We start from the raw sequence: 115,343 nt of genomic DNA on the forward strand, positions 1-115,343 counted from the left end.
TTTAAAACATCGTTCAGGGCAAATCTGGCTGACTGGAGATAACCGTACTGGTGCTGGTGACGGGGATGATGAGCAAATTATTGTCAAATTAAATAGCTTGGCAGTTGAATATCACAAGATTGTTTTTATTGTTCAAATTTACAATGGTGCAAAAAACAATCAGCATTTTGGTCAGGTGAAAAATGCCTTTATTCGTGCTGTCGATGGTACTGGTAAAGAAATGGTGCGTTTTGATTTATCAGGCATTGGTCAATATGATCAACAACGTTCATTATTATTTGCTGAACTGGTCAGAGAAAATACTGGTTGGAAATTTAATGCGGTCGGTAATGCATCACCCACGGATAATTTCGTGGAATGGTTAAAAAAATATAGTTAAAGAATGAGAATATAATGCGCCGTTTACCTGTATATATTTTATTAGATACATCTGGCTCTATGCGTGGTGAGCCAATTCACTCGGTGAATGTTGGCTTGCAGTCGATGCTCAGTGCATTAAGACAAGATCCTTATGCGCTTGAAAGCGTGTATTTAAGTGTGATTACCTTTGATATTGATGCAAAAGTTTATTTACCGCTTACCCCTTTGGATCAAGTTCAAATTCCAGATCTAGATGTGCCCAATGTGGGAGCAACATTTATGGGTGCTGCATTGGAATTACTGGCACAGCAAGTACAACAGAATGTGCAAAAAAGTAGTAATGAGGTTAAAGGGGATTGGCGCCCGTTATTATTTTTGATGACAGATGGTTCACCCTCAGATGTCTATGCTTATCAGCAAATCGTTCCCACAATTAAACAGCTTAATTTTGCCACGATTGTCGCTTGTGCTGCGGGGCCAAAAGCGAAAACCGAATCCCTGCTGCAACTAACGGACCAAGTGGTTGTGTTAGACACCATGGATTCAAATAGTTTTGCTAGCTTCTTTAAGTGGGTTTCTGCAAGCGTGGTCGCTGGTAGCAGTAGCGCAGGGGTATCCGATTCAATTTCTTTACCACCACCACCTGCCGAAATTCAGTTGGTTTTATAACTGGATATTACTTGACGTTAAAAATGTTAAATCAAACAGGTCAGCACTTATCTGTTTGATTTAGATTTTTGAATAATATGATAAAAATAATGTAGGTGAAGTTATGCGTCGTTTACCGGTATTTTTTGTTCTTGATTGTTCTGAATCAATGGTCGGGCAACCGCTTGAATCAGTTCAAGAGGGTGTGGAGTTTATTTTAAGCAGTTTAAGAAAAGATCCTTATGCGCTTGAAACTGTATTTGTTTCCTTGATTGCATATGCAGGGATTGTCAGAACATTGGTCCCTTTAACTGAGTTATTTGCCTTTAATCATTTTAATTTGCCCTTGGGTGGTGGGACACATTTGGGTAAAGCTTTAGATCATTTGGGTCAGGAAATTGATCGTTATGTGATGAAAACCACCAGTGAAGTCAAAGGCGACTGGAAGCCAATGGTCTATATATTTACCGATGGTCGTCCAACCGATGAATATGATCAGGCAATTCAACGCTGGAATGCTAAATATGCGCATAAAGCAACAGTCGTCGCCATTGGTTTAGGTGCAGATGTTGATTTTTCTGTGCTGAGTAAGATCACTGAAAATACCATTTCAATTGATCAAATCAATCAAGAATATGTCAAAGGTTTGTGTAAGTGGATCACGGCCTCTGTGGTCTCACAAAGTATTAGTATTGGTAGTCATCAACAAAAAGATGAACTGTTGCCGATTGATGAGCGTTATATGCGCTTGGCAAAAGATGCATTGTCCCTGCAAAAAAATAAAGCCGATGATCATTGTGCGATATTTGTGGGTCGCTGCCAAAAGATGAATAAACCTTATATCATCAAATATATACGAAATTTACAGTACAAAGGTCCAGCTGATTTAAATATCAATATCTATAATTTTAAGTTAGATACCTGTAGCGCGATATCTGAGGAGTATTTTACTTGGTCAGATCATAATGCATCAAATAAGCAGATCAATACAGCCGAGCTCGATGGTTTCCCTGAATGCCCACATTGTTTTTCTGAGACTGCTTTTGCCGTGTGTGGTTGTGGTAATTTGATGTGCTATGACGGCTATCGGGAATCTGTGGTTTGCCCGTGGTGTCGTCGACAAATCAGTTTCTCGTCTGGTGAGGGAGATTTCGATTTAACCCGTGGTCAAGGTTAGGCTTTATCTGTTGATGAATACATTATTAAAGCATTGCTGTATTGACGAATATTAAAAATCTATATGGCTAAACGCTTAAATGCATTGTGATTGGTGAGTGACCAAATGGCCAAGCGAATAGAATAGAAAAATGGGTAGAGGGTAAAATGGATAGTGATGTATGCAAATTAAAGCAGATTTTGGAACATAATTCCGCTGATTTCAGTGAAACATTTTCTCAATTTCTATTAAGTGATCCGCAAAATCTCAAACAACTTTCAAAACTCATCAACGAATTGGAAAAAGTTAAGATAGCTTCGCCGTGTTTGAACAAAATCAATGAAGCTGATTCATTGGATAATGCATCAGCTACAGAGTCCCAGCATAAAACTATAAGCTCGGATAAACCCCAAGTCACTGTACAAAATAATGTTCAAGAGCAAGCCTGTTTTAATCAGCAAACTGGAACCAATCAACATGCTAGAGTGGATGAACAAGTCAACCTTGATGAAAGTATTCAACAAAGTTATGTTGTTCCTTTAGTCAATGTAGATCAACTCGATACATCATCAGAAAACATCAACTCAGTTGGAGCAATTTCTGATACGCAAAATATCACTTTAGATCTTCACACAACATTGGAACTCGCGCCGATCTTACATGTTGAACAGCAAATTGTTGTAGATCAAGCCGAGAAAATGTCAGCCTTTACAACTGAACCTAATTTAGAAAACAAGTTGACGATTGATGCTAAAAATATAAGCTCAACCCCTGAAATAATTTCTTCTGAAACTGAGAAGAATAGATTAGAGATCGAATCTGTGTTTAGACGAAGTAAATATGAAGACATTAAATTTCAGGTTGAAAATGCCCGAGTTGGACAACACTATCAATCTCGAATTTCAGTGATTTCTCAACATGATGTCAATCAATTAATATTCAAACCTGAAAGCTTTAAATTTCCAGATACCAGCTTTTATTTCGATGAAGCCACACAACGTATTCATGGTGAGCCACAACTAGCAGATTCAATCGAATTTTCTTTTCAGTTTATTGCTGATGGAGAAACACGCTCCGCCCAGTGTCGGTTGAATGTCATTGCAGACCCACGCAGTTTATGGAAAGTCATTGAACCTGAGTCTGGGCAAAAATTTAGCAAGCCACATTTGGATCAAGCTTTGATTGATGCGGTGGACTATAAAATTATCGCTGCAAGTCGTCGAGGCCGTTCACATGAACACGCAGGCTTATTTAGAGATGATGATTTCTCAATTACCTTAATCGAGAATACACCTTGGTCGGTTTTGACTGTGGCAGATGGTGCAGGCAGTGCGCAATACTCAAGAGAAGGTTCTCGAATTGCGGTTGAGATTGTTGAAAATAACTTGAAAAACTATTTAAACCCACAAACGGTTGAAAGCCTGATTTCTGATTTAGAAAAGTGGCAAGTGGGCAGTCAAGATGCTGAAACTGTTGAAGTTGCCAAGAAGTTAAATGAGCAGTTTCATCATGTATATTATGAAATATACAAATCAATTATTAACCAAATCCGATTACAAGCAGAACAGATTGAGGCAAATACTAAAGATTTTTCAACCACATTGCTGGTTGCGGTCGTATGTAAATTAGCTGATAAAACCTTTATCAGTGCATTCTCAGTGGGAGACGGTGCAATCGCAGTATATAGCGATAACAACGTGCGCCTGATGAATGTTCCAGATGGTGGTGAATATGCAGGACAGACTAAGTTTCTAGATCTGAGTATTGCTACAGAATTTCCAAACCGTTTAAAAATAGGCTGTTTTAAAGATACCAATGCCATTATGTTGATGACTGACGGTATTTCAGATCCAAAATTTGAAACAGATTCTGGTTTATCCAATTTTGATAAATGGCAAAGTTTATACCGTGAACTAGATCCGTTGCTACAGAATGAAGCAGCCGACACTGCATTGTTGGAGTGGATGCATTTCTTTACAGCTGGCCATCATGATGATCGTACTATGGCCGTATTATGGAATAAGCATTCAACAACATCTGTATAAATAATATCTAAGTATTTGAAGAATATAATGTAAGGTGGCAAATATGTCAGCAAAAATTATTAAATGTACCACCGTTGATGGACGTGAAATAGAATTTGTAGATGAAATTATCGGTTCAGGTGCAATGAAAGATGTATATTTTTCACCTGATCGTAGTTATGTGGTGTGCTTTTTCAGTAAAGAAAAGAATAAGTTTTATGAATCTAAAGCCACCTTTGAGCAGCAAAAAGATCGTTTAAAAGAAATTGTAGGCAATAAGTGGCAAAGTATCTTTAATGGGATTGGTGGGGATTATTGGAAGAATATTTTCTGCTGGCCAGATGGTTTAGTTGAATATAATAATTTGCTTGGGATTACCGCCCCAACCTATAGAAAACAATTTTTCTTTGAATATGGTTCAAAAAATAATGATTTTCTGCAAATCAAAGGCAAAGAAAAAGAAGGGAAATGGTTTGCAAGTGCAAACAACCAAAACAGATTTCTCGACGACAAAGAAAAAGGTACTTGGCTTAATTACCTTAAAATAGGAATTCTAATTTCCCGCGCAGTACGCCGTATGCATGCTGCCGGTTTGGCCCATTCAGATTTATCTTATAAAAATATTTTGGTCGATCCTGTTTCTGGGAGTGCCAGCGTTATCGACGTTGATGGTTTGGTAGTACCTGGAAAATACCCACCGGACGTTGTCGGTACTCCTGATTTTATTGCGCCAGAAGTGGTACGCACTAGTCATTTATCCAAAGACAATCCTGATCGTTATTTACCCAGTATTGCGACTGATAAACATGCTTTGGCAGTATTGATTTATATGTATTTATTGTATCGACATCCGTTACGTGGTGGAAAAATTCATGATATGAATGATCCGCAAAAGGATGAAACACTGGGGATGGGTGAAAAAGCGCTGTTTATTGAACACCCAACAGATCATAGTAATCAGGTGAAACCAACTCAACTTAAAGTGAGCCAGCAACCATGGGGTGATCCTGCAAAAGTACCTTTTACAGTGACTGGACCGTATTTGTCTGAGCTCTTTATCAAAAGCTTTGTCGAAGGTTTACATGATCCGGCCAAGCGTCCTTCAGCCAATGATTGGGAAACAGCTTTGGTCAAAACAGTGGATTTGATTCAGCCTTGTCATAATCACCGTTGTGGTCAAAAGTGGTATGTCTTTGATAATTCAACTAAACCTGAGTGTCCATTTTGCCATACGCCGTTTAAAGGTAAATTACCTATTCTCAATCTGTACTCAGCACGGCAGCAAGGTAATTTTAGACCCGATAATCATCGTTTAATGGTATGGACAGGTCAATCTATTTACGCATGGCATACCAATAATATGATTGCACCGAATGAACGATTGACCGCAGAACAGACCAAGCGGAAAGGGTATTTTGTTTTACATCATGATGTGTGGTGGTTGGTCAATGAAGATATGCCTGATCTTACCGATGTTGCCAATAAAATACAGATCCCGATTGGTGGTAAAATTGAGTTAAAAGATGGTGTTCAAATTTTATTTTCTAAACAAGATGGCGGTCGTTTAGCTGTGGTACAAATGGTTGAAGCATAATGTGATGCTTCAACCTCTAAATAAGGCCTATACCACCAATATTTTGTCGTGTGTTGAACATGAGGATTTGACCAAACCAAAAGTTTTATATCTGAGTAAAATCATTTCAGCCCAATTTTTATGGGTGGCAGGTTCGATCATTGAACCGTGACTTTTAAATACACTTTTAGCGTCGTGGGCCAAGATTAATTGAGCCTCATGGAAATCTTCAGGTTGAACTTGTAAGGCATGATGAATATGAGTAATTTGCGCAGGATGAATTGCAGTTTTGGTATAAATTCCATTATTCATGTCTTGTGCAAGTTCTTGCATCAATAACTGTGTATTTTCAAAATGTTCGCAGACAGGTGAACTCAACTGAAAACCATTTGGAATAAATAATCCTGCCAATTGTGAAATTAGAATGCCTACTGGAGTTTGATAAATCGTGGTATTTTTGGGTCTACGCAGATTTAGACAAGACAACAGATCATTACCACCAATTCTTAAACATAAAGTTTTATGAAAGTCATATTTAAGCGCTTGGTAAAGCTCAATATTGTGTGCCACATCAAAGATTTCTTTAGTTTCGAGCGTTGGCATATATTGTAAATTAGCTGGTAATACATTCATCCAATTCTTTAGATTAAACACATTAAACTTAGGCAAAATCATACCATTAAATGTTTGATTTAGATCCCAGTCGACAATGTGTTTTGCCATTTCCATATTTCTTGGGCGGATAAAAATGGCAGGGGCTTTTAAACTCGGTTCATCCAGCCGTCTTTGCAACAAAAGTTTTAAATTCACCATTGCTGTTTGAACATCTGATTCAAGTACAGCGTCTTCAAGACATACCGCAATTGATTTAATCTGAGGAAATTTAAGTCCTTGGGTAACTTCCCACAATTGTTCATGTGTTGCAGGAATATACATGGTTGCGCCAAGTTCAATAGCGTGTAAAAGTGGTTTCATTTTTTCTTCTCTACTTTTTTTATCAATGTTGCTGCGTGATAAGGGCCTAATTTTGTTCCCAAAATATCTACCGGAATATTTCGTTCACGTGCAAAGTGCAATAATAATTGTACATGAGGGTTAGATTCATCTTTCAATAAGATTCGTTCAGGTACTCGTCTTAAAACTGCACGGGTTGCTTCAGCAATACTAGGTTTTATATGGTTAATATTTTGAATCGCATACTCTGTTGCAATCCAGTCAATCGTTGTTGCACATTGTTGCTGTTGCGCTAAACGAATCTGATCGTTCCAGCTTACCTGCATATCTGTGGGATTTTGTTCAATCAACTCGCGTATTTTTTCGACAAAAATTACTGAAAGGTCGTAAGGTTTTAGCTGATCATAGATCAAACAACTGTGCCATTTTTGTGTCTGATAGCAATTATTTCGAGCATCTTGCTGTTCTATGCTTTCTTTTAAAATCGTCCGAGAAGTCAATCCAGAGATTACAGAACCCAATATCCCAAACGGAATCAACCAATCATCTGTACTTGCACTTAACCAAGAATACCCCCCCAAATCAGAAAGGGTAACTAAACGTGGGATCTGCCAATTTTGATCAAAGAGCTCAGGAATCTCTTGTAAATTTTTTGTGAGTTCTTTGCATATCGCACCTTTACCTGTCCAGCCATCTACAAAAACGATATTTTGAGCACCATGTTGTTCAATAATTGCTTGCAATGCAGCAAAGTCGACGCCTCGATCACGAATTATACTAATACCATAGTGATAGCAAGACTGGTATTTTTCAAGATAATGCTTCAGTAAAACACCTAAAGGTACACCAGCTCGAACCAAACTTACCAAAACAATCTCTTGATTGGGAAAGCGTTGCACCAAACTGTTACCAATTTTTTGAACTTCTTCGGCAAGACGTTGTGCACCTTGCTCAAAGGCATGTTGATAATGTTGCATTTGTTCATCTGTTGGCGGATGTTCAGCACTGATCATTTGTGAATAGTGCATTTTTCCTGACTGGATCAGATATTCTTTTTCTTCAACGGCAGTGGGTTGAATATTATCAATCTGCATCAAAAAAGTGACATCTTCGGGACGGTATGAACCGTGAAAGCCAAGCTCGCTCAATGTTGGATTGAGTAGTGTGATCAATGAATTAGACATGACCTAAATATCCTTTAGTGTCAAAATCATGGCTTAAATGTATATTGAGAAACTTATCCAACTGACTACTTTTCGGCATTCCAAACCAGTCGCAACAGCTGAGGAATCCAGCATCTGATAGACTATCGCCCCAACCTAAAATAATACGTTCTCGTTGCGGATCATGTTTTTGAATATAAAACTCAACGGCGCTTTGTTTGCTGACATGATGTGGAATAATCGCCAGATTATTGCCATTGATATGGATATAGCACTGTTCCAGTAGCGTTTTAGGTAATTTTTCAACAAGCTGATCTAAAAATAAGGCACCAGTTTGTTTTTGCTTTGCAACAGAATAAATACTCAGTTCATTTTCAATCAAAGTCCAAGTTCTGACTTCACCCAAATCTTTGGCGTAGTCATGCAAAGCATCTGGCAAGTCAGTCAGTATGCCATTGAGTTGAATTTCATGTTGTTTTTGAAGATCAAACCAGTCTGTATCTACAGCTAAATTCTGATCTAGAATTGTGCCCCCGTGGGAACAAATCGCACCATATTTAAAGGGGATTTGTACACGTTTAAATCCTTCAACTGAGCGAGCAGTTACAGGCACAACCTCAGCAGATTCAAGCAACCAATTCAAAAAAGACTGCTGTTTTGGACTCATATATGAAAGCGGTTGTCCTGAAATATCTGTAGTCACTATTTGATGTTGTGGTGTCGGTTGCTGTTTTCGATAAGTTTGAAATAAAGTGTCATCCAAGTCGACAAAGACCAAAGGTTTAGGGTTCATAACTGATCACTTCCAAATTTTTGATTTGTTCAAACAAGCTTGGGTCTACACTATCTTGATGTGTTTCAATCACCAAAAGCACCCGGTCAAACTCTTGATGTTTAACGTTATAAGCAAAGTTTTGGATATTGAGCCCATAATTATCATGAAACTGGCAAATACTTTTTATCGCATGTCCTTGCATGATCGGTGAACGTGTTGTTGAACTGAAATAAGTTTCCGCCCCTTGTTGTTCTAACTGTTCAGCAATAAGAAAAGGAATCCAACTAAATTCACCTGAACCAAGTACGAGTATTTTTTCGCCGGGATGATTTATGTGAATATCTTCCCATGCTGTACATTCTAAATAACCTGGCTCACGTCCCCAATCATTTGGTGCAATAATTTTCTGTGCCTGTTGCTCAGTGGAGCTGACATTGGGCATATTAATCTGAATATTGTGTTGATTCGCTTGCCACTGCCAATTTCCTTGCAATAATGAAACCACTTCCACAGGGATATCAAGCTCATCCGTTGCAAGACTCTGCTCAGCCCAGTTAACCAATGTGACCAAGATCACGCGTTCAACTTGCTGCAAACCAGAATTTGTTAAACTATTGATCAGGTTTTTGAAGGTTTTTCCAGTCGAAATTTCATCATCAACTAAAATCAAAGTCTTTGAATCAATCACTTGCTGATGTTTGGCTAAATCATGACTGCTTAAAATAAACTGATCCTGAGCATGGCTATGTTCTTCTAGAAAAAGCCCCAATGTGGGTAAAGTCGATACAGGGTGTCGTGTTGTAGTTAAGAAAATCGCATTTTTGCCATGTTGTTTTTTTAATTCACGATAAATTCCAGCGCCCAAACCGACTGCTGTTTCGGCCATACCAATGACACAGATTGGACCAGCCAAATCTGTAGGCACTAAACTGGCCAAATCGCTATAGCTACGCTGCATAACAGAAGGTGGGACAGGGATATGTTTCCCCAATACTTTGGAAACAAATAAAAATGCTCTTTTAGGATTAATTCTTTCTGCAAAATCTAATAAATCATCTAAAGCCCAGTGGCTATGTTGTTGGTTAACTTGAACAGTGATTCGCCCACGACTTAAATCTATATGCTTCATCTAATTACAAATCCAATTTTATACTATGGGCAATCGGTAAAGCTTTTACAGGCGATTGGTGTGCTGCTCGAACTAAATTCAAATTTAATTTTTCAGCAATCAATTCAGCAATCAAATTGACTCCCGTATGTTGTGTATAGGCAAAACCACCAGCAGGGCGTGGATTGATCTCAAGAATATGCCATTGCAAGCTTTCATCTTGTTTAAATTGGATATTAATTAGTCCATCACATTGAAAATAATCGACTAAATCTATACAAATTTGATGACAAGGATGTTGCAAAAAACACTCTTGAAAATAAACATGTTTTATTCTGGTTACTTGAGTAATGATCTTTCCTTGACTACAAGCAATATCAACTGAACATTCTTGCCCGGCTAAATAAGGCATAATCAGATATTCAACTGGCTCTTCCTGTTGACTATATGCCTCTATAAATTGCTGAGTATTACATTTGGTCGGTGAACTAAAGTTTTTAAAGTACGATACATGATTCTGTAACCGCACAAAACCCGCACCATAAACCCCATAAACAGGCTTAGCACAGATTTCACTATGTTGCTGCTGTAATGTTTCAATGGATGCTTTCAGTGTTTCTGTGGAATTGGCTAATAATGCAGGAATGACAGATAAATTTTGCGCTTCACAATGTAAGGTAAATTGGTATTTATTGTTCATCAACTCATGTTGTTCTGAGCTGAGTGTACCAGTAATCAACTGAATACCATATTGTTCAAATTGGGTTCTATACGGTTCAATATGTTGACTGTGTTTACCACAAAAGAGCAGTTGGATATTATGTTCAATACATTGTTCTAATAACCATTCAGCACTCTTTGAAATAGCAGGTTGCTGTAGATAAACATCAGCACTCAATGCAAGTTCGGGACGGTTACGGCTGTGAGAACAAAATATAGTCAGTTGTTTTGATATACTAGAACTTTTCAGTAATTGAATCATATCATTTTGACAGGAATAACACTCGGCGATCCAAATTTTATATTGCTGTAGCACGGGTAATTTAATCTCAAATTTTTATAAAGAATAACGAAGATTTTAAAGCGACTATCTGATGCGCTGGAAAATATAACAATTCCCCACAGTGATACAATATTTAATTTTAATATTTTGTAAAAGTAATGAAACACAAAGAAAAAAACACTGAAACACTTGAGATTCGGAATTTTTATGGTAAAACATAACATATCTATTTTTTATTTGTTTTTTATAAAGAAAGTTAATTTAAAAACTTTATTTCAATAACGCATGATTTTAAATTCATTTTATCAAAAAGCGATAATATACCTATAAAGTGGAGGGTTTATGCAGCTGGTTGCTGGTGGAAATATTCAAATACCTGCTCAGGATATTGAAATTTGTATAAAAACAGGGTTTTCATCTGACATTGAATTAGATGTTACAGCATATTTACTGGCCCAAGGCACGCTTAAAGTGCGTGGTGATCAGGACATGATTTTTTATGGGCAACGTCAAACCTCCAATCAAAGTGTGGTTTTGCTAGAATCATCATCTAAGAACCCAAATCTCACCAAATTAAAAATCAATACTGCACGTCTAGATGCACAAATTCAAAAAATCGCTATTTGTGTCACGATTAATGAACCAAATACCATTGGCAATATTATTCCGATTGATATTGAGCTTTATGCAGGGCAACAGCATATTGCGACCGCACATTTAGATACCCAAAATAGAACTGAAAAAGCTTTAATCCTTGCAGAGATTTATTTTCATAACAGCCAATGGAAGTTTCGCTTTGTCGGTCAAGGATTTAATGGTGGATTAAAACCATTGGCTGAAAACTTTGGTGTTGTGATTGCTGATGAAGTGAAAAATACTACACCTACACCTACACCTACACCTACACCTACACCTACACCTACACCTACACCTACACCTACAAACTCAAATATTAATTTATCTAAAATCCGACTGGATAAAAACAATTCAACCATCAACTTAACCAAGAAAGGTAATGGTTTTGGAAAAATATCAGTCAATTTAAACTGGAATAAAAGCCAGCCTAAATCCCAATCATTTTTTCAGAAACTATCGGGATCAAGTGCAATAGATCTAGACCTTGGTGCGATGGTGCAACTTAAAAATGGTGAAATTGATTTAGTACAACCGCTGGGTAATCGTTTTGGGCGTTTTGAAATCAAACCGTTTATTCAGCTTGATGGTGATGATCGTACAGGTTCATCTGTACAAGGTGAAAATCTTCATATTAATGGGAATCAATGGGATCAAATTGAACGCATTGTGATCTATGCTTATATTTATCAGGGTGCTGCACAATGGGCAGCAACGGATGGTGTTGTCACCATTAAGATCCCAGACCAACCTGAAATTGAAGTTCATTTGACGGATGGTAATCAATTGACAACATGTTCTATTGTAGAATTAAAGAATAACAATGGCACTATACAAGCCAACCGAGAAGTTCGTTATTTTAAAGATCAAAAATATTTAGATGAACATTATGGTTTTGGGTTCCGATGGACACATGGTTCTAAAAATTAATTGACTGCATGTATTTAAACAATGAATGCACACTGCAATAAAGTAGAGGAAATATAAATGGCAATTTCATTAAACAAAGGTGGCAACTTATCTTTAAGCAAAACTGACCCAAGTTTAAACCAAGTTTTGGTCGGCTTAGGTTGGGATGCGCGTGCAACTGACGGAACAGATTTTGACTTAGATGCTTCAGCATTTTTATTAAGTGAAAACGGTAAAGTTCGTGGTGAACACGATTTCATTTTCTATAACCAAACACGTTCACCTGAAGGTTCTGTTGAACATACAGGTGATAACCGTACCGGTGCGGGTGATGGTGATGATGAAGCAGTTCGCATTAATCTCGCACAAGTACCTGCAGATGTTCAAAAAATTGCAATTACAGTCACCATTCATGAAGGTGAAAGTCGCGGTCAAAATTTTGGTCAAGTTCAAAATGCGTTTATTCGTGTGGTCAATGATCAAAGCAATACTGAAATTGTTCGTTTCGATTTGAATGAAGATTATTCAACAGAAACTGCCATGATTTTTGGTGAATTATATCGCCACAATGGTGAATGGAAGTTTAGAGCTGTAGGACAAGGTTATGCTGGCGGTTTAAGCGCAATGTGCCAACAGTTCGGTATAAGCATCTAATATAAGAGTTCAATGGATGAAACATTTTCGCTTTTCGATTCTTTTTACCATCATTTGTCTAGCAATTTCTGCGTATTGGGGTTTTACACATGGTCCCCAAGCCGGCCTAATGACCATGTTCAAGGCATTGGCAATTACTGCCATTCTTGCAGTGATGGAAGTTTCTTTATCGTTTGATAATGCTGTAGTAAATGCTTCGGTACTCAAACACTGGAATCATTTCTGGCGAACCTTATTTTTAACAGTCGGTATTGTTATCGCTGTATTTGGTATGCGTTTAATCTTTCCATTACTCATTGTTGGCGTCACTGCAGACATGGGCATGATAGAGGTTGCAAAACTTGCGCTGAACGATCCAAAAACCTACTCTGAAAAGCTCATGGCACACCATGCTGAAATTGCAGCGTTCGGTGGTATGTTCTTGCTCTTAGTTTTTCTTAACTTTTTATTTGATGATGAAAAAGATGAGCATTGGTTCCATTGGTTGGAGTCAAAACTCGCTGATCTAGGCAATATTCAAGCGATTTCAGTGTTTATTTCATTATGTGCATTATTGGTTATGGCTAATTTTGTACCTGAAACTTCTCGTCTGGTTGTAACGATGGCAGGGATTTGGGGAATTGTGGTTTATGTTGGTGTTCAGGTGATTGGACACTTACTTGAAGGCGGTTCACATGATGATGAGGAAGAAGCATCAGAACAAACGACTTCAAATAATGGTGCACCTGTAACGGGCACAATCATTAAAGGCGGTATCGGTGGCTTCTTGTATCTTGAAGTACTTGATGCGTCTTTTAGTTTCGATGGTGTAATCGGCGCTTTTGCAATTACCAGTGATGTGGTAATTATTATGCTTGGCCTTGCTATAGGTGCGATCTTCGTGCGTTCTATGACCGTTTATCTTGTAGAAAAAGGTACGCTCGATGCTTATGTTTATTTAGAACATGGCGCGCATTATGCGATTGGTGCACTTGCATTCATCATGCTTGCAAGTGGGACTGGCTTACATGTACCTGAAGTCGTGACTGGTTTGATTGGTGTCGCATTTATTGTTTGGGCAGTAATTTCATCAATTTCATATAGTAAAAAACAATCTCTTGAAACAACTGAAAAAGGAAATTAAAAATGGCTATTAATTTATCAAAAGGCGGTAACATCAACCTGTCTAAAACAGCGCCTACAATGAATAAAGTAGACTTAGGTTTAGGCTGGAATCCTCGTGTTACAGATGGTAAAGCTTTTGATTTGGATGCTGTTGCTTTTCTAACTGGTGAAAATGGCAAAGTCCGTTTAGATGGCGACTTCATCTTCTTTAACCAAAAAACTTCTCCTTGTGGTTCTGTGAACCATAACGGTGATAACCGTACAGGTGACGGTGATGGTGATGACGAAACAATTTCAGTTGATTTATCTAAAGTTCCAGCAGATGTGGCTAAAATTGTATTTGCTGTAACCATTCATGAAGGCCAACAGAATGGTCAAAACTTCGGTATGGTAGATAAAGCATATATCCGTGTAATTAATCAGGATAACAATGCTGAAGAACTTGCACGTTTTGACTTGTCTGAAGACGGCAGTACAGAAGTTGCCATGATTTTTGGTGAGTTATACCGTCATAGTGGCGAGTGGAAATTCAAAGCAGTTGGCCAAGGCTTTAACGGTGGCTTAGGCGCTTTGGCTGCAAGTTATGGTGTTGCAGTTTAATTTTTAAAATGAGTACTAAAAGATTTATCTTTTAGTACTTGAAAGTGATTCGGTTTAAATTGGTTTATTTATGAACACAGTAAAAATTATTTTCAAGTACTAAATAGAGAACAACAATGCAATTCATCACTGGACAAAAACTGGCTCTGCACCAATTGTTGCAGACTAATACACAGTTTAAAGTACGTGTACAGGTTCAAGCACCTTTTGAAATCGATATTTCTAGCTTTGGTATTGCGCCAAACGATAAACTTTTCCATGATGATTATATGACCTTCTATAATCAACCACAAACACCGAAAGGCGAAGTTCAATATCTGCTTCGTGGCAACATCCATAGTTTTACCTTTGATTTAAAAAAGATAGATACAACACGAACGCCACGTTTTGTGATCTGTGCAACCTTAGCCAATGAGCAGTCTCAAATCCACAATATACAATCGATTCAGGTCGAGTTATGTAATCAAGACGAACAGATTCTTGCGACTTATCGTTTAAATGGTTCTAATTTTAGCCAAGAAAAAGCTGTGATGCTGACTGAGATTTACTTTAAAAGTGATACTTGGCGTATCGCTGCAATTGGTCAAGGTTTTAATGGTGGCTTACAGGCTTTGGTTGAACACTTTGGGGGAGAGGTTGAAGAAAGTGTTACAGTTGCACCCCCAACAGCAAACCCATCGATCAGTAATGCAGCGGTTACAATTGATCTAAAAAAGAAAGTGGTACTAGATAAAATTCAAGACGCCGCTCCACATTTAGTGGATATTACGAAAAAGTCTTTAATCAGCTTAGAAAAAAATAATTTGCTTGATGTAAAAGCCCGAGTAGCTTTAGTCCTTGATTATTCAGGTTCAATGCACCAACAATATATTAAAGGTGATGTTCAAAAAGTCCTCGATCGAATTATGCCTTTGGCAGTCAATTTTGATGATGATGGTAGTTTTGAATGTTGGGCTTTTGCAGAAAAATCATTGCGTTTAAGTGATGTAACCTTGAACAACTTACAAAATTTTGTCAATACAGATCAAGGCGGTCATCCAAAGTGGAAAGCTGGTGCACGTTATAATAATGAACCTGTTGTACTTGAAGCTGTGATTAAATATTTTACCCAAGAAAATCCATCTCATTTACCTGTTTACGTGGTATTTGTTTCAGATGGTGGGGTCAATGAAAGTAAAAAGATTAAAAATATCCTTAAAAGCGTATCTAGTTTCCCTATTTTTTGGCAATTCGTGGGTATTGGCGGTCGTAACTACGGTGTGTTGGAACAACTCGATACGATGGAAGGGCGAGTGGTGGATAATTGCAATTTTTTTGAAATGAGTAATATTCAAAGTATGCCTGAAGCACAACTGTATGATGCACTGCTTCAAGAATTTCCACTGTGGTTAAAAGAAGCGAAAAATAAAAACATTATTCGATAAAGAGAGGGCAATCGATGGCTAAATTTGAACTTGTAGGCAGTCCAGAACCATTTCTGTTGGTTGATTTGGTACAGGGAGAAAAAATATTTTGTGAATCTGATGCAATGGTCATGATTGAGCAGAATCTAGAATTAGCTGGGAACTTACGCGGCGGTTTATTTCAGTCATTTATGCGTAGATTTACTACAGGTGAATCGCTGTTTCAGCAAGAAATCAAAGCATCATTGGGTCATGGACAGTGTTTACTTTCTCCAAACATAGATGGTGATATGCAAATTCTTAACATAGGTCCTCAGCAATACACTTTATCTGATGGTGCTTTTGTTGCAGCAACAGAACATGTCAATGTCAAAGCCAAGATTCAAGCAAATTTAGGTGGGGGATTCTTTGGTGATACAGGGGGCTTTGTGGTGATGGAATCATCAGGACAAGGTCAATTGTGTATTTCTGGTTGTGGTACTTTGATGGAAGTCGATGTAAGCACTCAGAACGGCGAAACCACCATTGATAATGGTCATGTTGTGGCATGGGATTCATCTTTAAGTTACAACATTGGTATGCCGAGTTCACAAAACCGCGGAATTGTTGGAAATCTTTTAAACAGTTTTACCAGTGGTGAAGGTATGGTGCTTAAGTTTAGGGGCAATGGCAAAGTCATTATTTGTTCCCGAAATCGCAAGAGCTACCTCACCTGGTTATCTTCAGCTTTAAATTTAAATAGAAACAATTAAATCTATGAGGGAAACACATGAGTATTAGTTTAGTAAAAGGTCAAAAAATCTCTTTAGAAAAAGGTGATGGCTCATCTTTGACCAAAATTTATCTTGGTGCAGGTTGGGATGTGGCTAAGAGTGGCGGATTTTTAGGTGGTCTTTTTGGGGGCGGCGGTGGTGATTCAATCGACCTTGATGCATCTGTCATTATTTTTGATGAAAACAACCAACCGCTCGATGCAGTATGGTTTGGACAATTAAAAAGTAAGGATGGCAGTATTTGGCATTCAGGTGATAACCGTACGGGTGCTGGTGATGGCGATGATGAAGTGATCCATGTTGATCTAACTAAAATCCCTCCTCAAGTTAAAGCACTGGTTTTTACAATCAGTAGTTTCCGTGGTCAAACTTTTGAAAAAGTTGAAAATGCTTTTTGTCGTTTAGTTGACTCGAATACCAATACTGAAATCGCAAAATACAACCTTTCAGCAAAAGGCAATTATACTGCCTTGATTATCGCTAAAGTCTATCGCCACAATGGCGCATGGAAAATGTCTGCGATTGGCGATACCTGTAATGGTAAGACCATTCATGACATGCTTCCTTCGATCATTCCAGTGCTATAAGGGTAGCCATAAAAAAATTTTAATCAACAAAGCCATTCTTAGGAATGGCTTTTACTTAAAGTATTTTCAATCTTTCCATTCTAAAGTTATCAATTCTGTAAAATAATTCTATAATAGCAACCATTATTACTGACCTCAGTTGGGGTTGGTTCGTTTTTAAGTCAATTTCTTCTCCGTGATTCGGCTTATTTTTCAATATTTAAATTTTATGTGTTTATGTTTACACGTAAGAATATTTAGGTGCCCACATGGAAATCAAAGTCAATTATCTCGATAATCTTCGACAAGAAGCCAAGTTCGATGACTTTACAGTAATTGCTGATCAACCCATTCGCTATAAAGGTGATGGTTCTGCGCCGGGTCCTTTCGATTATTTCCTTGCCTCATCTGCTTTGTGTGCCGCTTACTTTGTGAAAGTGTATTGTGCAGCTCGTGATATCCCGACCGATAATATTCGGCTATCTCAAAACAATATTGTAGATCCTGAAAACCGTTATAAACAAATTTTTAAAATTCAGGTTGAACTTCCTGCAGATATTTCAGATAAAGATCGTCAAGGTATTTTACGTTCGATTGACCGTTGTACCGTTAAAAAAGTCATCCAAACTGGTCCTGAGTTTGTTATCGAAGAAGTTGAGAGTATTGATGCAGATGCACAAGCGTTGCTCATGCCTAACTTGGCACAAGAAAGCTTAACTTTTATTGAAGGTAAAGATCTGCCTTTAGAGGAAACCATTGCCAATATGTCTGAGATTTTGGCAGGATTGGGAATGAAAATTGAAATTGCATCATGGCGAAATATTGTCCCAAATGTGTGGTCATTACATATTCGTGATGCTCAATCTCCAATGTGTTTTACCAATGGTAAAGGCTCGACCAAAGAAAGCGCTTTGGCTTCTGCATTGGGAGAATTTATTGAGCGTTTAAACTGTAATTTCTTCTATAACGACCAGTTTTGGGGTGAAGAAATTGCCAATGCTGAATTTGTACATTATCCAAATGAAAGATGGTTTAAACCTGGACCAAATGGAGAACTACCTAAACAAATATTGGATGAATATACATTAGAGGTATATAACCCAGACAATGAATTGTTAGGTACACATTTATATGATACCAACTCAGGCAATACTGAGCGTGGTATTTGTTCATTACCTTTTGTACGCCAATCTGATCAAGAAATTGTATATTTTCCATCAAATTTGATTGAAAATTTATACCTAAGTAATGGTATGAGTGCAGGAAATACTTTAGCTGAAGCTCAAGTACAGTGTTTATCTGAAATTTTTGAACGTGCGGTTAAACGTGAGATTTTAGAGGGAGAAATTGCACTTCCAGATGTGCCTGAGGAAGTTTTAGCAAAATACCCCCGTATCGTTGAAGGCATTAAAGGCTTAGAAGAACAGGGCTTCCCAGTATTGGTTAAAGATGCATCATTGGGTGGTGAGTTTCCTGTGATGTGCGTTACGCTGATGAACCCACGTACAGGTGGTGTATTTGCATCATTTGGCGCACACCCTAAGCTTGAAGTTGCTTTAGAACGCAGTTTGACCGAGTTGTTACAAGGCCGTAGTTTTGAAGGTTTAAATGATTTACCAAAACCGACCTTTAGCAGTAATGCTGTGACAGAACCAAACAATTTTGTTGAGCATTTTATCGATTCCAGTGGTGTCGTGTCTTGGCGTTTCTTTAGTGCAAAATCAGATCATGACTTTGTCGAATGGGATTTTAGCCATGCAGGTGAAAATGCCAATGCTGAAGAAGCTAAAACGATGCTCAACATTCTTGAAGAAATGGGTAAAGAAGTTTATATGGCTGTCTATGAGCATTTAGACGCGACAGCTTGTCGAATCATCGTTCCTGATTATTCTGAGATTTATTTGGTTGAAGACTTAATTTGGGACAACACCAACAAAGCATTGTTATTCCGTGAAGATATCTTAAATATTCATCGTTTGGAAGATGATCAGCTTGAAGCTTTAGTTGAGCGTCTTGAAGAAGTTGAAGTGGATGATTACACCGATATCGTAACATTAATTGGTATTGAGTTTGATGATAATACTGTATGGGGACAATTGACGATCCTTGAATTAAAATTGTTGATTTATCTTGCGTTACAACAGTTTGAAGAGGCAAAAGATTTAGTTGAACAGTTCCTTCAATACAACACCAATACCGTAGAACGTGGTCTGTTCTATCAGTGTATGAATGTGATGCTTGAAGTTGAACTAGACGACGACATGGATTTAGATGATTATGAAGTCAATTTCCGTCGTATGTTTGGTGATGAAAGAATGGATGCAGTCATTGGCTCTTTAGATGGTAGTATGCGTTTTTATGGCTTGACTGAAACAAGTATGAAGCTTGAAGGGCTTGATCGTCATTTAAGACTTATTGACAGTTATAAGAAGTTACATAAAGCACGAGCAAAAGCTGTTGGCTTAGCAAGTTAAAAATTTTTTACAACAAAAGCTAAAACCCAAGATTCGTCTTGGGTTTTTATTTTAAAAATAAATTAATAATTCAAATTAAATTGCCATATAAATACTTCGTTCTAAAACGACAACAATCCAGTAAGTTTGAGACATACTAAAATTTATGTTAAGTTTTTCTTATTAGTAAAGGGGCATAATAATAAATGTTGAACAATATTTTTACACGCTTAGATAAGTTTGGCTTGGGAACTGAAAACCGTTCAATTCATGTCCAGCTTTTAAATTTTCAACTCAATTCCCACATCATGTTGCAGCGTATTGATGGCTATCATGGTGTCAACGATGGCTTATCAGCAGAACTCATTTGCCTGTCATCAAACCCATTCATAGAATTAAAACAATTCATTGGTTGTCAAGTGGCAGTGGATCAAGTTATAGATTCAGGCAATTTATTCAGAACCACTGGCATCATTACGGGCGCTAGCCAAGGACAGTCAGATGGCGCTTTGAGTCTTTATCGTCTAACCATGCAAGATGCTACCAGTCTATGGCATAAAAGACTGAATAGCCGTGTGTTTATGGATAAAAGCGTTGTAGAAATTTGTGAAATAATTTTCAAGGAATGGCAGCTTAAGAGTAGTTTATTTGCTTCAAGCTTAAAACTGGATACAAGTGGTTTAACCAAAGATTATGATGTACGTCCATTTTCAATGCAATCAAATGAAAGTGATTACTCCTATTTAACTCGATTAATGCGTGAGGAATCAATTAATTGGCTGGTTGATGAATCAAATTATTTGGTTTCTAACAGTAGCCAAAACGTTGAACCACAAAAGTTACGCTTGGTCGATAGTAATTTTCAATTTAAAGCCAGTGAACGTAGGACTATTCGTTATCATCGTTCAAATGCAACGGAACAGTCCGACAGTATCACCAGCTTTATCGCAAATAGACAATTACAATCGACAGCGATCCATGTACAACGTTGGCAAGCGGACAGTTTAACTCAGCAAGATGGTAGCGGTTCAGTCCTCAGTTCACATAAGCATAGTGCTCAACGTGATAATGAAAGCTTAAGCCTAGAACAAGCTTGGAGTATATCTCCTGCATGGATTCGTGATCTTAAGGGCGAAGACCAAGCGACAATGTCTGGAAATAGCCAACTTGATAAACTGAATAATCAACTTAATCTGCATCAAGCTTTGCAAGCAAAATACTTTACAGCACATAGTAGTGTCCGAGATACCCAGGTTGGCTATTGGTTTCAGTTGGTGGATCATCCAGAACTAGAGAAAAATCATAGTGGCAGTGATAAGGAGTTCTTAATAATTAGTAAACATTTTTATAATCAAAATAATTTTCCCAAAGATATTCAAAACCAAATTGAAAAACTCTTAATTTTGAGTCATTGGCAAAGTAGTAAAGATAGTGAACAAGAGCGTCAAGCCAATTTACTCACTTTAGTTCGTCGTAATATTGAGCTTGTTCCAAAATACGATCCGTTGCAGCATCGCCCGATTGCCCATGTACAACGCGCTAAAGTGGTCAGTGATGGCGAAGAAATTTATGTTGATGAATGGGGAAGGATTAAAGTTCGCTTCCTATTTACGCGAACTGAAGATCATACCCATGATGGTGGTGCAGGATCGAATGATACAGATACTGATTCAGCATGGGTGGATGTGCTTACATCTTGGGCTGGTGCAGGCTACGGTGTAAGATTCTTGCCTCGTAAAGATGAGATTGTCGCGGTTGATTTTTTTGATGGTAATCTTGATCGTCCATTTGTTACAGGACGAATTCATGAAGGACATCGAAGTCCAACCATGTTTGATAATAAAGGTAAACTGCCTGAGACCAAAAAGCTGAGTGGTAACCGATCAAAAGAAGTGGCAGGTGAAGGCTTTGGCCAGCTTAGATTTGATGATACTACCGCGCAAATCAGTACGCAGTTACAGTCGAGTCATGGTGCGAGCCAATTGAATTTGGGAAATTTAAGTCATCCTAAAGAAACCTCAGTAAGTGAAGGTCGTGGTGAAGGGTTTGAGTTAAGGACGGATGATTGGGGGGCAATACGTGCGCCTAAAGGGATATTGATTACAACTGAAATCGCAGGTCATGCCTCAGGAAACCAACTTGAGCGTAGTAAGCTTCAACAGAATATCGAAAAATTCTTAGGAACTAATAAGGCTATTCAAGATGCAGCTAAAGGCCACCAAACCATTGAGCCTGAACTTGAATTACAAGAAGCCGTAAAAACAGATCTTCCAAATTGGAATGAATCAGATTCAACCCCTTTCATTGCAATCGATGCCAAGGATTCACTTATTTTTGATGCAGATAAAGGAATTATTGCTCAAGCCAAGCAAAATATTGATATAAGCTCAGAACGAAATATTCAAGTTTTTTCAGGGCGTGGTTTTCTAGCCAATGTTTTAGACAAAATTTCACTCTTCGCCAAAGCAGCCGGTATCAAGATCAAAGCTGGACAAGGTCCAGTCGAAATTGAGTCGCAAGCAAGCACCATGAAAATCGCCTCACAAGAACTGATGCATGTTTATGCAGTTAACGATTTTGTTAAAGTCGAAAGTGGTAAAGGCATAATGATCTCATCTGGTGGTGGTTTTATCAAAATTGAAGATGGCAATATCGATATCGTTTGCCCTGGGTTGCTTTCTTTAAAAGCAGGGCAAATTAAAACCATGTCAGGCGCTACGATAAGCTCTGATTTAGCCGCGATGCCAAAACTTCAAATGGATTATGGTGAACACTTTGTATTGCGTAATAAAGCGGATAAAGCCATATCGAATATGAAATATAAAATAAAAACAGAAGATGGAAAAACCATTGAGGGTGTTACAGATACTGAAGGTAGAACCGAGAAAATAACCTCACTGGCTATGACAAAAGCCGTTATTTCATTATTAGGATATGTTGATGAATAAACTATTTTCTTCTTTATTACTCACCGCTTGCATGATCACGACAAGTTGCGCATTTGCACAATCAGCAATAAAAAATACTGGAAATAATATGATCAATTTAGAAAAAACTAAAACTTATTGTATTGGGCGTTATGTGGTGGATATTCCTGCTGAGGCTAATCCATTAGAACGTTATGATAAATATGATTCTTTTACTATTAAGGTTCAAACTAAAGCAACACGTCAAGATTTTGATGAAGCAGTTCAAAAATGGAGAAACGATTATTCCAAAGGTAATCGAAAAATTTTTGAAGACCCACAAGAACAAGTATTCGATGGTCGATTGACTAAGATTTTTAAAGGGAAATTAGCAGATAAAAAAATACTACCTTATGATGTTTTTGGATTTGTACTCGATAAAAATACTTTATTTTTAATAGAGGGAATGCATAGTGATACACCACAGTTGACAGCCGAAAGTAATGAAGCGATTCATAATTTAGTGAAAAATTTACGCTATCGTAATGAACATGAGATTCCTAAGGAAGCAGGACAATGTATTTACCAAGGCTTTATCAAAGATCAAACCAAACAGTACCGCTATAGTATCCAAAAGCTTGGTTTTAGATTTAAGGACTATCCAACAGTGGTGTTACGTTTTGAGGCAGAAACAAATGATGAATATGTCTTGCCAATGATTCCACGGATAGAAAAAAAGTTTAAAGAGGTCGGGCAAAGCCAGCGTCAAATTGATAAAGGCAATATTCGTAAAGGTGAAAAAAATACTGGGCATTTAACGGGACAAGAATGGATTTCAGTAGAAAAAATGAAAGGGAAAAATGGCATTAGTGCCTTATGGGAACATACAGGCAGTGCCAATAATAACCAAGATCCATTGATAAGTTTTGAAACGGATACTGGATATTCATCTCCGCTTAGTGAAAGCAGTAGCCTAGAACAATATGATGCCTTAAAACTATATGAATCGATTCTAAAAACCATCCGTAAATTCGGAGAATAATAATTTTAAACAATGCTTATAGATCTGATAACGCTTATCTAAAAAGGAAATATTAATGAATAAACTATTTTCTTCTTTATTACTCACCGCTTGCATGATCACGACAAGTTGCGCATTTGCACAATCAGCAATAAAAAATACTGGAAATAATATGATCAATTTAGAAAAAACTAAAACTTATTGTATTGGGCGTTATGTGGTGGATATTCCTGCTGAGGCTAATCCATTAGAACGTTATGATAAATATGATTCTTTTACTATTAAGGTTCAAACTAAAGCAACACGTCAAGATTTTGATGAAGCAGTTCAAAAATGGAGAAACGATTATTCCAAAGGTAATCGAAAAATTTTTGAAGACCCACAAGAACAAGTATTCGATGGTCGACTGACTAAGATTTTTAAAGGGAAATTAGAGGATGACAAAAGACTTCCTTTTATAGTAGCTGCCTTTGTATGGGATAAAAATACTTTATTTTTAATAGAGGGAATGCATAGTGATACACCACAGTTGACAGCCGAAAGTAATGAAGCGATTCATAATTTAGTGAAAAACTTACGCTATCGTAATGAACATGAGATTCCTAAGGAAGCAGGACAATGTATTTACCAAGGCTTTATCAAAGATCAAACCAAACAGTACCGCTATAGCATCCAAACTCTTGCTTTTGACTTTAAAAACTATCCAACAGTAGTGTTACGTTTTGAGGCAGAAACAAATGATGAATATGTCTTGCCAATGATTCCACGGATAGAAAAAAAGTTTAAAGAGGTCGGGCAAAGCCAGCGTCAAATTGATAAAGGCAATATTCGTAAAGGTGAAAAAAATACCGCGCATTTAACGGGACAAGAATGGATTTCAGTAGAAAAAATGAAAGGGAAAAATGGCATTAGTGCCTTATGGGAACATACAGGCAGTGCCAATAATAACCAAGATCCATTGATAAGTTTTGAAACGGATACAGGATATTCATCTCCGCTTAGTGAAAGCAGTAGCCTAGAACAATATGATGCCTTAAAACTATATGAATCGATTCTAAAAACCATCCGTAAATTCGGAGAATAATAATGTCAAATAATGTCCATCGTCATGAAGCCTATGAAATACTTTACGAATCTGGAAGTGTGTCTTATGTTTCATATACCACACCAGATAGTGTTAATTCCGAGTGTGTAATTCCTGCACCTGTCAAATATGTCGTGCCGATTATTTTTATTCCAGGGATTATGGGGTCAAATCTCAAAGATGCAAAGAAAAATAAAGTTTGGTATCCCCGAATATCACTGTCTACGATTATTGAATACAGTAAACGAGATGCACGAGAACGACAGATTGCCCTGAACCCAGCAACAACTCAGGTTGGGTACGATGGCGATGTAAAAATAAGTAAAAAAGTAATTCCGCATATGACCAAAGACTTGGCTTTGGCACGCGGTTGGGGTTCAGTGATTACCATAGGTTATGCAAATTTACTGATTTATTTGGAGAGTAATTTAAATCAACCCTTCAAGAAATTAAAAGATCAAGAGAAGGATAAGTTTAATGGTACCGCTGAATGGGAAAAAATTGTCCAACCCGGCAATGCAGATACGGAAAAAATACTTAAAAATTGGTCGTCGCAAAAAACCGTTGAATTATTAGGTCTAGAACAGCATGAGGAGTTGGCAGATTATGCTTTTCCAGTGTTTGCCTGTGGCTATAACTGGTTACAAAGTAATATGAAGTCAGCAGATCATGTTGCAGACCGACTGAATAATCAAGTTATGGCGCAAGTTAAAAAAGAATTTCCTACAGCAAAATTTAAAAAATTTATTATCGTTAGCCACTCTATGGGTGGCTTAGTGACTCGCGCCCTGATCCAAAATGCTAAAGTTAAAGATAAGATTGCTGGTGTGATACATGGTGCGATGCCTGCCAGTGGTGCGCCAGCAGTATATCAACGCCTCACTGTAGGCTGGGATGGTTGGAAAGCCTCAACAGGACTTTTCAAAAGTGCTGTGGCTTGGGCAACCAAATTTATGTTTGGGAATACTTCCGAACGTCTCACTGCAACATTGGCAAATGCGCCCGGTGGCTTAGAGTTATTACCTTTTTCAAATTATTACAATGTTGGGGATTTTCCCAAAAATCCTCAAGCATGGTTGGTCATTAAAGCTAAAACGCCTACAGGTGAAATGACTGCCACATTGCCAAAAAGTAATGATCCTTATAATGATCTCTATAAAAGAAAAGACTGTTGGTGGGCGATGATCAATCCTGATTTTATTGACCCAGCTGGTTTAGTTGCCGAAGCTGTGAAGAAGGATAAATTAGCCAGCATTTTTGATGCTTATATAAATAATATTGTAATAGTTAAAGAATTACATGATCATATAAAAGATACTTATCATGCCAATACTTATGCAAGCTATGGTGCTGACGAAGGGTATAAAGCATTTGGTCAAGTGGTGTGGCGTTGTAAAGAAGAGCTAAATATTAGCAGTGAAAATGAACTAATTGAATTAATGAACTTATACGGCAAAAAAAATTTAATTGAACTCCCAGATATAAAAGATCGAAGTGATATAAAAGAAGACGATGTAACACCTGTTCCGGAAGATGATGCTGAATTAAGTATAAAAGGTTCGAAAATCCATAATTTATTAGACAATGCCTATAAAAAAGATGGCATAAGGGAAGTCTTGCTAGATGAAAAGTCAAAAATTTCTAAAACCAATAAAGCCACGTTTTATTTAGATATTAAGCCAACCTCAAAGGGAGATGGAACGGTTTGTTATCAGTCTGGACAGGATGTGCGTGCTGATGGTCGTAGTCCAATTGAAACATTTATAATTAATGGCTATGAACATGCGAGTAGTTATGATAATGCGCATGTTCAATTAAATACCATCTACTGTATTGCAAATATAGTGGATATGATCAAGAAATCTTCAGCATTAGAGGGATGTGAGAGTAAAATAAAAAATCTATAAATTTATATGATTTTAAGGACTTTTCGGGTGAATAATAGAAGTTCTAATTCTATAGGAGTTTTATTATTCTCAATGAAGATGAAGATGAAGATGAAGATGAAGATGAAGATGAAGATGAAGATGAAGATGAAATTATCAGATAATATTTTTGGAAAATAATAAATTTAAGATCTAGTATGTATTTTATGAAATGAATAACTTGAACAAAGTTAAATTCGTCCAAAATGCTTAATCCATCAATAAATTTTGATATTTATCAGCTTGTGTTCTTAAAAAATCCCAGACCAATTTAATCCGTGGTTCATGCTGTAAATCAACTAAAGTCAACATCCAAAAAGTATGAATAAAACGAACTTCATCTTGTAACACCTGTTTAAGTTCTGATTTATTTTCTGCCAAAAACTTCGGCAAAATTGCCAATCCAGCACCTGCACTCACAGCAACTTGTTGGGCCAATATACTGCTACTTCTAAAATTTGCATTGAGCTGTAAGGGTAGACGTTCTAAACAATACAGTTCAGGACTATAAATTAGATCATCAATGTAGTTTACAAACTGATGGTTTTTTAAATCTTCAAGTTTTTTAATCGCTTGAGTGCTTTCTAAATAGCTTTTGCTACCATAAATTTTAAGACAATAATCGGTTAAACGAGTAATGATATAAGGTCCTGACTTAGGACGGTCAATAGAAATCACAATATCAGCTTCACGATGCGACAGCTTAATCATTTTTGGAACTGGGATAAGATCAATTGTAAGTAAAGGGTATTGTTTAGACAGTTGTGCCAATAGCTGTGCTAAAAACGCTGTTCCAAAACCCTCAGGTGTGCCAATTCGCACATGCCCCTGTAATGGTAAGTTGGGCTTTTCAATTTGCAAAAACGCTTGTTCCATTTGCTCAACACGAGGAACTAACGCTAAGCCCTCCATAGTTAGTTCATAACCTGTGGCTTCTCGTCTAAACAACGGCGTTCCTAAAGACAGCTCTAGCGCTTGTATTCGTCTAGATACAGTACTGTGTTCAACTCCAATAATACGGGCTGCATTGGTTAAAGTCTTGGCACGCGCTAAAACTAAAAAAAACTGTAGGTGATCCCAATCGACTTTCATTGTGTATAACATCCTTGTGCATATTTGCACATTCATTGTGCGTTAATTTCTATTGGTCATCTATATTTTCTTTGTTAGTTTGATTTGAAACAGCACTGATGAAAATACTGCTTTTGGCTATTTTCTAAGAATGTAACAACAAAAAATATTGCCTATGGAGAGGTTATGAACACAATGTCAAATATTCATTCGACGACGGCTAAATTATTAATTCATGGAAAATTTACCGAATCAAATACTACTGAATGGCAAGACATTCTAAATCCCGCGACCCAAGAGGTACTTGGTCGTGTCCCGATGGCAACTCTAGACGAAGTTGATGCTGCTATTGCTGCTGCACAAGAAGCATTTAAAACTTGGCGTTTCACACCAATTCAAGCTCGTATGCGGATCATGCTGAAACTGCAAGATTTGATTCGTGACAATATGAAAGATATCGTACGTGTCTTGACCGCAGAACAAGGTAAAACTTTAGCTGATGCAGAAGGTGATATTCAACGTGGTTTAGAGGTAGTTGAACATGCTTGCTCGATTGGTACCTTGCAAATGGGTGAATATACTGAAGGTGTAGCTCGTGGTGTAGATACTTATACCTTGCAACAGCCATTGGGGGTATGTGCTGGAATTACCCCATTTAATTTTCCTGCCATGATTCCACTATGGATGTTTCCAATGGCGATCGTTTGCGGTAATACCTTTGTTCTTAAACCGTCTGAACAAGATCCATTATCAACCATGATGCTAGTTGAGTTGGCATTACAAGCTGGTGTACCTGCTGGTGTACTCAATGTAGTACATGGTGGCAAACAAGTGGTTGATCGTCTATGTACGCATCCAGACATTAAAGCCATTTCATTTGTAGGTTCAACAGCAGTAGGAACGCATGTCTATAACTTAGCAGGTCAGCATGGTAAACGTGTGCAATCGATGATGGGAGCAAAAAACCATGTTGTGGTAATGCCAGATGCCAATAAAGAACAAACGTTAAATGCTTTAGTCGGCGCTGCTTTTGGTGCAGCTGGACAACGTTGCATGGCATTGTCAGTTGCTGTCATGGTCGGTGAAACTAAACACTGGGTGGATGAGTTGGTTGAAAAAGCCAAAACACTCAAAGTGAATGCAGGGCATGAACCGCAAACAGATATTGGTCCTGTGATCTCTCCACGTGCAAAAGCTCGTGTTATAGATTTGATTAATAGTGGTATTGAACAAGGTGCACAACTCTTACTTGATGGTCGAGACGTGCAAGTACATGGCTATGAAAAGGGCAATTTTGTTGGTGCAACCATATTCAACCAAGTCACTACCGATATGCGTATCTATACTGAAGAAATTTTTGGCCCTGTTTTAGCCATTATTCATGTTGATACGCTTGAACAAGCCATTGAATTGGTTAATGCCAACCCATTTGGGAATGGTGTAGGATTGTTTACTCAAAGTGGTGCAACAGCACGTACTTTCCAAAGCACCATTGATATTGGTCAAGTGGGCATTAATATTCCAATTCCCGTGCCGGTTCCATTCTTTAGCTTTACAGGGTCAAGAGGTTCAAAATTAGGGGACTTAGGACCTTATGGTAAACAAGCAGTACAGTTCTATACTCAAACCAAAACCATTACCAGTCGTTGGTTCGAAGACACACAAGAAAAAGGTGAAGTGAATACCACCATCAGCTTGCGTTAATACAGGAGTTCAAGGATGAATATTGCATTTATTGGTTTAGGTAATATGGGCGGTAAAATGGCCCATAATTTACTCAAATCAGGCTTGACAGTTTATGGCTTTGATTTAAGTGATATTGCAATCACACATTTCACCGAAGCAGGTGGAATCGCCTGTGATAGTCCGCAGGCAGCAGCAGAAAATGCAGATGTCGTAATCACCATGCTGCCAGCAGCAAAGCATGTTAAAGAAGTGTATTTGGGGGAAAATGGGGTACTTACTGTCCTTAAACAAGGTAGCTTATGTATTGACAGTAGTACCATTGATCCGCAAACCATTAAAGACATTGCTGCAATTGGTATAGATCAAGGGATTCAAATTTGCGATGCACCTGTTTCAGGTGGCACGATCGGCGCTCAAGCAGGTACACTGACCTTTATGGTGGGAACTGATGATAAAGCCTTTGAACAAGTAAAATCTGTGCTTGCACCCATGGGCAAGAACATCGTGCACTGTGGTGAAGTGGGTGCAGGGCAAATTGCTAAAATTTGCAATAATCTCATTTTAGGCATTTCAATGGCCGCAGTGGCTGAAGGCATGGCGCTAGGGGCTAAACTCGGTATCGATGCACAGGCGTTGGCAGGTGTAATCAATAGTTCCAGCGGTCGTTGCTGGAGCTCGGAAGTGTGCAACCCGTGGCCGGGTATTTCAGCCAATGCACCCGCTGGACGCGGTTATAGTGATGGATTTGCCTCTCAACTGATGCTTAAAGATTTGGGTTTGGCTGTAGAAGCCGCAGGTCAAGTCAAACAACCTTTGCTTTTAGGCGGTTTGGTACAGCAGCTTTATCAGCAATTGTGTATGCAAGGTAATGCTCAACTCGACTTCTCAAGCATCATTCAGCAATATTTGCCTAAAGAAGCTTGATCATCAGTCGAAGCATAGTTAATTTCACCACCAATGGGTGGTGAAAAATCCATAGATTCACTCGTGTCATGAATAACAATAAATCCAGGCCGGAGTATATAATATGTTGAATTATCAGGATGTTGCTAAAAAATTTGATTTAGATAGTGTTGTTAAAGAAATGCTCTCAGGATCAGTTGATCAATTGAATGCCTGTTATGAATGCTGTGACCGACATGCGGAAGCAGATCATGAAAAAGTTGCGCTATATTGGCAAGGTAAAGATGGTCGTAAAGAACAATATACCTTTACTCAACTGAAAAAATGGTCGAGTCAGTTTGCCAATTTTTTAAAGTCACAGGGTATTCAAGCTGGTGATCGTATTTCGGGTTTATTACCAAGAACTCCCGAATTATTGGTGGTGATTCTAGCTGCTTGGAGAATTGGTGCAGTCTATCAACCGCTGTTTACTGCATTTGGGCCAAAGGCGATTGAACATCGAGTTCAGCTGGCAAAAAGTAAATTAGTCGTGACTGATATCGGCAATCGTAGCAAACTGGATGAAGTTGCACAGTGTCCACAAATTATGACCGTCGCTGATCAACAGGGTCATGGTGTACAACAAGGCGATTTAGATTTTTGGAAAGAACTCAATCAACACGCTGAGCACTGTGATCTAGTCATGCAAAGCATTCAGGATCCATTTTTACTGATGTTTACCTCAGGCACCACTGGACCTGCAAAACCTTTAGAAGTTCCACTCAAAGCATTAATTGCTTTTGGTAACTATATGAAAGATGCGATCGGCTTACGCGCAGATGATGCATTTTGGAATATTGCTGATCCAGGTTGGGCGTATGGACTTTATTACGGTATCACAGGACCTTTGTTGTTAGGTCATGCCACTTTGTTTTATGAAGGTGGTTTTAGCATAGACAGTTTATGTCAAATTATTGATGATTATAAAATTACCAATTTGGCAGGGGCACCTACAGCATATCGGATGATGATGGCCGCAGATTCCACTCAAATGGCACAACTAAAGGGTAAATTTCGTGTTGTGAGCAGTGCAGGAGAACCTTTAAATCCAGAAGTTTTTCGTTGGTTTAAACAATTGCTTGATGCACCTATTTTTGATCATTATGGACAGACTGAGGTGGGCATGGTGGTGTGCAACCATCATGGTTTAAACCATGACGTCCGTGCTGGCGCTGCTGGTTTTGCCAGTCCAGGTTATCGTGTCGCTGTGGTGGATGATCAAGGGAATGAGTTGCCTGCCGATACCGCTGGAATTTTAGCGGTAGATATCAGTCAATCACCGATGATGTGGTTTGGTGGCTATAAAGAAAGTCGTAAATCACCGTTTATCAAAAATTATTATTTGACCGGTGATACTGCTGAATTACATACAGATGGGAGTATGAGCTTTGTTGGACGTAGTGATGATGTGATTACCACCTCTGGATATCGTATTGGACCTTTTGATGTAGAAAGTGCATTACTTGAACATGAAGCAGTGATTGAAGCCGCTGTTGTTGGAGTACCAGATCCAGAGCGAACGGAAATCGTTAAAGCTTTTGTGATTTTGGCAGAAAATAAAATACCATCTGAGGAATTGGCTGAACAACTTGGACAATTTGTCAAAAAACGTCTGTCTGCCCATGCTTATCCAAGACAAGTAGAATTTGTCAATGAACTGCCAAAAACACCAAGTGGCAAAATTCAACGCTTTTTACTGCGTAATCAAGAGATTGCTAAACAACAATTAAACGCATAAAGCTGGTGAGTAGAGTCCTATATAGAGCAATCTTGCCGAATGTAGGACGTTTAATGATGCTAAGGAATCTGAAATGCAATTTACTGAAGAACAATTATTGATTCAGGACATGGCGAAAAGCTTTGCCAAAAAACAAATTAAACCGAATGCAGCAGAATGGGATAAACATAGTATTTTCCCAAAAGAGACCTTGTCACAAATGGGGCAATTAGGTTTTATGGGGATGCTGATTTCAGAGCAATGGGGTGGTTCAGATACCGGCAACTTAGCCTATGTCCTTGCACTTGAAGAAATTGCGGCGGCCGATGGCGCAACCTCCACCATTATGAGTGTACATAACTCAGTCGGTTGTGTGCCGATTGCTAAATTTGGTAGTGAAGAACAAAAACAAAAATATTTATTACCTTTGGCGCAAGGTGAAATGATTGGTGCTTTTGCATTGACCGAACCGCATACAGGCTCTGATGCAGCAGCGCTGAAAACCCGAGCTGTCAAAGATGGTGAGGACTGGATTATTAACGGCGCAAAACAATTTATTACTTCAGGAAATAATGCTGGTGTAATTATTGTATTTGCAGTGACCGATCCAAGTGCTGGTAAAAAAGGTATCAGTGCCTTTATTGTACCACGGGAAACTGCGGGCTATGAAGTGATTCGGACTGAAGAAAAACTGGGATTGCATGCTTCAGATACCTGCCAAATTGCATTGACTGATGTGCGGGTACATAAAAGCTTAATGTTAGGTCAAGAAGGTGAAGGGCTTAAAATAGCACTGTCTAATCTTGAAGGCGGTCGTATTGGTATTGCTGCGCAAGCGGTGGGTTTGGCACGTGCGGCCTTAGAAGAAGCCAGCAAATATGCCAAAGAACGGATTACTTTTGGAAAGCCGATTTTTGAGCATCAGGCAATCGCCTTTCGTTTGGCCAGTATGGCAACAGAAATCGAAGCAGCTCGTCAATTAGTCCATCATGCCGCACGATTGAAAGAAGCAGGCAAGCCCTGTCTTAATGAAGCCTCTATGGCAAAATTATTTTCCTCTGAAATGGCAGAGCGTGTGTGTTCAGCAGCTTTACAGGTCTTCGGCGGATATGGTTATTTAAAAGATTTTCCAATTGAACGGATTTATCGTGATGCCCGTATTTGCCAAATCTATGAAGGCACTAGTGACATCCAGCGCTTGGTGATTGCGCGAAGTTTATAAATAGATTCAATCGCTGTGTATCAGATGATGGGATAAAATAGATAAGGAAATGAATATGCAATTTGAAACAATTTTACTGGAAAAACATAAAGGCGTAGGCTTAATTAGACTCAATCGTCCAAAGGCTTTAAACGCATTAAATTCAAAATTAATTCAAGAAGTGAATTTAGCTTTAGATGATTTAGAAAAAGATCAGAAGATTGGTTGCATGGTGCTGGCTGGTTCAGAGAAAGCCTTTGCAGCAGGGGCAGATATTAAAGAAATGGCGGGATTGAACTTTCCGAATATTTATTTTGATGATTTTTTCAATCTCGCAGATCGTATTGCACAACGCCGTAAACCTTTAATCGCTGCTGTCAGTGGCTATGCTTTGGGTGGCGGTTGTGAGTTGGCATTGATGTGTGACTTTATTTATTGTGCAGACAATGCCAAGTTTGGCTTACCTGAAGTCACTTTAGGCGTGATTCCAGGTATTGGGGGGACGCAGCGTTTAACCCTTGCCATAGGTAAAGCCAAAGCGATGGAAATGTGTTTAACCGCTCGACAAATGGGGGCAATTGAGGCAGAACTGAGTGGTTTAGTTGCCCGCGTCTTTAGCCCCGAAGAGCTTTTAACCCAGACTTTAAGTACAGCTGAAAAAATTGCTGAAAAATCATTGGTGGCGACCATGATGATCAAAGAATCAATTAATCGTGCCTTTGAAGTGAGTTTGGCGGAAGGTTTACGTTTTGAACGACGAACCTTTCATTCAATTTTTGCTACTTTGGATCAAAAAGAAGGCATGCAAGCCTTTGTTGATAAACGCCAAGCCAACTTTAAAAATCAATAACAGGATGAAGATGGGATGAATACTGAAAATCATTTAATCGTCGAACAGCACGCTGCTTTGGGGGTGATTACCTTAGATCGAGTGTCCAGCCTGAATGCACTGACTCTGGATATGATCAATGGTATCCGTACACAAGTTGAAACTTGGCAAGATGACGCTGGCATTCAAGCGATATTGATCAAATCTAATAGTCCAAAAGCATTTTGTGCAGGCGGTGATATTCGCTATCTTTATGATTGTTATCAAAATGGTACAGAGGGACATAAAGAGTATTTTATTGCTGAATATGACATGTTGAATAGCATTCGCGCGTCTAAAAAACCTGTTGTGGTATTGTTAGATGGCTATGTCTTAGGTGGCGGTTTTGGTCTGGCACAAGCCTGTCATATTATTGTCAGCAGTGAAAAATCACGTTTTGCCATGCCTGAAACGGCGATTGGTTTCTTTCCTGATGTTGCCGCAACCCATTTCTTGTCGCGTTTAGATGATATTGGGGTTTATCTGGCAACCACAGGCGATCAGATCAGCAGCAGTGATGCCTTGTATTTAGATTTGATTGATTATCATGTTCCTAGCCAACAATTTAATGCTTTATTCGATGCCCTGAGTCAATCAAGCAACTTAAGCAAAGATAAGATCGAACAGATAATTTCTAAATTTATTACCCGTCCTGTAGCAAGTGAACTCAGTACATCTGTTGAAAACATTCGGAAGCATTTTGGCTTTGAAAATTTGCAAGATATTGAAAAAAGTCTTGAAAATGAAAAAGATCAACAGCATAAAGCTTGGGCAAGTAAAGTCCTAAGCACTTTGCAACAACGTTCTTGGCTGGCGAAAAAGACCAGTTTAAGACTGCAATACTTAGGACGGGGATTGTCATTACAACAATGTATGCAACTGGAACGAAATTTACAGGATATCTGGTTTGAACATGGTGATATTCTTGAAGGTGTACGTGCATTAATTATTGACAAAGATAAACAGCCGAAATGGCAACAACAGAATGCAACGCTAGATAAAATCTTGGCTGAATTAGGTTAATATTTTTAATGCGTATATCAGTTTTGTTTTTACAAACATTCAGGTACTTTTAATGGCAACAAAAAAGGAAATCATGTGATTTCCTTTTTATTTTACAATGATCAAAAACCAACTATAAATCAATCTTATCATATATAGCATTGGCTTTATCTGTGATTGCAGTCATATGGATTGCACCATGAATCATTCCTGCTAGAAAATGAAATTTCACCGAGACACCAGCATTTCTCAATCTTTCAGCATATTGTTCGCCATCATGACGCAGTGGATCATATTCACAGACAAAAATTTTTGCCTCTGGTAAGCCTTGTAATGACTGTGCCAGTAGGGGGCTCACCAACTCATTGGTTTTGTCAGAATCACTATTTAGATATTGATCCCAACAATATGTCATTGTTGCAGTGGTTAAGCCATAGCCATCTGCATAAGTTTCATAGGATGTGCCATGCATCGTAGCATCTAAGGCTGGATAAAATAGCAGTTGTTGACTAATCTGGATTTCTGGATGCGCATTAGCGAGTAAGCATGCAGCCGCTGCAAGATTGGCGCCCGCACTATCACCACCCACAGCAATACGATTTTGATCAAGCCCTAAACTTAAAGCATGTTCTTGAATATAACGAAGTGCTGTAAAAAAATCTGTCAGCGGTACTGGAAATTTGAATTCAGGCGCTAGGCGATAATCCACTGAAAAGATAACATGCTGTGTTGATTCTGCCAGTAAACGGCATGAACGATCCCATGCATCTAAACTCCCCAAACACCATCCACCGCCGTGGGCAAATACTAAAGCTGGATTGCTTTGTAGCTGCACCATAGCATAGGGCGTATATACCCGAACTTGGATTTGAGCTTGATCAGAGGTTGTGACCCAAAAACTGGTTTGATAGCTGGAATCTTGCTCAATACCTTGCTGTTGTATGATGTCATGATTTACCTGCGCTCTTAATTCACAAAGTGTATTTGCAACTGCTGTAACAACAGGTCTAGTGTTAAGCCAGTCTGCAATTTGATGATCTAAGGACATCCTATTGCTCCAATTGTAGAAATTCTAAAATCAGGGAACAAAATGCTTCGGGTTGTTCCTCCATAATAAAATGACCACAATCTTTAACAATTGCACTGCTTAAATATGGTGCAACTTTTTTCATGGTTTCATAAGGTGCATCATTGGTTGCCTGTTCTGCACCAATCGCCAATACAGGCATTTCTAGATTTTTAGCTGCTCGGATTTTATTTTGACGAATAGTTTCCGGGATTGAACGATAGTAGTTAAAACCTGCCGTTAAACGCCCTGATACTTTATAAGCCTCAATATAAGTCTCAGTGGCAACTCTATCTCTATGCCATGACCACTTATCAAAAATATAATTAAGATAAGTTTCTTCACGGCCACTGACTAAAGCTTCAGGTAAATCCATCACTTGATTAAACATGAAATGCCATAGAAAAATATTTTCATCAGGTGAAACAAAAATAGGCGGTGGTGTTGCCAATCCGGGAATAACAGCTTCAGTCACGGCCAGAGAAGTGACAGATTGGGGAAAATCAGCTGCAAGTGCATAAGCAACCCACATCCCGATATCGTGACCAATCACTGAATAAGTATCATGTCCAAGTTTTGACATTAAGCTGGATAAAATTGTCGCAATTCGCCCGGTATCATAACTCCCATTCAGCGGAACAGAATATCCCGTTCCCGGTGGATCTACAGCAATTGCCTGATAACCGTTGGCCGCCAAGACACGCATCACATTTCGCCATGCGTACCATGTTTGTGGCCAACCGGGGATAAGTAATACGACAGGACCACGACCTGTAGAAACATAATGAAGTTTTTTACCATCAATATGAATGTAATGATGCTGAAATTGATCGACTAAATTTTCATGTGTTGTAATGGTTGTCATAGTAAATTCTCAATCTCTGCCTTAGATACCCAAAAGTTGATTGATTTGCAATTGATTGACAGGCGCTGCGGCAAAATCATCAAAGGTTTTATCAGTAACATGAATAATATGTTGTTGAATAAACTCAGCACCTTCACTTGCGCCATCCTCTTTATTTTTTAAACAACACTCCCACTCTAAAGTTGCCCAGCCCTGATAGTCGTTATGTGCCAATTTTGAGAAAATTGCTTTAAAATCAACCTGACCATCTCCAGTAGAACGGAATCGACCTGCACGATCTCCCCAATTTTGATAGCCCCCATACATCCCTTGGCGACCTGTCGGGTTAAACTCAGCATCTTTGACATGGAACATTCGAATAAAATCTTTATAGATATCGATGTATTCCACATAATTCAGTTGTTGCAGAATAAAATGACTCGGGTCAAAAAGAATCTGACAACGTGGGTGGTGTTGTGTTCGTTCTAAGAACATTTCAAAGGAAATACCATCATGTAAGTCTTCACCAGGATGAATTTCGTAACACAAATTGACATTATGTTCATCACAAGCATTGAGGATCGGCATCCAACGACGTGCAAGTTCATCAAAAGCGGTTTCAATAAGTCCAGCAGGGCGTTGAGGAAAAGGAAAGATATAAGGCCATGCCAGTGAACCGGAAAAAGTTCCCATATCTTGTAAACCTAAACGGGCAGATGCTTGAACAGAAGCCAACATTTGTTGTTCAGCCCATTGAGTTCTAGCTACTGAATTTCCATGTAAATGTGAAGGTGCAAAACCATCACATAAAGCATCATAAGCCGGATGCACAGCCATAAGTTGACCAAAAATATGCGTTGTCAACTCACTAATTTCTAAACCATTATTTTGTAAAACCCCTTGTATTTCATCGCAATAATCTTGGCTTGTGGCTGCTAAATTAACATCAAATAAACGCTTATCCCATGCTGGCAGTTGTACAGCTTTAAAGCCTTTATCTGAAACCCATGCGGCAATGCTCTCTAAATTATTAAACGGGAAAATATCATCACTGAATTGTGCGAGATGAATACTTGGACCTTTGATGGTTTGCATAGCTAAACTCAATTAGTTGTCGATCGACAAACAATAGGCTTTCTTTTGAATAAAAACAACAAGTTTTTAAAAAGAATCTGAAAAAGGGCAGCCTCTCCAACAAATCCTATTGATTTATTTGCGAAATTTATTTTTTCGAATGATAATAAAAAATACTAAATCGGATTGAAGCGTCGTTATGGCTGGTAGACCAAGAGAATTTGATAGAGAAAAAGCACTGATTCAAGCGCGTGATTTTTTCTGGCAACATGGCTATGAAGGGACTTCGATGTCAGATTTAGTCGAGGTCTTAGGTATTGCTTCAGCGCGTATTTATAAAGCCTTTGGCTCGAAAGAGGCGTTGTTTCGAGAAGCTGTTATACATTACGAAGAAAATGAAGGCGGCTTTGCGATCCACGCTTTACAACAAGCAAATATTAAGGATGCGATCAGCCAATTATTTCAAGATGCAATCAAACTTTATACCCAGAATAATCATTCATATGGCTGTATGGTTGTATCATCTGCAAGTGTATTAAGTCAGGAAAATCAAGGTCTTTTAGACTGGATGAAGCAACAACGTATTGAACGTGGTCAAAGTCTGGTTAAGCGCTTTAAACAGGCGAAAGCAGATGGACAATTATTAGAACATGCCGAACCTGAAATATTAGGGCAATATTACGGACTAGTGCTACATGGATTATCTGTTCAAGCTAGAGATGGTTATTCAGAACAAATGCTTTTGCAAATCATCGATTTTTCCCTTAAAAATTTAGATCAATATCTGGTTTCATCTTCAAAAGCTTAGGCATAGATCAGCAGTAACAATGTATAAGTGATGCATTGTTAACAGGTATTGAAGCAAGTGGTTGGTATGATTACTTCGAACATGTAAATGCTGCGGGGACGGAAGGTGATTTCCAGCAACATCTTGATGCTTTAGCAAAGTTTTAATTTTTCTTCTAAGATGCATATTTATTTTTGAGGTCATATCAAGGTGTTCTTTAAAGCTTAAATATCTTATAGAAATGCTTGTTCAATCGAAGAAAATTGTGAATACTCATGCGCATAAATTTAGGCTGTAAAATTATCTTTTGGGGTTAGACAATTACTGTGAAAACGTATCCATTTTCTCGTTTACAAAAAGCATTATTGGCAGTTGGTTCATTTTCATGTCTAGGGCTAAGTTCAGCATTGGCACATGCTGATACTGAAAAAGATACCCAACAACTTAAAACGATTAAAGTAAGCGTTCAAACAATAGAAACAACACCAACTGCTTATTATCAACCCAAGGTAAATTTATCAGGATTTACTCAGCAAAATCTTGCTGAGATTCCTGCATCTATCAGTACAGTCACCGCGGAACGTATCGCTGACCAACATGCAAAAACCCTGACGGATGTTGTTAAAAATGATGCAGCCATCGGCGATGGCTATGCACCCATTGGTTATTATCCAAACTTTATTATGCGTGGCTTTAACCTGAATTTAGGGTCAAGTTATTTACTCAATGGTCATTTGTTGCGTGGCGAGCAAAATGTGGCACTAGAGAACAAGGCACAAGTTGAAATTCTAAAGGGTATAAGTGCAATCCAAAGTGGGATGTCAACACCGGGTGGTGTTATCAATTATGTCACTAAACGTCCAGAAGACATTCGTGCTATCACCGTTGAAGTGGATAGTCATGGTGGAAATCGTGTCGCAACTGACTTGGGTGGTTTGTTCGGAGACGATCAGCAGTTTGGTTATCGACTGAATCTGGCCAAAGAAGAAATTCATCCTTATGTTGAGCATGCAGATGGGAAGCGTTTGTTTGGTGCTTTGGCTTTAGATTGGGAAATTTCAGATCAGTCAAAATTAGAATTTGATATTGAATCACAGCATCAACGTCAGCGCTCAGTCGCAGGTTATCAGTTACTGGATGGTACCACTGTACCCACTGGCGTCAAATGGGACCGTTTACTTGGTTATCAAAGCTGGAGTAAACCAGTGACCAATGAAAGTCTAAATGCCAGCTTAAAATATATTTACCAAGTCAATGACCACTGGACAACAAATCTGTCTGCTTCACAAAGCCGTGTCGTGATTGATGATTATTCAGCATTTCCGTGGGGTTGTGGTAGCAGTATTTGTCAAACGACAAGTTTAGGTAATACCTTTGACCAAAATGGTAACTATGATATTTATGATTTCCGTAATCCAGACGACAGCTTCTTAACCAATCAATTTAAAGCAGGCTTAAACGGAAAGTTTAGTGCAGGGGCTTGGCAACATAAGCTAAGTTTAGAACTGTCACATACAGGGAAACGGCATATACAATATAATGCAATCAATGAATGGGTGGGTACAGGAAATATTTATAATGATCCTATAACGTATGCGCCTACTGACAAAACTTTAGGTAAACATTATAAATCATTAGACAGTCAACAAACTGCATTGAACTTACTTGACCAGATTGACTTTAACGCTGAATGGTCAGTATTGTTGGGCGGCAAACTAATGCACTTAAATGAAAATGCCTATGATGAAAATGCAAACAACATCCGAGAGACCAATTTCAATCGTTTCTTACCGCAGTTTGCGTTGATGTATCAACCTTGGGAACAGACTCATCTCTATGCTTCTTATGCCAAAGGATTAAGTGATGGCGGACAAGCCCCTTGGTTTGCTACTGGTATTCCTGATCAAGGTATTGAAGGTAATGCTTTTAAAACGTTAGCACCGATAAATTCAACTCAGTATGAATTGGGTCTTAAGCAGCAGTGGCAAACATTACTGTTTACCGCGGCGTTGTTCGATTTAACCCAAGACAATCAATACACCAACGCAGACAAATACTTTGTCACGGATGGTAAGCAACATAATCTTGGTTTGGAATTGGGCTTACAAGGACGCTTAGGGCAAAATTTAGATATGACTTCTTCTTTAGCTTTAATTCGTTCACGTTTAAAAGAAATACAAGTGGCTGATTATCAAGGTCATCAAACTCAGAATGTACCAAGTGTTCGTTTTGCTAATCATCTATCTTATCGAGTACCACAAGTAGATGGCTTACGTTTATTGGCTGGTATGCAATACAGCAGCAGTAAATATGCCAATAAAACAGGTACAGTAAAAGTATCAGGCTATAGCGTGTTTGATGTAGGTACAGCTTATAACTTCCGTGCTTATGGTTATGACAATACGCTTCGATTTAATGTTGATAACGTGTTTAATAAAAAATACTGGCGCGATGCGGGGAGTTTCTTAGGCGATGACTATTTATTTCTTGGCGCACCACGTACTGCACAAATCTCATGGACAGTGGGTTTTTAAATAAACTAGTTTGGCTATATCAATATTTTAGGCTTCTTTCATAAGACCTTTTTAAAGCTAAAAATCAACATTAAATCCCCCTCATCCTAGCCTTCTCCCGTGGGGAGAAGGAACTTTCAATCGCAATATGATTCATTCAACATGATCATTTTTTGATTTATGAAAGAGATTTATTTAAATAAATATCAAAAATCTAGATAGTACAAACCTAAAAATATAAATTGGATTTATTCTAAAAAATAACCAATTATAGAATTCTAAGCAATTTAGTAAGGAATGCTAAAAATGGACAAAAAAATTAGAGTTGCTGTGATTGGTGGCGGTATTGCGGGATTAGCACTCACGACTCAATTGGTCAAAAATAAACATTTGGATGTACATCTCTTTGAGTCCGCATCACAGTTTTCCGAGATTGGCGCAGGGATTTCATTTGGTGCCAACGCAGTTAAAGCCATTCAATTATTAGGTTTAAGCCAAGAGTATGAATCTATTGCAGATCAGGTAAAGGCACCATACACTGATATTTGGTTTCAATGGCGTAATGGTTATACCGATGAGTATCTATCTGCATCGATTGCGCCACAAGTCGGACAATCTTCGGTACATCGTGCAGATTTTCTCGATCGTTTAATTCCGTTGGTGCCTTTAACAAATGTACATTTTAATAAACGTGTACAAGAAATTGAGGCAGATGAAGAACAAGCGACAATTCACTTTATCGATGGACAACATATTACATTTGATTATGTGATTGGTTGTGATGGAATTCGGTCAGTTGTTCGAAATCATGTGCTTGATTCTAATCAATTAGCGCGTGTTGAACCTCAGTTTTCGGGGACTTGGGCATATCGTGGAATTATTAAATTTCAAGATTTTAAGCAAGCCATTGCAAAACTGGGAAATGATGCAGAAATTGCCGATGTACCACAAATGCTTTTAGGGAAAGATAAACATATCTTAACTTTCCCAATCCGTCAGGGTGAAGAAATTAACATTGTTGCGTTTAAGTCAGATCGCACGCAAACTGTATTAGCAGAGAATACACCATGGACATCTCCTGTTTCAAAACAAGCCATGCTGGCTGACTTTGCAGACTGGAGCGAGAGTTGTAAAGCATTATTGGATCTGATCGACTCACCAACCATTTGGGCATTACATGAAATTCAACCTTTAGAAACCTATATAAACAAAAACAATAATGTGATTTTGATTGGCGATGCTGCTCATGCCATGTTACCGCATCAAGGTGCTGGTGCTGGACAAGGTTTAGAGGATGCTTTGATTTTAGCTAAATTATTAGAAAACCCTAGGTTGACATCTGAATCTATCAAAGCTGTATCGGAAATCTATGAGCAAGTTCGATTAGCGCGCGCCGTGACAGTTCAAAATACCTCGCGTGAATCAGGTGAAATCTATGAGCTATATTCATCGAAATATCCTGATTTTGAATCAATAGGCCAACATTTGACACAGCGTTTTGACTGGTTGTGGCAGCATTCGCTTGAAAATGATATTCAGACAGCTAAAGCAACATTAGCAAAACAACTACAGCACACTGAAATGACGACTTAAACAACAAAGATTACAAACAGGACAATATGACCAGGGAGGTCTATTATGCAAAGCATAAATGCAAATGAAATTATTGATCATGCCAAATTAAAAGCCATTCATTGGCGGGTGATTTTACTCAGTGCATTGATCATTATCTTTGATGGTTATGATTTAGTGATTTACGGTGTTGCTTTACCCAAGTTAATGGCAGAATGGAAAATTGACAGTATTACGGCTGGATTTCTGGGCAGTGTCGCTTTATTTGGGATGATGTTTGGTGCAATTATTTTCGGTAGCCTGAGTGATAAATTAGAAAGCTATGGATTTAGCCGCAAAAAATTAATTATTTTATGTATCTGTTTATTCAGTGGTTTTACTTTAGTTTGTGGTTATGCCAATAATCCACAAAGTTTTGGAGTTTTTCGGTTTTTGGCTGGTTTGGGGTTAGGCGGGGTCATGCCAAATGTAATCGCCTTGATGACTGAATACGCACCTAAAAAACTACGTTCAACCTTGGTTTCCTTAATGTTTAGTGGTTATGCAGTCGGTGGGATGTGTTCAGCTTTATTAGGAATGTGGTTAGTCCCGCAATTTGGTTGGAAAATCATGTTTATTCTAGGAGGAACGCCACTTTTACTCATTCCGATAATCTGGAAGCTGTTACCCGAATCGATTGATTATTTGGTGCGCCGTGATAAAACTGACCAAGCCATTGAGATCCTTAAACAAATTGACGGCAATATTACCTATACGTCTCAGACTCAAATTGGTCTTCATCAAGACAATCAATCTACCTCTAAAACCCCGATCAAGGATTTATTTGCAGAAAATCGTGGGATGGTGACACTCTTATTCTGGGGCAGCGTATTTATGGCGCTTGTACTGGTCTATGCTTTAGGTAATTGGTTGCCTAAATTAATGGTAGAAGCAGGCTATGACTTATCGACCAGTCTGGTTTTTCTATTGGCTTTAAATATTGGTGGAATGCTTGGTGCAATTTGTGGTGGCTACTTAGCGGATCGTTTTAATCTGGCAAAGGTATTATGCTCACTGTTTTTAAGTGGCGCGATCGCATTAATCTTACTGAGTTATAATTTACCAATGGTCATTCTTTATTTTTGTATTGCGGTTGCAGGTGCTGCATCAATTGGTGGGCAAATCTTATTATTGGCGTATATGTCCCAATTTTATTCATCCAATATTCGTGCAACAGGCTTAGGAATGGCTTTAGGTGTGGGGCGCTTAGGCGCAATTTTAGGGCCAATCTTATGTGGTTGGCTGTTAAGCTTAAGTCTGCCCATTAATTATAATTTTATCGCATTATCAATCCCTTGTATTATTGCGGTAATGAGTGTTTCAATGATTCGCTTACAGCTGAAAAAAACAAAATTGGCGGTGAAAGCGGTACAAATCTAAAAGTAGAGCAGGGAGGTCTACCTCCCTCATTCAATAGAGATATGACAATTGATTGATCTAAGTCTTATTAAAGTTTTTATTATCGTTTTTGAAACTAAAAATATTAGTCATGCAGCTGAGCGCCTCAATTTAAGCCAGCCATCTGTCACCTACAATCTAAATCGCCTACGTAAATTTTTAAATGATCCTTTATTTGAACGAGACAAATTTGGAGTCAAACCGACCAAGTTGGCACAAAGTTTATACCCGAGCTTTAGGCAAGCAATTACCGATATTGAAATGGCAATTACAGCTTCTAAATACTTTGACCCAAAAACCTCAACTCGGATATTTCGTTTAGGCTTATCTGATTTGGGTGAAATATGTTTACTACCTTCTTTAATTCAATACCTTTCTAAAGAAGCACCATTTATTAAGGTGGAAATTGAAGAAATTCAATCGCATAAAGTTGAAGACTGGCTGACTGAAGGTTTTTTAGATGTTGCTGTATTCAATAGTAGTTATACCGTTATGCCTAAAATTGAATCACGTAATTTATTTGAAGAACGCTATATGTGCATTGCGCATAAGTACCATCCACGTATCAGGGATACACTGAGTTTAGAACAATATTTTCAAGAAAATCATGCTGCTATTAAGTCTTCAACGGGTCACATTGAAATTGATCAAAGGCTGAAGGAATTGGGCTTAAAAAGAAAAATCATGCTTGAGCTTCCTCATTTTAGTGTTTTACAAGATGTGGTGACCAGTTCTGAATTATTGGTGACCTTGCCTTCACGAGCAGCAAAAGTATATGCACGTAATGGTGATGTGAACATTTTTGAATTACCATTTTCAGTTAAACCCTTTAATGTGAGTACCAATTGGTATAACCATCGAGATGATATAGAAGCCCGAACTTGGTTTATACAAACGTTACAAGAACTTTTCCAAGCGTTGTAACGCCGTATTCTTATGAACAATGCGTTAAAAAGTAGTGGATAGAGTCATAACTTATCTGAACTAATCTTTATTTGAATGAGAGTTTCAAGTAATCAGCATTAAGAATTAAAAATCTATTTATCTGGTCAAAAATAGAATATCATTCCAATAATCGATAAATTAGTGACTCATTTTTTTAATTTCTTATATAAAGTGAACTGCATGAAATTACAGCTAGATAAATATGATCGTGGAATTTTGGAACTCTTACAAAAAGACTGTACCTGTGCAATTGGTGATATCGCAGATCGTATTGGATTAAGTAATACCGCCTGTTGGCGACGCATTCATAAAATGGAAGAAGAAGGAATTATTCGCGCTAAAGTTGCTTTATTAGATCGTAAAAAGTTAAATATCAACGTGATTGTTATGGTTTTTATTAAAACAGCACAACATAATGCAGAATGGATTCAAAAATTTCACAACCATATCCACACAATCGATGAAGTTATAGAAGTGTATCGGATGGCTGGAGAGACTGATTATTTGTTAAAAGTCGCTGTACCCGATGTTCTTGAGTATGACAAAGTCTATAAAAAAATAATTCAAATTTCTGGTCTTACTGATGTGAGTTCGAGTTTTGCAATGGAGCAAATTAAGTATACAACTGAATTACCTTTAAATTTTCTTTGAGCATTGATGTTTTTCCATAAAACCAAAGTCCTCAATAGTCTATATTTTTTTTAGGCTTTGATCTGTGAAATGCTTTTTACAAAGGAATCGAACTATCTCAATGACTATAGAAAGGTAAATAAGCCTTAAAAATTATTCAATAAAGCACTGAACATATCAATCAGCCACATTATCAGTATTTACCTTATCATGTCATTAATGGAATAAAATTCCCATTAAATGTTAAAATACGGATTTATATTCTATATTTTTTAAAAAATAGTGATTTATTTAAAATAAAAATTCTATGCATTTTATCTATTATTGGTTGTAGAAATATTTCTTAGAAATCATGCTGGTGTTGCTATGAATCATTTTTGTACACAAGTCATAAATTTGGGAAGAACCCCTCAGCGTTTTGATGGTTTGGTGAATACACCTGTTTATCGAGGCTCAACTATTGTTGTCGATAGTTTTAAAGAATGGGAAGATCATAAGCAAAATGGCGGTGTTTATAAACATTATGGCCGTTTTGGTGCTGCTACAGCAAAGTCTTTTGAAAGTGCAATTAATGCATTAGAAGGTGGGGCAGGATGCATGGTTTTTCCATCTGGACTATCGGCTTGTACACATGCATTAATGGCATTCGTTGCAGCAGGTGATCACGTTCTGATTGCTGATAATATTTATGGGCCAACACGAAGTTTTGCAGACAGTATGTTGCCCAAACTGGGAATCCATGTTGAATACTTTAACTCATGTGATTTAAACGAGTTAAAGAGCAAAATTAATCAAAAAACCAGTGTGGTCTTTGTAGAGTCACCGGGTTCAATTACTTTTGAAATTAGCGATATTACTTCAATCTCAGAAATAAGCCATGCTATGAATGCCAAGGTTTTAGTGGATAACTCTTGGGCAACGCCATTGTTTTTTCAACCTTTAAAACATGGTGCCGATGTCTCAATTCAGGCTGTCACAAAATATATTGGTGGGCATTCTGACATTCTCATGGGAACTGCAACAGCAAATGCAGCATCGATTGAGCAATTAAACAAAGTTGTGCATTTTTTTGGTGAAACGACAAGTCCAGATGATATTTATTTAGCTTCACGTGGATTAAGGAGTTTAGCTGTCCGCTTAAAACAACATGAAGAGAATGGCGTGATACTTGCTCATTATCTAAATGAACATCCAGCAATTGATGTGGTAAATCATCCTGCTTTAGCAATGAATCCATATCACAAACTATGGCAACAGAGCTTTTCTGGGTCTACAGGCTTATTTTCTTTTTATTTAAAACAAAACAATCCATGTTTTGTTGAGGCTTTCTTTGATTCTTTAAGGCTTTTCCACATTGGCTTGTCATGGGGTGGATTTGAAAGTTTGATTTTGCCAGTTGGAACGCCTTATCGAACTCAAAGTCATTTGCCTAGTCGTGGATATTTGGTACGTCTACATGCTGGACTTGAACATGTAGACGATTTAAAAGCGGATTTGGAGGAGGCACTAACTATTGCTCAGCGTGCGATAGCTTAATTTCATTATACATTATAGTAAAATGAGACCTTAAATATCCAATATAGCAAGACTATAGAAGAAACCCTCTAATAAAATAGAGGGTTTAATTTAAAATGTATTAAAAATTATAGCGGACACTTAATGTGGCATTTCTTGGTGTACCCCAATTCATTGAGTTTGCACCAATACCTTCGTAGTATTTCTTGTCAAAAATATTGTCAACGTTCAGCTGAAGCTTAATATTTTTATCAACTTGATAACCTAACATCGCACTAGCAAGTACAAAAGCATCTTGATCTATACGTGTATTTCCAGTACCCGTATAGTATTTACTCTTGTAATTTAAACCGAGTCCAGCACTCCATAGATCTACTTTATATTTCACAAATAGATTAGATGTTGTGCGTGAATTCGTTGTATTAACCTTTACACCTTTTGCATCTTTTGCTTCAAAATTAGCAATACCAAAATTAACGCCCCAGTGATCATTAATTTCACCATCTGCTTCGAACTCAAAACCTTTACTTTCAACTCCATCTACACCACGATAAGCTTGATCAGTGGTTAGTGCACCATTACGAACAATAAATCCTCCTGGTATCGCTTCAGCAAAATTAGATTGTTCAATGCGGAATACTGATAAAGCTGTGTTTAAACGTCCGCCAAACCATTCACTTTTTAATCCTGTTTCATAGTTTTTACCGTTCGCAGGATCTAGATATTGATCATTTACATCTTTACGGCTTTGCGGTTTAAATATGTCTGTATAGCTGACATAGACTGAGTGATCTTTTGCAAAATCGTAAATAGCGCCAATATAAGGCGTGACTTCGTTGTTAAATTCACGATTGCCTACACCATTTTCAGACTCATATTTCCAATTAGATAAACGTGTACCTACAATCACTTTTAATGGATCGAGAATTTGAAATTTACCAGAAATATAAGCCGAAGTTTGAGTCGTTTGATTCAGAGCATTTACACCATTCAAAATGACGGATTGAAGTAGTGGTTGTGCCATATTGTTATAGTCGAGCGGACCGCCTAAATACTTCTCGACTTCATTTTTAGTATTGGATCCCCCAAAAATATCCTTGGTCTTCTCGTTTTTGTTCCATGAACCACCAATAATTATTTCTTGTGGGCGGTTAAATAGTGTAAAAGGCACGTTGATGAAAAGATCAATATTATTTTCTTCATTGCTTGCTTCTGAGCCATATACTGAAACATTATCTGTGATTTTACCTGTCTTAGGATCAGGTTTATTTTTTAGTGGGCTGGTATTGGTTGCTTTGTTTACTTGACCGCCAGTGTAAAGCAGAAGGGTATTTACATCTTCTTTACGAAAGGTATATGCAACATTTAAATTAACATCATTGAATAAATTCTGTTTTAAATTGGCGAATACTGCTGTGGTATTTACATCCCAAAATGTCCAAGGTGCAGTTACCGTTAAGCTTCGATCAAAGTTAGTACGACTTCCATCATCATAAAATGCTGGAGTGCCTCCCCAGCGAATGCCATCACGTTGTAACTCTTGATAAGTTGCACCAAGTGACATACTAGTTTTATCACTCAAATCGTAATCAATCGCACCATAAAATACATTGCGTTCTTTTTCATAAAAATCCATAAAGGATTTTTCATCAGTATGTTTGACGAACATACGTCCACGAAGTGAACCATCTTCGTTCAGTGGCGTAGAGATATCCGCATAGCTACTCCATGCATTCCAAGAACCGAGTGAAGTGCTCAGATTACCCGTCAACTCTTTTGCATTGGCATGTTTACGGACCATATTTAGTCCCATTGCAGGATTACCAGCACCTGTGGTAAGCCCATTTGCACCTTTAACAACTTCTACACGATCATAAATATCTAAATCAAGATCACCTGCACCTAAGTTTGTGGTACTCGGCATTCCATCTATTAAATAGTAATCGACCTGAAATCCTCGAGCATAAACAGACTGACGTTCATCGGTACGCGATGTTGAAACACCTGTAATCGTATTCATTAAATCTTGAAAAGAATCAATGTTTCGGTCATCTAAATATTCACGTGTTAAAACTTTGACAGATTGAGGTGTTTCACGAAGAGACAAATTTAATTTTGTTGAAGTATTTGTCTTTTTGGCTGTATAGCTTTGAGTTCCTTCTGTAATAGCTGAATTTTCGCTTTCTGCTTGTACTTTGATTGTTGGTAAAGCCACTGTTTCTGTTTTTTCTTCTGCATAAACAACAGATGGAATAGTTAAAGCCATAGAAAGTACTAAAGGATGCATTTTGAATGCATGTCTTAGAGGGAAGAAGGTGTACATAAGATAAATTCCATAATAAAAAATGCGCGCTATCGGGTTTTCTGTCTTTCTATTGCTTTAAACCTGTTACGGGCAAAAAAGCGTTACAAAAAGTAACATATGCACAATTAATTATCAATAATCATTCTCATTTATTTAGTGGAATTTTTATCATTACTATTTGCAAGATAATAGTTACATTTGATTTTGGGTTATAAACAATGCAATCGGAGATATTTTGAATTTTTGATATAGATAAAGTAATTATAGAAAAAATTAGATAATAGTAATATGTAAAGGATATTTTAGAAAATGATCAGTATCCGAATGCCTTGGATACTGATGGCAAAGTTAAATTAAGATAAGATTTAAAAACGATTAAAAACTGATAAAACAAGATGCTACCAAAGACTTAGTTAACTTAAGTTTAGCTCAAATCTACTTTCTTACTTTTATGATGAGTTCTTTCAAAGAATTAACTTAATAATACTCTTAACATTTCATAAATTTACACTGTAAATTGAGTATCTTCCAATAAAGAAGATACTCAGTATAAAAAATAAATAACCATTTGATAATATTGATTTCAGATAAGCAGCTCAAACAATCAATCGATATTCAAAATGAAGCTAAGAAAGTTTTTATTTCTTTTCCTACGATGGTTGGCTGCTCCCAAGGAGTCCAGTGTCCGCAATCTTCAATTTCAATTACTTTGGGATTAGGAATGATTTCTATATATCTTTGCGCCATATGTTCACCAGAATTAGGATCACTTTTCCCATTGATGAGTAATAAAGGAATCTGGCTATTAATCAAAGCATTGACAAGTCTATCACGGTGTTTAAACCTCTCGAAAATTGAACGGTTTAATTGAACTAGGCTCTTTTTCCCATGATTCATAATTAATTGTTGATACCATTGTTCTAAATCTAACTCACTTGGCTGATTCTTTTGATCAAACATATTTTTCATATTTTTTGAGAAAACACGAAAAGATAAGAAATATATTATTATATGTCCAAGAATAGACGCCATAAGTTTTTGGATTAGGCGAGGGCGATATACTTCAGGAAATAAACTACCATTCATAAAAATAGAAGATTTAACTTTAAATGCTAAAAGGTTGTTCTGCTGTCGATCGAGCAATTCCTGAATGATTCCTACACCTAAATCATGACCGACTAAATGAATTTCCTCTAGCTTCAAATACTCAATCAAGGCAATAGCTTGATCGGCATGATCTTGAACAGAATATATATATTTACTTGGTTTATCAGAGAATCCTAATCCAAGTAAATCGATAGCAAGTATTTGATAGTTCTCAGCTAGAGTATCCCAGATTTTAGCCCAGTCAAATGAGCTTGTGGGATAACCATGAATTAATAAAATCGTTTGGGCATTCAGTTTAGGTGAAAACTTGTAAAAGATTTTATAATTTTTAAAGGACAAATAATTCCCTTCATACTCCCAGCGATGTAATGTGTACTTCATTTTTATTCCTTTTTTTGCTAAACTTACACTGTAAGGTAGATTATAAGGTAAACACTATTATGTCAAATCGAACAGAGAACCATAAAAAAACAAGAGTCAATTTGTCGAGAGATTTAATTATTCAAACCTCTTTACAGATGATAGAAACGAACGGTATAGAAGGTTTCAGTCTGCGTAAACTTGCTCAAATGCTCAATTGTGAAGCTATGAGTATTTATTATCACATGAAGAATAAAGAACAAATTCTTGATCAAATCGTAGATTTTTTGATTTCAAAAATTAATTTAAAAAAGCAAGTAGACGATCCAAAAGAACAATTGATGTATATAGCAAAACAATGGAGAAAATTATCTAAGGAATATCCAAAATTTTTTCCTATCTTAGCTGTTCATCCATTGAATACAGATATTGGATATAACTTTATGAATAGTATTTTGCTTGTTTTCAAGAATGCCAATTTAGGTGTAAAAAATGCGAGTTATTTTTTAAGAATTTTAAATTATTACTTAATAGGAGTAGGAATTGATGAAGCTAAGGGATATCAGCTAGCAGGTAAAAATCTAAAATTAGACAAATATACTTTACTGGAAGATGCTAAATCTTATTGGACAATAGAAGATCAGGATCAAATTTTTGAGTTAGGTTTAAACATGCTTCTGACCAATATGCTACATAAAAATAATGAGTGATGTTTGCTAAATCGAAATAACAATCTATTAATTAATAAGTTAGGCATACAGTATCTAACTTATGTTTACCTAAGTTTAGTTCATCACCTAAAGGCTTTATGTTGTTAGTTAGCTAAATTCTATATAAACCATACATTTGGAAAGTGACTATTCATATTTTTACAGCTCTAGATATTTTTTTAAATAGAGCCCCGTTAAGGATTTTTCAAATGAGAGTAAGTCGCTAATTGTTCCAGAGAATACCAATTCACCGCCGTTATCTCCAGCCAATGGGCCAATATCGATCACCCAATCTGCTTGAGTCATGATATCTAAATTATGTTCAACAACAATGACGGTATTGCCTTTTTCAACTAAGTTATTTAATAACTCGATCAATCGTTCAGTATCAGAAGGATGTAAGCCTGTGCTTGGTTCATCTAATACAAAAACATTATCTGTTTCATTGAGCTGCTTTGTGAGTTTTAGTCTTTGACGCTCACCTCCAGAGAAAGTATTTAAGCGTTGGCCAATTGCAATATAGTCTAAACCCAAGCTCACTAGAGAATTAAATTGCTGCTGTAAATTGTAATCTTCAAAAAAATGACTAGCTTCACTGACAGTCATTTTCATAAGTTCAGCAATATTCTTATCTTTATAATAATATTTTAACACCTCTGGTTTATATCCCGAGCCATGGCATAAGTCACACGTCATTTCTACATCATCTAAAAATGCCAACTCAATTCTCTCGATACCTGATCCTTCGCATTGAGGGCAAGCCCCTTCACTATTAAAACTAAACAGCTTAGCACTAACTTTATTTGCTTTTGCAAATAGTTGACGAATCGGATCAAGAAGGTCTAGATAGGTAAGTAAATTTGACCGAATACTTGCAGTAATTGCAGATTGATCAATGACTTTCGTTTCAGGGTATTGTTGCGGTAATACTTTACTTATTAAAGTACTTTTTCCTGAACCTGCAACTCCTGTAACAACAGTTAAGCAATTTTTAGGGATAGCTACATCAATATTTTTCAAATTGAATAAATGGGCATTCTTAATCGAAATCCATTCATGACTGACACGTGGGATTTTCTTATAGGTATTGGGTCTTCTAAAAAATTGACCTGTTAAACCAGACGAGTTTTTTAATTCCGCAAATGTTCCTTGGTAAATAATCTGACCACCGTTTGCGCCAGAAAGTGGTCCCATATCAATAACATGATCAGCTGTTCTAATAAGATCAGGATCATGTTCAACAAGCAATACGCTATTTCCTTTATCTCTAATTTTTTGAATGATTTTAATAATATTATCTAAATCTTTTGGATGCAGCCCCACACTTGGCTCATCAAAAATATACAGTAAGTCGACTAAGCTATTCCCTAAATGTTTGACCATCTTGATTCGTTGAGACTCACCACCAGACAAGGTGTTGCTTACACGATTAAGATTTAAATAGCTGAGGCCGACCAAGTTTAAGTTCATTAATTTGTTAATGATCTCATATAAAACAGTTTCAAATTTCTCACTTTTTATCGACTCTATAAACGCTAAAAGCGCTGACACAGATAGGGCAGTACAATCAGCAATATTTTTACCATGAATTTTACAAGATAAAGATTTTTGATTAAGCCGTTGTCCATGGCATAAAGAACATGGTTTGGTGCTAATAATCTGCTCAAGTTTTTCTCGATAACGATTTCGTTCTTGTGCTTCACCTTTTAAAAAGTTACGTTCAAATCGGGTAATCAGTCCTTCATAAAGGGCCGTTTTTTTCCATTCACTTTTTGGATTTAAAGGTTTATGCTGGGGAGCGTTCAAAAACAAATCCCATTCTTTTTCACTATAATCTTTTAATTTTTTATCTAAATCGAAATAACCAGAATCAGCATATCTCGTCCAACGCCAAGCAGTGGGTTGATAGGTAGGGAAGTTGATAGCACCTTCTTCATTCAAGGATTTATTTAAATCTAATATTTTATAAATATCAATTATTTGCTCTAGACCTATGCCTTCGCATTGTGGGCACATACCATTGGGATGATTAAAAGAAAAAACATTTGAATAACCAACAAAAGGTTCACCCATACGTGAAAATAATAGGCGAAGATTTGCATAAATGTCTGTAATTGTTGCAACGGTTGATCGGATATTTCCTGTTAATGGTTTTTGATTGATAATCACAGGAACATTTAGATTCTCGATTTTGTCAACATCCGCAACTCCAAAATGCTGCAGACGGTTGCGAACAAAGCTGTCTTGAGTTTCATTGATCTGTCTTTGCGCTTCAGCACCAATAGTTTCAAAAACTAATGATGATTTTCCTGAACCTGAGACTCCAGTAAAAACAACAATTTCATGTTTGGGAATCTTCAAAGAAAGATTTTTTAGATTATTTTGCCTAGCTCCGTAAATATTTATTGTTCTTTTAGTCATATGAGATCACTTGAAGTTAAGGATTTATAATAAAGATAAGACAAAATTTATAAAAAGGATGTATATGTTTATTAAATAAAAAGTTTAAATATTAAAAATTTTGATCTTTCCTCCACATTAGTGATACACAAGTGTTCAATAAAGTTAATGTATCAACAAGCACATACGAAAAACAAAATGGGGCAAGAGTTTTGTATATGGAATAAGACTTGGAAGAAAGCTTATTTAACTTATGTTCACCTAAAATCTACTTTATAGGCTAAAAATCATATATATCACTTTAATTCAATTGCTTATAACAAAATATACCTTAAATTAAAAACCAAAGTTCATGAACACTGTAGTATCTATTTAGGTGAGAGAAATTTTATACCATCAGTTTTTTAAAATATTAATACTATGATTTAACAATACTCAAAACGGATTGTAGTTAAACATTGATTCGACATAATTTATGATATTTTTGATCCATCGATAACGAGCTCAACACACTCTGCCACTTAGACTGAGATCATTAAAGGAGTTATGAGAATCTTCTCTTAACTCCCTTTTTTAAATTATCTTTTGATAACTAATGCTAACTTCCCAACATGTTTTCCTTGCTGTAACAATTCATGAGCTTGCCGCGCATTTTCAAGATCAAAGGATTGATAAAGTATTGGTTTGAGTTGTTCTTTTGAAATTAAAGGCCAAACTTTTTCCTGAAGGGCAGCCATAACTTCAGCTTTGGCTGTAGCAGATTGGGAACGTAACGTTGCGCCAGTATGAGTAAGACGTTTTGCCAACATTGGGAAAATATTGACTTTTTCTGCAAGCCCTTTTAGGACACCAACTTGTAAAATAGTGCCATTCATAGCTGCAACCTCATAGTTTTTCTGAATGTAATCGCCTGCAATAATATCTAAGACAAAATCTACACCTTGACCATTGGTATGTTTTTTTATTTCTTCAACAAAATCCTGTTCTTTATAATTAATCGCAACATCAGCGCCAAGTTCTAGACTTGCTCGTTGGTGTGCAGTACTAGAAACTGTAGTAAAAATTTGAGTAGCACCAAAGGCTCGCGTCAGCATAGTCGCCGTAGTTCCAATGCCAGAAGTGCCACCATGAATTAGAATAGAACTGTTTTCTCTAAATTTTGCATGTTGAAATAGATGAGACCAAACTGTCATAAATGTTTCCAGCAGAATTCCACCCTCTATTAAGGTTAAACCCTCAGGAATAAACAAAACATTATCTTGATGTGCAATCACATATTCAGCATAACCACCGCCTTGTACCAAAGCACATACTTCATCACCAACTTTCAACTTACGTACAGATGAACCTACTGCTTTCACTACACCTGAGACCTCTAAACCAGGGATGTCTGTCACACCTGGAGGCGGAGCATATAAACCTTGTCGCTGCATTACATCTGGCCCGTTAATACCAGCAGCAACCACTTCAATTAAGACGCCATCATTACTTAGCTCAGGAATAGGACGTTCACTTACTGTAATAACTTCAGGACCGCCTGCACCATTAAATGTAATACATTTCATAAATGTCTTTTCCTTATCATTGTTGGAAATGGGATTTTGAATCGTCAATCTCGTTTTAAATAAAATTAATTTGAAGAAGGTCTCTTACCTAAAGTGATCGCTAATGCAAATGCTATAAATTTACCAAAAGGAGCATGGAGCAGACTTGGAAAGTTCCACCGGCCTTGATCAAATATACCTTTGGCATGACTCATCGAACGAAAGCCCTCAATTCCATGATAGGCTCCCATGCCACTTGGACCTACTCCACCAAATGGAAGATCATCTTGCGCAACATGGATAAGGGTATTGTTAATGCCTACATTCCCTGATGTAGTACGACTTAGTATTTTTTTGCAATCTGCATTTTTTTCACCAAAATAGTAAAGAGCTAAGGGTCTATCTCTCGTATTAATATAGTTAATCACTTCATCAACACTGCGATATGTACGAACAGGAAGAATTGGACCGAATATCTCTTCTCGCATAATGGCATCATCATCTTTTGCACCGATAACAAGAGTTGGGGTGAATGTACGTTGTCTATTAATTGCAGATTCAGGTCTAATACCTACTTCAACAATACGTGCACCATTTTTCTCAGCATCTTTAATCAGATTTTGCAAACGGTTGTAATGTCGTTCATTCACAATGGAAGTGTAATCTAAGGTATCAGGACCATTTGGATAGAATTTTTTAACTGTTTTATCATATTGATTAATAAATGATTCTAGATCATCTTCATGTACCAAGGCGTAATCTGGTGCAACACAAGTTTGCCCCGCATTAGACAATTTTCCATAAGTAATACTCGTCAAAGTTCTTGAATTGACATGACCTTTAGCGACAATCACAGGACTTTTCCCACCTAACTCAAGCGTAAGAGGGACAAGATTATCACTTGCAGCTTTCATCACTTTACGACCAACAGGTGTGCTACCTGTAAATAAAAGATGATCAAAGGGCAAGGCGCTGAATTCTGCACCAATTTCAGGCCCTCCAAGAACAACTGCAACCTCATCTAGTGGAAATATATCTGCCAACATTCGATAAATGACATCACTGGTACGAGGCGTTAATTCTGATGGTTTTAACATGACTCGATTCCCAGCAGCTAAAGCAGTCGCTAATGGAATCAATGTCAATGATATTGGGTAATTCCAAGGTGCCATAACACCAATGACACCTTTAGGTTGATATTCTACACGGGCAGTCGCAGAACGATAAAATAAACTGACATGGCGGTGTTCAGCTTTCATAAAACGACCTAAGTTTTTAGTCAGATAATCTATAGATTGAATGATACCCAGCAACTCCATCACATCCGTTTCATGATGTGAACGATGTCCAAAATCTTCACTTACGGCGGTCTGCAATTCAGTGCGGTTTGCAAGCAATGCAACACGTAATTTTTTTAAATTTGCTTTTCTTTGGGACAAAGTTGTTGGCTCTGATCGGAGAAAAGATTGGCGTTGTTGATCCAAAATTTTATTCAAATTTTCAATTGGATGGGTCTTATTTAAAGCATTCATTTTTTCACCTCACGATATGAAGACAACGATTAATGCCTACATGAATGTGTAACTCGTTAAGATAACTATAAGATTAAAGTCAACTTTAATGTCAACTGAAATAAATCAAAAATTAAAAAATAATTTGTAGAGGTGTAGGAAATGTATAAGCAAACTTTGATAGGAAATACGGGGAATAAATAAATCTTTTTCTATTCAACAATCACTGACTAAAAAATCAATTTTTTAAACTTAAACTTTTGCAATCAAAACTGACTAAAAGCATTGAGCTTGAGGTGAGCTTTAATCTTAATATTGAATAACTATCTGAAGAGATAGTGCCGTATTTATCCAATTTACCAACATTGACGACAACATAAATTAGTAATCAAATTGTGCAATTTTTGCATCATTAGCTTTTTAAAAATCGTGCTGAGTTTTATTAAAACCTACCAGCAGGACCGTTTTATGGGTTCAAGCGTGATGGTGTTGACCCATCTGAACCTATTTTTGGAATTGGTGGCGTCAAGGTATGATGAGTGGGGCCAAAGCACACTATGATGGGATTGTCGCATTCTCTCAGACTGATTTTACAGAAGATTTAAAAAAAGATCTCTGTTCCAGTATGAGTAATGCATGGTGATGATGACCAAATCGTACCTTATGAAAATGCTGGGGCTTTGTCTGCCAAACTCTTACAAAATGGAACTTTAAAAATTTATAAAGGTTTTTCAGATGGAATGCCCACTGTGAATGCAGATGTTATTAATCCTGATTTATTAGCATTTATTCGTGAATGGTGAGTATGAGTCATACCTTAAGCATGTTAAAAGATAGAGGCAAATAAAGCCTCTATCTTTTTAAATTAAAAGCACAAATTTTTTAATAAGCTATTAATTAATAAATATTTTGATAATTATATTAATTAACTCAAAAAAATCCATTGACATTAAAGTTGGCTTTAATCTTAAAGTATAACCATACCAAAACAGGACACCGAAATGAAAGTGTTTGATAAATTAGTTTTACCAAATGGCTCCCAAATTCAAAATCGAATTGCCAAAGCAGCCATGGAAGAAAACATGGCTGACTTAAACCATGCACCATCAGAAAAACTGATGCATTTATATCAAGCATGGGCGAATGGTGGAGTAGGGCTCATCATTACAGGAAATGTTATGGTTGATCGTCGTGCTATGACAGGACCAGGTGGTGTGGTTTTAGAAGATCATAAATTTATAGATACTTTTAAACGTTGGGCACAGATAGGGCGCTCACAAGGTGCGCAAGTTTGGTTGCAAATTAATCATCCCGGTCGCCAAATGCAATCAAATTTAGGACAGGAAACATGGGCACCCTCTGCTGTAGGACTAGATTTAGGGAAAATGTCTGATCGTTTTAGTATTCCGATTGAAATGACTCAAGACATGATCGATGAAGTCATCCAACGTTTTGCAAATACTGCACGTTTAGGTGAGCAAGCAGGATTCACTGGTGTTGAAATCCATGCTGCACATGGCTATCTATTGAGTCAATTCCTCTCACCTTTAAGCAATAAACGCCAAGACCAATGGGGTGGCTCATTGGAAAATCGCGCACGAATCCTAATTGAAATTGTCAAAGCAGTCCGTGCTGTGGTTTCACCAACATTTACAGTTGCAGTGAAACTTAACTCTGCTGATTTTCAACGTGGAGGTTTCAGTGCTGAGGAGGCACAACAAGTCGTTTGCATGCTTAATAAATTGGCTGTTGATTTGGTAGAGCTTTCAGGTGGTAGTTATGAGGCACCAGCGATGCAAGGTCAATCAAGAGATGATCGTACATTAGCCCGTGAAGCATACTTCTTAGAATTTGCCCAAGAGATTGGTAAAGTTGCAAATATGCCTGTCATGGTGACAGGCGGAATACGTCGTAAACAAGTCGCTGAAAAAGTAATTGAAAGTGGTGTAGATATGGTCGGTATTGCGACTGCATTGGCGATTGATCCAAACTTACCAAATAAATGGAGGCAAGGACAAAACGTAGCACCTGAATTAAAACCAATTACTTGGGACAATAAAACCTTAGCGTCACTTGCGAGTATGGCGACAGTTAAATTCCAACTACGGAGGTTAAGTCTGGGCAAAAAACCAACCCCTAAAGTCTCACCTTTATGGGCATTACTAATACAACAAGCAGCGATGGCACGTCGTACTCATCAATATAAAAAGCGAATGCGCGATTATGCATTTTCGTCTTAAATACCGAGGACAGATTTCATGATAAATACAAATGATTCCAATTGGATGATTTATGGTGCAAATGGCTATACGGGCGAGTTAATTGCCCGTGAAGCTGTCCGTTTAGGTCTTAAGCCAATTTTAGCAGGACGCACACAAGCCAAAGTACAACAACTTGCTCAAGAATTAGGCCTTGAATACAAAGCTTTTGGTCTAGATGACGTTACAGCTGTGAGCGAACAATTAAATGGTGTTAAGCTAATCATGCATTGTGCTGGCCCTTTTTCCGCAACCTCACATTCCATGATGAAAGCTTGTATTAAAGCAGGTTCTCACTATTTGGATATTACAGGTGAAATTGCTGTATTTGAATTAGCGCAATCACTAACGTCAGAGGCACAACAAGCAAATATAGTGTTGTGCCCAGGTGTAGGTTTCGATGTGATTCCAACAGATTGTGTTGCTGCTGCCTTGAAAGAAGCTTTACCCGATGCGACTCATCTAGCACTCGGTTTTGATTCAAAAACAGGACTTTCACCAGGCACAGCCAAAACCAGCACAGAAGGCATGGCAGATGGCGGAAAAATAAGGAAAAATGGCAAAATCACTACCGTAGCTTTAGCACATCACGTACGTCAAATAGATTTTGGTGATGGCAAGAAGAGCGCAATGAGTGTCCATTGGGGGGATGTTTCAACAGCTTTTCATACCACTGGTATTCCTAATATCGAGATTTTTGTACCAGCACCAACGTCCATGATTTTTGGTGCAAAAATGTTGAACTGCATACGTCCTATATTCAAACTTAAATCAGTACAAAACTTGATGAAATCAATTATTGAAAAATCTGTGGTAGGGCCTGATGAAGAATTACGCGCTAAATTGCCGACTTATGTGTGGGGCGAAGCAAGAAATGAAAAAGGTGTAATAAAAACAGCACGAATACAAACTCAAAATGCTTATAGCTTAACCGTAAATGGCGCTTTAACAGTCGTTCGTTATTTACTTGAGCATGATGTTAAGGGGGCAGCATATACTCCAGCAAAGTTAATGGGCTACAGCCTAGTGACTCAGATCGAAGGTTCAAGTGATATTGTAATTTCTTAGACGTACTCGGGATAGGATCTATCATATTTCTTAAATGTTTGTGATCCTTCTTAATTTAAACCAATTCCAAATATTTTATTTAGAATTGGTTTTTTTATTACTTTAGTTTTTAAATGATGAAAATTTTATATTAAATATAGCTATTTAAATTTATCTTATCTCGCTATGATTAAAATACTAAAAATATTTTAATCATCTTGAAAGCTATTTATTAGTTGAAAAATAATAAATGAGTATCAATGGTAGATCAAACAAAAAAGTACCTCGCTAGGAAGTACTTTAATTTGAATATGAATTACTTTTTGTTGTTTTCATTACCTAAAGACTTCAATGGTATTGGCATATTTAAAGCCAACTGAGCATCTTTGACCACATCTAAACGTAATACTTTACCAGCACCGAGCTCATCAAGTAGGTTAGTTATAGGACCGCCATTTCGAACAAGTTGTACATTTCTCGGAAATAGCTGTTGTCCAAAGGCAAGTGTATTAGATTCTACAGATGTACTATGCCATTGGCCATCAACTAAATTAAACATCGTTTTAGTTTCGATATGAGATTGTGGTTTGACACGCTTAATCTTTGGTAACGGTGCAATTAAACTCAAATCTGGTTTACCATCAGTATTCAAAATCTGAGCTTCAACATTTTTATTACCAATCGTCATATCAATTGCTGTCAGCCATTTAGGGAGTTGATATCCATACACACCACGCACACGGGCAATTTCTGTATCTACAGGCAATGCTAAAACATGACCATAGTATTTATGGTTACGCATTGAACTTAACAATTCTGTAGTGTGAAACTTATGCGCACCAGGTTGACGAACAACTACAGCGACTGATACTTCATCGTAAGGATCGACATCGCCTACAGCATAAGAAAAGAACGTAAGAGAAACTAAGCCATAGCCAGGGAAAGGTTGTAATGGCTCAAGTGGAGCAGGAAGTTTTGCTTTTAACTTGGATACTGGAGCAAGCATCAACAGTTGTACATTACTGGTACGATAATAAAAATTTGGTGACCAAACTTTACCAACACGAGTCTCTACCATTTTTTTAGGGATAGTACGGAAATAATCGATATTTCCAGCAGCGGGGTCTTTAGCAACTTCATCCAAGTCTGGATTCATGCGGAAACGATCGTAATAACCACCTTTAGGTACATTTACTTTATATGGTCCAAATTCAACTACGGTGGTTTTTTGATCACTATTCTCAACATTGCTAGAGGTAGTATTGGGTGTTGTAGCATGAGCAGATAAACTCAAGAATATACCAATTGATGCAGTAGCAGTTGAGCGACGGAATTTAATTTGATTGAACATAATGGTGTTCCTCCTATTAACATTAATTAAATGCTAAGATTAAAGTAAGGTTTAAGGTCAAGCTTTTTATGATTTTTAATTGATTTTTTTTTGTTTATTACAGTTATTAAAATAAAAAAACCAGATTTACATAATCTGGTTTTTGATGACGAGTGTAAAATGGATTAATGCATGGTTTTTAAGCGTTGTATTACAGCCTCCGCAATTTCTTTACTTGATTGAGGGTTTTGTCCAGTAATGATTCGATCATCAGCAATCACATAAGAGGTGAACGGAACCAAAGAACGCTTATATTTAGCACCGCGTTCGATTAATTGGTTCTGAAGTAGAAAAGGGACTTGAGATTTCATCCCTGATAGAGTCTCTTCAATATTTGCAAAACCAGTTACTGTTCTCCCCGCAATTAGTGATTGACCCTTATGATCCTGTAATGGTAATAATCCGCCCACTCCATGACACACCGCAGATACTACACCCCCTTGCTGATAAATTGTCTCACTGATCTTCTTTAGTTCTTGGTTATTAGGAAAATCCCACATCGTGCCGTGACCACCTGTGTAATACACTGCTTTATAATTAGATGGCACAATTGCTTTTGGTTCGAGCGTTGTTTTGAGATGTTGCATAAATTCAGGATTAGCTAAATGAATTTTTGCTGCGTTATCTAAATAGATTACTTTTAAACTGCGCTCATCGAGCGGAACACTGCCACCCCGAGGACTTACAAAATCCATTTCATAACCAGCAGCACGTGCAACATCATAAAAATGGGTAAGTTCAGTCAACCATAAGCCTGTCGTATCTTTACGATTGGGATAGGCGAAGTGATTTGTCATCACCACTAAAATTTTTCCATTCGATGCTAAATGCTTAGTTGGTTCAGATGCATAAGCGAAAGTATTGGCTAAAATTAGTGTAATAAAGCCAATGATCCAGTTTTGAAGAGTCCAAGATTTAAACATGACAGGTTCCTCATAAATTACCTGTCTCCAATGCTATGTTTAAAGTTCGGTTTAAGGTCAATAGCTTTTATGATTTAGCGACAAATGGAATACTTAGGCTTGATCATTAACGTAATAAAGATTCAGCAAACGTTGCGCATTTTCCTCACAAGTTATTTCATCAGGTTTGTTATTAATTGCATTAATCATAGTACGCAGATTATTTTTACTCATTGCTAATTTTTGCTCTAAATCTTCAATATCTTTAATTTTGCTTTCCAGTAAGCCAATCAAAATATCGTGATTCCATGTTGTCACGTTAGATGGCAAAAATGATTTTATTTCTGCTAAAGAAAAACCAACTTGCTGAGCTTGTTGAATTAAATAAAGTTGTTTAAGGTCATTTTCGCTATATTCTCTATAGCCATTTGCTTTGCGTTTTGCCTTTGGAAGCAGCTTAATCTGCTCATAGTAGCGAATCGTCGGTGTGCTTAACCCACTTTGTTTTGATAGCTCGCTTATATTCATTTCACTTAATTTCACTTGACATTAAAGCCAACTTTAGACTTATAGTGTGTTAAAAGCAAGATCAATAAAAATGAAAAATAGATGCTGCTATGACAAAACGGATATTACATATTGTCACTAATGTCGATAACTATGAGGGTATAAATTATCCTACAGGGTTATCGTTGGGAGAACTTACTCATGCTTACGATGAGTTTGAAAAAAATCATTATGTTCAAGATATTGTAAGTCCACTCGGTGGAAATTCACCAATTGAACCTAAATCATTAGGACGTTTTGTTGCCGATCAATCAGTATTAAAACGTAAAAATGATCCAAGCTTTATGAAATTACTTGAGAATACAAAGAAGCCCTCTGAAATCAATTGGCAAGATTACGATGTGATTTATTACACGGGTGGCCATGGGGGTAATGTGGGATTTTTTGGATAATCTAGAACTCCAAGAAATTACCAAAAATATTTATGAAAACGGTGGGGTAGTATCTAGTGTTTGCCATGGTTATTGCGGGTTATTAAATATTCGGCTTTCGAATGGCGAATATTTAATTAGAAATAAAAAATTGACTGGTTTTGCGTGGTGTGAAGAAGTCTTAGCAGGTGTGGCTAAAAAAGTTCCATATAATGCAGAACAACGGGCAAAAGAACATGGTGCATTTTATGAAAGAAAGTTCATTCCTTTTGCCCCAAATGTTGTTAAAGATCAAAATTTGATTACTGGTCAGAATCCATTTTCTGCACGTGTTACTGCTGGAGCAATTATCGAGTATTTACAAAAAATGTAGTTCTATATTTGAGTATAGTGCAATAGAGTTAAAGTGATAATGCCTGACGGATGAAAGCATGAATACTAATTTATATAAGAAGAAATGTATAAAATGACACGTGTTATTTATTTAACTTATGTTTGCCTGAATCTGAATCCATATTTTTATTTTAAAAAATATTAAAAAAACAATAATAAATGTCTTAAATTTGAAATAATAAAAAACTAAGTTCATGAACTTGCTCTGTAAAGTACTGTTTGAACCAAAATAATGGCTAAGAATTGGACACTGATAACTATTCATTTTTCAATTAGTGATTTTAGATAACTCAATAATATCGGTCTTAAATTTAACTTTATGAGATGGAACTAATCAACAAGAAATAATTATTGCAGCTAAAAGATTGATGAAAGGAGCATATTCATGGGGAAATTATAAAATAAAACTTAAGATATTGATTTTTATATCTAATTAAGCATTGATGGTTACTAAAAAAATATATACTGTAATAAGCATTCATGGTAAAAAATTTAAATTCTTGATTGAGCTGTAGATGTATGTCCCTCGTCGTTACTAAAAGAAATAAAAATAGAGCCCAACTGATCCACGCTGTTTCACATTTAGCTGAAACAGAGGGGGATCATGTTTCTAGTATTTCAGGACTTTCTTTTCATAACAGAATAAGCCCAACGGAGAGCACTCATTGTGTCTACAATTTAGGTGTAGGTATTATCTTGCAAGGGCAAAAAGAAATTGTGATTGGAGATAAAGTCTATAAATGCTTTGAAGGACAAAGTATGTTGACGACGATTGATTTACCAGCAACATCACATGTTGTACAAGCCTCCTCGCATAAACCATTTTTAGCTGTTTTACTTTTACTCGATCTTCAGATGCTGAATGAGGTTGTAGCAAATATGCCAATCGAAGATGAACATTCATCTTCAGAGGATATTCATGATTCGTTTTCAGTAGATTGGGTAGATGATCCTCTTACAGATGCAGTATTGAGATTGGTTAAAGTCCTCGAAGAGCCTGCTATGATTCCTCATCTAGCACATTTAATTCAAAAAGAAATTATCGTTAGACTATTAAATAGTTCACAAGGTATTTATTTACGACAACTCGTCAAAACAGGATCTGTAAATCAAAAAATTCACCAAGTTGTGAATTGGTTGAAAAATAACTATACACAACCGATTCGGATGGATGATTTGGCGGAACGGGCATTTATGAGCCCATCAACTTTCAGACAACATTTCCGCGAAATTACAGGAATGAGTCCATTACAATACCAAAAACAACTCCGTTTACAGGAAGCTCGTCATTTGATGTTAAATCAAAATTTGGATGCAGGACGTGCAGCGAGTTTAGTCGGTTATGAAAGTGCTTCTCAGTTTAGTAGAGAATATAGTCGTTTGTTTGGAGAGTCACCTCAACGTGATGTGCAGCGATTAAAGCAGAGTTCATAATTGAATTTTGCCGAATTAAATATAATAGGCAAATAACTCGTCATTTTAGGCAATGTTAAAGTTTTCTCATTTTTTATACTGCTTATAAATATTCAACTTATTATTTAAGGCAGTTGAGATGTCGCTAAGCAAGCTTACTTTATTTAAACCTTTTGAGTTAGTTCATGGGATTTCTTTACGTAATCGAATTGTCATGGCGCCTATGACGACGTGGTCTGGAAATGAAGATGCAACGGTTTCTGAGCAAGAACTCGAATATATAAGACATCGTGCTCAAGATATAGGACTTGTTATTACAGGTTGTACGCATGTTCAGGAAAATGGAATTGGTTTTACCAATGAATTTGCTGCGTATGACGATCATTTTATCCCAAGTTTAACCTCACTTGCACAAGCAGCTAAAAGTGGAGGAGCTCCCGCCATTTTGCAGATTTTCCATGCAGGGAATAAAGCTGTACCTAGTTTGATACCTCATGCTGATTTGGTAAGTGCAAGCGCTTTAGCTGCACCTGCTGGACCATTTAATGATGGTCAACTGAAAAGTCGTGCTTTAAGCCATAATGAAATTTTAGAGGTAATCCATGCCTTTGGTGAAACGACACGTCGAGCTATTGAAGCTGGATTTGATGGAGTTGAATTGCACGGAGCACATGGGTTTTTAATTCAAAATTTCTTTTCCCCACAATTTAATCAGCGTGAAGATGAATGGGGTGGTTCCCTAGAAAAACGTATGCATTTTCCTCTAGAGATTGTTAGAGAAGTAAAACGTGTGATTACGCAATGTGCCAAAAAACCTTTTGTTTTAGGCTATCGTATTTCTATTGAGGAATATGATGAAAAAGGCTTACGTATAGCTGATAGTTTACAGCTCATTGGTCGTTTAATAGATGCTGAAATTAGTTATCTTCATGTTTCATTAGTTGACTTACTTAACTCAAAACCTGTCGATACTATTGATGAACAACTTATTATTAAACAGGTAATTGATTATGTTGGTGATCAATTACCTATTATGGCTGCAGGTATGATTCTAATTCCTGATCAAGCTGAAAAGGCTTTGGGTTTGGGTCTCCCCCTAGTCGCTGTAGGTAAAGGGCTAATTATAAATCCAGAATGGGTACAGTTAGCCCAAAATGATCGTGCTGATGAAATTGAAACTCAATTGGATTTAGAAAAAATGCCTGAACTTGTGATTCCTGAAAAGTTACAGCAGGTGATCGAGGCAACAAAAGGCTGGTTTCCGATTAAGCAAATAGAGAAGTCTTAAACAGACTAGATTTTGAATTGACTGGTCAAGGAGACAAAAATGTACGATGAAACTACAAATGATGTCATTACTTCATTGGCAAAGAATGTCGATCGCCTCAGTCAAACTGATGGCGACCACCGAACAGCAATTTCTACATTATCCTTGCATCGACGTTCCAAGCCAAGTGCGACACATTGTATTTATAACTTAGGTTTAGGTATTGTTCTACAAGGCGAAAAGCAAGTCATTATTGGGGAAGAAATTTTTACATATACATCAGGACAATCAATGCTGACAACGATTGATATTCCAGTTGTTAGTCATACTCGTTGTACTACTGGCCATAAACCTTTTTTGGGATTAATGCTTTCACTTGATGTAGCAATGATTAGGAAAATAGTTTCTCAACTGGGGCAATTGGATTTTAAGGAGAAAATACAACCCTCTTTCGGTGTTCAAGTTATTGACTATGCTCTAATCGAATCGATAAATCGTTTGGTAAATTTAATTGATGAGCCTGTTTTATTATCTCAGTTATCGCCTATTATTCAGCAAGAAATAATGATTCGTTTATTAACAGGGCCCAATGGTGTTTATCTACGTCAATTAATTAAAGTTGGCTCTATGAATAGCAAGATCGAAAAAGCAGTATCATGGTTGAAGCATAATTTTATTAAACAAATTCAAATGGATGATCTTGCGGATCTTGTTTTTATGAGTCCATCGACGTTTAGACAACATTTTCGGGAGATTACGGGTATGAGCCCATTACAGTACCAAAAGCAACTCCGTTTACAGGAAGCCCGTCATTTGATGTTAAATGGTGAGGTAGATGTAGGTCATGCAGCAAGTTTAGTAGGTTATGAAAGTGCCTCTCAATTTAGCCGTGAATACTCACGCTTGTTTGGTTCTTCACCCCAAAAAGATATCCAAAACCTACTCTTAGCTTGAACTAACAGAAAATTTTTTATATTCGCCCAACTTCTAAGAAAGAAGCGGGGTTTTATTTTTTTAAGATATTGAAAAATATATTTAATTTAAAAAAATTATATAAATAACAGAATAGGCAAATTATCCGTTGAATTAGGCAATTCAATCAGGTTTCGTCATCCTATACTGAATACATAGAAAGATAGGTAACCAACCTAAAGTAGATGGTAATTAAGCATAATTAACGAGTGAGGTACTCCATATGCAAACTGTAAAATATAAAAATCTAGCATGGGAATCAGCAGCTAATATCCTTTTTCCTAATGACTTTGACAAAAGTAAAAAATATCCAGCCATTGTCAGTGTTCATCCAATCGGAAGTTGTAAAGAACAAACTTCTGGCAATATTTATGGTAAAGCCCTAGCTGAGGCAGGTTTTGTAGTTCTAGTAATCGATGCATCGTTCCAAGGTGAAAGTGGCGGTGAACCACGTTTTATAGAAAATCCATATCACCGTGTTGAAGATATCCGTTATGCCGTAGATTATTTGGTCACTCAAGATTTCGTTGATGAAAATCGTATTGGTGCTTTAGGTGTCTGTGGTGGTGGTGCTTATGTACTCAACACGGCAATGACAGAGAAACGTATTAAAGCAGTGACTTCAATCACTGGCGTGAACTTTGGCCGTATGACCCGTGAAGGTTATGGTGGAACAGGTGAGGCTTTGATTGAAGGGCTCGAGGCAATTGGATCACAACGTACTGCCGAAGCTCGTGGTGGAGAATTATTAGTGAATGATTTACTTCCTCCATCCGTAGAGGAGGGTAAAAAAGCTGGAATTACCGATATTGACCCATTAGAAGCGACTGACTACTACAAAACTGCTCGTGGTCAGCAGCCAAACGGTGCAACCAGTGCATTACTTTCTCGTATGAGTGTGGCTTTGGGTTGGGATGCATTTCACTTAGCTGAAGTCTTATTAACCCAACCGATTTTGGTTGTAATCGGTGACAAACCAGGAGCTTTTGGAGCTTACCGAGATGGTCATGAAATTGTATGTCGTGCAGCATCGAAACAAAAAGAGTTGTTGGTTTTAGAAAATACATCACATTACGAATTGTACGACCAACCAGAACCTGTTGCTAAAGCATTAGCGAAAGCAATCCCATTTTTTAAAGAATATCTTTAATTTTGAAATATAAAAAGTTCAATAGAGGAATACTAAAATGTCAAAAGAAATCAGTATTCAGAATCAAAATGGTCAAGGAATTATACTTGCAGCAGTAATTAATTTCCCTGAAGGGTTTGATGAAAGCAAAACTTATCCTGCGGTTGTGGTGAGCCATCCTGGCGGTGGTGTCAAAGAGCAAACGGCTGGTTTATATGCTCGTAAGATTGCTGAACATGGCTTTGTAACAATTGCTTATGATGCATCTTTTCAAGGTGCGAGTACAGGCTTACCACGTCAGTTAGAAAATCCTTATATCCGTACTGAAGACGTCAGTGCCGTGATTGATTATTTAACAACATTACCTTATGTCGACAATAACCGTATTGGTGCGATGGGGATTTGTGCAGGTGCCGGTTATACCGCAAATGCAGCAATCAATGATCGCCGTATAAAAGCTGTAGGTATGGTGAGTGCAGTCAACATTGGCCAAATGTTCCGTAACGGATGGGAGAACAATGTCAAAGATGCAATTACCTATATCCAAGCAGGTACAGATGCTCGAACTGCAGATGCGAGTGGTGCAGAGATTGTAACTATTCCGCTTGCTCCATTGAAAGAAGAAGATGCACTGAACGAAGAATTGCGTGAAGCTTGGGAGTATTACCATACTCCACGAGCAGAGCATCCAAATGCACCGGGTTTTGCAACAGCACGTAGTTTAACCCAAATCATTACTTATGATGCATACAACAAAGCAGAAGCCTTCTTTACTCAACCTTTACTCGCAATTGCAGGGAGTAACGCGGGCAGTAAGTGGATGAGTGAAGATCTAATTAATCGTGCAGCGAGTACAGATAAACAGCTCTATGTCGTTGTAGGGGCAAACCATATGTCACTGTATGACAAATTGAATTTTGTTGATGAGGCAATTGGTCAACTTGTTCCATTCTTTACGACAAAACTTTAATTACTCTGCATTTAAAGTAATTCAATAGGTCACTTTAAAGTGGCCTGTTTTTTATTGAATGTTTAGAGTAACGCAAGGAAACGTGTTTGGTTTGTGATAAATACAACGCGCGGAAAGGGTGTTGAAATTGTGAAAGCAGCGGTTCAGCAAGGGGACTCTGTAATTGCTATAGGTCAAAGTTAACGTCCCAGTGATCATATTGAAGTTGATATTTGTGTTCAACAGCAGTAGATATTTGGATAAAACGTTTCAGGTGCATTGATATTTTACAGGATAAAACACATTTTCTGCTAAAAAAACGGCTTTAGCGATAATAAAAGAGTTTAAAAACTCATAACTTAATGTCTCAAAAAAACTAAAAGCAAAACCATCACTAGTTTTGCTTTTGGGAGAGTTAAATAAAATGATCTGCTTTAATAAAACTAATTTTAAGGAACAATTACAAAATCAGGATTTGCTATAGCAAAAACAGCTTCACGATCTGCAACTGGCGGATAAATCCATACCGTATTAATTTCTTGTTTAATTTTTTTCGCCTCATGGCGCACAAATTGAACTTTTCGATCCCATCCTTCAGTGTAAAGTGCTCCCCATGGGCCTAAGTCGACACAAGTCACATACTTTGGTTGGCTATACGCATGTAATGGCAAATCAACCAATTCTGCTGCAGCATTGTAACCCGCTACACGGCCTAGGCTCATGGCATGCTGACATGACATCACGTTAAAATTACCTATATTGTCGGTTGGAACTTTTACAGTATCACCCGTCACAAAAATATTTTTTGCCTCTGGTGCATGTAAATAAGCATCACCTAAAATACGACCTAAATTATCTTTTTCACCTACAATTTGAGAGGTCAGCGAGTTCGCTCGCATGCCCGCAGTCCAAATGACAGTTTCTGCTTCAATTCTTTCGCCGTTAGAAAGTGTTACCCCAAAAGCATCAAGTGCAGTAACCCGTAGTCCAGCTTTACCTTCAATGCCAAGTTCGCTCAGCGCTTCTCGAATTACCGCCGCAGCTTCGTCACCCAATGTTGCACCAATTTCTGCTGATGAATCGACTAAAACCACACGAATATCAGTTTCACCTAAAATGCTACGTAGGCGCTCAGGCATTTCGGTCACTGTTTCAAGCCCAGTCAGTCCACCGCCTGCAACCACGACGGTATTACGTGCTGCATTTGCAGGTTTATTGGCTAAGCTTTTAAGATGTTGGTCAAGTTTTTCAGCATCTTCTAATGTACTTACGCTAAATCCAAATTCAGTCAGCCCCAGTATAGGTGGCATAAAAGTAGTACTTCCAGTTGCCAGAATAAAACGCTCATAGCTTAAAGTCTGTTTATCGCCGTGAGTTGTGGTAATTACAAGATTTTGGGCAGTAGTATCAATTTCATTTACCCAGCCAGCCACATATTTAACGTCTACTATACTTAATAACTCTGAAATATCAGGGTACATATTTTCAAGTACAGCTTCATAAAGTCGAGGACGAATATCCACATTTGGACTAGGGGAAACCATCATCACTTCAATGTTTTGTTGTTGGGAAGTCAAGTAAATTGCTCGTTGTGCGGCAAGTGCTGCCCATAACCCAGCAAAGCCAGAACCTGCAATAATAATACGCTTACTCATTTGATTATCCTTTTGATAGATTTTTCGGACATACAAATTCTTACTCATCCCAAAATTTTGGGTGAGTGAATCCTTTCTCTGACTGTCCGAAAAATCTGAGAAGGCATTTAAAACGTTTAGAGAAGTTTTACCCTAGGGATGAAAGCCCTATAAGCTCATTAGTCGGGAGTATCCCGTGATATTTTACTTTTCCGCATTTTTGCTGTTCTTCCTTCTATGCGTTTATTAATCCAGCCATTTACATCACTAAAAAATACGTCGGGTGCATAACGACCAAAACGGTCTGCAATATCACCAAGTGTGTGAGCACCTAAAGCATCTCGCATGGCTTTTTCAGCCTGTAACATAACTGCATGTACTGCACATACACCACTGGTTGCCCAATCGGGTGGGGCATTGTTAAAGACCGCACATTTACCACGAACTTCTTGGCACTCAAAAAGTGATTTTTCACCTTCGATTGCATTCACTATATCTAAAAAAGTAATTTCGTGAGCAGATCGAGCGAGTAAATATCCGCCGCGAATACCTTCTTGAGCAACAACAAGACCTGCCTTTTCAAGTTTAGGAAAAATCTTGGCCATAAAACTCGGAGAAACTCCTTGTAATTCAGCAAGATCCTTACTACTTAAAGGTTTATCTTCATTGTTCACAAGAAAAAGAAGACAGTGAATCGCATACTCGACGCTACTAGTAATATAAGCCATTTAATTTCATAATTGATCAATTACAAACACAGACTAATGTAGTCTGTGTTTTAAGTCAACAATAGAACTAAGACAAAGTTAGTCCTAGTTTTATGAAAAGAAAATATAGATGAAAATAATAAGGCTATATCACTGAATATAAATACATTTAAAAGAGAATTAAAGGACGTAAATAATTTAAAAATGATCGAAAAAATTATGAACGCCACCAATAATTTTCGACATTTGGCTCGTTTAAGTTCAATACTTCACCCATTTGAGGCGTACTAATCGCTAATTGGTTTTGATGAGCCAAAGCCACAATCCGTTCAAATGGATCATCCCAAGCATGAAGCGCCAAGTCAAAAGTCCCATTATGTACAGGCAACAAATGACGTCCTTTTAAATCGATATGTGCTTGTAACGTTTGCTCAGGTTGCATGTGAACATCTGGCCATTCTGGATCATAGGCCCCAGTTTCTAGCATGGTAAGATCGAAAGGACCATAACGATTTCCAATCTCTTTAAACCCATCGAAATAACCAGTATCACCACTAAAAAACACACGTAAATCATTATCAATAATTACCCACGATGCCCAAAGCGTTGCATTGCTATCACTCATACCACGGCCTGAAAAATGATGGGCAGGGGTGGCGATTAGCTCAAGACCATCCACATGGATTGTTTCCCACCAGTCAAGTTGCTGGACCTTTTCTGCTGGCACCCCCCATTTAATCAGTGCGTCACCGACGCCAAGTGGTGTTAAGAAGTGTTCAACTTTGTCTTTGAGTTGGATTACTGCATGGTAGTCGAGATGGTCATAGTGGTTATGCGACAAAATCACACCTTTAATGGGAGGTAAATCCGCAATACTAATTGGTGGTTGGTGAAAACGCTTAGGGCCAATCCACTGAAAAGGCGAGGCGCGTTCAGAAAAAACAGGATCGGTTAACCAAAATTCATTACGCAATTTTAATAAAATTGTCGAATGCCCAAGACGAAATAGAGAACGGTCTGGGGCACTCATGAGTTGTTCTTTTGATAAACTTAACATAGGAATTTCTCGATTTGGCACCGTATTTTTGGGTTTGTTAAATAAAAATTTCCACATTAAGCCTAGCGTTTTTCCGAAAGAATGTATGTGCAAATTCGGCTGTGTATTGCTAAATTTCCCATTGTGTTGCTGTGATGACATGAAGGGAGAAGGCAAGTCTGTTGCATTTGAAATTGTCATTTTATTTTCCTTGAGTGGAATAACCTATGTCTGTAAATAAGAACTTGAGATAAGTGCTTATTTTGATTTATTTAAATGAGTATTTAATCACTCATTAATTAATTTAAAAAATAAGAATGTTGCACATTCTTACTTTAGTCTTTATCTAGATTGAAACTGCATGCCAAAACGCTTCAAAACCGGACTTCCGATAAAGATCAGCTTGAGAAGTGTCTTGGGCAATAAAGTTGAGTGTGACTTCAGCAAGTGCACCCAAAATCGAACCGATAAACAAAGGTGGATAATCTCTTAATTTGCCGTCATCAATATGTTCTTGAATAGTCTTAGTAAAATCACAAAAAGTTTGCATACCAATGTGTTTACTCTGTTCTGTAATTTGTTCTGAAGTCGACAACTGCGCCATCACTTTACGTTTGAGTGGGGCATCTAAACTCCAGTCCAGATAGCTTTGCCATATATAAAACATTTGGGTTTGTAGGTCTGAGTTGTTCGGATAATTCAGCATTATGACCTGACGCAGTTCGGCCTTTAGCGAAAGGTATAATTGGTTGAGTAATTCCTCTTTATTACTGAAATAAGTAAATAAAGTCCCTTCTGCCACACCAGCGACTTTGGCTATTTTTGAAGTAGATGCACGCTCTCCAAGTTCTGCCAATGTTTCAATAGCAGCATTTAAAATTGCATTACGTTTATCTTCACTACGAGGACGGGCCATAAACAAATATATTAATTGAGTGATTACTCAATCATACATAAAAATAGATAAAGTGCAAGATATATATTTTAAAAGGGATGGGCTTTTTCAAGATCATAAGCTATAGCATCACATAGACGGGTCCACTCAGCAAAGTTAGAACTATAATGAGTAGTCATAATTATAGTTTCCGCAACCGATAAGACACGAGAAATTATTGATCAGTGTAGGGGATCAGATGGTCAGTTAATGCTTCTATTGAATAAAGCTATTTTTAAGTCGTTGATCTATATATTAAAATTTAAATCACGGGCAACTTTTCAGAGATATGTTTAATCCTGAATATCTGCTGTTACAGCATGTGTAAATCGCTAGATTCTCTCATTAGATTGTTTCAATATAGATCCAGACACTCAAATTTACAGGACAATCATCATGATATTGAGATATCGTATATTTTTAAAATATCTTGCTATTTTAGGTTTTATGGCAAGTTCTGCTGTAACTAGCGTAGCTTTCGGAAGTTCCGAGAAGGCATGGAACAAGCATGATCAGGAAATAAAAGCGGCTTGTATAAAAGCCAGTCAACTTAAAAGTGCCAAAACAGTGAGTAATATCATGCTTTTTGATGATCGTGTTGGATATTCGGCACTCTTGATTCAAGGAAAATATCCGCAAGCACATATGAAAAACAAAACAGGACAAGAACTGTGTTTATGGAATAAGACATCGAAGAAAGCTTATTTAACTGAAGCAAACATGAAAGTACATTGAAGTCATAACTATACAAAGTCGAGTAGCGATCTGATTTCTGCATATCTTAAATTATGTTGCTTAAAATAGTCAGCAACGTGAATAAAATTATCTAGATTCACGTTGCTGAGCTGTGGCAACAATATCGACAGATGACACATAAGTTGTCATTTCTGATTAAATAATATCAATGAGTTATAGAATTTAGTGACAATCAATGACATTAGTTAGTGACACATAAGCTGTCATTTATTTTATTTTGTTATTCAATATCTTAAAGTAAATATTTCAGAAAAATAAAAAGATATAATAATGAAAGAAGACTTTTTTACTTAAACCAGATTGAGATGTTTTTAGAGCATGTGCTGTTTGTGATAAATTGAGATTATGTTGAGCGAGTTCTCTAATAATTCTAAGTTGTTGAAAGTTCATAATTTGGATATAGAATATAAAAATAAGAGCAAATATATAAATAAATGCTCTTTTAGATGATCAATGATTAACGCATTGTGACGAATTCTTCAGCAGAAGTCGGATGAATTGCTAAAGTGTTATCGAAGTCTTTTTTAGTTGCTCCCATTTTTAAAGCAACAGCAAAGCCTTGCAGAATTTCATCCATACCGTATCCAATACCATGAATTCCGACCACTTTCTCATCAGTTCCTACACAAATTAATTTCATTTTTGTGAGTTGTCGATGTTCTGTTATCGCTGTATACATGGATGTAAAGGAAGAACTATAAATTTTGATGGCATCTTTACCAAATTTTTCTATCGCTTGATCTTCGGTTAATCCAACTGTTCCAATAGGTGGGTGACTAAACACCACAGTCGGAATATTTTCATAATCTAAATGTTCATTTGGCTTATTGTTAAATAAACGTTCAGACAGTCTTCGACCCGCTGCCACAGCAACTGGAGTTAACTCGACTTTACCTGTAATATCACCCACTGCATAAATGCCAGACTGTGTTGTATTTTGATATGCATCAACATGAATAAAGTGATTCTCGTTCAATTGAACTTGAGTCTTATTAAGATTGATCGCTTCAGTTGCAGGTTTTCTACCAATTGCCCAAATCAAGCAATCTACGGTATGTTCTCTACCATCTTCTAGGTGTAATACAAGTGAGTTGTCTTCAACTTTAGTCACTTTGTTAATCTGACTATGAGTATGCACGTTAATATTTTCACTGCGCATATTCTCTAATAGTGTTTTACCAAGGAAATGATCTAATCCACGCAAAGGCTGATGTTTACGAATAAATAATTGTACATCCGAACCCAATGCATAAAGAACACCTGCCAACTCCACAGCAATATAGCCAGAACCAACAATAGCAGTCCGCTTCGGTAAGTGTTCTAATTCGAAGAAACCATTGGAATCAATACCATATTCAGCACCGTCAATTTCAGGTTTGAATGCTTGAGTCCCCGTAGCAATTAAAATATGGTCAGCTGTGTACGTTTCACCATTTACTTCAATTGTTTGAGCATCTAAAAATTTTGCAAAACCTCGAATGACATCAACATTATTTTTAGCTAGTCCTGTGTCATACGATGTATGTATTCGGCTGATATAGGCTTGTCTGTTTTCAACTAATTTCTTCCAGTTAAAGGATTTCAATTCTGTATTAAAGCCATAGTCAGGACCATATTTATGAATCGCATCGGCAATTTGAGCTGAATACCACATCACTTTTTTAGGAACACAACCTACGTTGACACAGGTTCCACCAATATCACCCATTTCTATCAGTGCACATTTCTTACCATACATGGCAGCACGATTGACTGATGCAATACCGCCACTGCCTCCGCCAATCGCAATATAATCATAGTGTTTAGACATAAATGAAATTCCTGTTTTTTAGATTTAAAAAGTTAAAGACTTAAGCATTCATTTGAATGACAAATCTAAACTTAACATCTCCTGCTCTTAAACGTTGTAAAGCATCATTAACACCTACTAACGGTACAGTTTCTATTTCAGGACGAATATTTGCTAATAGACTAAAATCGAGCGTTTTTTCTGAATCGTGAGGTGTTCCTGTTAAAGAGCCTTGAATAATATTCTCTCCAACGACTAATTTCCCAGAAGATAGTGAAAGAGGATCTTTTCCTGCACCTAATAGAATGAGTTTTCCTTTAGGTTCTAATCCAGCCATTAAAGGAGATACAACAACTGACGCATTACCAACGGTTGTTAAAATGAGCTTAGCACCTCCTAGTTTCTGTAATTCGGCGATAGTATCTTGGGTATTGGTATCAATATAAATATGTGCACCAAGTTTTTTGACATCATCTGAGATGTCATCACCACGTCCGATTGCAACAACTCTAAATCCCATTTTATGGGCATATTGCAGTGCCAAATGACCTAGACCACCGATACCTTGAATTGCAACTAAATCGCCAGCTTGAGCACCAGATTTTTTTAAAGCATTGAATGTTGCCAGACCAGCACAGAGTAGGGGGGCAGCATCAACAGAATCTAGACCTTCAGGAATTGCAACTAATCCTGTTGCTTTTGCAAGCATTGACTCTGCATAACCACCATCTTGATTGCTACCAATATACGTTTGATTTGTACAGTGGACAAAAACCTTGACGGCATTGATCACATTCATTGCAATGTCCACCTAATCGGCCAACACCGACACGCTGTCCCATTTTCCAAATCGTTGGTACATTTTCGCCTAATGCAATAATGCGTCCAATAACTTCATGACCAGGTACACGCAATAATTGATTTTCACCTGAAATATCAGATAGATCTGCGCCACACATACCACAAGCTTCAACTTTAATAAGAACTTGATCTTTTAATGGCATAGATATTTCTTTCTTTACCAGCTCTAGCTGTCCAGTTTCAGAAACTTGTAAGGCTTTATACATATTTAATGTGCTCAGGATATAAGTGATATCTAAAATAGACTTGAGCCATTTTGTAAACAAAGCATATTTTCTTTTTAGATTAGAAAGAAAATGTTTCGATGAAAAAGCAAGGCATTGACTAATGCGAAAGCGCAAAATGCTGTAGCAACAACAGTGTTGTGTAGGCTACAGTCTTGGATATTCTATTTAACATAATATACATTATGCGAAATCAAATAAACTAATAAATTGATATACATAATTTTAATACTTAAAAAAATAAGCCTTAGTCATATTAGGCTCAATTTATTAAGACTTTAAAGCTATCAATTAATCTAAAAATGAATTTTATCTCGATGCATTTCTACAATCATTAACCAAGCTTTGGTTGCTGGACTCATTGCTACAGTCGTATTCCAAGCCATACTCAATGTCCAATGTAATTTAGGCTCATTAAGGATTGCTGAACAAAACTTCCCCTGATCTAGCTGATCACAATAAATTTTGGGTAATATAGCGATCCCCATATTAAACTCCACCATTTTGGTGATAAAGTCCCACTGGCTACTTTTACATACGACTTTTGGTTCAAAACCTACAGAATTTGCAGCCTGTATAATCATCTTATTTAATGTAAAAGAATCAGCGTAAAGTAAAAAAGTTTCTTCTTTAAGTTCATGCAAATTTACTGAATCTCGTTGATTCCAATGTGAATTTTTCTTTGCTAATAAACACATTGGTGAATCTATTACAGGAATAGCTGCAAAACTTGGCCTTAAATTACCGAGTAAAATTCCAACATCAATACTTTTATCAGCAATTGCTTCCTCAATACCATTGGCACCGACTTCTAAGAATTTCAATTGAATATCGGGATGATTTTGGTGAAATAAAGCAATTAAAGGACTAAGTAATACCGAACCTAGTGGTGGTAAGCCTATGGTTAATTTACCTTTTTTTAACTGCTGTACTTGATTTATATTATCAAATATTTGCTTTTGTTCATTTAAGATATTTAAAGCATGGTGATAAATTAATTCACCAATATAAGTAAGCACAACTTCCCTTTTTCTTCCAGCTTCACCTTTTTTAAACAAAGCTATACCAAGTTCTTCTTCTAAATGTTTAATTGATTTACTGATTGTAGGCTGTGACATAAACAAACGATCAGCAGCCAAAGTAAAACTTTCACAATTGACAATTTCTACAAAAATTTTAAGATTTTTAATGTCCATTAATTATTCCAAAAACGCATAATTATGATTTAATTATTCATAATATGATGTGATGTTTGCAACTAAAATAACTCATCTTTTTAAAATATCTGCAATAAAATGTCTACGAGTACTCAAAGCCATCAAATTTCATCAATCTATAAAGTCACATTGCAAATTGGGCTTTTAATTTTGATTTGGTGGATTGGTTCAATCATTCAAAAACAATTTAATTTACCTATTTCGGCAGCTGTGATTGGCTTATTTATGGTTTTGATTGGGCTCATGACAGGTATTTTTAAGTTAAATTGGATTAAATCAGGCTCAGATTTCATTCTAGGTGAATTGGTACTATTTTTTATTCCTTGTTTTATCGGGTTAATGAAATATAAAAACCTATTTATGACTGAGGGTTGGCAACTGATTGTGGTGGTTGTACTGGGTACAATTTGTGTGATGGTATTTACTGCTTATAGTGTGCATATAGGTTTTAAACTAGAGCGGAAGTTGAAACAACGTCATGTTCATAAAACCGTACATGTATTACAGGGAGATAAATAATGTCTGCCATTTCAATATTTTGCCTAGTGATCACATTAGTTGCGTATGTGTTGGTCAAAAAACTTTATCGTAAATTTCCATATTTAATTTTATCTCCAGCAATTTTGGTTCCGATTGTTTTAATCATCATTTTACTGTCAGCACATGTTTCTTATGATGCTTATATGCTTGATAGTCAGTGGATTATATGGATGTTAGGGCCTGCAACTGTTGCCTTTGCAATCCCAATTTTTGAATATCGCCAAATCATTAAAGAACATCTCATTTCAATTTCAATGGGTGTAGTCATTGGTATGCTTGCTGGAATGATCAGTGCATTCTACCTTGCCAAGTTATTTCATTTTGACCAAACAACAACCTATAGTCTAATGGCTCGTTCAATCTCTACACCATTTGCAATGGAACTAACAACCCATATCGGCGGTTCTGTTGAACTGGTGATTTTATTCACCATGATTACTGGGGTGACTGGTATGTTAATTGGTGATTTGATATTGGGTGGATTAAGACTGAAATCAAGCTTTGCGCAAGGTGCGTCTTTGGGTAATGCAGCACATGGTTTTGGTACAAGTAAAGCTTATATGCGTGATAAAGATGAAGGTGTTATTGCTAGTTTAACCATGGTTTTAGCTGGTATTTTTATGGTATTGGTTGGACCTTTTATTGTACATCTCATTGTCTATTTACTAAATTAATCCGTACAGTATCGATTTGGATGTGCTGAATCTCTTTTCTGCAAAGAGATTCATTTATCTTTGAATCGTTTGTAATGTTTTAGGTAAAAAATTAATCAATAGCAAACCAAGCAATGCTGAAAGTCCAGCAAGGATAAAAATATATTCTCCTGATAATTTTTCCCAATATTGCCCAGCTAAAATACTGCCTGACGCAACACCAAGTCCCCACATGGTACTATATAGCGCTTGTCCTCTGCCCTGTTGTTTGGCTGCAAAGTTCTGCAAAATGACCCGCATTGCAATAATATGAAATAAACCAAAACTAAATGCATGAAACGTTTGAGAAATAAATTGAATAATGAAACTTTCTGAAAATAAACCTGCCAAAATAAATCGAATACTGGTCATGATTAAACAAAGCGCGACTAAGCTTCGCCATGAAAAACGATTTAGGAAGAAATTTGCATAGTTAAACATGATAATTTCAGCAATCACACCAACTGACCATAAAAAGCCAATCTGAGTTGTACTGTAACCAGCAAGCTTTAAATAATTACTATAAAAACTATAAAATGGTGCTTGTGCAAAAAGCATAATAAATTCAATGATAAAAAATGAAAAAACCACAGGTCTTTTTAGGATGGGAAGCAATGGCTCTAATATTTTTTGTGCACTTGGTGCTGCGCTAGGTTCCTTAATCGAAAAGGACCAAATAAAAGCTGTAAATGCAATACATAACAACATCATCGGTAAATATTGAATTGCAATAAATTCTAAAATCGCACCGATACTAAATACGCCAATAATAAATCCAATAGAGCCCCATTTTCTAATTTTTCCATACAATGCTGTATGTTGATTACCCAGCCAAAACAGCGTTACACCTTCAAATTGCGCAAGTATGGCATTTTGAAAGAAGCTAAAAATCAACATCAGAAATGCAATTGATTGCATATTGTTGGGAATAATAAAAATCAAAAACCAGATTGTAGCTTCCATCCAGGTTGCCACACGTACCCATAACATTCGTTTGCCCGTTTTGTCTGCGATAAATCCCCAAATAAAGGGTGCAAATATACGGGTTAAAATGGCTATAGAGGACAGTAATCCTATTTCTTGATAATTAAATCCTTGATCTTGAAGATATAAGCTCCAATACGGTAAAAAAGTTCCAACTATTGAATAATACCAAAAGTAGAATCCACTCAGTCTGTATTGGATTGGCATGGCTTGCATATCGTTGCATTCACTTGGATTTTCAAACAGTTAGAAGAATAAAGCGTTGTATAAGTTTGTACTCAAAAGCACTCATCCGTAGTTCAACTGTATACTGCTAAAAAAATATTATTTTTTCAAAAACCCATAATACTCTGTTATATATTTAATGTCTTTTAATAAAAATATATTTTGCTTATTTGGTAAAATTACTAGATTCGTAACAGACTCACGAGGCACTAAATTTAACGCAAAACACCTAACACCTTGATAATTGTCAAAGATTGAGCTGTTAATCTCGATATTACTAGACCTACATTTGGGTTGGTTATTGTAAAAAAAGATCATGGATATGCTGCATATATATTTAACAGCCAATAACTCGGAAAAAGAAATTTAGACTTATTATATTGCAAATCATTGTTTTACCTTATAAGTATAGGAAGCTATCAAATTATATTTAGATTAGTTTGTTATGATCGATATTCAAATAATACAGTAAATTAAATCTTAAACAAAAAGTATAATCTGTAAATTAATAAGAATAAATTATGCTCTCTAAGTCTATATTTAGTGATTAAAAAATCAAAATAACAATTTAAAAATATTCGCACCCCCAAATTTCTCTTCGCTTGGGTTGAATTTGTTCCACTAGTAAAAATAAAGTAAATAAAGGCATTATATACATCATTGGCTCCATCCACGCTATACATAACCACGTAAATGGTCAACAAGCTCCTACGCAGTACCAGGCTTTTTTAATTCCAAATTTAAAATTATCAATACCAGACTGAAGCCCAAAAGGATTAATTTTTGCAGGAAGATGACAGCGATTTAGACTGATTTTTTTATATGGAGTTATCTGCCATAGAACTAAAACAACAATAATAAAGCATGCCAATATTATTTGGTTATGTAATAATTCATTTAAATAATGTGTCAAAATTGAGAGTAAAATACCAATAAGTGTCCAAAAAAACATATAGCCGATAAAACAATATTAAACTTAACTTCCTCTTTCTCTTAAAGTTCTTTTTCTGAACATCCTCTACAGATAAAAAAAGTAATGGTCAACAGCTTGATGGTATTACACAAAAACAAATTAAATCTGATTTGGATAATAATTTAATCATGGCTTTTACCCCATTAGATTTTTTACAAAAAATTGAAAGTAGTAATAGCGACATCAAAATAGGTCAACAACAGCTTAATTTTAATATTAGTAAAGTCTTTGGTATAAGTAATGAAAAATTTAACGCTGATTTAGCACTTCCTTATGGCGATAATTTAAACCGCTATTTAACTTTAAATGGGATTGATGAATGGACCTTAACATCTACTCTTGCAGGACATCCTTTCCATATTCATGTGAATCCTTTTCAAATTCAATCCGTATATAAGGTTGATGGTTCAAACAATCGTATAGGTGGAGATATAACTTTAGAGAAAAATACTAATCCTTTATTTAATGGTTTAAATGGCGTATGGAAGGATACTCTTTTTGTTCCAACGGGTTATGAGATTGTGGTCAGAACCAAGTATGAAAAATTCACAGGAGACTTTGTATTACACTGTCATATCTTAGATCATGAAGATCAAGGCATGATGCAAAATGTCCGTATTTGTGATCCGAATGATAAAGATTGTAAAACAAGACCATTTGGATCTGTCGTACCTGCAGGACTTCATTCACATGCACATTAAATGTATGCGTTCAGTTCTGATCAGACATTGATCTTGAAAAAGAGAAAGTTACCCATTTTGATAAAGGTGTCGAATCTTAATCAAACAAAGGTAACTTTCTTATGTTTTATACTAACAATCAAACCATCAAGCACAAAGTAGGCTTACTCAATTTAATAACAATTTTGTTCCAGCAAAAATTACTTCTTAAAATCAAATCATAGTAGATAAAACATAATAAAAACATTCTTAACGCCTTCACCTTTACCAGAGTTAAGTAAAAAGGCAGAAGATAAAGTCATATTAGCAAACTGGTACCTTAAAAAATATTTAAAGTGTATCTTATAGCAATACCACATTAAAAATACACTCTACTACTTCTTTTTAAAATCTTAGGGGTAGAGTTTATGTCTTTTCAGCATCATTCTAATGATTTTCTTCCCCCCATTATGGCAGGTTTAATTTCGGTCATCGTTAATTATGGTGGTACCTTTATTTTAATCTTCCAAGCTGCGCAGATGGCTGGTCTTAGCCCTGAACTCACTGCCTCATGGGTATGGTCTATTTCTATTGGGGTTGGTATCACAGGAATATTATTAAGTTGGTATACCCGCGAACCCATTATCACTGCATGGTCTACGCCTGCCGCTGCATTTTTAATTACGACGCTTGTAACTGTGCCATATTCCGAAGCAATTGGTGCATATTTACTTTCTGCACTGGCATTTGTGATCTTGGGAATTACGGGCTATTTTGAAAAATTGATTCGTCTAATTCCAGCGGGTATTGCATCTGGTCTCTTGGCAGGTATTTTATTGCAATTTGGGATTGCAGCCTTTACCAATATGACAATTGATCCTTTTTTGGCGATTTCATTATTTTTGATTTACCTCATCACCAAGCGTTTTTCTGCAAGATTTTCCATTATTAGTGTCTTGATTTTTGGCTTTATTTTCTTACTTTTACAATCACGGATTGATTTCTCTGGATTTGAACTAAAATTAGCCTCGCCTATTTTTTCCACACCAACTTTTTCTATAAACTCGATACTGAGTGTTGCCTTACCTTTATTTTTAATTACCTTAACAGGACAATATATGCCAGGTTTACTGGTTCTTAAAAATGATGGTTTTCACACCAATGCTAAACCGATTCTTATCGTGACAGGCTTAGGTTCGTTCCTCATGGCTCCATTTGGTTCACATGCGTTTAATCTTGCTGCAATCACTGCTGCAATTTGCACTGGAAAGGAATCCCACGAAGATCCTTCAAAACGCTGGATTTCAGGGATTGCCGCAAGTGTGTTTTATATTTTTGTTGGAATTTTTGGTGTAACGTTAGCAGCTGTCTTTGCAGCGTTTCCAGTCGCTTTTATAAGTACTTTAGCAGGACTTGCATTATTAGGTACAATTGCTGGAAGTCTTGCAAATGCGATGAGTGATATCGATTGCCGAGAAGCCTCACTTATTACCTTTCTCTCAACGACAGCCAACATCACTTTGTTTGGTGTTGGGGGTGCATTTTGGGGTTTGGTTTTAGGTCTAATTTCATACCTTGTACTCAATGGAAAATTCAAAACCAAGACACTTTCTTGACCCTACAGGACTAAAGAACTGATAGTGTTCATAAAATAATCATTTATAAACAGCATATTACCTTTAAATATGCTGTTTTAATTTATTCAGAGCCTAAAACCTCATTTTATAAACCCAGAGATCATTTGATTGACTACAGCCGGTTTTTCAGCATGTAACCAATGCCCGACTTGTTCAATGACTTTAACTTGGCTATGACTAAACTGGGTTTCGATTGCAGAAAAATGTTCAACTTTTGAGATATAGGGTGAGTTTCCACCTTTAATAAACAATGCTGGAATAGGATTCACCTGCTGATTTTCCCAACTTAAAATATCGGCATAATGATTAAATAAAGCTTGGACATTAAACAGCCATTTTCCCTTACTGAATGATTTTAATAAAAATTGAATCACCATTTCTTCTTTTAAATACTGACGCATAATCACTGTTGCTTCTTTACGAGATTCAATTTGTGCATTTTCAACCGCAAATAAGGCTTTAAAAATTTGATCATGGTGATTTTCTTGATATGCAAAAGGTGTCATATCCAAGACAATCATTTTTTGCATACGATCTTGCGCTAAATCTGCAAGTTTCATTGCAATTTTTCCACCCATAGAATGTCCAATCGCGATAAATTTTTCAATATTTAAATGATCAAGTGTTTGCAAAACATCCTGAGCCATCAATTGATAATTCATTTCATCTGAATGTGCAGAATGACCATGATTTCGAACATCAATTTGCAATAAGTTGAATTTGCCTTGAAATTCACGTGCAATAATGCCCAAATTACTTAAACTTCCAAATAACCCGTGAATCAATACCAGTGTGGCTTTTTGAGTTCCATGGCTATCTTGAGCTTGATCGTATTGATAATTCAGTAACATTAAAAACCATCCAGAATTTAAATATTGCGTTTGCGCTATGATGACAAGAAGCGAAATGTAGAACAATAGTTTTATCATTCATTAACAATACTGCGACTTAAAAACAATCAATATCTTAACTATCTCTCTTCCAATACCGCACTTGATACATTGTTTAAGTTTTATCTTATTTATCCTCTATTTTGTAGTAAATGCACATTTGGCTATAAATATAGACAAATGAGCGGTGGCCTTAATTTAAAGTTGAATAAATAATAAAAAATAAACCTCAATCTACTGTTGAGTCGGGGTTTGAATTACCTATATTATCAGACTTGATTTTTTCGATTGATTTAGGACTTTAGACCATGTTTCAACATGTAGATCCTTATGCAGGTGATCCAATTCTTTCTCTAATGGAAGCCTTTGGTAAGGATGAACGGACACACAAAGTAAATTTAAGTATTGGTCTTTATTATAATGAGGACACAATTGTTCCTCAGTTAGACGCTGTAAAAGCGGCTTTGAAAAATATTGAACCAAGCAATGACAAGGTAAAGCTTTATTTACCGATGGATGGTTCAAAGTCATATAACGAAGCAACCCAGAAATTAGTTTTAGGTGCAGATAGCCAAGCACGTAAAGATGGCCGTGCAGTGACCATTCAAACCCTAGGCGGTTCTGGTGCACTTAAAGTTGGTGCAGATTTTCTAAAAAAATACTTTCCTGAATCTGATGTTTGGGTGAGCCAACCGACATGGGAAAACCATATTGCGATTTTTAATGGTGCGGGAATCAATTCACATTTCTACCGCTATTTTGATGCAGCAACCAATGGTGTCAATATTGAAGGCATGTTAGAGGATTTACAGCAAATCCCTGCAAAAGGCATTGTTCTCCTTCACCCTTGTTGCCATAACCCAACAGGCGCAGATTTAACACCTGCTGAATGGGATCGTGTGATTGAAGTACTGAAAGCACGTGATTTAATTCCATTCCTCGATATTGCTTACCAAGGTTTTGGTCAAGGCTTAGAAGAAGATGCTTATGCAATTCGTACTTTAGATAAGTCGGGATTGAATTTCATTGTTAGCAATTCTTTCTCTAAAATTTTCTCACTATATGGTGAGCGTGTTGGTGGTTTAAGCTTTATTTGTGATGACCAAGCAACTGCACAAAAAGTTTTAGGTCAGCTTAAAGCAACTGTACGCCGTATCTACTCAAGCCCACCTACAACGGGTGCCTTAGTGGTTGATAATGTATTGAATGATGCAACATTAACTGAAAAATGGCATGCAGAACTTAAAGAAATGCGTGAGCGTATCATCCAAATGCGCGAACTATTAAAGGCAAAATTAACTGCTGCTTTACCTGGTCGTAATTTTGATTACCTTACAGAACAACAAGGCATGTTTAGCTATACTGGTTTAACTGCTGAACAAGTGGATATATTGAAAGATCAATATGCCATTTATTTGCTACGTAGCGGCCGTATGTGTGCAGCGGGCTTAAATTTAAAAAATATTGATTATGTGGCAACATCTGTTGTAGAAGTGATTAAAGCAACTGCTTAAATAAATTGATAAGCGTTGATTGGTTCAATCCACTGCCACTTAGCTCCCTTTCATAAGGGAGTTAAGTTTTTGAGATAATTCTTTTTAAATGAGCATTTTAAAAGCTTAACATTGACATACAGATTTATTTTTATACAATAGGTATTCTTATCCCCTTTCTTAAAAGAGCAACGCCAATGAAGTAAGTCATTTTCTCATCATTATTTATTTAATTTTTGATGTGCAAAATAGATTCTACTCAAGGCTACACTTATCTTTTGGTTCTGATACTTTCTTTACGATAAATTAAATAATCTACTGTTATTTAAAGCTTTTATTACATACTATTTTGTGCATCCTCTATATGAGGATCATTTAATGCAACAAGCATGTATCATTTCAAATTTGAGTTTGGCATTTCCCACTCAAACAATGTTTACTCAACTGAATTTTGTGCTTTTTCCAGGGCAAACTTCTGCTGTGATTGGCCGTAATGGTTTGGGAAAATCATTACTTTTTAAATTATTACACTTACAACAGCATTCAGATTTAGCCTATTCAGGTCAAATTGCGTGGCATATCCAACATGATTATTTAGCACAATTACAACGATTAAATGCCAAAACCATAGCTGAAGCTTTAGATATTACTCATCTACACAATGCTTTTGAGCGTATTGAAAATAGTAGTGCCAGTTTTGAAGATTATAATTTGGTTGAAAACTGTTGGGATTTACCACAAAAATGGCAACAAATTTTAAGCAATGCACAACTGCCGCTTGATTTAAATTTTCCCGTTAAATCCTTAAGTGAAGGTCAAAAAACTAAGCTGGCTTTGTGTCGCTTATTTCTAAAACAAGATCATTATCTACTTTTAGATGAGCCAAGTAATCATTTAGATGCCATGGCAAGAAAATGGCTAATTGAATCGATTCAGTCACATAAAGCGGGGGTTTGTATTATTAGTCATGATCTTCAATTGCTAAATCAAGTTCAGCATATTTATGCTTTAACGGCAAATGGTTTACAGCATGTTAAGGGCAATTATGCAGATTATTTTAAACAGCACCAACAACAAGTCCATGCATTAACTCAGTCTATTCAACAAGAAAAACGTGAATTTAAACAGTTAAAGCAACAACAGAACGAGAGTTTAATGAAAGCACAAAAACGTCAACGTAAAGGTGCTCAATTGCGTGACTCGAACTCTCAAGCCAAGATTCTTCTGGATTTTAAAAAAGAGCAAGCTGGGCAAAGTTTTGGGAAATTACGTGCACAGCAAATTCGCCAAGCTGATGAAACACAAAGCAATTTACAGGAGAAACAAACAGCTTTAGAAAAAATTAAACCACAACGATTTCACTTTCAATTTCAATCATTTAAGCAAGGTGAAATATTAAGAATTCACGATTTACAATTGCCTTATGCTACAACACAGAAAATAAATTTGTCACTCCAAGCCGGTGAAAAAATCCAGCTTAAAGGTGCGAATGGCGTGGGTAAATCCACCCTATTAAAAATAATTGATCAATCACAATGTACTGAAATTTTCTTTATAGGACAAAGCTTATATTTGGATCAAAATTTTAGTTTGCTCAATGATGATCTTTCTGTGATCGAGAATTTAGCTGAATTTAATCCAGATCTGCCAGAGGTTGAATGGCGAAATTTATTAGGTCAACTGCGGATCCGCCGTGAAAAAGCACTCTTAAAATTGGGCCAACTCAGTGGCGGTGAAAAACTCAAAGTTGCATTACTGGGAATAAGTCACAATCATCAAAATATAGATTTATTGCTATTGGATGAACCTGAAAATCACTTAGACATCGAGTCACGAGAATTACTTGCACAAGCCATTCAGCAATTTAAAGGTGCTGTCATTCTGGTTTCTCATGATGATTGTTTTGTTGTTCAAAGTGGAATAGATGAGAAATATTTACTGAGTTAAATGGTAATGATTGAATAAATCAGTATTTATTCAATCATTTAATACTTAAATTTGTGTCATTAACCACAAGCCGCTTGGGTAATTTTTTTGGTCGCAGGATCTACTGTTACCGTCACACGTTCAATACGATAATCCATGGTTACACCTTGATTTGGCGCAACTTTACGTACGATTGATGCTTGTGTAAGCTGCTTAATTTTCGCTTCAGACATATCATTTTGTCCAATCAATTGAGTCGCACGTTCAGCAACACATGTGGTTTGAGTGTTTTGCGCTGTTTGATCTTCCGTTGAATTGGTTTGAAGCGAAGAGCATGCTGATACAGTTAAAGCCATGATACCAAGACCTAAAATTGCAACATTTTTCATAAGACGACCTATTTTGATTTTTTGCTTTAAAGCCATAACATAACAAAAAAAGATAAGCTTAGAAAATTAATATATAAAACTCATACATTTATCATGCAAATAAAAACCAGTGATTCATGATTTATCACTGGTTTTTGGTAGTTCTAAATATTTAAGCTTAAAAATTAATCACCGTACGGATTGATTTACCTTCATGCATTAAATCAAATGCTTCATTAATTTTATCTAAGCCCATTGTATGGGTAACAAATGGTGCAAGTTGAATATCACCTTTCATCGCATCTTCAACCATACCCGGCAATTGTGTACGGCCTTTTACCCCACCAAATGCAGTTCCTTTCCATGTACGACCAGTCACAAGCTGGAACGGACGGGTTGAAATTTCTTGACCTGCACCTGCTACACCAATGATGACTGATTGTCCCCAACCACGATGAGCACATTCAAGCGCTGAACGCATCACATTGACATTACCGATACATTCAAATGAATGGTCTACACCCCAGCCTGTCATTTCAACAATCACTTCTTGAACAGGTTTGTCATAGTCTTTTGGATTGACAAAATCAGTCGCACCAAACTCTTCTGCCAATTTAAATTTTTCCGGATTGGTATCAACAACAATGATACGGCCTGCTTTCGCTTGGCGCGCACCTTGTACAACAGCCAAACCAATACCACCTAAACCAAATACAGCAACTGAATCGCCTTCTTGTACTTTTGCCGTGTTATGGACTGCACCAATCCCTGTCGTTACACCACAACCCAGTAAACAAACATGTTCAGGATTTGCTTCTGGGTTAATTTTAGCCAATGAAACTTCAGCAACAACCGTATATTCACTAAAAGTTGAACAACCCATATAGTGATAAATCGGTTCACCATTATAAGAAAAACGTGTCGTTCCATCAGGCATAACCCCTTTACCTTGTGTAGCACGAACGGCTGTACATAGGTTAGTTTTGCCTGATTTACAGAATAAGCATTCACCACATTCTGCCGTATATAGAGGAATCACATGATCCCCCGGTTTCACTGAAGTTACACCTTCACCAACTTCAACAACAATACCAGCCCCTTCATGGCCTAAAATTGCTGGAAATACACCTTCTGGATCATCACCTGATAAAGTAAATGCATCTGTATGACAAACCCCTGTATGGGTAATTTTAACAAGGACTTCGCCTTTTTGTGGAGGAGCAACATCAATTTCCACAATTTCTAAAGGTTTTCCTGGACCAAATGCAACAGCAGCACGTGATTTCATAGCTAAATATCCTAATAGGTTTGTGTTTTAACAGTTGGACTACAGTAACCTTTTTCTATTTACAGATTCAACCATTAACTTAATGATATGATTTAGTAAAATTTAAAGTACTCATTGAAAGAATGAATCATTCAAAGACTTCACTTGCCTTGGTTATTTTGGCTTTTTCAATCACTGGATGCAGTTTACCTATGAATCAACCAGAACAAGAACAACAAGTTAAAGTATATGCAGATCATTGGATCAATGAGCCTCAAGCAAAAAAAATGCTTACTCAAGGGCTAACTGCATATTTAGCCATGAATGATGCTTTCCAAAGTATCGCGTCACGTATCCATCTGATTCGAAAAGCCAAATATACTCTTGATTTACAATATTATATTTGGGCGGATGATTTTATTGGCAATTTAATGCTACACGAGTTGTTAAAAGCTGCTGATCGCGGTGTAAAAGTCCGACTATTGATTGATGATCAAAATGGAACAAAAATAGATCGACAATTAAGTGCATTGCTGACACATCCAAACATTTCGATCAAATTATACAATCCTTATAAATTTCGGCACTTTCGTGTAATGGATTATATTTTTAGAATGAACAGAATAAACCATCGAATGCACAATAAATTAATTATTGCTGATGGCGCAATTGCTGTAACAGGCGGACGAAATATTAGCAGTGAATATTTTGATGCTAGTGAATCTTTCCAATTTACCGATATGGATATTTTATTTTTTGGTAAAGCGGTTAATCGTGCAAATGAAGTTTTTACCGACTTTTGGAATTTTCAACTCACCTATCCCATTGATCAATTTATTCATAAAGGTTCTGAACAAGATTTATTAACTTTACGAAAAAGCTTTGAACGACTTGAACAAGCTGAACATACAGCAGATGAAAAGGTAAATCTTGAGCAGAAAGAACTTGCCAATGAGCTTAATCAAAATAAAATCAATTGGGCTTATGCCGATTTTTTAGCAGATTCTCCAAAGAAAAGTTTAGGACAAGCGCGCGGCAATGAATTAATTTCACATCAAATTCACCAGCATTTGGGTGATCCTGAACAAGAAATGGATTTGATTGCTGCTTATTTCGTTCCTACAAAAAATGGAACGAATTTTATTAACCAATTCCCTAAACAAAATGTCAAAGTGAGAATTCTAACCAACTCTTTTATGGCAAATGATGTTGCGCTTGTCCATGCGTTTTATCAAAAGTATCGAGTTGACCTGCTTAAAGGCGGAGCTAAGCTTTATGAATTTAAACCTTATATAGAACGTAACCGCCGTACTTGGTATGAGGTCCTCACAGGAAATATCATTCCAAAAAAAGGCAAAAATAAATCGAGTTTGCATGCAAAATTTATCAATATTGATGACAGAGTCTTTATTGGCTCATTTAACCTAGATCCAAGATCATTCAATATCAATACTGAAGTTGGACTGATCGTTCAGTCAGATCCTTTACAAGAACAAATTTCAAATCTATTGGATCAAACCCTATTGAGGGTTGCTTATGAGTTAAAACTTAATTCACAAGGTGAGCTAATCTGGTTAGATCATCGTGTTGATGGCAATGTGATCGAATATAAAGTTGATCCTGAAACTACACGATTCCAACGATTTATTATGTACAGTGTGTCATATTTACCACTTGAATGGATGATGTAAGTTTAGTGTAATGACAAATAGCATACTAATTCGCTAAAACATCATTATTATAAATAACATTCGAATAAACAGAGACCTTTGATCTCTTTAACCAATTCTATGTCAGTAAAGCCCGCATATTTTAAGCTTTGGAAATGTTCATGTTTCGACATAAATAAGTCACTATCGCTCATCGCGTCCGACGCAAAAACATGGTCACAGACCAAGTACATCGCATCACTTTTTAATAGCGTTTTCACTTGTTGATGAAATTGATTTGCATAGCTTTTATGGCGTAACTCATGTAAAGCTTGATGAATAATGATTGCATCATACTGTCCAAGCTGATCACGCCAATCTTCATTTTTAAAATCAGCAATCAGATATTGCGCCCGGTCTAGCTCAGAAGAAAGTAGCTTACTTTTGGAAAGCTCGTTCATTGCATCAGAGAAATCTAGCGCCGTATATTTAATCTCAAGGCAATGACTGAGTAAATGTTTTGCTAGAAAACCAGGACCTGAACCTATTTCTAAAATATTGAACTGTGCGTTTTGATCAGTTTGATGCTGTTTCTCTCTGGCTGCTTTTTGAATTAAATTCACATAATAATCAAAAAAATCATAACGCCAAGGTCGTTTTTCATTGGCATCATTTGCCCATTGCAAAGCATCTTGCGGGTTTTTCAAATCAATTGGACTCGGTACATCCTGAACACTCATTATAATTATTCCACTGAAATCAATATAAATTTGCTTACTATTTACCCATATTTTAAAGCAATAGGGAAAAGGATTTTCGCTAACTTTGTAAGTTATTTATTTTTAACTGCTGAATAGAAATTGCTAAGATATCAAAAACTTTTTTATCTACACATTGTGCAACATTAAAGCGCATAAACTGTCCTGCATTTTCAGCTTGGCTAAATGAATTACCTGGTGCTAGAATTACGCCCTGTTTGAGACATAACTTTGATAATTCTGCAGCTTGTATACCATCTGGTAATTTGCACCATAAAAAAATCCCCGCTGTTGGAACAATCCACGGTTTTATACCGAGTTGCCCCAACTTTTGCATCATTTCATTGCTGACTTTCAGCAAATGTTTCTTTAACCAATCTAAATGTTTAGGATAACTGCTGTCCATTAAAGCCTGATAAATAATTTCTGAATTTAAGTGACTATTGCTAAAGTTGGTCGCAATTCTTAAATCGATCAATTGATCAATCAGCTCAGATTCTGCAATGATATAACCGCAACGAATCGCTGCTGAAAGAGTTTTGGTAAAACTGCCAATCTGAATGACATGTTTAAAACCAGCTAATGAAGCATAGCGTGGTGCTGGTGTATATTCAAAATCAGCAAAAATCTCATCTTCAATAATCAATAAATCAGTTTTCTCAACCAGCTTAGAAATTTGATAAACCGTTTGTAGCGAAATCGTGGTCCCTGTTGGGTTATGAATCCCTGAATTGGTTAAATAGATTTTTGGCTTTAAATTCAGTGCTTGTTCAAATTTTTCTACGTCTGGTCCCAGTTCTGTAAACGGAATTGGAACGGCTTTTAAATGATGTGCCTTAATCAAGGCGCGGAAATTAAAATAGCACGGATCATCGATCAAAATCACATCGCCGGCTCTAAGTAAATGTCTGAAAATTAAATCAATGGATTGCGTTGCTGAGTCAGTAATAAGAATTTGATTCAGTTTAAATTTTAAATCATACAATTCTTTTTTTCTGGCAATAAATTTACGCAACTCCAAATGTCCATGCGGTGTTGCATAATCAGTGAGCATGCTGATTTCAGACTTGGCAGCTTGTTTTAACGCTTTACGGATCGATTGTTCAGGCATCCAAGTGGTGGGTAACCAACCACAACCCGGTTTTAGCACATCAATCTTCGCCTCTAACGACTGCCTTGAAATCCACAATGGATCTATTTCACGTTGATACTGTATTTCAGTGTCAATCATTTGCATTGGTTCTGCTTTACCTAACACATAATAACCAGAACCAAGACGAGATTCTAAAACACCTTCCGCAACTAATCTGGCATAGGCTTCAACGATCGTGGAAACAGAACAGTTTGTTTGTATAGCAAACTGACGAACTGAAGGTAAGCGTGAACCTGCAATTAAACTTTTATTGGAAATTTGATTTTTAATCATCAGCACTGTTTGCTCAATTTTAGTTTTTGCCATTTATAAACCATATATTTAAAAAATAAGAAATACGAGAAAATTTGTTAGATTGAATAGAATTGTATTGGTAAAAATAGCATAACAGTTCTTTAAAATTGTACTGCAGTGTACATATATATTTCCAGTAAATAGCGCTTAAATAATCATAAATTTACTGAGTAATTGATGATGGATAAAACAAATATTGGCTGGCTGAATGGTTTTATTGGTGTAGCAATTTTTGCTGGCTCTTTGCCAGCAACACGTATAGCTGTCATGGGATTTAGTCCAGAATTTTTAACCACAGCTCGAGCAGCCATTGCAGGAAGTATTGCTTTAATCTGCCTGTTTATTTTACAGCAATCAAAACCCTCTTTTGTCCAATTTAAATCATTGGTTATTGTCGCTTTAGGTGTGGTGATTGGTTTTCCATTATTTACGGCCTTAGCTTTACAAACAGTTTCTTCTGCACATGCCATTGTCTTTGTTGGTCTATTGCCTTTATCGACTGCAATTTTTGCAGTTTTACGCGGGGGGGAAAAACCTGCTACACAATTTTGGTTATTTGCTTTAATTGGCAGTGCGATTGTGGTTGGATTCATGTTTTATGAAAACCGTAATTTAAGTTTTAGTGTGGGTGATCTCTACATGCTTGCATCAATTGTCGTTTGTGGACTGGGTTATGCCGAAGGTGGAAAGCTTTCAAGAGAATTGGGTGGATGGCAAGTGATTTGTTGGGCTTTAGTAGTTGCATTACCCTTGATGCTCATCTCAAGTCTATATTACTTACCTACAACCTTTGCAAATATCCATTGGCCAGAAACCATTGGTTTAATCTATGTGTCACTGTTTAGTATGTTGATTGGTTTTATTTTTTGGTACAAAGGCTTAGCGTTGGGCGGAATTGCCAAAGTTGGACAAATTCAATTAGTACAACCATTTATTGGTTTAATGCTTTCAGCGGTTCTATTGGGTGAACACGTAAGTTTTGCGATGATTGTTGTTTGTTTTGCAGTTGTGATCTGTGTTACGTTGGCAAAACGATTTGCATAGAAAATGATAAGGTTTAAGCATTTATTAACTATATGTGTATATCGATTTAATTAAATATAAGGGAATAAATGCCTAAGCTTGAACAAAAACAGTCAGTTACTAATATGGTTTATTTTGCTAATTTTATTCAAAATGTGGACGCTTTAAGAAGGAAAAAACATGCTGGATTACCAGCTTTACCAAAAAATAATAAAAACCACTTCAACTGTTCAACCTGCCTCAATGCATGGTTCGATTACAACTGTCGATCAATTGGGGCAACTCAATATAACGACTATACGAGCCATATTCTGAAAAAATTCAAACTGAATTATTTTTCGATACTTATAGTGAATCATTTAAAGAAAACATTTCTAACCATAGCAAAGCGTAATTATAAACTGTGAATAGCAATCGTTTTTTTGGTTAAAATCTATGATTCTAGGTAAATTTTCAGATTTCCCTGTTGTTCGTTTAATTATCGAAATTGGTGAACTAGATATCGCCACTGCTGAAGAATTAGCAATGATTGAACAGCGTATCAAACCACTCTCATGGACTAAAGGGAGCCAATTTTGATTTGGTCTAGTTTTACCCATGTTCGAGATTTTAACGTAACTGGTTTTAAATGGGTTCAATACCCAACCATGATGCCAAATTATGAGTTTTAAACTTACTTAAAGTAAGCCTATTTCTTTAAATAAGTTCTTATATGCCTCTGCCTTCTTATCCAGTGCTAATGGATACGCTCTTGATGAAGAAGGCATCCGATATAAACATATCTCTCGTTCAGCAAATATAGCTTGTGAGGATTGCCCTATCTGTGGCTTTTCAGTTTCTTCAGGCATAGATAACATCAGGGTATCTGTTGCCTTATCTCCAGTGGTCATGATGCTGTTACATTCAGGAATTTGCGCTAAAAGCTGTGATAGGTCTGTGGGGGTTTTAATCTGTAGGAATTTATCTGAGGCATTCCCTTTTAAGCGAATAACTTGATACGCCGTATCAAAAATGGCGATACCTTTTTCGATTAAGAATTCGCGAATGCGTTGTTCTTTAAAATTTTTATTGGGTAAATCTAAAAAGTGGTCTTTATTTTCAAAGAAAATAAGCCCAAAAATCCGCCACATATCATTTTGATAATTCGGATAATAAAAATCCATCTTCCATCTGTTTTGAGGCGGTGGAAAGCTACCAAGCATCAACAGCTTAGCATTTGAAGGAAGAAATGGTTTAAGTGGGTGGGTTTCTATTTCGATATCAGTCATTTATAAATAAGAAATAATCTAAGAATTATACTGTTATCTTAACATTTTTACTTGCTAAGCATGGGTAGTTGTTTCTAATTTTATATTAAAGATTTTAAATCGTAAATTTATCCATTTTCTTTTAATTAACCAACTTAATCGATTGTTGTGCTTATTCAATAAAACCACCCGCAGGTGGTTTAAATACAACTTACACAATAAAAATCAGTAGCCATTCGCGCTTAACTTAACTCTAAAAGGCTCTGTTTGATTTCTCATCATTTCCTTCATCTCAGCTGTGATCTCAACACCCATCTCTTCAAGCATTAACAAACCAAATTCTGAAGTGCTCTCTGCAAAATTTTTGTTATCTATTAACATTTGAGCAAGCTTTACATTTTTAGGAAAATCAGGGAAAAACTCATTAAAGTCTTTTTTATCTTCAATTCCAAAATAGATAAATCTTCTCCATTCATTAGTTTGAATATCGCGTATAAAAATTATGTCAGCTTCAGTCTGCATACTTTTTTTGAATAGTTCATCTTGTGATTGTATAGGCACAACACAAACTTCGCCTACACTTGAAATATAATTTAATTTTGGTTTTAAAAATGTAGAATCTATATTCTTATAAGATCCATCTTTGGCTAAATCTTGCTGTAATTTAATGTCTTTTCTGTACTCAGTATCGCTAATCCATTCACCTGAAGAAAAAGTCTGTCCTTGATGCTTAGGTTTAAGTTTTCGATCATATTCAATCTGGTCATAATAACTGATCACATCATCAAGTGAACCATTTTTTAGTATTTCTATTTCCTTGTCCCCTTGCTTATTAAAAATCTCATAGCTTTTTTCACACTGTAATTTCTCTGCAAATGAGAAACTTGATGCTAAGGTTGTTAAAGTAATAATGAATAATTTTTTCATGAAATACCCTCTTAATATTTTGGGGATAAGATACTCAGATTGAGATCAGAAATAAACCTTACAAAAAATTTATTTAACACAACACATTAGTTGAATTTTTCAGATTAACTACTAAGCCATTATTTTTAAATAAATTTTGACGATATTTTGACAAGAATATTTTTTATCAAATTTCTTTATAGTGAGGACAGTTCTTTATTGCTGCTATTATTAGAGGTTTTAAAAAAATATTAGAAATTTCATATAAAATAAAGTCTTAATCAATATTCTTAGTATTAATAAAAGTCGTTGCCTCAACTCCACCCCATAAAAAATACAAAACTTGGCGATGTGCTGTTTTTAATCGGAAAGTTCAAATAAAATCATTAAACATCTTGAATTTGTAACAGTTTCAAGATATGGTAATAAAAATCATTGCATATCTCGGTAATATATTTGATAGTTAAGGTTCTTTAAGATTTATCTAAATATTAACTGACTTTATACCACCGAAAACTTTTTCTTAACATTAAAAATCAATTCGTTATGAACATTAAACTTTTTACAGCATTATTCTTGATCATTGCCCTGTCTGCTTGCAATAAAGAGCCTGAGCAGCATGCAACTGCGCAAACAGATCGACCAACCCTCACTGCACAATTTGAACAATCAGATGAAATGATTAGTAAATATCTTGATCAACTTGATGATCCAAATACAACATTGGATGATAAGACCAGAATCGTATGTCAAGATTATCCTAAAGAATACAAATCGAATTACATGCCAAATTTACTTAAATTAAATCCAGAGAACTATACTGAAGCTAAATTACTTTCAGACTTAGATATTGCTTTAAACTATTACAAAGAAAAAGAAAATATTCAGTGTAAAGATACAAAATAGTGATGGTCATTTATCAAGTTTTAGCGCTTACAATTTTTTAAAAAATTTAGATTAAATGTTTGTTTTATATAAATAGTTTAAGTGTTTGGTATCTAATAAAAAATAGGGAGCTTAAAAGCTCCCTATTTTTAGTTCTTTTCACGGTAGTATTGATGTTTTCTTTTTGAATGATGTTTCCAGTTTTTTCCACCATAGCAAAAAAAAGGTGGATGTTCATTCGTCCAAGAGCACATTAATGCCCTACCACGTCTGCGTCTTAGTTTAAGAGGATAGGATTTATACTCAATCTCGTGCAAGAAAAAACTACTTTTTTCTTGTTTAACACTGTAGTGGCGATACCAAATATCTTGGCGATTTGGAAAAATTTCATCATCATAATCGCCAGTTAAACCTTTTTTAACAACGCTTACATATTGTTGTTTAAGGTGTTTAAGCTTATCCATATTTCTCTCATTAGGTAGTTAAAACCTAATAGAGAGTTTTCGCGTAATAATTCATATTTTATGTTCTTTTTGAATTTGATTAATTTTATCACATGAATTTGCTAAAAATACACTGTGAAATTTGTTTTGCCCAAATTTGATAAATTTCCTGACTCGGATGAAAACCATCACGTGCCATTTGTAAATTTAAAGTTTTAAAATGGGCTAAATCAAACGAATCAATTGATAATTGATTTTATTTTCGATGAATTGGGCTAACTTCTGATTCATTGCACTCGAATACTGTCCAAACAGCCATCCCAGTGGATTTGGTAATGCTGGAAACAGATTCATTGGGGGAACACCCGTGACTAAAATCATCTTTGGTAAAAACTTAGCTTCAATTTCTGTATAAAGCCCCCTTTGTTGCTGAATCCATTTTTGTGGTGAAATAAGTTTTGTGACATCGTTTACTCCAACCGATGTAATCACAACATCAAACTGCTGATTGTCTAATTGCTTGGTTCTTTGCAAAATTTCTAAGGTGCTATCCCCTGTTTTTGCTTCTAATTGATAAGTGACTTCAAAATTAGAGGTTAATTCATCGAGTAAACACCCCAATAAGGCTTCACGTTGATCTTCAACCCCCACACCTGCGGCAGCAGAGTCACCCAAAATTAAAATAGATAGTGCTTTTCCTTGTCCTATAACACCTTTTCGCAATCCTTGAGGTTCAGCTAATCGGGGTGTATTTTTCTTGACGCGATAACCTTGAAGGATTAATGCGGGAACGAGAACAATGGTAGAGATTTTTAAAAGCATATTTGAGTACCAATCCAACAAAACTATCTCAAAATCAGTCAGAGTCAGATATAGTTTGTCGCAATATTAAAATCATAAAGTTCAATGTCGATTTTACTTAATTGTATGGCCAAGTTGCTATTGGGCTAAATCAACAAAATTTAAGGCAAAAGCAAATATAAATGTACCAATAAACTCAAAAACTAAAACCGCATACTTCCTGCTTTTGCTCATCAAATAGGCATTATAGGTCCCGATTAAAATAATACCAAGATACATTAACTTTTGAATATCATCGATTTGCATCAGGCATTGTTGAATTTCACAGTGCTTTTCAAAAAAGAAAAGATACAAGATACGCGCAAGAAAAACTAAAAAGCTGGTCAGGAAAAAACCCAATACGATAAACATATTAAAATTCTCATTATTTTTTATCCAGTTAGATTTTAAAGCTTTATCTATGCATTGCAATAAAAAAGACCCTTACTGGGTCTTTTAAAACTAAATAAAGCTCAACCGAGTTTATTCACAATTTTTAATGGTAATATTTTCATGGCTAGTCCTATCGGTAACCTAGGCCATTGTGGTACATAAGCTTTAACAGGTTGTTTTTCAATTGCTTTAACCAATAAATAAGAACCTGTTTCAACATCTACCTCAAACGGCAGTTTTTTTGACCCTTCATTAATTTCAGTACGAATATAACCAGGGAAAATCGTAGAAACTTTAATTTTCGTGTCAATTAACTCAGCACGTATCCCCTCCGCTAAAGCAGCTACACCCGCTTTACTTGCGCCATACGCGGTCAAGTGTTTAGGCATACCACGAAGTGCACTCATAGACGAAATCACAACCAGATGACCAAACTTTTGTTCACGGAATATTTCAACAGCAGCTTCACACTGTGCCAATGCAGAAATAAAATTGGTTTCTACAGTTGCACGGTTAATCTCAAATTTGCCATTGCCAATTCGACGACCATCACCAACACCTGCATTGACGATAATACGATCAAGCTTACCAAAGTCTTGCTTAAATGCTCGAAAGACTTGAAAAACTTGCTCATAGTTGGTCACATCTAAAGTTTTGGCAATCACTTTGATGCCATATTTAGACTCCAACTCTTGTTTTAAGCTTTCTAGACGCTCTAAACGACGTGCACAGACTGCTAAGTTATAACCTTTTTGCGCAAATTCTCGTGCCATTCCTGCACCAATTCCAGAACTTGCGCCTGTGATTAAAATGGTTTTTGCCATGACAAATTCCTTAAACTGTTTTTATATTTCTAAAAGTGTGACTTTAAATCCACGTTAATAATTGCGGATCTTCAGCCTTAATAAAATGATGTTCATTCAAACTCAACAATTGAGGTTCATTTCCTACCAGTCGTAATGTGGTTAAACTGGTATTGGCAATTGCCCAATTCAATGCAAAGGTTTTATTGGCACTTAACTCCAAGAGTTTCCCAGCAACAACAGAAATAACACCGCCAGAAGTAAATACGATTGCATAGCGAGGTTTGGTTTTCACCAGCTCATCACATAAATTCTGTAAAGCCGTTTCTACACGGTTTTTAAAATCTGGCCAAGATTCGTCATACTCATGGTGATATTCACCACCAGTCCAACGGTCAATTGCCCCTTCAAAAATTTTTGCCAAGTAGGCGCGTGGGCTTTTTTCTTTGGCAACATCTTGTTGAAGTAGATGAGGTTGATTAAAACGCGGATCATATTGAGCAAAAACTTGTTGATGGTTAAATTCATTCCAATGATGGTCTGTCACAATTTGAGCATCGGAAAAACTTTCAGCCAAAGCAAAACTTGCTGTTTGCTGATGGCGTAACATTGAACCTGCAACCACACAAGGCTCTTCTTTCAAAATTTTATCGAGATATTGCCCCAATAGTTTGGCTTGTAACTCGCCATTGGGTGAAAGCTTGTCATAACTCTCTGCACCAAATGACGCTTGTCCATGACGAACGAGGTAGATTGTGGTCATTTTCCTAAAATTTCCTTAAATTTTTCAAGATATTTCTGTGCAACTTCATTGGCTTCAATTTTTTGTATACCGATGAGCTTTAAGGCACGAATATGTAAGGCATGAATCACAATCCAAAAATCTTTAAAAGCAGGATTATCTGTTTGTTTATGATAGTAACGATAATAAATTTGCTGTGCGATTACAGCTAAACGGAAAATACCAAATACTTCGTAGAATGCCCAATTATCTGGTTTTAATCCGGTTTTTTCTAAATAATATTCAACCACTTCTTTACGGGTAAGCATCCCTTTTAAATGTGTAGGCTGGCGACGGGTTGATTTAAAAATTTGATTGTCTGTATCTTCCACCCAATAGGCCAAAGCAGAACCTAAATCCATGAGAGGATCACCAATGGTTGCCATTTCCCAATCCAATACACCAATCACTTGGGTTGGGTTTTTAGGGTCAAGAATGACATTATCAAAACGCCAATCATTGTGAATCAAACACGTGTTTGAGTCAGCAGGAATATTTTCATTAAGCCATTTACGTACAAATTTAAAACTCGGCACATTGATGGTGTGCGCCTTTTCATAACGTGCATCCCAACCTTCAACCTGACGACGGCAATACCCATCACCTTTTCCAAGTTTTTCTAGTTCGGTGCCTTGATATGGAACTTGATGTAATTCAATCAGCTTGTCCAAGACATTAATACACAATTCATGCACTTGCTGTTGAGTAAAATTCAGTTCAGGGGGCAGTTTGGCACGTGGAATAATCCCTTCAATGCGTTTCATCACATAGAAGTCACAACCGATTACGGATTCATCCTGACACAGCGCGACCATTTCAGGAAGAACTGGGTAGTATGGTGCAAGCCATTTTTGTACATGATATTCACGCGCCATATCATGTGCAGATTTCGCCTTTGTCCCTTTGGGTGGACGACGTAAAATTAAATCAGCATTGTCATATTTTAAACGATAGGTCCAGTTTGAAGCTCCGCCAGAATATTGAGTTACTTCTACATTGCCTGAAATTTCAGATCCATTTTCAATGAGCCAATTTCCGACAGCACGAATGTCCAGCTCCTCTCCTTCACGTATACTTCCACCAATATCAATGACTGACATATTATTTCCCTGAATCTTATGTTTTAAACCATACATCTATAAAGAATGATACTTTTAACTAAAAACTTCATTTGCTCACTACTTTATATATAACACCTCTAACATAAAGCAGTTATTTTTTATCAGCAAATTGTTATTTTTTACGCGAGCCATAACCTCGTTTTTTTAATTCTAATTTTGCAATCATCCCTTTATGCACTTCATCTGGGCCATCCGCTAAACGTAAACTGCGGGCTTGAGCAAAGAATCCTGTTAAAGGTGTATCTCGTGATACGCCCATGCCACCATGAATTTGAATGGCCATATCAACTACTTTTTCAAGAACTGAAGGTGCAACAACTTTAATGGCTGAAATCTCGGTAAGCGCAGCCATAGTCCCTTGAGTATCCATTTTATACGCCGCATACAGGGTTAACAGTCGTGCTTGATCAATCGCAACACGAGCATCTGCCACACGTTCTAAATTTCCACCTAATTTAAGCACTTCTTTACCAAAAGCAGTTCGACTCATTCCTCGATCAATCATTAATTCTAATGCTTTTTCAGCAGCACCAATGCATCGCATACAATGATGAATACGACCCGGACCTAGACGCCCTTGTGCAATTTCAAACCCTTGTCCAGCACCACCAATAAAATTACTTACAGGTACACGAACTTGATTAAAACTAATTTCGCCGTGCCCATGTGGCGCATCATAATCACCAAACACGGGTAACATACGTTCAATGGTCACACCTTGAGTATCCACAGGCACTAAAACCATGGAATGTTGATGATGACGATCTTTGCTTTCATCAGGTGTATGCGCCATAAAGATAATAATTTTCGCATTTGGATCTCCCAAACCTGAAGACCACCATTTACGACCATTCAATACAATTTCATCACCATCTACCACTGCAGTTGCCTGCATATTGGTTGCGTCCGATGAAGCAACTGCTGGTTCAGTCATACAAAATACTGAACGGATTTTTCCTTCTAATAACGGCTTAAGCCATTGTTGTTTTTGTTGATCTGAACCATAACGCCATAGCACTTCCATATTGCCACTATCTGGAGCATTACAATTAAATACTGTGGGTGCGATTAAACTACGGCCTGACAGTTCTGCAATATGGGCATATTCCTGTACAGATAAACCTGCACCCCATACTGGATCTGGTAGAAACATGTTCCAAAGTCCAGCAGCTTTTGCTTTATTTTTCAGGACTTCAAGTTGTGCTGGCCATTGCCATTTTGTCCAATCACCACCTTGATTAAGATGATGGACTTCATTCCAAAAATCAGCTTCTACAGGTTCAATTTCATTTTTAATAAAGGCTTTGGTACGTTCTACAAATTCTTGCGCACGTGCTGAAAGTTCAAACATGCTTATCTTCCTGTAAATATATGGATAAATATTTGAATAGTGTCTCTTTACTTTACCTTAGCTGAAAACCTATTATGAACCAAATGATTTAATTCAATACCTCACTATGAATATGATTCATAATAAAACCAATCTTGATATGTCGATTTTCAATCATATTGATATTAATTTATACCCACTTTTTATCACCATTTATGAGCAAAGAAATATTTCAAAAGCGGCAAAGATTTTATGCATTACTCAGTCTGCTGCGAGTCATGCTTTACAAAGACTTAGGCAGCATTTGCAAGATGATTTATTTGTTCGCGCTGGGAGTAAAATGCTGCCGACACCTTTTGCTGAACAGATTTATCCATCTGTACAAAATGCTTTATTTGCTTTTCAAAATATCTCCAAACAAAAACAACAGTTTGATCCCAGTTCAGTACAAACCTTACGCATTGCAATACATGATGAAATTGAACCGATTATTTTTCCCAAATTGATTCACCATTTCCAAAAATTGAATTTAACCATTCAGTTTCTAAGTACCAAGCTTGACCGCAAGAATGTAATTGCTGATTTAGCTGCTCAACAAGTCGATTTTGTCATTGATCTAGAACAAAATTATGGTGATAAAATTAATTATCAAAATTTGGTTCAAGATCATTTTGTGATTTGTTCTCAGCATACAAATATCAATTCTGAACTGTATTTTGCATCACCTCATATCGGTGTTTCTTCACGCCGTACTGGTTTGCTTTTAGAGGACATATATTTAAATCAAGCGCAATTTCGTCGTCAGATTATTATGCGTTGTCAGCATTATTCAACTGCCCTGCAAGTTTTAGCACAATACCCTGATGCGATGTTAACCATCCCAAAGCAGATACTGGCACATTTACAAGTTGATCAAAGTATCAATATTTTTGAGCATCCTATTGATCTACCTGTATTAAATATGGGAATTTATTGGCACGGTGCGCTAAATGAAAATTCTAGGCATATTTATTTAAGAGAAGAAATTTCTAAAATTTTTGCTTAGGCTATTTTATAAACGATTGGATTTAGCATGCGGTTAAGCCGCACACGTACGATCATCCCTATTTCTAATGATTTTCTTCATTCTAGTAGGTGAAATTAAGCCACTTATCTATTCCATTCGACATTTCATACATTGAATTCAAATTATAAAAATAAGACATAAAATCCACCTTAACCATGATAATATACATTTTATGTCATTTTTTGGATGATGTTGCTATGAGAACTTCGGCGCATAATTTTATGCTTGATGGTGTGGAAGACATGTTGACTCAAATTGGGACGAATATCAAAAAAGCCCGACTTCGACGTAATATGACCATTCATGATTTGGCCAATCGCATTCATGTAGATAACCGAACAATCTCACGTATGGAAAAAGGTGATCCAAGTATCAGCCTAAAAAATGTGATTTCAGTTTTAGTAATCTTTGGCCTTGAACATACCCTAGGCTCACTTGCGAATCCTGAGTTGGATGAAGTTGGCTTAGCACTCGAAAATCGTAATAGTTCAGTACGTGCAAGATTAAAAAAACAGTCTGTGATTAGTGATGATTTCTGATAGGTAAATGAACATGGATGAAGTTAAAGGATGTTATGTTTTCATAGATACAGGCTCCCAGCCAACAATTGCTGCGCACTATTCTTATGAAAAGCCGATTTATCGCTTTCTTTATGGTCAATCATACTTACAACGTGTAGATGCCTTCCCTTTAGATCCACTTAATCTAAGCTTTCAGTCTGATAACAAACCATATGAAACTATTTCTAAAGATGGTTTTGGTGTACTTGCAGATGCAACACCAGACAATTGGGGTAAACGCTTAACCAATGCCTTACACCGTAGAACACCATTAAATCAATTGGAATGGTTACTCGCTTCACAAGGAAATTCAGTCGGCTGTATTGTTGGAAGCTTGTCTAAATCGCATATAAAAAACAATTCAAATATCATCCAATATGCAGAATTAGAAACCTTCATACAAATTACTGAACTTATCGAAAAAAAACGAGATCCGTTTGAGATGAAACTTGAGCAACTCGAATTAAATAAGCTGTTATATAACGGGGCTTCAATGGGCGGAGCCAGACCCAAAACCCTTGTGATGTATAAAAATAAAGAATGGATTGCTAAATTTAATAAAAGTGATGATTTGTTTGATACCTGTAAAGTTGAATATGCTTCGCTGAATATGGCACGAGACATGGGGCTCAATACATGTAATGCCGAACTAACAGAATGTGCGGGCCGCCCTATTCTCTTAGTTGAACGCTTTGATCGAAACTGCCCTGAACGTAAAAAACACTATATAAGTGCCAATAGTTTGCTCAATATTCAGAAAATTCGTATAGGAGATCCTAAAATGTCCTATATGAGTATTGCCAAAGTCTGTAGTCAGATTTGTTTTGATGCTATCAGCAATCAAAAAGAACTCTATAAGCGTATGGTGCTGAATGTCATGATTAGCAATACTGACGATCATTTAAAAAATCATGGTTTTTTAATGTATGACATGAAAAAGCAACATTATGCTTTAAGCCCGCTTTTTGATGTTTTACCTCATGGTATGCCAAGCTCATTTCCAAATGAACATGCTCTGGTTTTAGGCAATGATGGACGGTTTGGAAGCTATGACAATCTTATCAGTCGTAGCAATGCCTTTGGACTAAACCTGGATCAAGCTAGAGATTGTATTAAGGATGTCCGTGATGTTCTCGAAAATAGACAAAAATACCTTTTAGATGCAGGTCTTAAACCCACAGAAATTCGTCAATTAGAACCCTATTTCTATCTAGATATCCTCAAAAACTAAAGTTCAACAATGCCAGCCATTTATACTATGCATCATGAAAATCATTGGCTAGGGTGTGCCGGAGTTTAGTCATCAATCTTTGCCAGAAAATAATCCAAACATGACATAAAATCCAGTTTAAATTAGATAAAGTACTTTTTATGTCATTATAAAAGATAATATCAGATTGCATTCCTATAATTGTGCTTAGGCTATTTTATTATTTTACGATTATTGTCACTGTTGCCTTTACTGCGGTTTATATTTTTATTTCAGTCTATTATCTCAATAGTTAATGAAAAACAAAAAATGAGGAACATAGTTCCTCATTTTTTATTCAGTAAAACCTTAGTAGGCTAATTGAATTAACATTCTAAAAAAACCAGCAATAAGCGCCAATGTTAGAAATCCACCTAGCCATAACACGACAAACCATTGCGTTTGAGATAGTTTCATACTTGCTTACCTCATTTAAACCTTTAAATTTTTACCATGTTGCATGTTTAATCTTGCTTAGGCTATTTTTCACTCAAGCCAAAAGACTAAACATGCTACGTTTAACCTTAGTGATACCCTTCATCACCAATTCGAACTTTGTCTCGAAACACCCAATACGAAAGCCCGGTATAAATCAAAATAATTGGAATTAAAATCAATGCACCAATTAAAGCAAACAATTGACTGCTCTGTGGCGCGGCAGCTTCCCAGATAGTCACTGATGGCGGAATCACATAAGGCCACAAACTGATGATAAACCCAGTATAAGCAAGGAAAACCAAAGCCAAGGTATAAAGGAATGGACTCAGTTCATAACGCTTTTTACATGCGCGAAGTACTAGGAAAGTAAACAGCACCACCAATATTGGTACAGGACTAAAATACATCAATTGTGGTTGGCTAAACCAGCGTGCTGCAATTTCAGGATGTGCCATCGGGGTATAAATACTGACTGCGCCAAAGATGACAAACAAAGCAACGATTAATTTAGGCATCAACTGATACATACGATCTTGTAAATCAAGTTCAGTTTTAAAAATTAACCATCCACAACCGAGTGCTGCGTAAAGTACAACAACACCAATACCTGTAAACACAGTAAACGGCGATAACCAGTCTAAACCACCACCTGCATACATATGGTTTTCTACTTTGATCCCTTGGATATATGCGCCAAGAATCATCCCTTGGAAAAAGCTGGCAAGAATTGATCCACCAATAAATGCTTTGTCCCATAAATGCTTGGTTCGATTGGCTTTAAAACGAAACTCAAAAGCCACACCACGGAAAATTAAAGCAATCACCATAAGGATAACTGGCATATATAACGCGGATAATACAGTCGCATAGACCATTGGAAATGCCGCATATAACGCTGCACCACCGAGTACCATCCAGGTTTCATTACCATCCCAAACAGGTGCAACAGTGTTCATCATCACATCACGTTCGTGTTGATCTTTAACAAAGGGAAATAAAATCCCAATACCTAAATCAAAACCATCTAGTACTACATAGATGAATACACCAATGGCGATAATGACAATCCAAATCAGAGATAAATCAATCATTATTTACGCTCCTGTTCATTGGAATCAACGCTATCTTCAACACTCGTCAATGGGCGTTTAGAGGCCAAAATAACCGCTTCTTCACTATGCGCTACACTTTCTGGTGTGGCGTAGATAAATTGTGGACCTTTGTGCATCAATTTCAACATATAGTAAATGCCGATGCCAAATACGATGCAATACACCACAACGAAAATAATTAAAGTGAGGCCGACTTGTTCCGCAGAAACAGGAGATAAAGCATCTTTGGTTCGCATCACTCCATATACCACCCACGGTTGACGACCAACCTCTGTGGTAAACCAACCTGCAAGCAAGGCAATAAATCCTGATGGTCCCATAGCAAAAGCAAAACGATGTAACCATTTATTTTCATAAAGCTTGCCACCTTTGCGTAGAAACAATGCCATCAAGGCGAGGAGAATCATCAACATGCCCATTCCAACCATGATTCTAAAACTCCAGAACACCACGGTAGAATTAGGACGATCTTCAGGGGCAAACTCTTTTAAGCCTTTTACCTCACCATCCAGCGTATGGGTCATGATTAAGCTACCAAGATTTGGAATACCAATAGCATATTTGGTTTCTTCTGCTTGCATATCTGGAATACCAAACAGATATAGCGGCATGCCCTCACCTTTGTTGGTTTCCCAATGCCCTTCAATCGCTGCAAGTTTAGCAGGCTGATGTTTTAAGGTATTTAAACCGTGATTATCGCCGATGAGAACCTGTAATGGTGCAAGGACCAGAATCATCCACAATGCCATTGAGAACGATTTTTTGATTAGCGCGTCACGGCGTCCTTTCAATAAATGCCACGCAGCAGTTGCAGCCACCAGCAAGGCTGAAACAAGGAATGCTGCAGCAGCCATATGGGCTAAACGATAAGGAAATGAGGGGTTAAACACAATTGCAAACCAATCTTGCGGTACGATAATTCCATTTTCGATGCTAAAGCCTTGTGGTGTTTGCATCCAACTGTTTGAAGATAAAATCCAGAACATTGAAATACAAGTACCAATTGCCACCATAGCAGTTGCAAAGAAATGCGCTCGAGGACCTACCCGCCCCCAACCAAACAGCATAATGCCTAGGAAACCAGCTTCTAAGAAAAATGCACTCAATACCTCATAAGCCAATAATGGGCCTGTCACAGAGCCTGCAACACGTGAAAATTCACTCCAGTTTGTTCCAAACTGATAACTCATCACCACACCAGAAACCACGCCCATACCAAAAGCGACAGCAAAAATTTTCACCCAAAATTTAAATAAATCTTGGTAAACAGGGTTTTGAGTTTTTAGCCAGCGCCATTCAAGCACAGCTAAAAAGCTTGCAAGTCCGATAGAAATTGAAGGAAAAATAATATGAAAAGAAACAGTAAAAGCAAACTGAATACGCGCCAATTCTAAAGCAGTTAATCCTAGATCCATGACATCACCTTATTCATTGGTAAAGTTGGTAAAGATTGAATTTTGAATACATTGATAAACATTTTTTGTTTTACAAACTCAGCATACGCCTGAACATTCAGTACAATCTGTTGTTTTCTTTTTGCTGTATTTTTAAACAATGCTAAAAATAGCATGCAAAGGCTGCTTTCCTGTAAATCGAGGAAATTTTGAAAAATCATGATCATTCTCTACACAATAAATTCGAAATACGACCGCATGGCTTTAAAGCTTTCATTTAAAGAAGCTAAAGCTTTGGATCGGTGAATGTGTTATGCAAAGACTACAGGTGGGGCTCGCCCTTGAGGAATCAGAAACAGGCGTTGTAATTGAAAATAGACATGCTGAAAGTTTTCAACATAAGCCATTAAACGTACTTGAATACGCACTAGGATTTCTTTTACGCCAATTTCTGGTGGCATCACTAAATTGCCATATACCACACAATACTGACATTGATGGTTAATATCATGATGATCATGACTTGAACTGCTTGCTTGCTGGGCTTGATCTAAATGCAAATTGTGATGAATAAAACTAGATTCTTGCTCATGATGAAGATGTGCATGTGTTGGTCGCAATAAAGCTTGAGTGATGTCTTCACAGACCGGAGCAATTTGATACTGCTCAGGTAATAACGGCTGTAAAAAAACCGCAAGCTGTAAAAATACTGTCGCAAATGCCAGCAACAGACCACTGCTTCTTAACACAATTGATTGCTCATATTGAGAGAGATAGAAAAAAGTATAAGTTTGCTTTTAACTGTAGATCTTTAACTTGAAATAAAGAATCAACTGCATAAAAACCAAGCATATTACTCAACTTTTCTAGCTTTACTATAGTACATTTAAATTTTAAATCAAAGCCTCTTTAGCACTTTTTTGGAAATCGTTTTCTTTTTTAATGATTTGTTTGTTATATAGCAATGATCAATAAAACTTAAAAAAGCATCCATCGTCGCCTCAGCTTTTAGTGAGTAAATAGCACCAGCTCAACTTTCAAGCTAAATTCAATTGAAAAGCTTATACCCGACGACTGAATCTACAACGATATTCTAAGGGTGTTAAGCCGATTTTCTTTCTAAACAATCTGCGAATTGAAATTGGGTCCAGATAACCGACACTTTGTATAATTAGATCAATAGATTGATTAGCCTTTTCAATACCAAAGCTTCTTGGCTGAGCAAGCCAAGAAGCTAGAGAAAATAAAACAATTATTTAAACACTTTAAAACGCACAGCATCATCGATATAGGCCTTTTCAGCCGCCGCCGCTTCAATTGAACCAAATACCAACTGTGCACGAAGTTTCCAAGTTTTAGGTATATCCCATTCCGCATGAACTTGTTCATCGACAATTGGATTATAGTGCTGTAAGGATGCACCAATACCGTCACTATTTAAGGCTGTCCACGTTGAAAATTGTGCGATTGCTGTAGAGTGTTCAGCCCAAATCGGAAAGTTTTCTGCATAAGCTGGAAATTTTTCTTGTAAGTTTTGGATCACCTCTAAATCTTCAAAGAAAAGAACGGTACCAAAGCCTGCGATAAAGCTGTCCATTTTAGTCTCTGTTTTTAAGGCACTCGCTTCATCTTTGGCATAAGCTTTCAGTTGAACTTTTACAAAGTTCCAGAACTTCTCATGTTCAGCATTAAACAAGATCACTGCACGAGATGATTGCGAATTAAAAGAAGATGGACTTTGCTTGATCGCTTGCTGAATCAAATCAGTAAAATGCTCAGGAGATTGATTAACATTACGTCCAATCGCATAAATTGTACGGCGTTTATGAATTAAATCTAAAAAATTATTCGACATTGCTGAATATCCTTGGATATATCCCCGGGGAAATCCTATACTTTAAAAAAGATTATCAAGATATTTTAAAAAATCATAACAAGTATGAATTGATTAAAATCAAAAGTATTACAACATAAAAAAACTTGCTAGAAATATCTACTTTTGTCATATGTTTCTAAGCAAAAGTGAATTAGGAGAAATATAAGGGGCTGTTGACATTTCATAAATGGCTTGCGTTGTAGGTTAAAATTGAGCATGAGACATATACGTCGTAAAGCATAAAGAGAATAGCGAGACTATTTTCGAGTTTCATAACGTAGGCTGAGATAATTTTAGCAACAACCCTGAGCAAGAACAAAGCACTGCTTTGTTTGCAGCGCAAGGCGCGGCGGGGACTAGTGTGTTTTTTGCCGCTACGTCGTTACCTTGCGAAACGACGTTTCTCATCATTTAGAATGACTAAATTTCGTATTTCGTATTTCGTATTTCGTATTTCGTATTTCGTATTTCGTATTTCGTACCTAGTATCGCCTAAAAAACACACGTAGTCGCAAACGTAGACGAATTATCAACAGACCCTAAGCATCTCCTCAACATAGAAATCACGACATATACCATCAATCCACAAGCAGAAGTTTTATCGTACAACCGCGTAAAAAAGATGATTGAATAGAAGCACCAACATTTAAAATTAAATCATGCAGACTTGATAAACGAGTGAACTCATTTAAATCATTGTCATCATGCTTAAACAAATGCTAAATAAAATCTAAAAATTAAAAATCGTTCCACTCAAAATTTAGATATCGCAATTGGTTAAAAAATGAAAGTTTTAAATATATTAAGTATCATCAGTTCAATATTTATTCTATTTTTTATGTTTTATACGCTTGGGCCTACAATTTAAAGAACTTAAACAGAGAATAAAAAATAAAAGGCAGTTTTAAACTGCCTTTTATGCATGAATTTGAGCATTTCAATCTATTGCTAATTTTTGACTAGAAATTAGCATTCAGCACTTTGGCGGGTACAGTGTTTTTCCAAATATCTCGCAAAGTAGGTAAATAGAATTTTTCACCTAACTCAACCAATTCAGCGTCAATCAATGCATGTGTTTCATGCATAAATAAGTAGTCCAGTTCAACCGTAGACAATTGTTGCTGCTTTTTTGCAAATTCTTTACGTTTGGCTTGAGCTTGTTTAAGCAATTGATCTGCAAAATTTTTATTTTTATATTGGCTAATCGCTTGTAAACGTAACTCAATCACGCCCCAACCTGTAAGGAGTTTCTTAAAAATCTCAAAATCTTCAGTTGTGGATTCCCAAGTCATTTTATCCAAGTCTTCATCATCAGGAAGTACTGGGAGTAAAATTTCCATTACACTTGGAAAAATCTTTTTGAAATTTAAAATAAATTTAACAGGGTGCTCACCAGGGTAATCTTTAAACTGCACATTTTCCTGAACATCTGTTAAATAAATTGATAACATTAAAAAATCCTTAATTAAAATACTGTTTATTATAACGTTATTGATCATCTTGCAGCCTAAATACAAAATAAAAACAACATGAAAACAGCGAAAGAAATGCATTTTAACAATTATGACAGTTTATTCAATGCCAATTGCAGTATTCACCTGTTGTCGATCAAAGATTCTGGTGGGCGAATAAAGCTGATTCTTGTAAAGAACTAAACCTGGTCAAACTCAGTGACCAAAAACTCGATTAAAGCTTTTACCGATGGTAATAGACCTCTTCTAGAAGTATAGGCCAAATGAATAAGCTCTGGCATCGGTTCCCACTCAGGAATCACTTTAACTAGCCTGCCCGCTTTTAAGTCTTCAGCAATAATTAATTCCGGTAGTTTTGCAATTCCCAAGCCATCTAAGGTCGCTAAATGCAATGCACTTAAATCAGTAGTGGTTAGCCTCGGCTCATCCTTAACCACATATAATTCATTATTAGAATTATAAAGATCCCAATGATATTCAAAGGACAAAGACTCCATCATTAAAATAGGCAATCTTGTTAATTCTCCTGGTGTTTTAATCAAGAAATTTTGATTCAACAAATCAGGGCTTGCGACAATAAATTGTTTTGAAATGGATAGGCTACGTACAATCAAATCACTATCTTTTAAAGGTAAGGGTCTGATGCGAATTGCAACGTCATAACGTTCATTAAACAAGTCTACCTTTCTATTTGTCGCTTCCACATGCAATTTAACTTTCGGATAACGTGCTAAAAATTTATTCAACATTTTACTGACATTAATATGCAATAAATTTGTAGGACAAGAAATTTTTACAATTCCAGTCGGCTCTGCGCTTAACAGTGCGATTGCCTCATCAGCTGATTCAGCTTCCACAAGCATTGCTTTACAGTGTTGTAAATATATGTTCCCGACATCTGTAATCGAAATTCTTTTGGTGGTTCGATTGAGTAGTTTTACTCCTAAACGGTTTTCCAATTCCGCAACTCTTCGACTTAACAATGATTTGGTCACGCCCAACGCATTACTTGCAGCTGAAAATCCGCCATATTCAATAACTTTTGTAAAATAATACAGGTCATTTAAGTCTTTCATATTTTGCCCTTACACATCACAAATGTTCTCTCCACAGGACAAAGTGTCATATAAATAGAATAATACAACATCTGTCCTACTGATAGTATTAAACACAGCAAATCATTGCTCACTTAAGAGGATATAAGAATGTCTACTCCAGCAAATTTTAATGGTCTAGCACCAGTGATTGACGTAAATGATTCCGTTATGCTATTGATTGATCATCAAAGTGGTTTATTTCAAACCGTTGGCGATATGCCCATGCCTGAGCTACGCCAACGCGCAGCAGCTTTAGCTAAAATAGCGTCCTTATCAAACATTCCTGTCATTACTACAGCCTCAGTTCCTCAAGGACCCAATGGCCCTCTCATTCCTGAAATTCATGCTAATGCCCCTCATGCGCAATATGTCGCACGTAAA

The 115,343-nt window shown here is 36.7% G+C and carries 103 protein-coding genes and 5 pseudogenes (2 of these 108 cut by a window edge); 57 read left to right on the forward strand and 51 right to left on the reverse strand.

All coding sequences use genetic code 11. The features are described from left to right. The 5 genes from AC4CVF_RS07485 to AC4CVF_RS07505 form a co-directional block, all read left to right on the forward strand. A protein-coding gene (locus tag AC4CVF_RS07485) for a TerD family protein (protein ID WP_490789154.1) crosses the window boundary here: on the forward strand, positions 1–379 show its 3' portion. 266 nt of this gene lie to the left of the window's left edge; the window shows 379 of its 645 coding nt (coding positions 267–645); its start codon lies off the left edge, out of view; the stop codon is at positions 377–379. 14 nt (positions 380–393) lie between these two features. Then, positions 394–1,029, forward strand: a complete 636-nt coding sequence (locus AC4CVF_RS07490) for a vWA domain-containing protein (RefSeq protein ID WP_336951067.1) — start codon at positions 394–396, stop codon at positions 1,027–1,029. Positions 1,030–1,132: 103 nt separating this feature from the next. Continuing rightward, positions 1,133–2,185: a TerY-C metal binding domain-containing protein gene (locus AC4CVF_RS07495; RefSeq protein ID WP_336951068.1), complete on the forward strand. Its 1,053-nt coding sequence runs from the start codon at positions 1,133–1,135 to the stop codon at positions 2,183–2,185. Between the two features lie 146 nt (positions 2,186–2,331). Next, the gene (locus AC4CVF_RS07500; RefSeq protein WP_336951069.1) at positions 2,332–4,209 is read left to right on the forward strand and encodes a protein phosphatase 2C domain-containing protein; all 1,878 of its coding nucleotides are present in this window, start codon (positions 2,332–2,334) and stop codon (positions 4,207–4,209) included. Positions 4,210–4,252: 43 nt separating this feature from the next. Continuing rightward, positions 4,253–5,782: a helix-hairpin-helix domain-containing protein gene (locus tag AC4CVF_RS07505; RefSeq protein ID WP_336951070.1), complete on the forward strand. Its 1,530-nt coding sequence runs from the start codon at positions 4,253–4,255 to the stop codon at positions 5,780–5,782. 27 nt (positions 5,783–5,809) lie between these two features. Here the strand turns inward: AC4CVF_RS07505 and AC4CVF_RS07510 are convergent, their stop codons facing one another. From AC4CVF_RS07510 to AC4CVF_RS07530, 5 genes are read right to left on the reverse strand one after another with little or no spacing between them, the layout of a single operon-like run. Continuing rightward, on the reverse strand, positions 5,810–6,736 hold the full coding sequence (locus tag AC4CVF_RS07510; protein ID WP_490789155.1) for an HpcH/HpaI aldolase/citrate lyase family protein: 927 nt from the start codon (positions 6,734–6,736) through the stop codon (positions 5,810–5,812). Further along, positions 6,733–7,899, reverse strand: coding sequence for a cysteine protease StiP family protein (locus AC4CVF_RS07515; RefSeq protein WP_419359689.1), 1,167 nt, complete (start codon positions 7,897–7,899; stop codon positions 6,733–6,735). Before AC4CVF_RS07515 ends, AC4CVF_RS07510 begins: the two co-directional genes overlap by 4 nt. Further along, positions 7,892–8,671: an HAD family hydrolase gene (locus AC4CVF_RS07520; RefSeq protein ID WP_490774068.1), complete on the reverse strand. Its 780-nt coding sequence runs from the start codon at positions 8,669–8,671 to the stop codon at positions 7,892–7,894. The genes AC4CVF_RS07515 and AC4CVF_RS07520 overlap by 8 nt, the downstream gene beginning before the upstream one ends. Next, a complete protein-coding gene (locus AC4CVF_RS07525; protein ID WP_419327219.1) occupies positions 8,661–9,782 on the reverse strand; it encodes a phosphoribosyltransferase domain-containing protein in 1,122 nt (373 codons plus the stop codon). The genes AC4CVF_RS07520 and AC4CVF_RS07525 overlap by 11 nt, the downstream gene beginning before the upstream one ends. 4 nt (positions 9,783–9,786) lie before the next feature. After that, positions 9,787–10,743 carry an ATP-grasp domain-containing protein gene (locus AC4CVF_RS07530; protein WP_419359687.1) on the reverse strand — a complete coding sequence of 319 codons (957 nt, stop codon included), beginning with the start codon at positions 10,741–10,743 and terminating at the stop codon, positions 9,787–9,789. A gap of 363 nt (positions 10,744–11,106) precedes the next feature. Between AC4CVF_RS07530 and AC4CVF_RS07535 the strand changes: the two genes are divergently transcribed. From AC4CVF_RS07535 to AC4CVF_RS07590, 12 genes are all read left to right on the forward strand, one after another. After that, entirely contained in the window at positions 11,107–12,327 is a 1,221-nt protein-coding gene (locus AC4CVF_RS07535) for a TerD family protein (protein ID WP_483771003.1), read from the forward strand. A gap of 57 nt (positions 12,328–12,384) precedes the next feature. Further along, positions 12,385–12,960 (forward strand): TerD family protein, encoded by a 576-nt coding sequence (locus tag AC4CVF_RS07540; RefSeq protein ID WP_004720366.1) that lies wholly within the window; start codon positions 12,385–12,387, stop codon positions 12,958–12,960. A gap of 16 nt (positions 12,961–12,976) precedes the next feature. Then, positions 12,977–14,083, forward strand: a complete 1,107-nt coding sequence (locus tag AC4CVF_RS07545; RefSeq protein ID WP_336951077.1) for a DUF475 domain-containing protein — start codon at positions 12,977–12,979, stop codon at positions 14,081–14,083. A 2-nt stretch (positions 14,084–14,085) separates the two neighbouring features. Next, positions 14,086–14,664: a TerD family protein gene (locus AC4CVF_RS07550; protein WP_336951078.1), complete on the forward strand. Its 579-nt coding sequence runs from the start codon at positions 14,086–14,088 to the stop codon at positions 14,662–14,664. A gap of 116 nt (positions 14,665–14,780) precedes the next feature. Beyond that, entirely contained in the window at positions 14,781–16,088 is a 1,308-nt protein-coding gene (locus AC4CVF_RS07555; RefSeq protein ID WP_490789156.1) for a vWA domain-containing protein, read from the forward strand. 14 nt (positions 16,089–16,102) lie between these two features. Further along, the gene (locus tag AC4CVF_RS07560; protein WP_336951080.1) at positions 16,103–16,819 is read left to right on the forward strand and encodes a TIGR00266 family protein; all 717 of its coding nucleotides are present in this window, start codon (positions 16,103–16,105) and stop codon (positions 16,817–16,819) included. Between the two features lie 17 nt (positions 16,820–16,836). Then, positions 16,837–17,427 (forward strand): TerD family protein, encoded by a 591-nt coding sequence (locus AC4CVF_RS07565; RefSeq protein WP_004720371.1) that lies wholly within the window; start codon positions 16,837–16,839, stop codon positions 17,425–17,427. Positions 17,428–17,675: 248 nt separating this feature from the next. Then, positions 17,676–19,880, forward strand: coding sequence for an OsmC domain/YcaO domain-containing protein (locus tag AC4CVF_RS07570; protein WP_490789157.1), 2,205 nt, complete (start codon positions 17,676–17,678; stop codon positions 19,878–19,880). A 185-nt stretch (positions 19,881–20,065) separates the two neighbouring features. Next, complete coding sequence (locus AC4CVF_RS07575) at positions 20,066–22,807, forward strand: type VI secretion system Vgr family protein (RefSeq protein ID WP_490789158.1); 2,742 nt, start codon at positions 20,066–20,068, stop codon at positions 22,805–22,807. Then, entirely contained in the window at positions 22,800–23,807 is a 1,008-nt protein-coding gene (locus AC4CVF_RS07580) for a T6SS immunity protein Tli4 family protein (RefSeq protein WP_490789159.1), read from the forward strand. The genes AC4CVF_RS07575 and AC4CVF_RS07580 overlap by 8 nt, the downstream gene beginning before the upstream one ends. Positions 23,808–23,862: 55 nt before the next feature. After that, positions 23,863–24,870 carry a T6SS immunity protein Tli4 family protein gene (locus AC4CVF_RS07585; RefSeq protein ID WP_490789160.1) on the forward strand — a complete coding sequence of 336 codons (1,008 nt, stop codon included), beginning with the start codon at positions 23,863–23,865 and terminating at the stop codon, positions 24,868–24,870. 2 nt (positions 24,871–24,872) lie between these two features. Continuing rightward, on the forward strand, positions 24,873–26,777 hold the full coding sequence (locus tag AC4CVF_RS07590) for a lipase family alpha/beta hydrolase (RefSeq protein WP_490789161.1): 1,905 nt from the start codon (positions 24,873–24,875) through the stop codon (positions 26,775–26,777). A gap of 228 nt (positions 26,778–27,005) precedes the next feature. Here AC4CVF_RS07590 and AC4CVF_RS07595 read toward each other — a convergent pair whose 3' ends face one another. Continuing rightward, positions 27,006–27,887 carry a LysR family transcriptional regulator gene (locus AC4CVF_RS07595; protein WP_336951087.1) on the reverse strand — a complete coding sequence of 294 codons (882 nt, stop codon included), beginning with the start codon at positions 27,885–27,887 and terminating at the stop codon, positions 27,006–27,008. Positions 27,888–28,052: 165 nt separating this feature from the next. Here AC4CVF_RS07595 and AC4CVF_RS07600 point away from each other — a divergent pair, with 165 nt between their 5' ends. The 6 genes from AC4CVF_RS07600 to AC4CVF_RS07625 all read left to right on the forward strand — a co-directional run bounded on the left by AC4CVF_RS07600 (position 28,053) and on the right by AC4CVF_RS07625 (position 35,303). Then, positions 28,053–29,570, forward strand: coding sequence for a CoA-acylating methylmalonate-semialdehyde dehydrogenase (locus AC4CVF_RS07600; protein ID WP_490789162.1), 1,518 nt, complete (start codon positions 28,053–28,055; stop codon positions 29,568–29,570). 15 nt (positions 29,571–29,585) lie between these two features. Continuing rightward, the gene (gene mmsB, locus AC4CVF_RS07605; RefSeq protein WP_336951089.1) at positions 29,586–30,476 is read left to right on the forward strand and encodes a 3-hydroxyisobutyrate dehydrogenase; all 891 of its coding nucleotides are present in this window, start codon (positions 29,586–29,588) and stop codon (positions 30,474–30,476) included. Positions 30,477–30,579: 103 nt separating this feature from the next. Beyond that, positions 30,580–32,232: an AMP-binding protein gene (locus AC4CVF_RS07610; RefSeq protein WP_490789163.1), complete on the forward strand. Its 1,653-nt coding sequence runs from the start codon at positions 30,580–30,582 to the stop codon at positions 32,230–32,232. Positions 32,233–32,305: 73 nt separating this feature from the next. Next, entirely contained in the window at positions 32,306–33,433 is a 1,128-nt protein-coding gene (locus AC4CVF_RS07615; RefSeq protein ID WP_336951091.1) for an acyl-CoA dehydrogenase family protein, read from the forward strand. A 55-nt stretch (positions 33,434–33,488) separates the two neighbouring features. After that, positions 33,489–34,262, forward strand: coding sequence for an enoyl-CoA hydratase (locus AC4CVF_RS07620; RefSeq protein WP_419359681.1), 774 nt, complete (start codon positions 33,489–33,491; stop codon positions 34,260–34,262). Positions 34,263–34,277: 15 nt separating this feature from the next. Then, the gene (locus tag AC4CVF_RS07625; RefSeq protein WP_419359680.1) at positions 34,278–35,303 is read left to right on the forward strand and encodes an enoyl-CoA hydratase/isomerase family protein; all 1,026 of its coding nucleotides are present in this window, start codon (positions 34,278–34,280) and stop codon (positions 35,301–35,303) included. Positions 35,304–35,415: 112 nt separating this feature from the next. Here the strand turns inward: AC4CVF_RS07625 and AC4CVF_RS07630 are convergent, their stop codons facing one another. From AC4CVF_RS07630 to AC4CVF_RS07640, 3 genes are read right to left on the reverse strand one after another with little or no spacing between them, the layout of a single operon-like run. Continuing rightward, on the reverse strand, positions 35,416–36,330 hold the full coding sequence (locus tag AC4CVF_RS07630; protein ID WP_419359679.1) for an alpha/beta hydrolase: 915 nt from the start codon (positions 36,328–36,330) through the stop codon (positions 35,416–35,418). 1 nt (position 36,331) lies between these two features. After that, positions 36,332–37,213 (reverse strand): alpha/beta fold hydrolase, encoded by an 882-nt coding sequence (locus tag AC4CVF_RS07635; protein WP_419327204.1) that lies wholly within the window; start codon positions 37,211–37,213, stop codon positions 36,332–36,334. A 21-nt stretch (positions 37,214–37,234) separates the two neighbouring features. Beyond that, positions 37,235–38,287: a sugar phosphate isomerase/epimerase family protein gene (locus AC4CVF_RS07640; RefSeq protein ID WP_419327203.1), complete on the reverse strand. Its 1,053-nt coding sequence runs from the start codon at positions 38,285–38,287 to the stop codon at positions 37,235–37,237. A 178-nt stretch (positions 38,288–38,465) separates the two neighbouring features. Here AC4CVF_RS07640 and AC4CVF_RS07645 point away from each other — a divergent pair, with 178 nt between their 5' ends. The 8 genes from AC4CVF_RS07645 to metC all read left to right on the forward strand — a co-directional run bounded on the left by AC4CVF_RS07645 (position 38,466) and on the right by metC (position 47,686). After that, positions 38,466–39,074, forward strand: a complete 609-nt coding sequence (locus tag AC4CVF_RS07645; protein ID WP_419327202.1) for a TetR/AcrR family transcriptional regulator — start codon at positions 38,466–38,468, stop codon at positions 39,072–39,074. Positions 39,075–39,109: 35 nt separating this feature from the next. After that, positions 39,110–39,220 (forward strand): DUF6616 family protein, encoded by a 111-nt coding sequence (locus AC4CVF_RS07650; protein WP_336951099.1) that lies wholly within the window; start codon positions 39,110–39,112, stop codon positions 39,218–39,220. A gap of 159 nt (positions 39,221–39,379) precedes the next feature. Beyond that, on the forward strand, positions 39,380–41,587 hold the full coding sequence (locus AC4CVF_RS07655; protein ID WP_490789164.1) for a TonB-dependent siderophore receptor: 2,208 nt from the start codon (positions 39,380–39,382) through the stop codon (positions 41,585–41,587). A gap of 285 nt (positions 41,588–41,872) precedes the next feature. After that, on the forward strand, positions 41,873–43,159 hold the full coding sequence (salA, locus tag AC4CVF_RS07660; protein WP_490789165.1) for a salicylate 1-monooxygenase: 1,287 nt from the start codon (positions 41,873–41,875) through the stop codon (positions 43,157–43,159). A 45-nt stretch (positions 43,160–43,204) separates the two neighbouring features. After that, complete coding sequence (locus tag AC4CVF_RS07665) at positions 43,205–44,557, forward strand: MFS transporter (RefSeq protein WP_419327200.1); 1,353 nt, start codon at positions 43,205–43,207, stop codon at positions 44,555–44,557. A gap of 48 nt (positions 44,558–44,605) precedes the next feature. Beyond that, positions 44,606–45,499 (forward strand): LysR family transcriptional regulator, encoded by an 894-nt coding sequence (locus AC4CVF_RS07670; RefSeq protein ID WP_419359674.1) that lies wholly within the window; start codon positions 44,606–44,608, stop codon positions 45,497–45,499. A gap of 201 nt (positions 45,500–45,700) precedes the next feature. Continuing rightward, on the forward strand, positions 45,701–46,171 hold the full coding sequence (locus AC4CVF_RS07675; RefSeq protein WP_336951106.1) for an Lrp/AsnC family transcriptional regulator: 471 nt from the start codon (positions 45,701–45,703) through the stop codon (positions 46,169–46,171). A gap of 345 nt (positions 46,172–46,516) precedes the next feature. Then, entirely contained in the window at positions 46,517–47,686 is a 1,170-nt protein-coding gene (gene metC / locus AC4CVF_RS07680; protein WP_490789166.1) for a cystathionine beta-lyase, read from the forward strand. Between the two features lie 100 nt (positions 47,687–47,786). Here metC and AC4CVF_RS07685 read toward each other — a convergent pair whose 3' ends face one another. Together AC4CVF_RS07685 and AC4CVF_RS07690 are read right to left on the reverse strand one after the other, a co-directional pair. Further along, on the reverse strand, positions 47,787–49,988 hold the full coding sequence (locus AC4CVF_RS07685) for a TonB-dependent siderophore receptor (RefSeq protein WP_483771017.1): 2,202 nt from the start codon (positions 49,986–49,988) through the stop codon (positions 47,787–47,789). A 597-nt stretch (positions 49,989–50,585) separates the two neighbouring features. Next, complete coding sequence (locus tag AC4CVF_RS07690; protein WP_336951109.1) at positions 50,586–51,458, reverse strand: alpha/beta fold hydrolase; 873 nt, start codon at positions 51,456–51,458, stop codon at positions 50,586–50,588. Positions 51,459–51,517: 59 nt separating this feature from the next. Here AC4CVF_RS07690 and AC4CVF_RS07695 point away from each other — a divergent pair, with 59 nt between their 5' ends. Next, a complete protein-coding gene (locus tag AC4CVF_RS07695; protein WP_419328914.1) occupies positions 51,518–52,147 on the forward strand; it encodes a TetR/AcrR family transcriptional regulator in 630 nt (209 codons plus the stop codon). A gap of 159 nt (positions 52,148–52,306) precedes the next feature. On the opposite strand, the gene AC4CVF_RS07700 is transcribed toward AC4CVF_RS07695, so the two are convergent. The 3 genes from AC4CVF_RS07700 to AC4CVF_RS07710 form a co-directional block, all read right to left on the reverse strand. Continuing rightward, the gene (locus AC4CVF_RS07700; protein ID WP_490789167.1) at positions 52,307–54,568 is read right to left on the reverse strand and encodes an ATP-binding cassette domain-containing protein; all 2,262 of its coding nucleotides are present in this window, start codon (positions 54,566–54,568) and stop codon (positions 52,307–52,309) included. A 557-nt stretch (positions 54,569–55,125) separates the two neighbouring features. Beyond that, positions 55,126–56,112, reverse strand: a complete 987-nt coding sequence (locus AC4CVF_RS07705) for an NAD(P)H-quinone oxidoreductase (protein ID WP_336951112.1) — start codon at positions 56,110–56,112, stop codon at positions 55,126–55,128. Between the two features lie 65 nt (positions 56,113–56,177). After that, the gene (locus tag AC4CVF_RS07710; RefSeq protein ID WP_490789168.1) at positions 56,178–57,623 is read right to left on the reverse strand and encodes a coniferyl aldehyde dehydrogenase; all 1,446 of its coding nucleotides are present in this window, start codon (positions 57,621–57,623) and stop codon (positions 56,178–56,180) included. 404 nt (positions 57,624–58,027) lie between these two features. Between AC4CVF_RS07710 and AC4CVF_RS07715 the strand changes: the two are divergent. From AC4CVF_RS07715 to AC4CVF_RS07725, 3 genes and pseudogenes are all read left to right on the forward strand, one after another. After that, positions 58,028–58,405: pseudogene (locus tag AC4CVF_RS07715) on the forward strand (alpha/beta fold hydrolase); the annotation flags it as partial. Positions 58,406–58,603: 198 nt separating this feature from the next. After that, positions 58,604–59,842, forward strand: coding sequence for an NADH:flavin oxidoreductase/NADH oxidase family protein (locus AC4CVF_RS07720; protein ID WP_490789169.1), 1,239 nt, complete (start codon positions 58,604–58,606; stop codon positions 59,840–59,842). A gap of 18 nt (positions 59,843–59,860) precedes the next feature. After that, a complete protein-coding gene (locus tag AC4CVF_RS07725; RefSeq protein ID WP_490789170.1) occupies positions 59,861–60,928 on the forward strand; it encodes a saccharopine dehydrogenase family protein in 1,068 nt (355 codons plus the stop codon). Positions 60,929–61,223: 295 nt separating this feature from the next. On the opposite strand, the gene AC4CVF_RS07730 is transcribed toward AC4CVF_RS07725, so the two are convergent. From AC4CVF_RS07730 to AC4CVF_RS07740, 3 genes are all read right to left on the reverse strand, one after another. After that, positions 61,224–62,258, reverse strand: coding sequence for an acetoacetate decarboxylase family protein (locus AC4CVF_RS07730; protein ID WP_336951116.1), 1,035 nt, complete (start codon positions 62,256–62,258; stop codon positions 61,224–61,226). Between the two features lie 164 nt (positions 62,259–62,422). After that, positions 62,423–63,220, reverse strand: a complete 798-nt coding sequence (locus tag AC4CVF_RS07735) for a type 1 glutamine amidotransferase domain-containing protein (RefSeq protein ID WP_336951117.1) — start codon at positions 63,218–63,220, stop codon at positions 62,423–62,425. Positions 63,221–63,313: 93 nt separating this feature from the next. Further along, on the reverse strand, positions 63,314–63,727 hold the full coding sequence (locus AC4CVF_RS07740; protein ID WP_336951469.1) for a MerR family transcriptional regulator: 414 nt from the start codon (positions 63,725–63,727) through the stop codon (positions 63,314–63,316). An 89-nt stretch (positions 63,728–63,816) separates the two neighbouring features. Between AC4CVF_RS07740 and AC4CVF_RS07745 the strand changes: the two are divergent. The 6 genes and pseudogenes from AC4CVF_RS07745 to AC4CVF_RS07770 all read left to right on the forward strand — a co-directional run bounded on the left by AC4CVF_RS07745 (position 63,817) and on the right by AC4CVF_RS07770 (position 70,281). Continuing rightward, positions 63,817–64,510 (forward strand): annotated as a pseudogene (locus tag AC4CVF_RS07745) (type 1 glutamine amidotransferase domain-containing protein). A 539-nt stretch (positions 64,511–65,049) separates the two neighbouring features. After that, a complete protein-coding gene (locus tag AC4CVF_RS07750; RefSeq protein ID WP_419359667.1) occupies positions 65,050–65,964 on the forward strand; it encodes an AraC family transcriptional regulator in 915 nt (304 codons plus the stop codon). Between the two features lie 118 nt (positions 65,965–66,082). Then, positions 66,083–67,231: an NADH-dependent flavin oxidoreductase gene (locus tag AC4CVF_RS07755; RefSeq protein ID WP_490789171.1), complete on the forward strand. Its 1,149-nt coding sequence runs from the start codon at positions 66,083–66,085 to the stop codon at positions 67,229–67,231. Positions 67,232–67,270: 39 nt separating this feature from the next. Further along, positions 67,271–68,164, forward strand: coding sequence for an AraC family transcriptional regulator N-terminal domain-containing protein (locus AC4CVF_RS07760; RefSeq protein WP_419359665.1), 894 nt, complete (start codon positions 67,271–67,273; stop codon positions 68,162–68,164). A gap of 241 nt (positions 68,165–68,405) precedes the next feature. Beyond that, complete coding sequence (locus AC4CVF_RS07765) at positions 68,406–69,332, forward strand: alpha/beta hydrolase (RefSeq protein ID WP_419359664.1); 927 nt, start codon at positions 68,406–68,408, stop codon at positions 69,330–69,332. 37 nt (positions 69,333–69,369) lie between these two features. Then, a complete protein-coding gene (locus AC4CVF_RS07770; protein ID WP_490789172.1) occupies positions 69,370–70,281 on the forward strand; it encodes an alpha/beta hydrolase in 912 nt (303 codons plus the stop codon). Between the two features lie 428 nt (positions 70,282–70,709). On the opposite strand, the gene AC4CVF_RS07775 is transcribed toward AC4CVF_RS07770, so the two are convergent. From AC4CVF_RS07775 to AC4CVF_RS07790, 4 genes are all read right to left on the reverse strand, one after another. Next, complete coding sequence (locus tag AC4CVF_RS07775; protein ID WP_336951123.1) at positions 70,710–71,915, reverse strand: NAD(P)/FAD-dependent oxidoreductase; 1,206 nt, start codon at positions 71,913–71,915, stop codon at positions 70,710–70,712. A 158-nt stretch (positions 71,916–72,073) separates the two neighbouring features. Next, positions 72,074–72,622 carry an RrF2 family transcriptional regulator gene (locus AC4CVF_RS07780; RefSeq protein ID WP_490789173.1) on the reverse strand — a complete coding sequence of 183 codons (549 nt, stop codon included), beginning with the start codon at positions 72,620–72,622 and terminating at the stop codon, positions 72,074–72,076. 196 nt (positions 72,623–72,818) lie between these two features. Further along, positions 72,819–73,838: an MBL fold metallo-hydrolase gene (locus tag AC4CVF_RS07785; RefSeq protein ID WP_490789174.1), complete on the reverse strand. Its 1,020-nt coding sequence runs from the start codon at positions 73,836–73,838 to the stop codon at positions 72,819–72,821. Between the two features lie 145 nt (positions 73,839–73,983). Continuing rightward, positions 73,984–74,553, reverse strand: a complete 570-nt coding sequence (locus AC4CVF_RS07790; RefSeq protein ID WP_490789175.1) for a TetR/AcrR family transcriptional regulator — start codon at positions 74,551–74,553, stop codon at positions 73,984–73,986. A 414-nt stretch (positions 74,554–74,967) separates the two neighbouring features. On the opposite strand from AC4CVF_RS07790, the gene AC4CVF_RS07795 reads away from it, so the two are divergent. Beyond that, positions 74,968–75,306 carry a hypothetical protein gene (locus AC4CVF_RS07795; RefSeq protein WP_490774042.1) on the forward strand — a complete coding sequence of 113 codons (339 nt, stop codon included), beginning with the start codon at positions 74,968–74,970 and terminating at the stop codon, positions 75,304–75,306. Between the two features lie 300 nt (positions 75,307–75,606). On the opposite strand, the pseudogene AC4CVF_RS07800 reads toward AC4CVF_RS07795, so the two are convergent. The 5 genes and pseudogenes from AC4CVF_RS07800 to AC4CVF_RS07820 form a co-directional block, all read right to left on the reverse strand. Continuing rightward, positions 75,607–75,717, reverse strand: a pseudogene (locus tag AC4CVF_RS07800) (CysB family transcriptional regulator); the annotation flags it as partial. Between the two features lie 67 nt (positions 75,718–75,784). Continuing rightward, positions 75,785–77,137, reverse strand: a complete 1,353-nt coding sequence (gene gorA, locus AC4CVF_RS07805; protein ID WP_419328899.1) for a glutathione-disulfide reductase — start codon at positions 77,135–77,137, stop codon at positions 75,785–75,787. 40 nt (positions 77,138–77,177) lie between these two features. Beyond that, the gene (locus AC4CVF_RS07810; RefSeq protein WP_490789176.1) at positions 77,178–77,915 is read right to left on the reverse strand and encodes a zinc-binding dehydrogenase; all 738 of its coding nucleotides are present in this window, start codon (positions 77,913–77,915) and stop codon (positions 77,178–77,180) included. Beyond that, positions 77,854–78,183, reverse strand: coding sequence for an alcohol dehydrogenase catalytic domain-containing protein (locus AC4CVF_RS07815; protein ID WP_419328896.1), 330 nt, complete (start codon positions 78,181–78,183; stop codon positions 77,854–77,856). Before AC4CVF_RS07815 ends, AC4CVF_RS07810 begins: the two co-directional genes overlap by 62 nt. A gap of 314 nt (positions 78,184–78,497) precedes the next feature. Then, on the reverse strand, positions 78,498–79,397 hold the full coding sequence (locus AC4CVF_RS07820; RefSeq protein WP_490789177.1) for a LysR family transcriptional regulator: 900 nt from the start codon (positions 79,395–79,397) through the stop codon (positions 78,498–78,500). A gap of 99 nt (positions 79,398–79,496) precedes the next feature. On the opposite strand from AC4CVF_RS07820, the gene AC4CVF_RS07825 reads away from it, so the two are divergent. Both AC4CVF_RS07825 and AC4CVF_RS07830 read left to right on the forward strand, forming a co-directional pair. Further along, complete coding sequence (locus AC4CVF_RS07825; RefSeq protein WP_419328894.1) at positions 79,497–79,937, forward strand: CidA/LrgA family protein; 441 nt, start codon at positions 79,497–79,499, stop codon at positions 79,935–79,937. Further along, the gene (locus AC4CVF_RS07830) at positions 79,937–80,632 is read left to right on the forward strand and encodes an LrgB family protein (protein ID WP_419328893.1); all 696 of its coding nucleotides are present in this window, start codon (positions 79,937–79,939) and stop codon (positions 80,630–80,632) included. The genes AC4CVF_RS07825 and AC4CVF_RS07830 overlap by 1 nt, the downstream gene beginning before the upstream one ends. A 54-nt stretch (positions 80,633–80,686) precedes the next feature. Here the strand turns inward: AC4CVF_RS07830 and AC4CVF_RS07835 are convergent, their stop codons facing one another. Then, the gene (locus tag AC4CVF_RS07835; protein ID WP_419328892.1) at positions 80,687–81,850 is read right to left on the reverse strand and encodes an MFS transporter; all 1,164 of its coding nucleotides are present in this window, start codon (positions 81,848–81,850) and stop codon (positions 80,687–80,689) included. A gap of 706 nt (positions 81,851–82,556) precedes the next feature. Then, positions 82,557–82,811, reverse strand: a complete 255-nt coding sequence (locus AC4CVF_RS07840; RefSeq protein ID WP_419360460.1) for a copper chaperone — start codon at positions 82,809–82,811, stop codon at positions 82,557–82,559. Between the two features lie 149 nt (positions 82,812–82,960). On the opposite strand from AC4CVF_RS07840, the gene AC4CVF_RS07845 reads away from it, so the two are divergent. Further along, entirely contained in the window at positions 82,961–83,533 is a 573-nt protein-coding gene (locus AC4CVF_RS07845) for a multicopper oxidase domain-containing protein (RefSeq protein WP_419820437.1), read from the forward strand. A gap of 386 nt (positions 83,534–83,919) precedes the next feature. Then, complete coding sequence (locus AC4CVF_RS07850; RefSeq protein ID WP_490789178.1) at positions 83,920–85,107, forward strand: benzoate/H(+) symporter BenE family transporter; 1,188 nt, start codon at positions 83,920–83,922, stop codon at positions 85,105–85,107. Positions 85,108–85,208: 101 nt separating this feature from the next. On the opposite strand, the gene AC4CVF_RS07855 is transcribed toward AC4CVF_RS07850, so the two are convergent. Then, a complete protein-coding gene (locus AC4CVF_RS07855) occupies positions 85,209–85,979 on the reverse strand; it encodes an alpha/beta fold hydrolase (protein ID WP_490789179.1) in 771 nt (256 codons plus the stop codon). Between the two features lie 347 nt (positions 85,980–86,326). Here AC4CVF_RS07855 and AC4CVF_RS07860 point away from each other — a divergent pair, with 347 nt between their 5' ends. Further along, positions 86,327–87,532, forward strand: coding sequence for an amino acid aminotransferase (locus tag AC4CVF_RS07860; RefSeq protein ID WP_336951245.1), 1,206 nt, complete (start codon positions 86,327–86,329; stop codon positions 87,530–87,532). A gap of 357 nt (positions 87,533–87,889) precedes the next feature. After that, entirely contained in the window at positions 87,890–89,458 is a 1,569-nt protein-coding gene (locus AC4CVF_RS07865) for an ATP-binding cassette domain-containing protein (protein ID WP_490789180.1), read from the forward strand. Between the two features lie 59 nt (positions 89,459–89,517). Here the strand turns inward: AC4CVF_RS07865 and AC4CVF_RS07870 are convergent, their stop codons facing one another. Together AC4CVF_RS07870 and AC4CVF_RS07875 are read right to left on the reverse strand one after the other, a co-directional pair. Next, complete coding sequence (locus tag AC4CVF_RS07870) at positions 89,518–89,826, reverse strand: I78 family peptidase inhibitor (RefSeq protein ID WP_336951249.1); 309 nt, start codon at positions 89,824–89,826, stop codon at positions 89,518–89,520. 157 nt (positions 89,827–89,983) lie between these two features. Continuing rightward, positions 89,984–91,093 (reverse strand): S-(hydroxymethyl)glutathione dehydrogenase/class III alcohol dehydrogenase, encoded by a 1,110-nt coding sequence (locus AC4CVF_RS07875; protein ID WP_004821485.1) that lies wholly within the window; start codon positions 91,091–91,093, stop codon positions 89,984–89,986. 191 nt (positions 91,094–91,284) lie between these two features. Between AC4CVF_RS07875 and AC4CVF_RS07880 the strand changes: the two genes are divergently transcribed. Next, entirely contained in the window at positions 91,285–92,763 is a 1,479-nt protein-coding gene (locus AC4CVF_RS07880; protein ID WP_419820441.1) for a phospholipase D family protein, read from the forward strand. A 47-nt stretch (positions 92,764–92,810) separates the two neighbouring features. Here AC4CVF_RS07880 and AC4CVF_RS07885 read toward each other — a convergent pair whose 3' ends face one another. After that, positions 92,811–93,461 carry a class I SAM-dependent methyltransferase gene (locus tag AC4CVF_RS07885; RefSeq protein WP_490789181.1) on the reverse strand — a complete coding sequence of 217 codons (651 nt, stop codon included), beginning with the start codon at positions 93,459–93,461 and terminating at the stop codon, positions 92,811–92,813. A 79-nt stretch (positions 93,462–93,540) separates the two neighbouring features. Continuing rightward, on the reverse strand, positions 93,541–94,938 hold the full coding sequence (locus AC4CVF_RS07890; RefSeq protein ID WP_419328883.1) for an aminotransferase-like domain-containing protein: 1,398 nt from the start codon (positions 94,936–94,938) through the stop codon (positions 93,541–93,543). 168 nt (positions 94,939–95,106) lie between these two features. Here AC4CVF_RS07890 and AC4CVF_RS07895 point away from each other — a divergent pair, with 168 nt between their 5' ends. From AC4CVF_RS07895 to AC4CVF_RS07905, 3 genes are all read left to right on the forward strand, one after another. Next, positions 95,107–95,970: a DMT family transporter gene (locus AC4CVF_RS07895; RefSeq protein ID WP_419328920.1), complete on the forward strand. Its 864-nt coding sequence runs from the start codon at positions 95,107–95,109 to the stop codon at positions 95,968–95,970. Between the two features lie 159 nt (positions 95,971–96,129). Continuing rightward, positions 96,130–96,264 (forward strand): hypothetical protein, encoded by a 135-nt coding sequence (locus AC4CVF_RS07900; protein WP_419328882.1) that lies wholly within the window; start codon positions 96,130–96,132, stop codon positions 96,262–96,264. A gap of 120 nt (positions 96,265–96,384) precedes the next feature. Further along, the gene (locus tag AC4CVF_RS07905; protein WP_483769928.1) at positions 96,385–96,528 is read left to right on the forward strand and encodes a hypothetical protein; all 144 of its coding nucleotides are present in this window, start codon (positions 96,385–96,387) and stop codon (positions 96,526–96,528) included. Between the two features lie 98 nt (positions 96,529–96,626). On the opposite strand, the gene AC4CVF_RS07910 is transcribed toward AC4CVF_RS07905, so the two are convergent. Together AC4CVF_RS07910 and AC4CVF_RS07915 are read right to left on the reverse strand one after the other, a co-directional pair. Next, positions 96,627–97,217, reverse strand: coding sequence for a uracil-DNA glycosylase family protein (locus AC4CVF_RS07910; protein WP_483769929.1), 591 nt, complete (start codon positions 97,215–97,217; stop codon positions 96,627–96,629). Between the two features lie 204 nt (positions 97,218–97,421). Beyond that, positions 97,422–98,123, reverse strand: a complete 702-nt coding sequence (locus tag AC4CVF_RS07915) for a hypothetical protein (protein WP_490789182.1) — start codon at positions 98,121–98,123, stop codon at positions 97,422–97,424. A 525-nt stretch (positions 98,124–98,648) separates the two neighbouring features. Between AC4CVF_RS07915 and AC4CVF_RS07920 the strand changes: the two genes are divergently transcribed. Then, positions 98,649–99,008, forward strand: a complete 360-nt coding sequence (locus tag AC4CVF_RS07920; RefSeq protein WP_244015931.1) for a hypothetical protein — start codon at positions 98,649–98,651, stop codon at positions 99,006–99,008. 128 nt (positions 99,009–99,136) lie between these two features. Here the strand turns inward: AC4CVF_RS07920 and AC4CVF_RS07925 are convergent, their stop codons facing one another. From AC4CVF_RS07925 to AC4CVF_RS07955, 7 genes and pseudogenes are all read right to left on the reverse strand, one after another. Then, positions 99,137–99,451: a hypothetical protein gene (locus AC4CVF_RS07925; protein ID WP_419820444.1), complete on the reverse strand. Its 315-nt coding sequence runs from the start codon at positions 99,449–99,451 to the stop codon at positions 99,137–99,139. Positions 99,452–99,539: 88 nt separating this feature from the next. Continuing rightward, a pseudogene (locus AC4CVF_RS07930) lies at positions 99,540–100,252 on the reverse strand (SGNH/GDSL hydrolase family protein). A gap of 117 nt (positions 100,253–100,369) precedes the next feature. Then, positions 100,370–100,642, reverse strand: a complete 273-nt coding sequence (locus tag AC4CVF_RS07935) for a hypothetical protein (protein ID WP_315079264.1) — start codon at positions 100,640–100,642, stop codon at positions 100,370–100,372. Between the two features lie 101 nt (positions 100,643–100,743). Further along, entirely contained in the window at positions 100,744–101,487 is a 744-nt protein-coding gene (locus tag AC4CVF_RS07940) for an SDR family oxidoreductase (protein ID WP_490789183.1), read from the reverse strand. 43 nt (positions 101,488–101,530) lie between these two features. Beyond that, the gene (locus AC4CVF_RS07945; RefSeq protein WP_419820445.1) at positions 101,531–102,229 is read right to left on the reverse strand and encodes a histidine phosphatase family protein; all 699 of its coding nucleotides are present in this window, start codon (positions 102,227–102,229) and stop codon (positions 101,531–101,533) included. Beyond that, positions 102,226–103,347, reverse strand: coding sequence for a phosphotransferase family protein (locus AC4CVF_RS07950; protein WP_419328873.1), 1,122 nt, complete (start codon positions 103,345–103,347; stop codon positions 102,226–102,228). The genes AC4CVF_RS07945 and AC4CVF_RS07950 overlap by 4 nt, the downstream gene beginning before the upstream one ends. 133 nt (positions 103,348–103,480) lie before the next feature. Continuing rightward, on the reverse strand, positions 103,481–104,719 hold the full coding sequence (locus AC4CVF_RS07955; RefSeq protein WP_419820446.1) for an acyl-CoA dehydrogenase family protein: 1,239 nt from the start codon (positions 104,717–104,719) through the stop codon (positions 103,481–103,483). Between the two features lie 106 nt (positions 104,720–104,825). Between AC4CVF_RS07955 and AC4CVF_RS07960 the strand changes: the two genes are divergently transcribed. The 3 genes from AC4CVF_RS07960 (at position 104,826) to AC4CVF_RS07970 (ending at position 107,555) form a co-directional block, all read left to right on the forward strand. Continuing rightward, entirely contained in the window at positions 104,826–105,743 is a 918-nt protein-coding gene (locus AC4CVF_RS07960) for a LysR family transcriptional regulator (RefSeq protein ID WP_490789184.1), read from the forward strand. Between the two features lie 218 nt (positions 105,744–105,961). Continuing rightward, on the forward strand, positions 105,962–106,303 hold the full coding sequence (locus AC4CVF_RS07965; protein ID WP_419329127.1) for a helix-turn-helix transcriptional regulator: 342 nt from the start codon (positions 105,962–105,964) through the stop codon (positions 106,301–106,303). A gap of 13 nt (positions 106,304–106,316) precedes the next feature. Then, positions 106,317–107,555 (forward strand): type II toxin-antitoxin system HipA family toxin, encoded by a 1,239-nt coding sequence (locus tag AC4CVF_RS07970; protein ID WP_419360436.1) that lies wholly within the window; start codon positions 106,317–106,319, stop codon positions 107,553–107,555. A gap of 327 nt (positions 107,556–107,882) precedes the next feature. On the opposite strand, the gene AC4CVF_RS07975 is transcribed toward AC4CVF_RS07970, so the two are convergent. The 9 genes and pseudogenes from AC4CVF_RS07975 to AC4CVF_RS08015 all read right to left on the reverse strand — a co-directional run bounded on the left by AC4CVF_RS07975 (position 107,883) and on the right by AC4CVF_RS08015 (position 114,941). Continuing rightward, positions 107,883–107,990, reverse strand: coding sequence for a hypothetical protein (locus AC4CVF_RS07975; protein WP_004720571.1), 108 nt, complete (start codon positions 107,988–107,990; stop codon positions 107,883–107,885). 107 nt (positions 107,991–108,097) lie between these two features. Further along, positions 108,098–109,102: a cytochrome d ubiquinol oxidase subunit II gene (gene cydB, locus AC4CVF_RS07980; RefSeq protein ID WP_004821432.1), complete on the reverse strand. Its 1,005-nt coding sequence runs from the start codon at positions 109,100–109,102 to the stop codon at positions 108,098–108,100. Further along, positions 109,102–110,538, reverse strand: coding sequence for a cytochrome ubiquinol oxidase subunit I (locus tag AC4CVF_RS07985; protein WP_419329125.1), 1,437 nt, complete (start codon positions 110,536–110,538; stop codon positions 109,102–109,104). Before AC4CVF_RS07985 ends, cydB begins: the two co-directional genes overlap by 1 nt. Continuing rightward, on the reverse strand, positions 110,529–110,738 hold the full coding sequence (locus tag AC4CVF_RS07990; RefSeq protein ID WP_336951280.1) for a hypothetical protein: 210 nt from the start codon (positions 110,736–110,738) through the stop codon (positions 110,529–110,531). Before AC4CVF_RS07990 ends, AC4CVF_RS07985 begins: the two co-directional genes overlap by 10 nt. A 90-nt stretch (positions 110,739–110,828) precedes the next feature. After that, positions 110,829–111,266, reverse strand: a complete 438-nt coding sequence (locus AC4CVF_RS07995) for a DUF2946 domain-containing protein (RefSeq protein WP_490789185.1) — start codon at positions 111,264–111,266, stop codon at positions 110,829–110,831. Positions 111,267–111,578: 312 nt separating this feature from the next. Continuing rightward, positions 111,579–111,698: pseudogene (locus tag AC4CVF_RS08000) on the reverse strand (GlxA family transcriptional regulator); the annotation flags it as partial. 71 nt (positions 111,699–111,769) lie between these two features. After that, the gene (locus AC4CVF_RS08005; RefSeq protein WP_419329123.1) at positions 111,770–112,372 is read right to left on the reverse strand and encodes a nitroreductase family protein; all 603 of its coding nucleotides are present in this window, start codon (positions 112,370–112,372) and stop codon (positions 111,770–111,772) included. Between the two features lie 980 nt (positions 112,373–113,352). After that, positions 113,353–113,844, reverse strand: a complete 492-nt coding sequence (locus tag AC4CVF_RS08010) for a hypothetical protein (protein ID WP_004821426.1) — start codon at positions 113,842–113,844, stop codon at positions 113,353–113,355. Positions 113,845–114,044: 200 nt separating this feature from the next. Continuing rightward, positions 114,045–114,941 (reverse strand): LysR substrate-binding domain-containing protein, encoded by an 897-nt coding sequence (locus tag AC4CVF_RS08015; protein WP_056511052.1) that lies wholly within the window; start codon positions 114,939–114,941, stop codon positions 114,045–114,047. A 129-nt stretch (positions 114,942–115,070) separates the two neighbouring features. Between AC4CVF_RS08015 and AC4CVF_RS08020 the strand changes: the two genes are divergently transcribed. Beyond that, positions 115,071–115,343, forward strand: partial view of a hydrolase gene (locus tag AC4CVF_RS08020; RefSeq protein WP_336951288.1) — the 5' portion only. The gene runs 408 nt beyond the window's last position; 273 of the gene's 681 nt are visible here — the first part of the coding sequence; its start codon is at positions 115,071–115,073; its stop codon lies beyond the right edge, outside the window.

Source organism: Acinetobacter sp. LipI_19 (assembly GCF_058242925.1).

Excerpts from the sequence above, each read along its gene's own strand:
- AC4CVF_RS07845 (WP_419820437.1), top strand. The coding sequence starts at position 82,961 with ATGGCTTTTACCCCATTAGATTTTTTACAAAAAATTGAAAGTAGTAAT.
- gorA (WP_419328899.1), bottom strand. The coding sequence starts at position 77,137 with ATGTCTAAACACTATGATTATATTGCGATTGGCGGAGGCAGTGGCGGT.
- AC4CVF_RS07630 (WP_419359679.1), bottom strand. The coding sequence starts at position 36,330 with ATGTCCTTAGATCATCAAATTGCAGACTGGCTTAACACTAGACCTGTT.
- AC4CVF_RS07905 (WP_483769928.1), top strand. The coding sequence starts at position 96,385 with ATGATTCTAGGTAAATTTTCAGATTTCCCTGTTGTTCGTTTAATTATC.
- AC4CVF_RS07535 (WP_483771003.1), top strand. The coding sequence starts at position 11,107 with ATGCAGCTGGTTGCTGGTGGAAATATTCAAATACCTGCTCAGGATATT.
- AC4CVF_RS07560 (WP_336951080.1), top strand. The coding sequence starts at position 16,103 with ATGGCTAAATTTGAACTTGTAGGCAGTCCAGAACCATTTCTGTTGGTT.
- AC4CVF_RS07920 (WP_244015931.1), top strand. The coding sequence starts at position 98,649 with ATGAACATTAAACTTTTTACAGCATTATTCTTGATCATTGCCCTGTCT.
- AC4CVF_RS07515 (WP_419359689.1), bottom strand. The coding sequence starts at position 7,899 with ATGTCTAATTCATTGATCACACTACTCAATCCAACATTGAGCGAGCTT.
- AC4CVF_RS07615 (WP_336951091.1), top strand. The coding sequence starts at position 32,306 with ATGCAATTTACTGAAGAACAATTATTGATTCAGGACATGGCGAAAAGC.
- AC4CVF_RS07490 (WP_336951067.1), top strand. The coding sequence starts at position 394 with ATGCGCCGTTTACCTGTATATATTTTATTAGATACATCTGGCTCTATG.
- AC4CVF_RS07900 (WP_419328882.1), top strand. The coding sequence starts at position 96,130 with ATGCTGGATTACCAGCTTTACCAAAAAATAATAAAAACCACTTCAACT.
- AC4CVF_RS07970 (WP_419360436.1), top strand. The coding sequence starts at position 106,317 with ATGGATGAAGTTAAAGGATGTTATGTTTTCATAGATACAGGCTCCCAG.
- AC4CVF_RS07600 (WP_490789162.1), top strand. The coding sequence starts at position 28,053 with ATGAACACAATGTCAAATATTCATTCGACGACGGCTAAATTATTAATT.
- AC4CVF_RS07850 (WP_490789178.1), top strand. The coding sequence starts at position 83,920 with ATGTCTTTTCAGCATCATTCTAATGATTTTCTTCCCCCCATTATGGCA.
- AC4CVF_RS07890 (WP_419328883.1), bottom strand. The coding sequence starts at position 94,938 with ATGGCAAAAACTAAAATTGAGCAAACAGTGCTGATGATTAAAAATCAA.
- AC4CVF_RS07540 (WP_004720366.1), top strand. The coding sequence starts at position 12,385 with ATGGCAATTTCATTAAACAAAGGTGGCAACTTATCTTTAAGCAAAACT.
- AC4CVF_RS07735 (WP_336951117.1), bottom strand. The coding sequence starts at position 63,220 with ATGTTTAAATCTTGGACTCTTCAAAACTGGATCATTGGCTTTATTACA.
- AC4CVF_RS07635 (WP_419327204.1), bottom strand. The coding sequence starts at position 37,213 with ATGACAACCATTACAACACATGAAAATTTAGTCGATCAATTTCAGCAT.
- AC4CVF_RS07595 (WP_336951087.1), bottom strand. The coding sequence starts at position 27,887 with ATGAAAGTCGATTGGGATCACCTACAGTTTTTTTTAGTTTTAGCGCGT.
- mmsB (WP_336951089.1), top strand. The coding sequence starts at position 29,586 with ATGAATATTGCATTTATTGGTTTAGGTAATATGGGCGGTAAAATGGCC.
- AC4CVF_RS08005 (WP_419329123.1), bottom strand. The coding sequence starts at position 112,372 with ATGTCGAATAATTTTTTAGATTTAATTCATAAACGCCGTACAATTTAT.
- AC4CVF_RS07895 (WP_419328920.1), top strand. The coding sequence starts at position 95,107 with ATGGATAAAACAAATATTGGCTGGCTGAATGGTTTTATTGGTGTAGCA.
- AC4CVF_RS07810 (WP_490789176.1), bottom strand. The coding sequence starts at position 77,915 with ATGAATGTGATCAATGCCGTCAAGGTTTTTGTCCACTGTACAAATCAA.
- AC4CVF_RS07530 (WP_419359687.1), bottom strand. The coding sequence starts at position 10,743 with ATGATTCAATTACTGAAAAGTTCTAGTATATCAAAACAACTGACTATA.
- metC (WP_490789166.1), top strand. The coding sequence starts at position 46,517 with ATGAATCATTTTTGTACACAAGTCATAAATTTGGGAAGAACCCCTCAG.
- AC4CVF_RS07585 (WP_490789160.1), top strand. The coding sequence starts at position 23,863 with ATGAATAAACTATTTTCTTCTTTATTACTCACCGCTTGCATGATCACG.
- AC4CVF_RS07580 (WP_490789159.1), top strand. The coding sequence starts at position 22,800 with ATGAATAAACTATTTTCTTCTTTATTACTCACCGCTTGCATGATCACG.
- AC4CVF_RS07915 (WP_490789182.1), bottom strand. The coding sequence starts at position 98,123 with ATGAAAAAATTATTCATTATTACTTTAACAACCTTAGCATCAAGTTTC.
- AC4CVF_RS07555 (WP_490789156.1), top strand. The coding sequence starts at position 14,781 with ATGCAATTCATCACTGGACAAAAACTGGCTCTGCACCAATTGTTGCAG.
- AC4CVF_RS07875 (WP_004821485.1), bottom strand. The coding sequence starts at position 91,093 with ATGAAATCACGTGCTGCTGTTGCATTTGGTCCAGGAAAACCTTTAGAA.
- AC4CVF_RS07955 (WP_419820446.1), bottom strand. The coding sequence starts at position 104,719 with ATGTTTGAACTTTCAGCACGTGCGCAAGAATTTGTAGAACGTACCAAA.
- AC4CVF_RS07620 (WP_419359681.1), top strand. The coding sequence starts at position 33,489 with ATGCAATTTGAAACAATTTTACTGGAAAAACATAAAGGCGTAGGCTTA.
- AC4CVF_RS07720 (WP_490789169.1), top strand. The coding sequence starts at position 58,604 with ATGAAAGTGTTTGATAAATTAGTTTTACCAAATGGCTCCCAAATTCAA.
- AC4CVF_RS07960 (WP_490789184.1), top strand. The coding sequence starts at position 104,826 with ATGAATATGATTCATAATAAAACCAATCTTGATATGTCGATTTTCAAT.
- cydB (WP_004821432.1), bottom strand. The coding sequence starts at position 109,102 with ATGATTGATTTATCTCTGATTTGGATTGTCATTATCGCCATTGGTGTA.
- AC4CVF_RS07790 (WP_490789175.1), bottom strand. The coding sequence starts at position 74,553 with ATGGCCCGTCCTCGTAGTGAAGATAAACGTAATGCAATTTTAAATGCT.
- AC4CVF_RS07675 (WP_336951106.1), top strand. The coding sequence starts at position 45,701 with ATGAAATTACAGCTAGATAAATATGATCGTGGAATTTTGGAACTCTTA.
- AC4CVF_RS07910 (WP_483769929.1), bottom strand. The coding sequence starts at position 97,217 with ATGACTGATATCGAAATAGAAACCCACCCACTTAAACCATTTCTTCCT.
- AC4CVF_RS07880 (WP_419820441.1), top strand. The coding sequence starts at position 91,285 with ATGAATCAACCAGAACAAGAACAACAAGTTAAAGTATATGCAGATCAT.
- AC4CVF_RS07495 (WP_336951068.1), top strand. The coding sequence starts at position 1,133 with ATGCGTCGTTTACCGGTATTTTTTGTTCTTGATTGTTCTGAATCAATG.
- AC4CVF_RS07640 (WP_419327203.1), bottom strand. The coding sequence starts at position 38,287 with ATGCAAACCATCAAAGGTCCAAGTATTCATCTCGCACAATTCAGTGAT.
- AC4CVF_RS07815 (WP_419328896.1), bottom strand. The coding sequence starts at position 78,183 with ATGTATAAAGCCTTACAAGTTTCTGAAACTGGACAGCTAGAGCTGGTA.
- AC4CVF_RS07795 (WP_490774042.1), top strand. The coding sequence starts at position 74,968 with ATGATATTGAGATATCGTATATTTTTAAAATATCTTGCTATTTTAGGT.
- AC4CVF_RS07925 (WP_419820444.1), bottom strand. The coding sequence starts at position 99,451 with ATGGATAAGCTTAAACACCTTAAACAACAATATGTAAGCGTTGTTAAA.
- AC4CVF_RS07665 (WP_419327200.1), top strand. The coding sequence starts at position 43,205 with ATGCAAAGCATAAATGCAAATGAAATTATTGATCATGCCAAATTAAAA.
- AC4CVF_RS07705 (WP_336951112.1), bottom strand. The coding sequence starts at position 56,112 with ATGAAATGTATTACATTTAATGGTGCAGGCGGTCCTGAAGTTATTACA.
- AC4CVF_RS07740 (WP_336951469.1), bottom strand. The coding sequence starts at position 63,727 with ATGAATATAAGCGAGCTATCAAAACAAAGTGGGTTAAGCACACCGACG.
- AC4CVF_RS07820 (WP_490789177.1), bottom strand. The coding sequence starts at position 79,397 with ATGGACATTAAAAATCTTAAAATTTTTGTAGAAATTGTCAATTGTGAA.
- AC4CVF_RS08010 (WP_004821426.1), bottom strand. The coding sequence starts at position 113,844 with ATGTTATCAATTTATTTAACAGATGTTCAGGAAAATGTGCAGTTTAAA.
- AC4CVF_RS07500 (WP_336951069.1), top strand. The coding sequence starts at position 2,332 with ATGGATAGTGATGTATGCAAATTAAAGCAGATTTTGGAACATAATTCC.
- AC4CVF_RS07690 (WP_336951109.1), bottom strand. The coding sequence starts at position 51,458 with ATGAAGTACACATTACATCGCTGGGAGTATGAAGGGAATTATTTGTCC.
- AC4CVF_RS07525 (WP_419327219.1), bottom strand. The coding sequence starts at position 9,782 with ATGAAGCATATAGATTTAAGTCGTGGGCGAATCACTGTTCAAGTTAAC.
- AC4CVF_RS07985 (WP_419329125.1), bottom strand. The coding sequence starts at position 110,538 with ATGGATCTAGGATTAACTGCTTTAGAATTGGCGCGTATTCAGTTTGCT.
- AC4CVF_RS07610 (WP_490789163.1), top strand. The coding sequence starts at position 30,580 with ATGTTGAATTATCAGGATGTTGCTAAAAAATTTGATTTAGATAGTGTT.
- AC4CVF_RS07575 (WP_490789158.1), top strand. The coding sequence starts at position 20,066 with ATGTTGAACAATATTTTTACACGCTTAGATAAGTTTGGCTTGGGAACT.
- AC4CVF_RS07570 (WP_490789157.1), top strand. The coding sequence starts at position 17,676 with ATGGAAATCAAAGTCAATTATCTCGATAATCTTCGACAAGAAGCCAAG.
- AC4CVF_RS07990 (WP_336951280.1), bottom strand. The coding sequence starts at position 110,738 with ATGATTTTTCAAAATTTCCTCGATTTACAGGAAAGCAGCCTTTGCATG.
- AC4CVF_RS07565 (WP_004720371.1), top strand. The coding sequence starts at position 16,837 with ATGAGTATTAGTTTAGTAAAAGGTCAAAAAATCTCTTTAGAAAAAGGT.
- AC4CVF_RS07785 (WP_490789174.1), bottom strand. The coding sequence starts at position 73,838 with ATGACAATTTCAAATGCAACAGACTTGCCTTCTCCCTTCATGTCATCA.
- salA (WP_490789165.1), top strand. The coding sequence starts at position 41,873 with ATGGACAAAAAAATTAGAGTTGCTGTGATTGGTGGCGGTATTGCGGGA.
- AC4CVF_RS07710 (WP_490789168.1), bottom strand. The coding sequence starts at position 57,623 with ATGAATGCTTTAAATAAGACCCATCCAATTGAAAATTTGAATAAAATT.
- AC4CVF_RS07750 (WP_419359667.1), top strand. The coding sequence starts at position 65,050 with ATGTCCCTCGTCGTTACTAAAAGAAATAAAAATAGAGCCCAACTGATC.
- AC4CVF_RS07870 (WP_336951249.1), bottom strand. The coding sequence starts at position 89,826 with ATGAAAAATGTTGCAATTTTAGGTCTTGGTATCATGGCTTTAACTGTA.
- AC4CVF_RS07645 (WP_419327202.1), top strand. The coding sequence starts at position 38,466 with ATGGCTGGTAGACCAAGAGAATTTGATAGAGAAAAAGCACTGATTCAA.
- AC4CVF_RS07520 (WP_490774068.1), bottom strand. The coding sequence starts at position 8,671 with ATGAACCCTAAACCTTTGGTCTTTGTCGACTTGGATGACACTTTATTT.
- AC4CVF_RS07780 (WP_490789173.1), bottom strand. The coding sequence starts at position 72,622 with ATGGCTTATATTACTAGTAGCGTCGAGTATGCGATTCACTGTCTTCTT.
- AC4CVF_RS07860 (WP_336951245.1), top strand. The coding sequence starts at position 86,327 with ATGTTTCAACATGTAGATCCTTATGCAGGTGATCCAATTCTTTCTCTA.
- AC4CVF_RS07505 (WP_336951070.1), top strand. The coding sequence starts at position 4,253 with ATGTCAGCAAAAATTATTAAATGTACCACCGTTGATGGACGTGAAATA.
- AC4CVF_RS07545 (WP_336951077.1), top strand. The coding sequence starts at position 12,977 with ATGAAACATTTTCGCTTTTCGATTCTTTTTACCATCATTTGTCTAGCA.
- AC4CVF_RS07755 (WP_490789171.1), top strand. The coding sequence starts at position 66,083 with ATGTCGCTAAGCAAGCTTACTTTATTTAAACCTTTTGAGTTAGTTCAT.
- AC4CVF_RS07700 (WP_490789167.1), bottom strand. The coding sequence starts at position 54,568 with ATGACTAAAAGAACAATAAATATTTACGGAGCTAGGCAAAATAATCTA.
- AC4CVF_RS07775 (WP_336951123.1), bottom strand. The coding sequence starts at position 71,915 with ATGAGTAAGCGTATTATTATTGCAGGTTCTGGCTTTGCTGGGTTATGG.
- AC4CVF_RS07765 (WP_419359664.1), top strand. The coding sequence starts at position 68,406 with ATGCAAACTGTAAAATATAAAAATCTAGCATGGGAATCAGCAGCTAAT.
- AC4CVF_RS07590 (WP_490789161.1), top strand. The coding sequence starts at position 24,873 with ATGTCAAATAATGTCCATCGTCATGAAGCCTATGAAATACTTTACGAA.
- AC4CVF_RS07840 (WP_419360460.1), bottom strand. The coding sequence starts at position 82,811 with ATGTTTTTTTGGACACTTATTGGTATTTTACTCTCAATTTTGACACAT.
- AC4CVF_RS07770 (WP_490789172.1), top strand. The coding sequence starts at position 69,370 with ATGTCAAAAGAAATCAGTATTCAGAATCAAAATGGTCAAGGAATTATA.
- AC4CVF_RS07855 (WP_490789179.1), bottom strand. The coding sequence starts at position 85,979 with ATGTTACTGAATTATCAATACGATCAAGCTCAAGATAGCCATGGAACT.
- AC4CVF_RS07625 (WP_419359680.1), top strand. The coding sequence starts at position 34,278 with ATGAATACTGAAAATCATTTAATCGTCGAACAGCACGCTGCTTTGGGG.
- AC4CVF_RS08015 (WP_056511052.1), bottom strand. The coding sequence starts at position 114,941 with ATGAAAGACTTAAATGACCTGTATTATTTTACAAAAGTTATTGAATAT.
- AC4CVF_RS07965 (WP_419329127.1), top strand. The coding sequence starts at position 105,962 with ATGAGAACTTCGGCGCATAATTTTATGCTTGATGGTGTGGAAGACATG.
- AC4CVF_RS07835 (WP_419328892.1), bottom strand. The coding sequence starts at position 81,850 with ATGCAAGCCATGCCAATCCAATACAGACTGAGTGGATTCTACTTTTGG.
- AC4CVF_RS07945 (WP_419820445.1), bottom strand. The coding sequence starts at position 102,229 with ATGACCACAATCTACCTCGTTCGTCATGGACAAGCGTCATTTGGTGCA.
- AC4CVF_RS07940 (WP_490789183.1), bottom strand. The coding sequence starts at position 101,487 with ATGGCAAAAACCATTTTAATCACAGGCGCAAGTTCTGGAATTGGTGCA.
- AC4CVF_RS07830 (WP_419328893.1), top strand. The coding sequence starts at position 79,937 with ATGTCTGCCATTTCAATATTTTGCCTAGTGATCACATTAGTTGCGTAT.
- AC4CVF_RS07950 (WP_419328873.1), bottom strand. The coding sequence starts at position 103,347 with ATGTCAGTCATTGATATTGGTGGAAGTATACGTGAAGGAGAGGAGCTG.
- AC4CVF_RS07885 (WP_490789181.1), bottom strand. The coding sequence starts at position 93,461 with ATGAGTGTTCAGGATGTACCGAGTCCAATTGATTTGAAAAACCCGCAA.
- AC4CVF_RS07760 (WP_419359665.1), top strand. The coding sequence starts at position 67,271 with ATGTACGATGAAACTACAAATGATGTCATTACTTCATTGGCAAAGAAT.
- AC4CVF_RS07725 (WP_490789170.1), top strand. The coding sequence starts at position 59,861 with ATGATAAATACAAATGATTCCAATTGGATGATTTATGGTGCAAATGGC.
- AC4CVF_RS07730 (WP_336951116.1), bottom strand. The coding sequence starts at position 62,258 with ATGTTCAATCAAATTAAATTCCGTCGCTCAACTGCTACTGCATCAATT.
- AC4CVF_RS07865 (WP_490789180.1), top strand. The coding sequence starts at position 87,890 with ATGCAACAAGCATGTATCATTTCAAATTTGAGTTTGGCATTTCCCACT.
- AC4CVF_RS07975 (WP_004720571.1), bottom strand. The coding sequence starts at position 107,990 with ATGAAACTATCTCAAACGCAATGGTTTGTCGTGTTATGGCTAGGTGGA.
- AC4CVF_RS07685 (WP_483771017.1), bottom strand. The coding sequence starts at position 49,988 with ATGTACACCTTCTTCCCTCTAAGACATGCATTCAAAATGCATCCTTTA.
- AC4CVF_RS07695 (WP_419328914.1), top strand. The coding sequence starts at position 51,518 with ATGTCAAATCGAACAGAGAACCATAAAAAAACAAGAGTCAATTTGTCG.
- AC4CVF_RS07935 (WP_315079264.1), bottom strand. The coding sequence starts at position 100,642 with ATGTTTATCGTATTGGGTTTTTTCCTGACCAGCTTTTTAGTTTTTCTT.
- AC4CVF_RS07510 (WP_490789155.1), bottom strand. The coding sequence starts at position 6,736 with ATGAAACCACTTTTACACGCTATTGAACTTGGCGCAACCATGTATATT.
- AC4CVF_RS07825 (WP_419328894.1), top strand. The coding sequence starts at position 79,497 with ATGTCTACGAGTACTCAAAGCCATCAAATTTCATCAATCTATAAAGTC.
- AC4CVF_RS07550 (WP_336951078.1), top strand. The coding sequence starts at position 14,086 with ATGGCTATTAATTTATCAAAAGGCGGTAACATCAACCTGTCTAAAACA.